The sequence below is a fragment of the Roseibium sp. QJM3NY_11 genome (assembly GCF_056173175.1).
The window spans coordinates 4938921-5054263 of record NZ_CM149660.1 but is presented as its reverse complement, the minus strand read 5'-3'; the positions used below and the strand labels follow the sequence as shown (position 1 = coordinate 5054263).

At 62.0% G+C, this 115343-nt stretch carries 103 protein-coding genes and 1 riboswitch (2 of these 104 cut by a window edge); of the genes, 54 read left to right on the top strand and 49 right to left on the bottom strand.

Translation table 11 applies throughout. The annotated features are described in order from the left end of the window. The 6 genes in view from AC0VX3_RS23125 to AC0VX3_RS23100 are tightly spaced (at most 34 nt apart) and all read right to left on the bottom strand, a layout consistent with a single transcriptional unit that may run on beyond the window. Window positions 1–773 carry the 5' portion of a Gfo/Idh/MocA family protein gene (locus tag AC0VX3_RS23125; protein WP_475522491.1) on the bottom strand. Its footprint begins 229 nt before the window's first position, so the window shows 773 of its 1002 coding nt (coding positions 1–773); the start codon lies at window positions 771–773; the stop codon falls past the left edge of the window. Between the two features lie 13 nt (window positions 774–786). Beyond that, on the bottom strand, window positions 787–1551 hold the full coding sequence (locus AC0VX3_RS23120; RefSeq protein WP_475522490.1) for a CDP-alcohol phosphatidyltransferase family protein: 765 nt from the start codon (window positions 1549–1551) through the stop codon (window positions 787–789). A 12-nt stretch (window positions 1552–1563) separates the two neighbouring features. Continuing rightward, the gene (locus tag AC0VX3_RS23115; protein ID WP_475522489.1) at window positions 1564–2400 is read right to left on the bottom strand and encodes a hypothetical protein; all 837 of its coding nucleotides are present in this window, start codon (window positions 2398–2400) and stop codon (window positions 1564–1566) included. Then, complete coding sequence (locus AC0VX3_RS23110; protein WP_475522488.1) at window positions 2369–3415, bottom strand: bifunctional UDP-4-keto-pentose/UDP-xylose synthase; 1047 nt, start codon at window positions 3413–3415, stop codon at window positions 2369–2371. The genes AC0VX3_RS23115 and AC0VX3_RS23110 overlap by 32 nt, the downstream gene beginning before the upstream one ends. A 27-nt stretch (window positions 3416–3442) precedes the next feature. Beyond that, window positions 3443–4618 (bottom strand): DegT/DnrJ/EryC1/StrS family aminotransferase, encoded by a 1176-nt coding sequence (locus tag AC0VX3_RS23105; protein ID WP_475522487.1) that lies wholly within the window; start codon window positions 4616–4618, stop codon window positions 3443–3445. 34 nt (window positions 4619–4652) lie between these two features. Further along, window positions 4653–5729: a fatty acid desaturase gene (locus tag AC0VX3_RS23100; RefSeq protein WP_475522486.1), complete on the bottom strand. Its 1077-nt coding sequence runs from the start codon at window positions 5727–5729 to the stop codon at window positions 4653–4655. A gap of 554 nt (window positions 5730–6283) precedes the next feature. Here AC0VX3_RS23100 and AC0VX3_RS23095 point away from each other — a divergent pair. Then, the gene (locus tag AC0VX3_RS23095) at window positions 6284–6505 is read left to right on the top strand and encodes a hypothetical protein (RefSeq protein WP_475522485.1); all 222 of its coding nucleotides are present in this window, start codon (window positions 6284–6286) and stop codon (window positions 6503–6505) included. 231 nt (window positions 6506–6736) lie between these two features. Here the strand turns inward: AC0VX3_RS23095 and AC0VX3_RS23090 are convergent, their stop codons facing one another. Together AC0VX3_RS23090 and AC0VX3_RS23085 are read right to left on the bottom strand one after the other, a co-directional pair. Further along, entirely contained in the window at window positions 6737–7357 is a 621-nt protein-coding gene (locus AC0VX3_RS23090) for a LysE family translocator (protein WP_475522484.1), read from the bottom strand. A 21-nt stretch (window positions 7358–7378) separates the two neighbouring features. After that, complete coding sequence (locus tag AC0VX3_RS23085) at window positions 7379–8218, bottom strand: DMT family transporter (RefSeq protein WP_475522483.1); 840 nt, start codon at window positions 8216–8218, stop codon at window positions 7379–7381. 168 nt (window positions 8219–8386) lie between these two features. On the opposite strand from AC0VX3_RS23085, the gene AC0VX3_RS23080 reads away from it, so the two are divergent. Both AC0VX3_RS23080 and AC0VX3_RS23075 read left to right on the top strand, forming a co-directional pair. Next, complete coding sequence (locus AC0VX3_RS23080) at window positions 8387–9217, top strand: LysR substrate-binding domain-containing protein (RefSeq protein WP_475522482.1); 831 nt, start codon at window positions 8387–8389, stop codon at window positions 9215–9217. A 114-nt stretch (window positions 9218–9331) separates the two neighbouring features. Further along, complete coding sequence (locus AC0VX3_RS23075; protein ID WP_475522481.1) at window positions 9332–9754, top strand: hypothetical protein; 423 nt, start codon at window positions 9332–9334, stop codon at window positions 9752–9754. A 173-nt stretch (window positions 9755–9927) separates the two neighbouring features. On the opposite strand, the gene groL is transcribed toward AC0VX3_RS23075, so the two are convergent. The 5 genes from groL to AC0VX3_RS23050 form a co-directional block, all read right to left on the bottom strand. Then, window positions 9928–11571: a chaperonin GroEL gene (gene groL, locus AC0VX3_RS23070; RefSeq protein WP_475522480.1), complete on the bottom strand. Its 1644-nt coding sequence runs from the start codon at window positions 11569–11571 to the stop codon at window positions 9928–9930. Window positions 11572–11628: 57 nt separating this feature from the next. Continuing rightward, entirely contained in the window at window positions 11629–11916 is a 288-nt protein-coding gene (gene groES, locus AC0VX3_RS23065; protein ID WP_342891065.1) for a co-chaperone GroES, read from the bottom strand. A 268-nt stretch (window positions 11917–12184) separates the two neighbouring features. Next, on the bottom strand, window positions 12185–12763 hold the full coding sequence (locus AC0VX3_RS23060) for a hypothetical protein (protein WP_475522479.1): 579 nt from the start codon (window positions 12761–12763) through the stop codon (window positions 12185–12187). A gap of 208 nt (window positions 12764–12971) precedes the next feature. Beyond that, window positions 12972–14471 carry a sigma-54 dependent transcriptional regulator gene (locus AC0VX3_RS23055; protein WP_348145244.1) on the bottom strand — a complete coding sequence of 500 codons (1500 nt, stop codon included), beginning with the start codon at window positions 14469–14471 and terminating at the stop codon, window positions 12972–12974. A 145-nt stretch (window positions 14472–14616) separates the two neighbouring features. Further along, window positions 14617–15354, bottom strand: coding sequence for a hypothetical protein (locus AC0VX3_RS23050; RefSeq protein ID WP_475522478.1), 738 nt, complete (start codon window positions 15352–15354; stop codon window positions 14617–14619). Between the two features lie 458 nt (window positions 15355–15812). Between AC0VX3_RS23050 and AC0VX3_RS23045 the strand changes: the two genes are divergently transcribed. After that, window positions 15813–17291 carry an EAL domain-containing protein gene (locus tag AC0VX3_RS23045; RefSeq protein WP_475522477.1) on the top strand — a complete coding sequence of 493 codons (1479 nt, stop codon included), beginning with the start codon at window positions 15813–15815 and terminating at the stop codon, window positions 17289–17291. Window positions 17292–17375: 84 nt separating this feature from the next. Here AC0VX3_RS23045 and AC0VX3_RS23040 read toward each other — a convergent pair whose 3' ends face one another. The 5 genes from AC0VX3_RS23040 to ileS all read right to left on the bottom strand — a co-directional run bounded on the left by AC0VX3_RS23040 (window position 17376) and on the right by ileS (window position 24685). Beyond that, on the bottom strand, window positions 17376–18701 hold the full coding sequence (locus AC0VX3_RS23040; RefSeq protein ID WP_475522476.1) for a M16 family metallopeptidase: 1326 nt from the start codon (window positions 18699–18701) through the stop codon (window positions 17376–17378). Window position 18702: 1 nt separating this feature from the next. Continuing rightward, window positions 18703–20127 carry a M16 family metallopeptidase gene (locus tag AC0VX3_RS23035; RefSeq protein WP_475525236.1) on the bottom strand — a complete coding sequence of 475 codons (1425 nt, stop codon included), beginning with the start codon at window positions 20125–20127 and terminating at the stop codon, window positions 18703–18705. A gap of 266 nt (window positions 20128–20393) precedes the next feature. Continuing rightward, entirely contained in the window at window positions 20394–21095 is a 702-nt protein-coding gene (locus tag AC0VX3_RS23030; RefSeq protein ID WP_475522475.1) for a hypothetical protein, read from the bottom strand. A 72-nt stretch (window positions 21096–21167) separates the two neighbouring features. Then, window positions 21168–21704 carry a signal peptidase II gene (gene lspA / locus AC0VX3_RS23025; RefSeq protein ID WP_475522474.1) on the bottom strand — a complete coding sequence of 179 codons (537 nt, stop codon included), beginning with the start codon at window positions 21702–21704 and terminating at the stop codon, window positions 21168–21170. Window positions 21705–21724: 20 nt separating this feature from the next. Beyond that, the gene (ileS, locus tag AC0VX3_RS23020) at window positions 21725–24685 is read right to left on the bottom strand and encodes an isoleucine--tRNA ligase (protein ID WP_475522473.1); all 2961 of its coding nucleotides are present in this window, start codon (window positions 24683–24685) and stop codon (window positions 21725–21727) included. 355 nt (window positions 24686–25040) lie between these two features. Here ileS and AC0VX3_RS23015 point away from each other — a divergent pair, with 355 nt between their 5' ends. Next, on the top strand, window positions 25041–26348 hold the full coding sequence (locus AC0VX3_RS23015; protein WP_475522472.1) for a glycosyltransferase family 87 protein: 1308 nt from the start codon (window positions 25041–25043) through the stop codon (window positions 26346–26348). Here the strand turns inward: AC0VX3_RS23015 and AC0VX3_RS23010 are convergent. The 3 genes from AC0VX3_RS23010 to AC0VX3_RS23000 form a co-directional block, all read right to left on the bottom strand. Then, a complete protein-coding gene (locus AC0VX3_RS23010) occupies window positions 26324–27265 on the bottom strand; it encodes a DMT family transporter (protein ID WP_475522471.1) in 942 nt (313 codons plus the stop codon). The two genes, AC0VX3_RS23015 and AC0VX3_RS23010, sit on opposite strands and share 25 nt — an antisense overlap. Beyond that, window positions 27262–28260: a bifunctional riboflavin kinase/FAD synthetase gene (locus AC0VX3_RS23005; protein WP_475522470.1), complete on the bottom strand. Its 999-nt coding sequence runs from the start codon at window positions 28258–28260 to the stop codon at window positions 27262–27264. Before AC0VX3_RS23005 ends, AC0VX3_RS23010 begins: the two co-directional genes overlap by 4 nt. A gap of 199 nt (window positions 28261–28459) precedes the next feature. Continuing rightward, complete coding sequence (locus AC0VX3_RS23000) at window positions 28460–28906, bottom strand: MaoC family dehydratase (RefSeq protein ID WP_475522469.1); 447 nt, start codon at window positions 28904–28906, stop codon at window positions 28460–28462. A gap of 251 nt (window positions 28907–29157) precedes the next feature. Here AC0VX3_RS23000 and AC0VX3_RS22995 point away from each other — a divergent pair, with 251 nt between their 5' ends. Both AC0VX3_RS22995 and AC0VX3_RS22990 read left to right on the top strand, forming a co-directional pair. Beyond that, window positions 29158–29541, top strand: a complete 384-nt coding sequence (locus AC0VX3_RS22995) for a response regulator (protein ID WP_342891051.1) — start codon at window positions 29158–29160, stop codon at window positions 29539–29541. 195 nt (window positions 29542–29736) lie between these two features. Further along, a complete protein-coding gene (locus tag AC0VX3_RS22990) occupies window positions 29737–30402 on the top strand; it encodes a chemotaxis protein (protein WP_342891050.1) in 666 nt (221 codons plus the stop codon). Between the two features lie 83 nt (window positions 30403–30485). Here AC0VX3_RS22990 and AC0VX3_RS22985 read toward each other — a convergent pair whose 3' ends face one another. Together AC0VX3_RS22985 and AC0VX3_RS22980 are read right to left on the bottom strand one after the other, a co-directional pair. Continuing rightward, window positions 30486–33608, bottom strand: coding sequence for an efflux RND transporter permease subunit (locus tag AC0VX3_RS22985; protein ID WP_475522468.1), 3123 nt, complete (start codon window positions 33606–33608; stop codon window positions 30486–30488). After that, the gene (locus AC0VX3_RS22980; protein ID WP_475522467.1) at window positions 33605–34978 is read right to left on the bottom strand and encodes an efflux RND transporter periplasmic adaptor subunit; all 1374 of its coding nucleotides are present in this window, start codon (window positions 34976–34978) and stop codon (window positions 33605–33607) included. The genes AC0VX3_RS22985 and AC0VX3_RS22980 overlap by 4 nt, the downstream gene beginning before the upstream one ends. Window positions 34979–35244: 266 nt before the next feature. Between AC0VX3_RS22980 and AC0VX3_RS22975 the strand changes: the two genes are divergently transcribed. Further along, the gene (locus AC0VX3_RS22975) at window positions 35245–35817 is read left to right on the top strand and encodes a TetR/AcrR family transcriptional regulator (RefSeq protein WP_475522466.1); all 573 of its coding nucleotides are present in this window, start codon (window positions 35245–35247) and stop codon (window positions 35815–35817) included. A gap of 38 nt (window positions 35818–35855) precedes the next feature. Here the strand turns inward: AC0VX3_RS22975 and AC0VX3_RS22970 are convergent, their stop codons facing one another. Continuing rightward, window positions 35856–36731, bottom strand: a complete 876-nt coding sequence (locus AC0VX3_RS22970) for a TIGR01459 family HAD-type hydrolase (RefSeq protein ID WP_475522465.1) — start codon at window positions 36729–36731, stop codon at window positions 35856–35858. A gap of 113 nt (window positions 36732–36844) precedes the next feature. Here AC0VX3_RS22970 and mutL point away from each other — a divergent pair, with 113 nt between their 5' ends. Both mutL and AC0VX3_RS22960 read left to right on the top strand, forming a co-directional pair. Continuing rightward, the gene (mutL, locus tag AC0VX3_RS22965) at window positions 36845–38752 is read left to right on the top strand and encodes a DNA mismatch repair endonuclease MutL (RefSeq protein ID WP_475522464.1); all 1908 of its coding nucleotides are present in this window, start codon (window positions 36845–36847) and stop codon (window positions 38750–38752) included. Between the two features lie 66 nt (window positions 38753–38818). Further along, entirely contained in the window at window positions 38819–39748 is a 930-nt protein-coding gene (locus AC0VX3_RS22960; RefSeq protein WP_475522463.1) for an alpha/beta hydrolase, read from the top strand. A gap of 79 nt (window positions 39749–39827) precedes the next feature. Here AC0VX3_RS22960 and AC0VX3_RS22955 read toward each other — a convergent pair whose 3' ends face one another. Further along, window positions 39828–41012, bottom strand: coding sequence for a porin (locus AC0VX3_RS22955; RefSeq protein WP_475522462.1), 1185 nt, complete (start codon window positions 41010–41012; stop codon window positions 39828–39830). A 144-nt stretch (window positions 41013–41156) separates the two neighbouring features. After that, window positions 41157–41624: a nucleoside deaminase gene (locus tag AC0VX3_RS22950; protein ID WP_475522461.1), complete on the bottom strand. Its 468-nt coding sequence runs from the start codon at window positions 41622–41624 to the stop codon at window positions 41157–41159. A 374-nt stretch (window positions 41625–41998) separates the two neighbouring features. On the opposite strand from AC0VX3_RS22950, the gene AC0VX3_RS22945 reads away from it, so the two are divergent. Further along, window positions 41999–43486: a pseudouridine synthase gene (locus AC0VX3_RS22945; protein ID WP_475522460.1), complete on the top strand. Its 1488-nt coding sequence runs from the start codon at window positions 41999–42001 to the stop codon at window positions 43484–43486. Further along, entirely contained in the window at window positions 43483–44085 is a 603-nt protein-coding gene (rsmD, locus tag AC0VX3_RS22940) for a 16S rRNA (guanine(966)-N(2))-methyltransferase RsmD (RefSeq protein WP_475522459.1), read from the top strand. Before AC0VX3_RS22945 ends, rsmD begins: the two co-directional genes overlap by 4 nt. Here rsmD and AC0VX3_RS22935 read toward each other — a convergent pair. The 7 genes from AC0VX3_RS22935 to AC0VX3_RS22905 form a co-directional block, all read right to left on the bottom strand. Next, window positions 44032–44727, bottom strand: coding sequence for an MBL fold metallo-hydrolase (locus AC0VX3_RS22935; RefSeq protein WP_475522458.1), 696 nt, complete (start codon window positions 44725–44727; stop codon window positions 44032–44034). The genes rsmD and AC0VX3_RS22935 overlap by 54 nt on opposite strands. 433 nt (window positions 44728–45160) lie before the next feature. Further along, window positions 45161–45475 (bottom strand): hypothetical protein, encoded by a 315-nt coding sequence (locus tag AC0VX3_RS22930; protein ID WP_342891038.1) that lies wholly within the window; start codon window positions 45473–45475, stop codon window positions 45161–45163. 139 nt (window positions 45476–45614) lie between these two features. Next, window positions 45615–46490 carry a patatin-like phospholipase family protein gene (locus tag AC0VX3_RS22925; RefSeq protein ID WP_475522457.1) on the bottom strand — a complete coding sequence of 292 codons (876 nt, stop codon included), beginning with the start codon at window positions 46488–46490 and terminating at the stop codon, window positions 45615–45617. 135 nt (window positions 46491–46625) lie between these two features. After that, a complete protein-coding gene (locus AC0VX3_RS22920) occupies window positions 46626–49724 on the bottom strand; it encodes a putative bifunctional diguanylate cyclase/phosphodiesterase (RefSeq protein ID WP_475522456.1) in 3099 nt (1032 codons plus the stop codon). Window positions 49725–50083: 359 nt separating this feature from the next. Continuing rightward, a complete protein-coding gene (locus AC0VX3_RS22915) occupies window positions 50084–50989 on the bottom strand; it encodes an alpha/beta fold hydrolase (RefSeq protein WP_475522455.1) in 906 nt (301 codons plus the stop codon). A gap of 31 nt (window positions 50990–51020) precedes the next feature. Beyond that, window positions 51021–52298 (bottom strand): phosphoribosylamine--glycine ligase, encoded by a 1278-nt coding sequence (purD, locus tag AC0VX3_RS22910; RefSeq protein ID WP_475522454.1) that lies wholly within the window; start codon window positions 52296–52298, stop codon window positions 51021–51023. Between the two features lie 200 nt (window positions 52299–52498). Then, window positions 52499–53290, bottom strand: a complete 792-nt coding sequence (locus tag AC0VX3_RS22905; protein WP_475522453.1) for a PEBP family protein — start codon at window positions 53288–53290, stop codon at window positions 52499–52501. Between the two features lie 158 nt (window positions 53291–53448). On the opposite strand from AC0VX3_RS22905, the gene ubiA reads away from it, so the two are divergent. The 3 genes from ubiA to AC0VX3_RS22890 all read left to right on the top strand — a co-directional run bounded on the left by ubiA (window position 53449) and on the right by AC0VX3_RS22890 (window position 58304). Beyond that, window positions 53449–54393: a 4-hydroxybenzoate octaprenyltransferase gene (gene ubiA, locus AC0VX3_RS22900; protein WP_475522452.1), complete on the top strand. Its 945-nt coding sequence runs from the start codon at window positions 53449–53451 to the stop codon at window positions 54391–54393. A 583-nt stretch (window positions 54394–54976) separates the two neighbouring features. Continuing rightward, entirely contained in the window at window positions 54977–55957 is a 981-nt protein-coding gene (locus tag AC0VX3_RS22895) for an AAA family ATPase (RefSeq protein WP_475522451.1), read from the top strand. 127 nt (window positions 55958–56084) lie between these two features. Beyond that, window positions 56085–58304 carry a S8 family peptidase gene (locus AC0VX3_RS22890; RefSeq protein WP_475522450.1) on the top strand — a complete coding sequence of 740 codons (2220 nt, stop codon included), beginning with the start codon at window positions 56085–56087 and terminating at the stop codon, window positions 58302–58304. Between the two features lie 424 nt (window positions 58305–58728). Here AC0VX3_RS22890 and AC0VX3_RS22885 read toward each other — a convergent pair whose 3' ends face one another. The 4 genes from AC0VX3_RS22885 to AC0VX3_RS22870 all read right to left on the bottom strand — a co-directional run bounded on the left by AC0VX3_RS22885 (window position 58729) and on the right by AC0VX3_RS22870 (window position 61903). Next, window positions 58729–58857 carry a hypothetical protein gene (locus AC0VX3_RS22885; protein ID WP_475522449.1) on the bottom strand — a complete coding sequence of 43 codons (129 nt, stop codon included), beginning with the start codon at window positions 58855–58857 and terminating at the stop codon, window positions 58729–58731. 6 nt (window positions 58858–58863) lie between these two features. Further along, window positions 58864–58992 (bottom strand): hypothetical protein, encoded by a 129-nt coding sequence (locus AC0VX3_RS22880; protein WP_475522448.1) that lies wholly within the window; start codon window positions 58990–58992, stop codon window positions 58864–58866. Window positions 58993–59312: 320 nt separating this feature from the next. Further along, window positions 59313–60638 (bottom strand): four-carbon acid sugar kinase family protein, encoded by a 1326-nt coding sequence (locus tag AC0VX3_RS22875; protein ID WP_475522447.1) that lies wholly within the window; start codon window positions 60636–60638, stop codon window positions 59313–59315. After that, complete coding sequence (locus AC0VX3_RS22870) at window positions 60635–61903, bottom strand: ribulose-bisphosphate carboxylase large subunit family protein (RefSeq protein ID WP_475522446.1); 1269 nt, start codon at window positions 61901–61903, stop codon at window positions 60635–60637. Before AC0VX3_RS22870 ends, AC0VX3_RS22875 begins: the two co-directional genes overlap by 4 nt. Before the next feature lie 116 nt (window positions 61904–62019). On the opposite strand from AC0VX3_RS22870, the gene AC0VX3_RS22865 reads away from it, so the two are divergent. The 8 genes from AC0VX3_RS22865 (at window position 62020) to AC0VX3_RS22830 (ending at window position 70984) form a co-directional block, all read left to right on the top strand. After that, entirely contained in the window at window positions 62020–62844 is an 825-nt protein-coding gene (locus AC0VX3_RS22865) for a phosphogluconate dehydrogenase C-terminal domain-containing protein (RefSeq protein ID WP_475522445.1), read from the top strand. A gap of 107 nt (window positions 62845–62951) precedes the next feature. Then, window positions 62952–63890 carry a substrate-binding domain-containing protein gene (locus AC0VX3_RS22860; RefSeq protein WP_475522444.1) on the top strand — a complete coding sequence of 313 codons (939 nt, stop codon included), beginning with the start codon at window positions 62952–62954 and terminating at the stop codon, window positions 63888–63890. Between the two features lie 113 nt (window positions 63891–64003). After that, window positions 64004–64672 carry a DUF2291 family protein gene (locus AC0VX3_RS22855; RefSeq protein WP_475522443.1) on the top strand — a complete coding sequence of 223 codons (669 nt, stop codon included), beginning with the start codon at window positions 64004–64006 and terminating at the stop codon, window positions 64670–64672. Further along, entirely contained in the window at window positions 64669–66231 is a 1563-nt protein-coding gene (locus AC0VX3_RS22850; protein ID WP_475522442.1) for a sugar ABC transporter ATP-binding protein, read from the top strand. Before AC0VX3_RS22855 ends, AC0VX3_RS22850 begins: the two co-directional genes overlap by 4 nt. After that, the gene (locus AC0VX3_RS22845; RefSeq protein ID WP_475522441.1) at window positions 66228–67292 is read left to right on the top strand and encodes an ABC transporter permease; all 1065 of its coding nucleotides are present in this window, start codon (window positions 66228–66230) and stop codon (window positions 67290–67292) included. The genes AC0VX3_RS22850 and AC0VX3_RS22845 overlap by 4 nt, the downstream gene beginning before the upstream one ends. Window positions 67293–67302: 10 nt before the next feature. Beyond that, window positions 67303–68328: a Gfo/Idh/MocA family protein gene (locus tag AC0VX3_RS22840; RefSeq protein ID WP_475522440.1), complete on the top strand. Its 1026-nt coding sequence runs from the start codon at window positions 67303–67305 to the stop codon at window positions 68326–68328. Between the two features lies 1 nt (window position 68329). Continuing rightward, the gene (apnL, locus tag AC0VX3_RS22835; protein ID WP_475522439.1) at window positions 68330–70159 is read left to right on the top strand and encodes a D-apionate lactonase; all 1830 of its coding nucleotides are present in this window, start codon (window positions 68330–68332) and stop codon (window positions 70157–70159) included. A gap of 72 nt (window positions 70160–70231) precedes the next feature. Beyond that, a complete protein-coding gene (locus AC0VX3_RS22830) occupies window positions 70232–70984 on the top strand; it encodes a transcriptional regulator NanR (RefSeq protein ID WP_348145139.1) in 753 nt (250 codons plus the stop codon). 141 nt (window positions 70985–71125) lie between these two features. On the opposite strand, the gene AC0VX3_RS22825 is transcribed toward AC0VX3_RS22830, so the two are convergent. Next, window positions 71126–71659, bottom strand: coding sequence for a DUF6101 family protein (locus AC0VX3_RS22825; RefSeq protein WP_475522438.1), 534 nt, complete (start codon window positions 71657–71659; stop codon window positions 71126–71128). A gap of 353 nt (window positions 71660–72012) precedes the next feature. On the opposite strand from AC0VX3_RS22825, the gene AC0VX3_RS22820 reads away from it, so the two are divergent. From AC0VX3_RS22820 to lpxK, 6 genes are all read left to right on the top strand, one after another. Beyond that, window positions 72013–73356, top strand: coding sequence for a TldD/PmbA family protein (locus AC0VX3_RS22820; RefSeq protein WP_475522437.1), 1344 nt, complete (start codon window positions 72013–72015; stop codon window positions 73354–73356). Then, a complete protein-coding gene (locus AC0VX3_RS22815) occupies window positions 73343–74161 on the top strand; it encodes a 3'(2'),5'-bisphosphate nucleotidase CysQ (protein WP_475522436.1) in 819 nt (272 codons plus the stop codon). The genes AC0VX3_RS22820 and AC0VX3_RS22815 overlap by 14 nt, the downstream gene beginning before the upstream one ends. 105 nt (window positions 74162–74266) lie before the next feature. Beyond that, entirely contained in the window at window positions 74267–74506 is a 240-nt protein-coding gene (locus tag AC0VX3_RS22810) for a DUF4170 domain-containing protein (RefSeq protein WP_342891014.1), read from the top strand. A 36-nt stretch (window positions 74507–74542) separates the two neighbouring features. Then, the gene (locus AC0VX3_RS22805) at window positions 74543–75241 is read left to right on the top strand and encodes a lysophospholipid acyltransferase family protein (protein WP_475522435.1); all 699 of its coding nucleotides are present in this window, start codon (window positions 74543–74545) and stop codon (window positions 75239–75241) included. Then, window positions 75234–76553, top strand: coding sequence for a 3-deoxy-D-manno-octulosonic acid transferase (locus tag AC0VX3_RS22800; protein WP_475522434.1), 1320 nt, complete (start codon window positions 75234–75236; stop codon window positions 76551–76553). The genes AC0VX3_RS22805 and AC0VX3_RS22800 overlap by 8 nt, the downstream gene beginning before the upstream one ends. Further along, the gene (lpxK, locus tag AC0VX3_RS22795) at window positions 76537–77571 is read left to right on the top strand and encodes a tetraacyldisaccharide 4'-kinase (RefSeq protein WP_475522433.1); all 1035 of its coding nucleotides are present in this window, start codon (window positions 76537–76539) and stop codon (window positions 77569–77571) included. The genes AC0VX3_RS22800 and lpxK overlap by 17 nt, the downstream gene beginning before the upstream one ends. Before the next feature lie 27 nt (window positions 77572–77598). On the opposite strand, the gene AC0VX3_RS22790 is transcribed toward lpxK, so the two are convergent. The 3 genes from AC0VX3_RS22790 to AC0VX3_RS22780 form a co-directional block, all read right to left on the bottom strand. Continuing rightward, window positions 77599–77814 (bottom strand): DUF2093 domain-containing protein, encoded by a 216-nt coding sequence (locus AC0VX3_RS22790; protein WP_475522432.1) that lies wholly within the window; start codon window positions 77812–77814, stop codon window positions 77599–77601. Window positions 77815–77910: 96 nt separating this feature from the next. Further along, window positions 77911–78138, bottom strand: coding sequence for a hypothetical protein (locus AC0VX3_RS22785; protein ID WP_475522431.1), 228 nt, complete (start codon window positions 78136–78138; stop codon window positions 77911–77913). After that, a complete protein-coding gene (locus AC0VX3_RS22780; protein ID WP_342891008.1) occupies window positions 78135–78338 on the bottom strand; it encodes a hypothetical protein in 204 nt (67 codons plus the stop codon). The genes AC0VX3_RS22785 and AC0VX3_RS22780 overlap by 4 nt, the downstream gene beginning before the upstream one ends. A 398-nt stretch (window positions 78339–78736) precedes the next feature. On the opposite strand from AC0VX3_RS22780, the gene tldD reads away from it, so the two are divergent. Together tldD and AC0VX3_RS22770 are read left to right on the top strand one after the other, a co-directional pair. Then, window positions 78737–80161: a metalloprotease TldD gene (gene tldD, locus AC0VX3_RS22775; RefSeq protein WP_475522430.1), complete on the top strand. Its 1425-nt coding sequence runs from the start codon at window positions 78737–78739 to the stop codon at window positions 80159–80161. 242 nt (window positions 80162–80403) lie between these two features. Continuing rightward, window positions 80404–82194, top strand: a complete 1791-nt coding sequence (locus tag AC0VX3_RS22770) for a monovalent cation:proton antiporter-2 (CPA2) family protein (RefSeq protein WP_475522429.1) — start codon at window positions 80404–80406, stop codon at window positions 82192–82194. Between the two features lie 67 nt (window positions 82195–82261). Here AC0VX3_RS22770 and AC0VX3_RS22765 read toward each other — a convergent pair whose 3' ends face one another. Then, the gene (locus AC0VX3_RS22765; protein ID WP_475522428.1) at window positions 82262–82822 is read right to left on the bottom strand and encodes an invasion associated locus B family protein; all 561 of its coding nucleotides are present in this window, start codon (window positions 82820–82822) and stop codon (window positions 82262–82264) included. A 515-nt stretch (window positions 82823–83337) separates the two neighbouring features. On the opposite strand from AC0VX3_RS22765, the gene coxB reads away from it, so the two are divergent. The 12 genes from coxB (at window position 83338) to AC0VX3_RS22705 (ending at window position 95916) form a co-directional block, all read left to right on the top strand. Then, entirely contained in the window at window positions 83338–84279 is a 942-nt protein-coding gene (gene coxB / locus AC0VX3_RS22760) for a cytochrome c oxidase subunit II (protein WP_475522427.1), read from the top strand. Window positions 84280–84356: 77 nt separating this feature from the next. Further along, window positions 84357–85952: a cytochrome c oxidase subunit I gene (gene ctaD / locus AC0VX3_RS22755; RefSeq protein WP_475522426.1), complete on the top strand. Its 1596-nt coding sequence runs from the start codon at window positions 84357–84359 to the stop codon at window positions 85950–85952. 142 nt (window positions 85953–86094) lie between these two features. Then, the gene (locus AC0VX3_RS22750; RefSeq protein WP_475522425.1) at window positions 86095–87030 is read left to right on the top strand and encodes a heme o synthase; all 936 of its coding nucleotides are present in this window, start codon (window positions 86095–86097) and stop codon (window positions 87028–87030) included. A 5-nt stretch (window positions 87031–87035) separates the two neighbouring features. After that, window positions 87036–87197, top strand: coding sequence for a hypothetical protein (locus AC0VX3_RS22745; protein ID WP_342891003.1), 162 nt, complete (start codon window positions 87036–87038; stop codon window positions 87195–87197). An 8-nt stretch (window positions 87198–87205) separates the two neighbouring features. After that, entirely contained in the window at window positions 87206–87826 is a 621-nt protein-coding gene (locus tag AC0VX3_RS22740) for a cytochrome c oxidase assembly protein (RefSeq protein WP_475522424.1), read from the top strand. A 46-nt stretch (window positions 87827–87872) separates the two neighbouring features. Then, window positions 87873–88745 (top strand): cytochrome c oxidase subunit 3, encoded by an 873-nt coding sequence (locus AC0VX3_RS22735; protein WP_475522423.1) that lies wholly within the window; start codon window positions 87873–87875, stop codon window positions 88743–88745. 133 nt (window positions 88746–88878) lie between these two features. Further along, window positions 88879–89268 (top strand): DUF983 domain-containing protein, encoded by a 390-nt coding sequence (locus tag AC0VX3_RS22730; RefSeq protein WP_475522422.1) that lies wholly within the window; start codon window positions 88879–88881, stop codon window positions 89266–89268. Between the two features lie 7 nt (window positions 89269–89275). Further along, window positions 89276–90055, top strand: a complete 780-nt coding sequence (locus AC0VX3_RS22725; protein WP_475522421.1) for an SURF1 family protein — start codon at window positions 89276–89278, stop codon at window positions 90053–90055. Between the two features lie 285 nt (window positions 90056–90340). Beyond that, window positions 90341–92647 carry a TonB-dependent hemoglobin/transferrin/lactoferrin family receptor gene (locus AC0VX3_RS22720; RefSeq protein ID WP_475522420.1) on the top strand — a complete coding sequence of 769 codons (2307 nt, stop codon included), beginning with the start codon at window positions 90341–90343 and terminating at the stop codon, window positions 92645–92647. Between the two features lie 4 nt (window positions 92648–92651). Next, on the top strand, window positions 92652–94424 hold the full coding sequence (locus AC0VX3_RS22715; protein ID WP_475522419.1) for an ABC transporter ATP-binding protein/permease: 1773 nt from the start codon (window positions 92652–92654) through the stop codon (window positions 94422–94424). Then, entirely contained in the window at window positions 94421–95104 is a 684-nt protein-coding gene (locus AC0VX3_RS22710) for a hypothetical protein (protein WP_475522418.1), read from the top strand. Before AC0VX3_RS22715 ends, AC0VX3_RS22710 begins: the two co-directional genes overlap by 4 nt. Continuing rightward, a complete protein-coding gene (locus AC0VX3_RS22705; protein WP_475522417.1) occupies window positions 95101–95916 on the top strand; it encodes a ChaN family lipoprotein in 816 nt (271 codons plus the stop codon). The genes AC0VX3_RS22710 and AC0VX3_RS22705 overlap by 4 nt, the downstream gene beginning before the upstream one ends. A 73-nt stretch (window positions 95917–95989) precedes the next feature. On the opposite strand, the gene AC0VX3_RS22700 is transcribed toward AC0VX3_RS22705, so the two are convergent. Together AC0VX3_RS22700 and AC0VX3_RS22695 are read right to left on the bottom strand one after the other, a co-directional pair. After that, window positions 95990–96478, bottom strand: coding sequence for a redoxin family protein (locus tag AC0VX3_RS22700; RefSeq protein WP_475522416.1), 489 nt, complete (start codon window positions 96476–96478; stop codon window positions 95990–95992). A gap of 105 nt (window positions 96479–96583) precedes the next feature. After that, window positions 96584–97408 carry a protein-disulfide reductase DsbD domain-containing protein gene (locus tag AC0VX3_RS22695; RefSeq protein WP_475522415.1) on the bottom strand — a complete coding sequence of 275 codons (825 nt, stop codon included), beginning with the start codon at window positions 97406–97408 and terminating at the stop codon, window positions 96584–96586. Between the two features lie 197 nt (window positions 97409–97605). Here AC0VX3_RS22695 and AC0VX3_RS22690 point away from each other — a divergent pair, with 197 nt between their 5' ends. The 5 genes from AC0VX3_RS22690 to AC0VX3_RS22670 all read left to right on the top strand — a co-directional run bounded on the left by AC0VX3_RS22690 (window position 97606) and on the right by AC0VX3_RS22670 (window position 104872). Further along, window positions 97606–98202, top strand: coding sequence for a YqgE/AlgH family protein (locus tag AC0VX3_RS22690; protein ID WP_475522414.1), 597 nt, complete (start codon window positions 97606–97608; stop codon window positions 98200–98202). A gap of 340 nt (window positions 98203–98542) precedes the next feature. Then, entirely contained in the window at window positions 98543–99949 is a 1407-nt protein-coding gene (thrC, locus tag AC0VX3_RS22685; RefSeq protein WP_475522413.1) for a threonine synthase, read from the top strand. 4 nt (window positions 99950–99953) lie between these two features. After that, a complete protein-coding gene (locus tag AC0VX3_RS22680) occupies window positions 99954–101243 on the top strand; it encodes a M16 family metallopeptidase (RefSeq protein WP_342890990.1) in 1290 nt (429 codons plus the stop codon). Window positions 101244–101292: 49 nt separating this feature from the next. Beyond that, on the top strand, window positions 101293–101931 hold the full coding sequence (locus AC0VX3_RS22675) for a GNAT family N-acetyltransferase (RefSeq protein ID WP_342890989.1): 639 nt from the start codon (window positions 101293–101295) through the stop codon (window positions 101929–101931). Between the two features lie 31 nt (window positions 101932–101962). Next, on the top strand, window positions 101963–104872 hold the full coding sequence (locus AC0VX3_RS22670; protein WP_475522412.1) for an EAL domain-containing protein: 2910 nt from the start codon (window positions 101963–101965) through the stop codon (window positions 104870–104872). Between the two features lie 123 nt (window positions 104873–104995). Here AC0VX3_RS22670 and AC0VX3_RS22665 read toward each other — a convergent pair whose 3' ends face one another. The 4 genes from AC0VX3_RS22665 to ispH form a co-directional block, all read right to left on the bottom strand. Beyond that, on the bottom strand, window positions 104996–105877 hold the full coding sequence (locus AC0VX3_RS22665) for a diacylglycerol/lipid kinase family protein (RefSeq protein WP_475522411.1): 882 nt from the start codon (window positions 105875–105877) through the stop codon (window positions 104996–104998). A 111-nt stretch (window positions 105878–105988) separates the two neighbouring features. Continuing rightward, window positions 105989–106441 carry a ribonuclease HI gene (rnhA, locus tag AC0VX3_RS22660; RefSeq protein ID WP_342890986.1) on the bottom strand — a complete coding sequence of 151 codons (453 nt, stop codon included), beginning with the start codon at window positions 106439–106441 and terminating at the stop codon, window positions 105989–105991. Beyond that, the gene (gene thrB / locus AC0VX3_RS22655; RefSeq protein WP_475522410.1) at window positions 106438–107403 is read right to left on the bottom strand and encodes a homoserine kinase; all 966 of its coding nucleotides are present in this window, start codon (window positions 107401–107403) and stop codon (window positions 106438–106440) included. The genes rnhA and thrB overlap by 4 nt, the downstream gene beginning before the upstream one ends. Before the next feature lie 4 nt (window positions 107404–107407). Next, window positions 107408–108406, bottom strand: coding sequence for a 4-hydroxy-3-methylbut-2-enyl diphosphate reductase (ispH, locus tag AC0VX3_RS22650; protein ID WP_475522409.1), 999 nt, complete (start codon window positions 108404–108406; stop codon window positions 107408–107410). A gap of 194 nt (window positions 108407–108600) precedes the next feature. On the opposite strand from ispH, the gene AC0VX3_RS22645 reads away from it, so the two are divergent. From AC0VX3_RS22645 to gcvPB, 6 genes are all read left to right on the top strand, one after another. Further along, a complete protein-coding gene (locus tag AC0VX3_RS22645; protein WP_475522408.1) occupies window positions 108601–109185 on the top strand; it encodes a hypothetical protein in 585 nt (194 codons plus the stop codon). 137 nt (window positions 109186–109322) lie between these two features. Next, a riboswitch (glycine riboswitch) is annotated at window positions 109323–109414 on the top strand. 180 nt (window positions 109415–109594) lie between these two features. After that, on the top strand, window positions 109595–110746 hold the full coding sequence (gene gcvT, locus AC0VX3_RS22640) for a glycine cleavage system aminomethyltransferase GcvT (RefSeq protein WP_475522407.1): 1152 nt from the start codon (window positions 109595–109597) through the stop codon (window positions 110744–110746). Between the two features lie 27 nt (window positions 110747–110773). Continuing rightward, the gene (gcvH, locus tag AC0VX3_RS22635) at window positions 110774–111145 is read left to right on the top strand and encodes a glycine cleavage system protein GcvH (protein ID WP_348145053.1); all 372 of its coding nucleotides are present in this window, start codon (window positions 110774–110776) and stop codon (window positions 111143–111145) included. A gap of 3 nt (window positions 111146–111148) precedes the next feature. After that, complete coding sequence (locus tag AC0VX3_RS22630) at window positions 111149–111634, top strand: OsmC family protein (protein ID WP_342890980.1); 486 nt, start codon at window positions 111149–111151, stop codon at window positions 111632–111634. Between the two features lie 263 nt (window positions 111635–111897). Continuing rightward, the gene (gene gcvPA, locus AC0VX3_RS22625) at window positions 111898–113244 is read left to right on the top strand and encodes an aminomethyl-transferring glycine dehydrogenase subunit GcvPA (protein ID WP_475522406.1); all 1347 of its coding nucleotides are present in this window, start codon (window positions 111898–111900) and stop codon (window positions 113242–113244) included. Beyond that, entirely contained in the window at window positions 113241–114839 is a 1599-nt protein-coding gene (gcvPB, locus tag AC0VX3_RS22620; RefSeq protein ID WP_348145045.1) for an aminomethyl-transferring glycine dehydrogenase subunit GcvPB, read from the top strand. The genes gcvPA and gcvPB overlap by 4 nt, the downstream gene beginning before the upstream one ends. Before the next feature lie 78 nt (window positions 114840–114917). On the opposite strand, the gene AC0VX3_RS22615 is transcribed toward gcvPB, so the two are convergent. Beyond that, window positions 114918–115343: the end of a hypothetical protein gene (locus AC0VX3_RS22615; protein ID WP_475522405.1), read on the bottom strand. Its footprint extends 474 nt past the window's final position; 426 of the gene's 900 nt are visible here — the last part of the coding sequence; the start codon falls outside the window, past its right edge; the stop codon is at window positions 114918–114920.

The window sequence follows — 115343 nt, the reverse complement described above, 5'->3', positions numbered from 1 at the left end:
GAGGGAAACACGTGCAACTCCCCCCCGGTTCCCAGAAAGATGACATGCCACGCGGCATCCTCGTCCGGGGAACCGGAGCGCACGTAACCGGCCGTGAGGGTGCACAAGACCTCGTCTGGGAACAGCAGCCCGGCAACGCAGGTCTCTTCGCGAACCAGTCCGGGCCCGGTGTGTTTCTTGCGGTTGGCGAAAGCCGACACATGGAGCGGATGGCCCAGCAGTCCGCGCAGCGGGTTGAGGAAGGCGTAGGTCATGTGCGTCAGGGGCATGCCGCCACTGTTGGTCTGATCGTAATACCAGCTGGCGGGATCGGCCGCGAACAGGGCCACGGCCCGCACCGCGATGAGTGTGCCGATCTCGCCTGAATGCAATCGGCGGCGGGCGCTTTCCCAGACGGCCTTGTAGCGGGCTTCATAGCCGGCCTCCACGATCGAGCCTTGCGCGGCGGCCCGTTCCGCGATCCTGCGCGCTTCCCCGGCCGAATTCGCGGGACTTCCGCCGATCAGCACATGCGCGCCCGTTTCCAGCGCCCAGCGGACCACATCCTCCTGAACCAGATGGGGGGTTTCCACGAGCACCACATCCGGCGCGCAGGAACTCAACCGCCGAAAATCGTCAAAACAGGTATTGCAGCCATACTGGTGCGCGAAGGCTTGCGCGCTCGACAGACGCCGGGCCGCGACACCGCACAGCATCACCCGCTGCGTCTCCAGAAAGGCCTGGGTCCGGACATGCGCCATCCGGCCGGCCCCGACTACGGCGAGCCGTTTCATGGCCGCGCGCCTTTCAAGGTTGAAGGGACGCCGTCCGTCCCTCGGTTTTCGATGCCTGGACGGTGGCGAGCACGCTGAAGACAGCCATATAGACCATCACGCCCGACGAAAGCGCCAGCACCGGGTAGACCGGTTCGGGAAACGCATACAGCAGGAACAGATTGCACCCGGCCCACAGCGCCACCAGCGCCAGGTTCAGCCGGCGAAGCCGGACAGTGCGTGTCGGATAGATGAACTTGACCGGCACGAAATGGAGAATGCAGAACCCCGCGACGACAAGGCCATTGCCCCAGTGCGGCAGGTTCAGGAAAAACAGGTAGAACACCACGATGCTCCACATGGCCGGGAAACCGCGAAAGTAGAAGTCGTCCGTCATCGCCTCGAGATTGGCATAATGGTAGCATGATACCAGCAAAACGGCACCGGCGGCCGGCATGCGCAGGGGCTCGGGCAGCAGGCTGGAGGCAAGCAGGAAATACGCCGGAATGAAGACGATGTTGAGAAAGTCGATCACGTAATCCAGCATGCGTCCGTCGATCGAGGGAAGCACCTCCTTGACGCGGGCCGCCCGTGCCAGAGACCCGTCGACGGCGTCGATCAGATAGGCCGCGAACAGCCACACCAGCGCCTCGCGGAACCGGCCCGCGTGGATCGCCTGCACGGCCAGCAGGCCTAGGACGGCTCCCGAGGCCGTGAACGCGTGAACCGACCAGGCAAGCACGCGCTGCATCGGAGCGGCGGCGGCAGGGGCGGAATGTGACGGGACGCGGGTTTCCATGGTCGGTCGGCTCTATCGTTGCGCGGAGGTCAGGGCGACGGCCTGGTCGAGCCAGGGCCGTGGATGCTGTTCGAACAGGTCCGGCGCGTAAGTGCGCGCCGTGGTGTCGAACAACCACCCATCGGTGCGGACGATGCCCTGGTCCGTTGAAAAGAGGGCTTCCGCGTCTTCCGGACAGCCTGCGTAATTCTGGACGAACAGCTTCTTGCATTCCTCGGGATCGGCTTCCTTGACCCAGTGGTGCAGGGTCGGGTGCTGGACGATGGTGTGGTCGTTCTTCCAAAGTCCGCGCGCGATCCCGGCCGGGCGGGTGCGGTCTTCATATTCCAGCGCTACCTTGTTGAGCTTCACGTCGAGCGCGGCGACCGCCGCATGGAACGCCAGTTCGTCACAGATATCGTTAGGCCAGCGGATATAGGCCGTGCCGGGAAGCGTCTCCATCTGCCACTGGTCGATGACGCGGATCCAGGCATCCAGCCAGGCAAGGCACGAAGTATCGGCCATGACGGTGCCGGTGTTGTAGGTGATCCAGAACGGTTGGGCCGGCTGGCGCACAGAGACCAGCGGCGGCTGCCAGGATGCGGGCAGGGGACGGACGATCCGGCACTCGACATCCAGAAACAGGACCGTCCCGTGGTCCAGGACGCCCTGTCTGATGATGCGTGGATGATTGCACCAGGCCTGGACAAGGTCGGGATAGGTCCGGTCGATCTCGTAGAGGTGAAACGGGTATCCCAACCGGCGGCAGTCCTGGCGCAACCCGTCAGCCAGATACTTGTAATCTCCGGTGCACCAGCTGATGACGGTGACCATCGGGTCAGGGGCCGGCGGTGTATTCGGTGCGGGCAAGGGCGCGGTCCTTCATGTAATGGCCGATGGTGCACTCCAGCGCCTCCTGGATCCCCACCCTGGGCCGCCATCCCAGTGCCGCCGTGAGGGCGGCGATGTCCGGTCTCCTGCGGGACACATCCTGATAGCCCGGGCCGTAAAAGACCCCGGCGCTGACCGGCTGCAGCGCAAGACCGGTCATGAGGTCCTCATAGCCCGGGTAGCCCGAGACGATCCGGCCCATATGATCGGCCAGTTCGGCGATCGTGCAGACATTGTCCGGGTTGCCGATGTTGAAGATCCGGTTGTCGGCGACACCGTCGGGATTTTCCGCGATCCGCATCAGGGCATCGATGCCGTCGCTGATATAGGTGAACGACCGGCTTTGCTGTCCGCCTTCCACCAGCGGGACCGGCTCGCGCCGAAGCATGTGACCCAGGAACTGGGTGACGACACGCGAGCTGCCGGGTTCATCGTTCCGGGTGTCGTCCTGGTTGGGACCGATCCAGTTGAACGGGCGGAAAATGGTGAAGCGCAGACCTTCAGTCCGGTAGGCCCAGATGATGCGGTCGAGCATCTGCTTGGCACTGGCATAGATCCAGCGCTCCTTGGAGGTCGGACCGAAGACCATCGGGCTGGTCTCCTCGTTGAAGGTCTCGTCGGCACACATGCCGTAGACCTCCGAGGTCGACGGGAAGATCACCCGCGTGTCGTGATGCAGGCACATGCGGACAATGCGCAGGTTCTCCTCGAACACCAGTTCGAACACCCGTATCGGCTCGAGAACGTAGCGGCGCGGCTGCGCGATGGCGACCAGCGGGAAGACGATGTCAGACCGGGCGATCTGCTGATCGATCCAGGGACGCTCCCGGTGAATGTCGCCCTGACGGAATTCGAAGCGCGGATGGCCCAGAAGCGGCGTCAGCCGGTCGCTCGTCAGGTCGATGCCGGACAACGTCCAGTCTGTTTCTTCCAGAATGCGGCGGGCCAGTGCATGCCCGATAAACCCGTTTACGCCCAAAATATGAATGTGCATTCTTGTGACCTGTAACGAATGAATAGCCTACGCTCGGTAACGCTGAACGACACGTTCGAGCGCGGTGATGACATCGTCCTGATCCGCATCCGTCATCGAGGGATACAGCGGCAGTGACAGGATCCGGGATCCGGCATCTGCGGCACACGGACAGTCTTCCGGGCGCAGATGATACTTGTTGCGGTAATAGGGCTGGGTATGGAGTGGCGGAAAGTGCAGGCCTGCGCCGATATTGGCGCGCGCCAGCTCGTCGAGCACTTCATTGCGGCCGATGCGCAACGCGCCCTGTTCGATGCGCACGATGTACAAATGCCAGGCATGGTGATGGACATAGGGCACCGGGGCGAGCGGGGTTATTTCCGGCAGCGCCTGCAGCAAGGCCGTGTAGCGTGCGGCAAGCTGTGCGCGCCGGCGGTTGAAACCGTCGAGCTTGGGCAATTGCCGGAGACCGAGGGCGGCCTGCATGTCGGGCATGTTGTACTTGTAGCCCGGTTCGATGATTTCATATTCGGGCGCGCCCTTGCGGTTGTACCGCGACCAGGCGTCCTTGGTGACGCCGTGAAAGCGCAGCAGGCGCAACCGCTCGGCCAGGGCGTCGTCGTTCAGGACCACCATGCCGCCTTCGCCGGTGGTGATGTTCTTGATCGGATGAAAGCTGAAAATGGCCATGTGCCCGTCGGAGCCGATTTCCCGGTCCTGATACCGGGTGCCGAGGGCGTGCGCCGCGTCTTCCACCAGTGTCACGCCGGTGCCCTCGACAAGCCGGCGCAAGGCCGTCAGGTCGCAGGGCGCACCGGCAAAATGCACCGGGATGACCGCGCGGGTGCGGGACGTGATCCGGCGGGCCACGTCTTCGGGGTCAACCTGCAGCGTCTCGGGAAGAACGTCCGCGAAGACGGCGCGGGCCCCCAGAAGTTCGACCATGTTGGCGCAGGACGCCCACGTGATGGCGGGAACGATCACCTCGTCGCCCGGACCGATGCCGAGCGCATGGGCCGCGATATGCCACCCCGCGGACGCCGAAGTCACCGCGATAGCATGCGCCACCCCCAGACGCTCCCGGAACAGCGCTTCGAATTGTGCCGTGCGGGGCCCGGTCGTGATCCAGCCGGAGCGCACACATGCGACCAGTTCCTCGATTTCCTCGTCCCCGAGGACGGGCTGGGAAAAGGGCAAGAATGTTGCGCGAACCTGCTCGATCACCGCGGTGGGGCTCCTTGATCGGGAAAAGAGGGCCTCACTGTTCCGGCGCGTTGCGGACAGCATGGTGGAACAGATCCCATTGGGGGTCGAAAATGAATGCCCGGATCAGCTTCCAGCGCGAGGTGAAGGCATGCAGCGGTTCATAAAACTCCGGCGCAATCCGGCTGACGCTGGGCAGCCGGCTCCAGGGGATCCCCGGAAAGTCGTGATGCTCGTTGTGACAGCCGAAATTGCATTCGAGGATGTTGGACGGTCCGGTGAAGTTGTTTGTCTCCTGGCCGTCCTCGACCATCAGGTGCTCCTGCAGCACGCGCGCACCAAGCGGGTGCAGGCTGAAGGCGAAGAAAAAAGACAGGAACAGGTAGAGCAGCGGACCGGGGCCGAGCAACCAGACGATCACAACGTCGACGGCAAGCTGGACGACGACGTTGATCGTCATCCATTTGGTGAAAAAGGGAGCGCTGCCGGAAAATTTCATAGTCCGGAACGCCTGGAAGACGACAAAGAATGTCAGCCAGACGGCCTTGCGCCAGGCGCTGTTGCCCACCCACCTGGCCTCCCATCGGGTTGGTATGCCGACATCCTGCCGGTAATCGCCCATATTGGCGTGGTGCCAGTAATGATAGCGCCGGAACGATTCCGCGCTGACGATCACGAGCGGCGTGTTCGCCAGGATGGCGACGATCCTGTTGGCGTTCCGCGTCCGGAAGATCAGCCCGTGGGCGGCATCGTGAATGAGCGCGTACAGTGACGCTGAAACATAGGCGCCGACACAGTAGGCGGCAGCCGCAAGCAGCCAGACCGGCGCGTCCCGCAGCAGGAAGGCCATTGAAAAATGCAGCGCCACGAGGCCGGCCACCAGCAACGCGGATCTGGGTTCGGGACCGAACAGCTGCCGGATTTCCGGATGCGCGCTCAGGATCTGCTTGCGTCTCTGCTTGTGCGGGTCCGAACAGTCGATCCTGACGAAGTCGGCCTGGATGTTCGGCACGGCGGTCATCGCGGCGCGGCTGTCTGGAGGCGCGGCAGCGCCACGGCAGGGGCGCGGGGCAATGGTTGATGACGGTGAGGCCCACCGTTTTTCAGAGTGTTTGAACGTCTGGTCAACCATGTCGCTCCTGCTGGTGATTTCACGACAGTGTGTCGGATCACATTTGCGGGGAGAGGTTGTGAAAGCAGGCGCGTCCGGTCGCTGCGATCACGTTCAGCCCCCTGAACGAGAAACCCTAAGGTTGCACACTAACAAAAATACACCGCAATTCAACTCTCAACCCATGGCAGGCATTCAATGTCCGGCTCCGTCAGGTTTGGGCCGGGATCCGGGTCGGGCTCGGCATCGCGGTTCTCATGTCTCGCGGTCAGGCCAAAAGCCCGGCCGTGGATGCGGGTTTTTCCCGGTCCGAGACACCGGGTGCGGCCGGGATGGGCCCGGACTCATGGACAGAGTGCACAACCGAAGATGGAAAAACAAAAGAGTTCATTTGACAGAATTGACAAAGAAACTGTGTCGAAAAAGCAAATGATTCACGAATGATCTGGAATTTCGACGATTTCAAGAAGTTTTATTCTCGTGAGTATCGACCTGGCGGATTTTTTTCTTACAATCGATTTTGTGTTGCGCCGCACACCTCCCATGCGGGGCCACGTTGAACAGGACCACTACATATGCTGTACACCGCCTATGTGGCCGTGTGCCTTGCATCCACGCCGGTCCAGGACTGCAACAGGGACAGCGCGCTCAACTGGATGGTTGCGCCGGGTATGCACCACCTGTCCTATTGCATGATCCACGGACAACAGTTCGCCGCCACTTCCGGCACCGTGAAGGACGGCGACATCGTGAAGGTCTACTGCAAGGCACCCGACCAGTTCAGACAAGCCGGCTGACCGGCCTCCTCCCCTCTGAACGCCACCTTGAAATCCGGACGCTCCGAAAGGACCGCCCGGATTTTTCTTTTGCGGGGGATTGGGGCGGGAGGGGTGCTATGGGCGGGAAGCGGACGTTTGTTGCGGCGTGGACGAACGTCTGCACTGCGGACTTTGCAGACTTTCGCTGCGATTTCCCCACTGACCGCTTATCGTCAAAGCCGTGTTAAGTGCAGCCCGCCCCTGTTTCCATCACCGTGTTATCGCCATAAACGCACTTCCACCGAGCAAAAAGCCACCACCCGAGTATCCGAGCCGCCGCCGTGCTTTCGCATTCTGAAATGTTTTCCGTGCCTGTGCCGCTAACAGAGCGTAGCCGCCCAGCACGACCCCGACGATTACGGTTGAAGTCACGACCACAATAGCGAATTGCGAGTAGATGTTTGCCGCCGGATCCAGAAACTGCGATAGAAAAGCCACGTAGAAGATTATGGCTTTTGGGTTCAAGATTGCTGTAAAAAATCCGGCTCTAGCGTCTGACGCGCCGGGTTGGTCTATTTCTTCTCGTAGCTCAGGCCCCCCTTCACGACGCGCTTGGAGTATTTGTGTCAAGCCGAGATAGGCCATGTAAAGGACGCCTGTCCATTTCACGATCTGAAACAATTCTGATGATGCCGCCAGAATTGCACCGACCCCTAAAAGGGAGAGGGCCACCAGGACGACACCTCCGGCGAGTTCACCGAGGATGCACAGAGAAGCGGCTCTGGTGCCACGCGACAGTGCCAGCCCCGTGACCAGTAATACACTAGGTCCAGGAATGATCGAAATAACGGTATAGGTTGCGACGAACGCGATCCAGAGTTCCAGTTCCATGTTGTTTTCCTTGGTGCAGCTTTAATCCCAGATCAAAATAAGTAGATCCGAGCCGAATATTATGGCGATACCGATAATAGACAGCATATCAGGCAGTTCGCTGAAGAACAGGCTCCCCCAGATCAGGCTAAAGATCAGATAGCTGTAGTCGAACGCCGCTACGGTGGCGGGTGGGCCGTTCTGATAGGCTATGGCCGCGCCAACGCTGCCGATTAAGATGACTGCCGCAAGGGCCGCCAAGACACCTATCTGCGTCATATCCATGGGCTGCCATGGTCCGAAGACGAACGATCCTTCCTGGCCGGCGTACAGCCCAAGGATCACCCCACTGGCGATGAACGCGATGTTCAAGGCCAGGGCCAGCGCAAAGGGATCGTCGTCGTGGCACCGGGCCGAGGTCAGCACCATCGCGCAGGCATAGAGAAACCCGGCGAGAACGGGGAGCAGGGTGGCGACCTGAAAACCGGACGTGTCGGGCCGAAGGATCAGGACAACCCCGCCGAAGCCGAGGACGATGGCAAACAGGGTACGCGGCGCGGGCCACCTGACCGCAAGACCCGCCGTGATCATCGTGATCATGATCGGAGAGGTGTAATAGGCCGCCGCCGCCAGCGACAGGGGCATCAACGGAAGGGAGACGTAGTAGCTGAGCCACATCACGACCAGCAGTGTGCTGCGAGTCCCGACCCAAAAAGCAGAACTGAACCGCAAGACACCTTTCCGGCGCGCAAGCCAGCAGAGGATCGGAAGGACTAGCGCCGAGCGAAAGATATACATCTGCCAAAGCGGCAGCGACAGGCTGGTCGCCTTGATAATGGCGTCGCCTAGCGAAAGAGCCAGAACGGCGACGACCACAGCCAAAACGGCACGTCCCGTGCAATATGTGTGCACCGACGCTTCGTCCGGGCCACTTTCGGCTTTTGAAGATACCGTCATGCGTTTAGGAAATCATGTATCATCTCCGCTCGACCCAGCGGTGTCGTTCGGGCATTCTTATGCGGGTTGTTCATCCTTGAAACCTTCCGGTGAATGTTTGGTCGCAAACACCTTCAGGCTTTCAATAAGGATGAACAACCTTCTCAGAACTCACACCTAGAACGTGATCTGGGGGTATCACTATTCGAGCGCAGGAACCGCGCCGTGTTCCTGACGAATGAAGGACGACGGCTTGGAAGGGTTGTCAGCGCGGCCCTGTCCGACATCGCCTCGGAGGTCGATCTTCTATGTGGAGAGAGCCGAACGCGTGAACTGATCCTGCGCTGTCAGCATTGCGAAGCGTTTTACTGGCTGATGCCACGCCTCGCCCGTTTTCACGCGCGGCATCCCGATACGGAAGTCCGTGTTGTAAGCGCGTTGAAGCCGCTTACGGAAGCCCCGGAACGCTTCGATGTGGCAATCCAGACCTCGGGTCGTCCTGCGGGGACCGCGCGTTTGGCATTCACGGCCTCCGACCACATTTTTCCTGTCTGCGCGCCGGCGCTGATCAAGGGTGCGGTATCACCGATCTCTCCAACCGATCTCACACGCTATCCGCTTCTGTCGCATCTGGTCGTTCCGCAGGATTGGATGGATTGGCCGGAGTGGGTCGAGGCTATCGGCGCGACGATACCTGCCGGTCATCGCTTCGTCCCCTTCAACAGCTTCCCGCTGGTCCTTCAGGCCGCCGTCGCAGGTCAGGGAATTGCCTTGGGTTGGCGGCGCACAGTCGAAGGCATGATTGCCGATGGAAAGCTGGTCCAACCTTGTGCGGAAGCCGTACAGAAGCCGACCGAGTACTCAGTCTTTCGCGGACCTGGGCGTGGATTGCACCCGGATGCGGACAAATTGTTAAATTGGCTATCCGATGAACTCTCGGACTGAATCCGGACCACAAGCGGACATACACGGCGTTGCGCAGTATCCAGCACTATGGGCTCGATCCGGACCTTCGCCGCGCGAAGCACGGATGTCAGCTTCTTAAGTTAGGACGAATCTGTGACTTCCACCGAGACTCTTACAGAGTCTGTGATTGCAGCAGTTAAAAAGCTTACCGCCTGTTGCGGGGACATAGAAGCCCCGTTTGTTCACAGCTTCCCCCAAAGTTGCTGTGAACTTATTTCAGTCCACTTGGGCTTGATCCTGAAGAAGGCAAATCCACACCAGCAGGTCCAAGTTGTAAAAGCTTACAACAGATCTTCCGGCGAATGGCACTATTGGGTGGAAGTGGATAATCTGGTGCTAGATTTGACAGCCCACCAATTCGAGCAGTGTTCGGAACCTCTTGTTTGCGCAAAACCTAGTCCGTTGGAAAATTTCTTCCCCGATATTGAACGTATTTCCCCAAGAGAAGCCAAGTGCGCTGCTCCCTTCAATATTAACCCTGAAATTGAATCTATTTTGGCGGTGTTTACGAGTTAGGCTGAAGCGCAACTCACAACGAATTGCTGCTGTTGGGAAGCTGCAGCGCAGCATCGGCAAGCTTGGTAAATGTCCGCTCCGGCCCGATTGCCTCCATCCTCCCAATATCCCCAAAACAAAAAAGGGCGGCCCGAGGACCGCCCTTTCCGGTAGACTTGTGAGCTTTGGGCTTCTTAGAAGCCCATGCCGCCCATGCCGCCCATGTCGCCGCCCGGCATTGCCGGAGCTGCGTCCTTCTTCGGAAGTTCGGCAACCATGGCTTCGGTGGTGATCAGCAGGCCGGCAACGGAAGCCGCGTCCTGCAGAGCAGTCCGGACAACCTTGGTCGGGTCGATGATACCGGCTTCGATCATGTTGACGAATTCTTCCGTCTGGGCGTTGAAGCCGAAGGTCGGATCGTTGTTTTCCTGGATCTTGCCGACAACGATGGAGCCTTCGACACCAGCGTTTTCAACGATCTGACGGATCGGGGATTCCAGAGCGCGCAGAACGATCTTGATGCCGGCTGCGATGTCGGAATTGGCCGAGGTCAGTTTCTCAACCGCGATCTTCGCACGCAGCAGAGCCACGCCGCCACCCGGGACGATGCCTTCTTCGACGGCAGCGCGGGTTGCGTTGAGAGCGTCGTCGACGCGGTCTTTCTTTTCCTTCACTTCGATTTCGGTCGCACCGCCGACGCGGATGACCGCAACGCCGCCAGCGAGCTTGGCAAGGCGTTCCTGCAGCTTCTCACGGTCGTAATCGGAAGTGGTTTCCTCGATCTGGGCCTTGATCTGACCGACGCGGCCGTTGATGTCATCCTTGGAACCGGCGCCATCGACGATGGTGGTGGTTTCCTTGGTGATGGCGACCTTCTCGGCGGTGCCGAGCATGTCGAGGGTGACATTCTCGAGCTTGATGCCGAGGTCTTCGGAAATCACCGTGCCGCCCGTCAGGATGGCGAGGTCTTCCAGCATGGCCTTGCGGCGGTCGCCGAAGCCCGGAGCCTTGACAGCAGCGATTTTCAGGCCACCGCGCAGCTTGTTGACGACGAGGGTCGCAAGAGCTTCGCCTTCAACGTCTTCTGCGATGATCAGCAGCGGACGGGAAGACTGAACGACAGCTTCCAGGATCGGCAGCATGGCCTGCAGGTTGGAGAGTTTCTTCTCGTGCAGCAGGATGTAAGGCTTTTCCAGGTCGGCCAGCATCTTGTCGGCATTGGTGACGAAGTAGGGAGACAGGTAGCCGCGGTCGAACTGCATGCCTTCCACGACTTCGAGTTCGGTCTCGAGAGACTTGGCTTCCTCGACCGTGATCACGCCTTCGTTGCCGACTTTCTGCATGGCTTCGGCAATGTCCTGACCGACCTGCTCGTCACCGTTCGCGGAAATGGTGCCGACCTGGGCAACTTCAGCGGAGGTGGTGATCGGCTTGGAAGCGGCTTCCAGGGCCTTGACGGCTTCGGCTGCGGCCAAGTCGACGCCGCGCTTCAGGTCCATCGGGTTCATGCCGGCTGCAACAGCCTTGGCGCCTTCCTTGACGATGGACTGGGCCAGAACGGTCGCGGTGGTGGTTCCGTCGCCAGCGATGTCGTTGGTCTTGGAGGCCACTTCGCGCACCATCTGGGCGCCCATGTTCTCGAACTTGTCTTCAAGTTCGATTTCCTTGGCAACGGAAACACCGTCCTTGGTGATCCGCGGTGCGCCGAAGGACTTGTCGAGAACGACGTTACGGCCTTTCGGGCCGAGGGTCACCTTGACGGCGTTGGCGAGCGTGTCCACGCCGCGGAGCATGCGCTCGCGGGCGTCGGAACCGAATTTTACTTCTTTAGCAGACATGGGATCGTCTCACTTGTTTGTGGAATTTGATTGAGATCAGGAGCGGTTCGCTGGAACTTAAGCGATCACGCCCATGATGTCGGATTCCTTCATGATCAGGAGGTCTTCACCATCGATCTTGACTTCGGTGCCGGACCATTTGCCGAACAGAACGCGGTCGCCGGCCTTGACGTCGAGCGTAACGATCTCGCCATTGTCCTTGCGAGCGCCGTTGCCGACAGCGATGATTTCGCCTTCCTGCGGCTTCTCCTTGGCGGAGTCCGGAATGATGATGCCGCCAGCGGTCTTTTCTTCAGAGTCTACGCGGCGAACGACAACACGGTCGTGCAGTGGACGGAATGCCATAACACTGTTTCCTCTCATGAGCGCGCCCCCACGCATAAGGCAGCGCGCGAGACATGATCATTGGGTTGACATGCACGGAAGGATCGAGCCTCCCGTCGCGCGTTAGCACTCCTTAACAGCGAGTGCTAACGGCGCCATGGATTTATGAAGCCGCGTCGCTCTTGTCAATGCTTTGTGAAGATAAATCGTTCGCCCGAACCGCCTGTGTCGGCGATTGAGCCAGCCGAAACCGCGGCCCCGCAGCCTTGCCGGGGCCCGCAACCGGTCTTCAGTTGGCGTCGCTTGCAGCGCCGGTCACTGTAAAGGGCAGGGTGAAGGCGGACCGGGTGCCGCCGATCTCGTCCTTGAACAGGGTTTCGATCCGGTAGGCGCCCGCCGGCAGTCCGCTGAATTCGAAGGAGAGCGCTGCGGACAGTTCCCGCTGCCTGGTGCGGCCGCTGCCGGAAAAGGTCGCGAAATTGTCCTGTTCGGCCAGAACCTGGCCGGCAGGGGTCAGCAGACGGAAACTTGCCGTCAGTTCATAGGCATATCCGGTACCGGTCTCCCGGAACCCGTATCCGACGGGTTCGGCATAGACGGACAGGGGGCCCTCGCCCGTGAACACCGCTTCGCCGCGCGGCGTGTATTGCCCGTAGCCTGTCGAAGGACCGTCGGTGAAGGTGACGCGGGTGAAGGCAAGGCCCGATGCGGTCCAGGCCTGATCGAAGGCGTCGAGCGCATTCTGGAAAGCGGCGGGCGGGCTGGCGGCTTCGGACTGGGCTTGCGCGCCGGTCAATCCCGCAAGCAAACCGACTGCGATCAGACCGGCGGATACGATCCGCCCAGGAGCACGACTTCCAGCCACCATTCTCATATTCCCCGCACGCCGTTAAATCTTGTCGTTCTTAGCGATTTTGCCGATATAGACCGACTTGCCCGATTACACAAGACAATGCGTGCGATGCGGTAAACACCCGTTCAAGCAAAGCCGAAATAATTCTCCGGGATTGAAGAGAACCGGAGTGGTCTTAAGGCCGTCCAGTCCGTGTCTGTGCATTCCGGTTACGGCTCTAAGCTCACATACACCGGGACGACCACGACTGCCGTTTGCGATAGATTGTCGAAGGACTGATTTCCAGCGCTGCCGCGGCCATCGAGATGTTGCCGTCAAAGGCATCCAGCGCATCTTCTATGATCCGCCGTTCCTGTGCCCAGAGCGGTTCGATCGTGCCGAACGGGCGGCTCGGGGGAGCGGCGCGGGAGCGTTCCCGGGACAGGTCGATCAGGGCGTTCGGCCGGGCGCTCTGGTCCCGGATCACCAGCGGCAGCATGTCGTAGGTGACTGCGGCGCCGTCGTTCATGACCACCATCTGCCGTATGGTGTTCTCAAGCTGACGAACGTTTCCGGGCCAGGCATAGGCAACGATCCGCGCTTCGGCGTCCGCGTCGAAGCCCTTGAAGGATCTGCGTTCCTCGGTGGAGTACCGGTCAAGGAACGTTTCCGCGAGCGGCAGGATGTCATCCCGGCGTTCGCGCAGGGGCGGAAGATGGATCGGCAACACGTGAAGGCGGTAATAGAGGTCTTCCCGGAACCGGCCGGCCGTGATTTCCGCCACCGGATTGCGGTTGGTGGCGCAGATGATGCGCGCATCGACCTTGCGGGTCTGCGTGTCACCGAGCCTCTGAAAGGTTCCCGTCTGCAGGAAGCGCAGCAGCTTGCTCTGCAGAAGAAGGTCCATTTCGCCGATTTCATCCAGAAACAGGGTGCCGCCATCGGCCTGTTCCGCGGCGCCGGCGCGATTGTCGGCCGCCCCGGTGAACGCGCCGCGCACATAGCCGAAAATCTCGCTCTCGATGAGGTCGCGAGGAATGGCGGCGCAGTTCAGGGTGACGAAACGGCTGGCCTGCCGTTCCGACTGGTCGTGAACGGCATTGGCGCAGAGTTCCTTGCCTGTGCCGGATTCTCCGGTGATGAACACGGGCGCCTGTGAAGGGGCCATCCGGGCGATCTGGTCGTGAATGTCGCGCATCTGCGAAGACACGCCGATCAGCGGGGCCGGCCCGGCCTGGGACTGCCGGGAGGAGGGCACCGAAAGCTGGGCCGGGGATGCTGCGCTGTTGTTGCGCAGGATCACGGGCTCGCGAGGTTCCGGCACGGTCCTGGCTGCCGCGGCCGGCATCGGCCGGCGCTGGTCGAGCTGGAAGACGATCTTCGTTGCAAGCGCGTCCAGGGAAAACGGCTTCGTGAGAAAGTCGTGGGCACCGGCGCGCATGGCACTGACGGCGCGGGACACCGAGCCTTTCGCGGACACCGCGATGATGACCGCTCTCGGACAGCGCACCGCATATGCCTCGAGCGCGTCATCGCCGCCGATGGTTTCCAGGTCGATGACAAGAATGTCCGTCGTCTTGTCCGCCAGGTCCTGCAGGCAGGAGGCCGAATCCGTATAAAGAATGGGGTCCGAGCAGGCCGTTGACAATTTGGCGCAAACCGCGGACGTGCGGGCCGCTTCCGAAGCCGATGCGTCCAGCACGCGTACAATTTCAGGCAGGTCCTTGCCCTCGATACTCCCCATTGCTGGGCAACTCCCATCGTGCGATCTGCGACATGCGAATACCGAAGCATTCTTCGCACTGATTCTTCTTCGAACAGGGTAAACAAAGCGTTGTCAGAAGACGCAATTTGCACAATTAGCTGACAACGGGGCGCTTTGCGGCCGCTCAGCCGGCGGCAAAGAGGTAGCCGGCGAAGAAACAAATCACCGCAAGGAGGACGGCAAGCGGCAGGGGAACAGGCAGGTGCGCCAGGCGGCTGAGTGACGGCGTGTCCGGACCTGCCCGGTCCTGGAGCCCGGGCGTGTCTGACCGGCCGGTCTCGAATCCGGTCCCGAATCCGGTCTTGGTATCGTCGGGCAGCGGCTCGGCCTCGGCGATCGGATGCGGGCCGGACTGGCCGCCGCGATCCGACGGCATGCCGGTCCGCACGGGGGACTTGCCGGGGTGCCCCTCCGGATTGAGGGAGACCACACTGGCAGTGCCCGGCAACGGGCTGCGACCGGCAGCCGGGGAGATGAACTCCGGCGCATAGCTGCCCTTGGGAATGACAATGCGTATGGCCGCGCCGGCACCGGAGCCCGAATAGTATTTTTCAAGCCGTCTGCGCAGGCGCGCCGCTTCAACCCGCACGATCGGATCGGTGACGGGATTGAATTCCTCCGGCCGGCCGAGCGCCTCGACGGCGATCGTGTAGCCCTTCAGCTTGTCCTGCTGATTGGCGAGGGTCGCGCGAACGATGAAGCCGAGAAACGAACGCAGTTGGGGAGCTGACTGGAACTCGGGGCTCTGCAATGTCGAGACAAGCGCCGCCTGCACCACGTCCTGATCGAGCGGCGGGTTCGCCTCCTGGGCGCTCCGGGAGGGCAGGCCGCCCTCATGCTGTGCTGATTTCAAGTGATCCATGGGGTTCGGAGAATTCCGACCTCGGCTGCGTTCATCTGACTTTTGGTTTCGCAAGGGTGTTTGGAACGCTCGTTACTGTGGCCGTCCGGCGGCTTGCAGACCAGCTCCAGCGAGAATTCGATCAAAATTACCGTTACCACGACAAAACTTCCCCTGAGTAAGTTTACCGGAAGCCCGTCAGGTTGCATAGTCCAAAAGCCGGCGCCCGGCACCGGAAACGATTATGGCGCGGTTCGAAGGCAGGGGCCACCATGTGCCCGCGAACCGGGTGACAAAACACAGATTTTACTGAACAGACAAACCAAAATCGGGGACAAGTCCCGGATTTCACGTCTTAAAGCGGCTTGCGGATTCGGTGGCGACTGGTTCTTAAGGCATGATTAACCAGTAACTTTTGATTCGGATCGGAACATTCCACCGCCATGGGCCGGACAGGGACCATTTTTGTAGCAGTATGTATGGCCGTGATCGCCTTGTCGTCCGCGACGGTCCTGGTCTTCCAGTTCGGCCGTCCGTTCGGTGAAGCCGTCTCCCTGTCGCTTGCGCTGATGTGCACGATGATCCTTTTCCATCTCCTCATCGGCCGGGCACGGGACCGGGGCGCCGTCAGCGAGGCGGTTGACCGTCTCGAGGAGCGCATGGCGGATCTCGACGACGATGTCGGCAATCTCGAGGGCCGCCTCACGGGCATGGAACATTCCGCGCCGCGCCGGACCCGCGCCGAGATCGATCCATTGTTTGCGGAAGTCGAGGTGCTGGGCACCCTGGTCAAGCAGATGGCCGAAGCCATGTCGGACCTGGAAACCAGGGTCGAGGACCAGCAGGCGATCGCGCCGCCGCCGCAAAGACCGGGCCTGCCGCACTACCAGCAGCCCCATCCGGGCGAACGCGAACCGGCTTACGCGGCGCCGCAACAGCCACCCGCACAATTTGTTTCGCCGCCGGCGCGGGCGCCGCAGGATCCCTATGCCGTCGATCCGGCGCAACAGCGGCGGGACATTGGGAACATCGACAACCGCTATCCCGCCCACGCGCCGAGGCGCGAGGACCTCTCGCAAACCGGCGACTATCTCCACGCGGACAATCGGGGGCAGGACAGCGTCCTCCCGTCCGCCGACCCGGTCATGGAACCGCAGCCACCGAAGCCCAATCTGGCGATGCGGGAACTGATCACCTCCGCCCTGAACGCCAACCGGGTGGAACTGCATCTACAGCCCATCGTCACGCTGCCGCAGCGCCAGGTGAAGTTCTACGAGGCCTTCACCCGCTTGCGCGATGCGGAAGGCACCCTTGTCGAAGCGGGATCCTTCCTGCCCGAAGCCATTTTGTCCGGACAGATCGCCCGCATCGACAATCTGCTGCTGTTCCGTTCGATCCAGGTGGTGCGCCGGCTGACGTCGCGCAATCGCAACGCGATCCTGTTCTGCAACATCTCGGCGCTGACGCTTGTCGACGAAACGTTCTTCCCGGGCTTCCTGGAATTCGTCAAGGCCAACCAGAACTTCGCGGATGTGCTGGTGTTCGAGTTCTCCCAGTCCGATGTCGCTGAAATGGGGGCGATGGAGCTGGAAAGCCTGAGCGCGCTGTTCGAACTCGGCTTCCGGTTCTCGGTCGACCGGATCTCGGACATGAAGATGGATTTCAATTCACTGGCGGGCCGCGGCTTCAAATACGGCAAGCTTCATGCCGACTATCTCATCGGCCGGCGGGAGGCCAAGCACGGTCACATTCACCCGTCGGATTTCGGCGATCTGCTGCATCGCTACGGCATGCAGCTGATCACCGATCACGTCGAGACGGAATCGCAGGTTCTGGAACTTCTCGACTACGATGTGACGCTGGCGCAGGGCACGTTGTTCTCGCCGCCCCGCCCCGTCAGGGCGGAGGTCCTGCAGGGCGCTCCGGCTCCCGGTCCCAAGAGATCCGCAATGGGCTGACCAGCCCGGTCTCGGAAGCCGTTTTCACGTTACTGCCCTGAAACCGGATTGCACGGGTCCATGGACGCGCCCTGTCGCGCACCATCAGCCCTGTTTCGGTCCGACCGTCACGATGGTCGGGGTCTTGCCTGCCAGAAGCCGTTTGGCGACGCTGCGCACATCCTCGAGGCTGACTGCGTCGATCTCGCTGTTGCGGCGATCGAAATAGTCGACGCCGAGATCGGCATTTTGCAAAGCCACCAGCTGGCTGGCGATCTTGCCGGAACTGTCGAAGCGCAGCGCGTAGGATCCGGTCAGATATTGTTTGGCAGACCGCAGCTCGTCATCCGTGGGCCCCTGTGTCGCCATGCGTTCGATCTGAGCGCGCATGACATCAACGGCTTCCCCGGCCCGATCCGCCTTGGTCGCCGCGGAACCGATCAGAAGACCTGTGTGGAGATAGGGCGACAGGGAGGTGCCGGTGCTGTAGGACAGGCCGCGTTTTTCCCGGACCTCCTGGTACATCCAGGAGGTGAATGTTCCGCCCCCCAGAATGTGGTTCATGACATAGGCGGCCTGGTAGTCGGGATCGTTCCGGGTCAGTCCGGGCAGTCCGAGCAGGATCGTCGTCTGGGGAACCGCGAGGGTTTGAGAGATCCTTTCGCCGAAGGCCGGCTCCAGATCCGGCACGGGCACGAGATCCGCCTTTTCCGGCAACTGCGCGAAAACATTGTCCAGGATCTTCGCCAGCGTTTCGGCGTCGATTGCACCGACGACCCCGATGGTGAGCCCTTCCGTGGCCAGAAGCCTGCGATGCTGGGCGGTCAGGTCTGCAGGGGTCAGTTGCTCAAGGGTTGCCGCGGTTCCCAGTGTTGGCTGCGCATAAGGGTGGTCCCCGAACATGGCATTTGCGAGGGAGCGTCCGGCAATCGCGTCCGGATCGCTTTCATTGCGCCGCGCCCGTGTTGTCAACTGGGCCTTCATGCGTTCGACCGGTTCTTCGTCGAAGCGGGGGGCGTTGACCGCAAGCGCAAGCAGCTCCGCGGCGTCCTGAAGCGTGGGGGTCAGGGTCCGCATGCTGCCGTAGAACCGGTCCTTGCCGGTGCTGAAGCTGATGCTGACCGCAAGCTCTTCCTGACGGGCCTGGAAGGCTTCGGCTTCCAGGTCTCCCGCACCCTCATCGAGCGTCGCCGCAAGCAGGCGGGTCAGGCCTTGTTTGCCCGCCGGATCTTGCGCGGAGCCGCCATTGAACGAAAAATTCAGGGCGACCAGGGGAACGGTGTGGTCCTCGACCAGCCAGGCCTCGATGCCGCCGGGGCTCGTGACCTGCTGGATCTCCACGGCCTGCGCCAGCCGGACGGCCCCGAACAGGGCGATCGGGGTCAGAAAGAGGACGGCCAGGCAGCCGCGAAACGTGATCTTTGCGGCCATGTCAGGACTTGTCCTTCAATTTGGGAGTATCGGTCCGGGCGGCATCCGGCACCTGGGGGGCCTCCATGCGCAATTCGCCGGTAACGGGAAGGGAGGTGAGATAGGCGCGTGCGGCGGCCAGCACGTCATCTGGCGTGACTGCGCTTACCTGGGCGGGCCAGGTCTGCACGTCTTCCACGGTCAGCCCGATCGAGAGCGCGCCGCCGAACAGGCGCGCGAGTTGCGACTGGCTGTCCTGGGCATAGATGGCCCCCGCGATCATGCTGTTCTTGGCCCGCTCGACCTCCGCCTCGCTGACGCCGGTTTCCAGAAGGGTTTCGAGCTCGGCGGCAATCAGCTGTTCCATCTCTTCAAGCGTATGGCCGGACCGCGGGGAGGCATACACCCCGAAGCGGCCGTCATCGAGCGCGCTGCCCTGGTAGTAGGCGCCGGCGCTCAGAGCCGCTTCCTTGTCGAGCACAAGCGACTTGTGCAACCGGCTCGAGGGGCCTTGCCCCAGAATATAGGCCAGCACGTCCAGCGCCTCCGGGGTCCGTCCGGTACCGGTCGACTGACTGGGCACGATCCATGTCCGCGACAGGGACTCCTGCCGGACGCGCGGGTCGCTGACGGCGATGCGGCGTTCACCGGAAAGGGGCGGCTCCGCAGGTCGGACGCGGGCGCCCGGTTCGGCGCGCCGCTGGACCTTGCCGTATGTGGCGGACGCCAACGCGCGGATCCGGTCCACTTCGACATCGCCCGCGATCACGACCACGGCGTTGTTGGGCGTATAGAACCTGTCGTAGAACGCGATCGCGGATTCCTTGTTCAGGGCCTCGATTTCGCTTTGCCAGCCGATGACCGGCGATCCGTACGGATGATTGACGAAGGTGATCGCGTTGACGGCTTCGCGCAGGCGGGAACCGGGTTCGCTGTCCACGCGCATGCGCCGCTCCTCCAGCACCACATCGCGTTCGGGATCAACGACGTTGTCCGTCAGGACGAGGTGTTCCATCCGGTCGGCTTCCAGCTCCATCATCAGCGGCAGGTGCTCCTTTGCAACCCGCTGAAAATAGGCCGTGTAGTCCGCGCTGGTGAACGCGTTTTCCTGACCGCCGCGCTCGGCAACCATCCTGGAAAAGGCTCCGTCGGGGTTGGTCGTCGTTCCCTTGAACATCAGATGCTCCAGGAAATGCGCGACACCGGATTGTCCTTCCGGTTCGTCCGCCGAACCGACCTTGTACCAGATCATGTGGGTGACGACAGGTGCGCGCCGGTCCGGGATCACGACAACCTGCAGCCCGTTCTCCAGGGTGAAGCTTTCCAGATTGGGGGCAACGATGATCTCGGCGGCATTGCCGCTTTGGCCAGCTGCGCCGGTTTCGCTGACGGCCGGGCCACCGAGAAGCAGGACCGGGACGAGCGCCAGCCCGAGAGCCGTGCGCATGCGGGATGACCGCAGCCAGGGACGCCGATTGGATAGTGGGTTCACGTGCAACTCCCGAATTCTGTTTTCCGAAGACCCTGTCACCGCACCTGCGGGCTCTCCCGGTGACCTGTCTGGTTTTGTCCGATCGAATGTCCGGATGTCCCGCCGAGACCGGTCAGCCTTCGCTGGCGGGCACAAAAAAACCTCCGCTCCCTTTCCATATAGGAACCCGGGAACGAAGGTCTCGTTACATTTTTGTCATCGACTGCAATGCCGCAGGGGCGTTACCGGCAAAATTCGGATTTGCCTTCCAGGCACCGCGGATCAAGCGGCTTGTCGTCGTAGGGATCGATGTTGGTCGCCTTCCTCTTGGCCTTGACGACCACCGGCATCGGCGCGTCCGGAGACGGCGTGCTGTAGGTTGTCGGCGGATCGATCAGATAGCGCCGTGAGGCCAGGCCGCTCTGGTCGATGCCGGCCTTCTGAGCCGTGATTTTCTGGAGCCGCTCCCATTCCGCCTTCTGTTCGGCGCTCGTCTGGACATCGCCTTCCAGAAGCTCTCTCTCACGCTCCTCGGCGGTGCGGTTGCGCTGCTCCGTTCCGGTGACGCCGGTGATCCTGAACCCGCGCATCTGCTCGGGTGTCAGAGGATCCTGCTGACTGCCGGATTTCGCATAAAGCTGCTTGAGTTCGGTCAGCTGCGCGTTTTCCTGCTGCTGCGGCCAGTCCGCCGACTGGGCACCGGCGACATTGGTTTCCGGCTCCGGAAGGCTGGTCGGCTCGGACGGCATGGCCAGCGGCGCGCGCGGCTTGTAGTCGATCGGCTTTTCGTTCGGGTCGACGGCGCCCAGGCCGCGCATCATGCTGGTCACCAGAGCCGTGTCCGGCGCCTGGCTCGTGCCGTCTGCTGCCTGACAGGCTGCCAGCCCGGCCAGCAGCACCAGAACCGAAGACCTTTTTACCAAATCGACCACTGTCCGCGACACGGCAGACTCCCCGAATTACATTCACTGTTGCGCACATGGTTGCGCGCAATGCCTCAGCCCGGCATTAAACCGCTATTTTGCGGCTGAATTAGGACCATTTTGAAAACTGTCATACAGGAGACCGACCACGCCCGCAACGATCCACACGTCCGCCAGGTTGAAGACATACCAGGAGAAGGTGCCGACGTGAAAATGCACGAAGTCGACAACGGCGCCATAGGCCAGCCGGTCGATGCCGTTTCCGACCGCCCCGCCGATGACCAGCGCAAGCGCCAGTGCCAGCAGCCTGGACGCACATCTTGCCGACCAGATCCAGAGCCCGACGGTCACCACGACCGTGAGCCCCGCCAGCAGCCAGCGGCCCAGATCGCTGTGCTGCTGGAACAGGCCGTAGGAAATGCCACGGTTCCAGACCAGGACGATGTCCACGACCGGCAGCAGGCCGACCGGACCGTTCGTTGCCAGATCGAACCCGTGCACGAGCCAGAGTTTGGTTGCCTGGTCCAGAACCAGTCCGACCAGGGCAACGATGAGGACCAGCGGGCTGAAGCGGCCCCACAGCAGGGGCTGCTTCAAATGTGCCGAGCCGGTTTTTTCCGTATCGCTCATGAGGACGCAAGGCTTTCCGGTCAGGCCGTCGTGTGGGCGGCGTCCCATTCACGCAGGGCAGCAGCGTCGCGCGGGGTGACATCCGGATACTCCGGATCCGTGCCCACATCCGGCAGGATTTTCCACGAACGGGCACACTTGCGGCCTTCTGCCAGCCCCGGAACCACGGCAACACCTGCGGTGTCGTCAAGCGTGAACGCGCTTTCCGGTGCCGGATCGCCGGACAGGGTCACCTGGCTGGTGATGGCGATATCCGCCAGATCCCGGCCTTCCAGCGCGCCCATCAACTCCGGATCGGTGACATGCACCACCGGATGGGCCTCCAGGGAGGAACCGATCCGCTTTTCCCGGCGCTCGATTTCCAGCGCCCCCGTGATGACCCGGCGCACCGTCCGGATCTTTGCCCACTTTTCTGCCAGCGCATCGTCGCGCCAGTCGGAAGGCACTGCCGGGAACTGCTCCAGATGCACGCAGGCGTCCTCGCCATGGCGCGAAGTCCAGCACTCGTCCATGGTGAAGGGCAGCATCGGTGCCAGCCAGGTGACCAGACAGTCGAACAGCTTGTCGATCACCTGAAGCGACGCCTTGCGGCGGGTGGAAGACGCGGCATCGCAATACAGCGCGTCCTTGCGGATGTCGAAATAGAAGGCCGACAGCTCAACCGTCATGAAGGTGAACAGCTGGTGGAAGATCTTCTTGTAGTCGAATTCCCGGTAGCCTTCACGGACCAGCGCGTCCAGCTCCGTCAGCCGGTGCAGCATCAGCCGTTCCAGTTCGGGCATGTCGCCATGGGCGACTTCCTCACCGGTGGCATGGGCCAGCGACCCGAGCATCCAGCGCAGCGTGTTGCGCAGCTTGCGGTAACTGTCGACATTCGTCTTGATGATTTCCTGGCCGAGGCGTTGATCTTCCCAATAGTCGGTCGACGCGACCCACAGACGCAGGATATCGGCGCCGTACTGCTTGATGATGTCCTGCGGGAACACCTGGTTGCCCAGAGACTTGGACATCTTGCGTCCATCCTCTGCCATGGTGAAGCCGTGGGTCAGAACCGCGTCATAGGGCGCCTTGCCGCGGGTGCCGCAGCTTTCCAGCAGCGAGGAGTGGAACCAGCCGCGATGCTGGTCGGAGCCTTCCAGGTAGAGCACGTAATCGTTGCCGTCGTCCGGCTTGCGCTTCGGAGCGAGATCGGCGCGCTGTTCCATCACGAAGGCATGGGTGGAGCCTGAATCGAACCAGACATCCAGAATGTCGGTGACCATGTCCCAGTCGCCCGCCTGGTGGTCGTTGCCCAGGAAACGCTCCTTGGCACCATCCTCGAACCAGGCGTCCGCGCCTTCCGCGGCGAAGGCGTCCCGGATGCGCTGATTGACCGTTTCGTCCTTCAGGACCTCGGCGCTCTCCTTGTGGATGAACACGGTGATCGGCACGCCCCAGGCCCGCTGGCGCGACAGCACCCAGTCCGGACGGTTCTCGATCATCGAGCGCAGGCGTTTCTGGCCGCTGCCCGGCACGAAGCGTGTTTCGTCGATGGCTGTGAGCGCGCGTGCGCGCAGGGTGTCGCCTTTTCCGGACAGGTCCTTGTCCATATAGACAAACCATTGCGGCGTATTGCGGAAGATCACCGGTTTCTTGGAGCGCCAGGAATGCGGATAGGAATGGGTCAGACGGCCCAGGCCGATCAGGTTGCCCGCTTCCTTCAGCTTTTCGATCACGGCCTTGTTGGCCTTGCCCTTTTCACCCTTGTGGGTGATCACTTCAAAGCCTTCGAAGCCGGGCGCGTCCTTCGTATAGAAGCCGTCGTCGGCAACCGTGAACGGGATCGCCGAACTGATGCCGCGCGCCTCCAGGTCGGCACGATTTGCCATCCAGATTTCAAAGTCGTCCGTACCGTGGCCCGGCGCCGTGTGCACGAAACCCGTGCCGGCGTCGTCGGTGACGTGATCGCCGTCGAGCAGCGGCACGTCGAAGTCGTAGCCTCCCAGGTCGAGGCTCTCGAGCGGGTGCGCGCAGGTCACGGTTGCAAGCTCTTCGGACGTGACCGCACGCAGACGCTTGAAGTCGGTGATGCGGGCATTCTTGAAAACATCGTCGGCAAGCGCATCGGCCAGCATCAGCTTGTCGCCCTGCTGCACCCAGTTGTCGTCCGGCAGACCGTCCTGCGTGACTTCAAAGATGGAATAGGCGATCCGCGAGGAATAGCTGATCGCCCGGTTGCCCGGAATGGTCCAGGGCGTGGTTGTCCAGATGACGACGGCGGTGTCCAGAAGCTGCTCGACGGCGACGTTATCGCTGCCGCCCGCGCTGATTACCGGGAACTTCACCCAGATCATGTCGGACTTGTGGTCGTGATACTCGATCTCGGCCTCGGCCAGCGCTGTCTTTTCCACAACCGACCACATCACCGGTTTGGAGCCGCGATAGAGCTGCCCGGACATGGCGAACTTCATCAGTTCCTGCGCGATCACCGCCTCGCTTTCGAAGCGCATGGTCAGATAGGGATTGGCCCAGTCGCCCTCGATGCCGAGCCGCTGGAATTCCTTGCGCTGGACATCGATCCAGTGCTCGGCGAAGTCCCGGCATTCCTTCCGGAATTCGTTGATCGGCACTTCGTCCTTGTTCTTGCCCTTGGCGCGGTACTGTTCCTCGATCTTCCATTCGATCGGCAGGCCGTGACAGTCCCAGCCCGGAACGTAGTTGCTTTCAAAGCCCATCATCTGCATCGACCGGGTGACGATGTCTTTCAGCGTCTTGTTGAGCGCGTGGCCGATATGGATGTTGCCGTTGGCATAGGGTGGGCCGTCATGAAGGATGAACTTGTCCCGGCCCTTGCCCTGTTCGCGCAGTTTTTCGTAAACCTGAAGGTTTTCCCAGCGGGCCAGGATTTCCGGCTCCTTCTTGGGAAGGCCCGCGCGCATGGGAAATTCGGTCTGCGGCAGGTTGAGGGTTTCTGAATAGTCGCGTTTGTCTGTCTCGGTCATCGTATGGTCGATCCGCTCGTTCGGGCGCAAGGCCCGCAGCTGATAAAGAGGTTTCTGCCCGCCTGTCGCCAGGCTGCAATTTGACTGCTGGTGGAGCCCGGTCCCTGGCGCCGCGTTGCCGCGTCAGCCGAAGGCCGGGCAAGTAATTCGCGAAATCGCGATCATCGGCAGGGCGCTGATTATGAGAAGCTGCTGGTGCATGGCATGGGACATAGCAGCACTTGGTTCCTGAATAAAGATGTTCCGGAAATCCGGGCGCCGATTGTCTTGCCCGCGGCGGACACGGCTGCGCAATTCCGCTGCGGGGTAACCGAATGTGAATGTCTGTCGGGCAGGGTCGCGGCAGGCGAACGGTATGACGGACGAAAACGCACGGGTCATGGCATCTATTCCCAAAAACACTGCGGACATCGCGGCTGCGGATCCGCGCTCCGGTTTCTGGCACCGCGCGGTGCGGTCCGGCGACTGGTTCACCTGGGACCGGATCGGCTTCGCATGCCTGTGTTCCGCGACCGGTTTTGCCGCAGGCCTGATCTGGATGCTGGCCATTCCCAACACCTATGGCGCGCCCAACGGCACCTTGCTGATGGATTATCTGAGTTTCTGGCTGGCGGGTGGCCAGGCGCTCAACGGAACGCCCGAGCTGGCCTATGTTCCGGTGGAATTCGCGGCCATCCAGAAAGACTTTACCGGCGCCGACACGGTGTTCGGCTTCTTCTATCCGCCGACGTTTCAACTCCTGCAGGCCGGTTTCGCCCTGTTGCCCTACAAGGCCGCCTTCGCCACGTTCATCGTCCTGACCACCGGGATGTTGTGCCTGGCTTGCCGGATGATCACCGGGGCCTGGCTTCTGGCCGTGTGTCTCATTCTCGTTCCCGCTTGCGCCAACAACGCCTTTCACGGGCAGAACGCCGCCCTGACCGCTGCGCTTTACGGCTTTTTCCTGGTGGGCATCGAGCGTCAGAAGATGATCCTGGCCGGTGCCGCGCTCGGTCTTTTGACCATCAAGCCGCAACTCGGCATCCTGGTGCCGGTTGCCCTGATCGCAAGCGGAAACTGGCGCACGTTCCTGAGCGCGTCGGTAACGACGCTTGTGGTCGCGGGCGCCAGCGTGGCTGTCCTGGGTGCCGGTGTCTGGCTGGTGTTCTGGCAGCAGGCGCCGGTGGCCGCCGCGATGATGGAGCTCGGCGGCGTGGAATGGGGCAAGATGGTGTCCGTCTATGGCGGCCTGCGCCTGCTCGGCCTTGCCCATGGATCCGCCATGGTGGTTCAGGTCGTGGTCGGCCTCGGCGCCGCGGTTTGCGTCTGGCGCGCCTGGCGCCGGTCCGAGACGATGGCGGTGCGCTCGGCCGTTCTGGTCGGCGGCGCGCTTCTGGTGACGCCGTTCGCGCTGTCCTACGATCTGACGCTGCTGGTGGTGCCCTGCGCCTACCTGATCCGCGACGGGCTGAAATCCGGTTTCCTGCCGTATGAAAAGGCGGTGCTTGCCCTGGTCATCGTGTTGTCCGCCTCGACCAGCCCGCTGGCCGTCTGGCTGGGTCTGCCCGTGGCACCGCTGCTGCCGCTGCTGGTGATCTGGCTCGGGCTGCGCCGGATGGATCAGGCGCCTCGACCGCTGGTCGGAATAGACGACCCTGCTCAGACCTCGGCGATCGCGGGCTGACCCTTCGATTTCCGTTTGCGTTCCCTGTGGGCGATATAAAGCCCGCTGCCGATGATCAGGGCGATGCCGATCCAGGTCGGCCCATCCGGAAAATCCGAAAACACGAGATAGCCGAACAAGGTCGCGCTGACGATCTCGATATATTGCAGCGGTGCCAGCAGGCTCGCGCTGCCGCGCTGGAAAGCGGCGACGACCAGACCGTGAGCCGCGAATGAAATCAGCCCGATCAGGGCCAGAAACCCGACCTGGCTGCCGGACGGCACCAGAAACGTCATGTCTTCAATCCCGGCGAGGTTCGCGGCCAGCAGCGCGGTGCCGAGCATCAGCGAGCCGGACAGGCCGGCGCTGAACTGTATGGTCAGGAGGCCGTCGGTCACGGGATAGAGCCGGTTGAGCAGAAGATAGAAGGAAAACAGAAACGCCGTCGCCACGGGCAGCAGGCTGACGAGCCCGATCTCGGCGAGATTGGGCCGCAGGATGATGATGGCGCCAACCAGGCCGACCAGAATGGCACCGATCCGGCGGATGCCGACCTGCTCCTTCAGGATCAGCGCCGCGAGAATGGTCAGCACCATCGGCTCCACGAAGAAGATCGAGATTGCGGTGGCAACCGACATGAATTTCACGGCGGTGAAAAAACACAGCGACGCGGCGGCCAGAAAGATGCCGCGCAGATAGTTGATCACCGGCTGTTGTCCACGCAGACGCGCGAACCGGCCTGTCGCGAGGGCCAGGATCAGACAGATCAGGAACTGGAAGAAAAACCGGCCGAAGGTCACTTCCAGCGGCGGCAGGTCCGTTGACAGGTACTTGGCGATGATGTCCATCACCGGAACGATCAGCATTGCCGAACTCATCAGGGCGATGGCCGCAAGCGGGTTCTGGTCCACGAGTGAAGGTGGGGTGCTCGCTGTCACCCGGAGACATCCAGCAGCAGGGTGTCGATTTCGGACAGGGGCTGCATCGAGCCCAGGGCTGCTCTGGCTTCGGCGCTGTCCTGGTCCATCTGGGTGATCAGCGCCTCGGCACTGTCGAATTTTTCCTCGCCGCGCAGATAGGACACCAGGTGCACCCGGAGTGTCTGTCCGTAGAGATCGCCGGAGAAATCGAACAGGTGGACTTCGAACAGGGGAGCGCCATTGTCGAAGGTCGGACGGCGCCCGTGACTTGCGACCCCGTCATGCCAGCGCCCGCCTGCCTTGACCTTGACCGCGTAAATGCCGTGCCGCAGCGGGCAGTCAGCGGCAAGCGCAAGGTTTGCCGTCGGATACCCCAGGTCCCGGCCGCGCTTGTCGCCCTGGCGCACCTCGGCCTCTAAGAACCAGCGATAGCCGAGCAGGCCGTTCGCCTGGGCAATGTCACCGTGTTCGAGACTGTCGCGGATCCGGGTGGAGGAAATGACTTCCGCGCCTTCGTCCTCTTCACGCTGGACGATCGTCACGCCGAAGCCGTGGTTCGCACCGGCGCTGCGCAGGTAGTCCGGTGTGCCCTGGCGGGCCCGGCCGAAATGAAAGTCATATCCGGTGACCGCGTGCGAAATGCCGAGCGTGTCGATCAGGATATCCTGGACGAAGGCATTTGCCTCGATCCCGGCGAATGCTCTGGTGAAGGGCAGGATCAGCGCACCGTCGAGGCCGCAGACACGCAGCAGGTCGAGTTTCTGCGCCGGCGGCGTCAGCCGGAACACCGGCTTTTCCGGATTGAACACCGTGCGCGGGTGCGGTTCGAAACTCATGGCATAGACCGGATGGTGCGTGCCATGGCCGAGACCCATGGCGGCGTCGAGCACCGCGCGATGTCCCCGGTGTACTCCGTCGAAATTTCCGATGGCGACGATGCCGCCTTTCAGGTCCGCCGGAAATCCGTCAAGGCTTTCGGCAACGTGGAACCCGGAGGAAACAGTTCGGCTCATGCGGCAAACCTTCGCGCAACGTAACGGCCGGGACACGTCGGTGAGGCCGACATGTCCGGGAGGATGAGCAGTCACAGCGGTCTGCGGCAGAACGCAGATCACCGTTGCTGGCGTGGAACCTGCCGTCAACAACTGAAAAGGTCAAGTCGGCGGATCGGGAGAATGGCGTGCTTCTGAATGCCGCGCAGGCAGGGGCGTGTCAGGAGCCGGAGCGGTCGTCGTCGCGACCGGGCACCTTGACGAGAGCCTCGCCTTCCAGAACGACGGTCTCCTCGACGCTGCATATGCAGGACAGGCGCGCACGGTTGCCGCGCTCCATCAGTTCCTCGACGGTCACGGTCACCTTGACGTTGTCACCGATTCGCACCGGCGCCTTGAAATTGAGGGTCTGGGAAAGATAGATCGCACCCGGACCGGGCAGTCGGGTGCCCAGGACCGCGGAAATCAGGCTGGCGGTGTAGAGCCCGTGCGCGATGCGTGTCTTGAAGGGCGTTCTGGCGGCGAAATGCTCCGACAGATGGATGGGATTGCGGTCCCCGGACACTTCCGCGAAGCCCACGACATCCGAAGAACTGACATGTTTGACAAGTTCTTCACTCAGTCCGACGGACAGGTCTTCGAAACAGAGTGTTTGGAGCTCAAGCATTGCAAGTACCGCCATTAATTGTCTTTTTTCAAGCAACGCGAACGCTAGGCTCCGCAAGGTTTTTTCGCAATTGTGCTTTGGGCGAAGAAAAAAAGCTTCGTTATTAACGGTCTTTTCAGGGGCGCCGGTTAAATTGCGTTGAGTGTGGGGAGGCGAGGACACAAAGATTGTGTCACTCTCCTTCGAAGTCATAACGCGTTTCCACCGGCCCACGGCCAGGGGCCGCGCCAGTTGACAGTATGGAGTAGACAATGGCCCTTGATCTTCAGATGCCGGTCCTCGTGGTCGATGACTACAAGACGATGATTCGCATCATTCGGAACTTGCTCAAGCAGCTTGGATTCGAAGACATCGATGATGCCGCGGACGGCACCGAAGCGTTGGAAAAAATGAAGCAGCGCCGTTATGGCCTGGTCATTTCCGACTGGAATATGGAGCCGATGACCGGTTACGAGCTGCTGAAGCAGGTTCGTGCCGACGGCAGCCTCAGCAAGACACCATTCATCATGGTCACGGCTGAGTCCAAGACTGAGAACGTCATCGCCGCCAAAAAGGCCGGCGTGAACAACTACATCGTGAAGCCCTTCAACGCACAGACGCTGAAGGGCAAGATCGAGGCGGTCTTCTCCGAGTGAATTCTTGCTGCTGGCGGAGGTCTGCGCGAACACGCATCTCCGCCAGTGCCTGAAGGGTGATCACGACTGGCTCGGACTTGCCGATCAGGCAGGCCGGGTTCGTCTTGACGCATCCGCAACGAAATAGCGGCACCTGACCCTGGGTCCGTCCTCGGAAGAAAAAACGACATGGAGAGGCACGACCAGGTGGCTAACATGAAACAGGAAAACATCGCCCGCGTCATCGATTTTCTTGAAGAAAACAAGAATCGAGAGGGAGAGGTTTCGTTTACCGACGTGATGCATCTCGCTGAGGTCATGTCGGGATCCATGTTCGACTTTCTGTCGACCGTCCAGCCGGCTGTAACCGAAGAGCTGACGGCGATCGCCAAGGAAATCACGCGCATGAAGGAGGAAATCTCCGCCTTGCGCGCCAACGACATGACCGGCAACAAGATACCGGGTGCCGGCCTTGAACTGGATGCGATCGTGGCAGCCACGGAGGAAGCCACGAATTCCATCATGGAAGCGGCCGAAGAGATCATGGGCGCCGACGCCAGCGACCCGGCAGCCTATCAGGAGCTGGTCAGCAACAAGATGATCGGCATTTTCGAGGCCTGCACCTTCCAGGACATCACCGGCCAGCGAATTTCCAAGGTCGTTGAAACGCTCAACTATATCGACGAACGTGTGAGCGTGTTCATTTCGCATCTGCGCATCCCCGAGGATATCGAGGCGGCCATCGAGGAAACCGACGAGGAACGCCGCAAGCGCGAGCTGATCCTGCACGGACCGCAGCATTCCGGAGAAGGTGTCTCCCAGGACGACATCGACGCCATGCTGGGCGACGCGCAATCGGACATCGACAAGCTGTTCGACTGATCCGGGAACACACCAAGAATTCGAAAAAGGCTCTCCTCTGGAGGGCCTTTTTTATTGGGCGCCCTGACAGGAAAATGCCCGTTCTACCGGGTGGCAGCCCCTGCCTTCCGATGCGCCTTGCGCTCCGCGGCCAGCGATGTCAGGCCGAAATCGTCCAGGATCGTGTAGAAGGCGGGCACCACGAACACGATCATCAGCGTCGTGCCGATCAGGCCGAAGGAAATCGAGGTGACCAGCGGGACCAGGATCTGGGCCTGGGGGCTGGTTTCGAACAGCAGGGGCAGCATGCCGGCGATCGTGGTGACCGAAGTCAGCAGGATCGCGCGGAACCGCGCCTTGGCGCCCAACGGGGCGATGTCGGCGACATTCTCCATATCCGGGGTATGTTCGTTCTTGATAAAATGCACCAGCAGGATGGAATCATTGACCACGATCCCGGCCAGGGAAATGAAGCCGAGCATGCTCGGCAACGCGAAATCGATGCCCATGAGCAGGTGGCCCCACACCGCCCCGATCAGCGCGAACGGGATCAGCACCATCACCACGACAGGTTCGATGTAGCTGCGGAACTGGAAACTCAGCAGGATGAAAACGAAGATCAGGCCCGTGCCGAGGGCGGCCGCCATTGACGCCTGGGTCTTGGCACCTTCAGCGTTCTGGCCTTCCGTCGATGCCGTCAGGCCGGGATAGCTCTCCAGCAACTGCGGGACAAACACGTTTTCCGTGTCGTTGACGACTTCGTTCGCGTTGGCGGTTTCCAGATGCACATCGCCCGTCACCGTCACGGTCGGAAGGCGATCGATGCGATTGATCCGCGTGTAGGTCCTGTCGGAGAGGATTTCAGCAACGCTGCCGAGCGGAACCCTGTGGCCGGACGGGGTCTCGATGGTGAAACGTTCCAGGTCCCCGAGGCTGTTGCGGTCCATGCCGGACAGGCGCACATCGACTTCGAAACTTTCCGCGCCGACCTGAACCTCGTCCGCCGTGATCCCGTTGAAGGCGCCCTTGAGCTGGTCGGAGATCGCTTTGGCATCAAGTCCGACCGCACCGGCACCGTCCCTGAGCGACAGCGCCAGTTCCGGCTTGCCGAGACTGAGGTCGTCGGAGACGTTGTAGACGCCGTCATAGCCGTTCAGCCAGTGCTGCAGCTCCTGCGAGGCCAGGTCGAGAACATCCAGGTCCTCATGGGCAAGCCGCAGTTCGATGGCCCTTCCCGCCGGCCCGATACTGGATTCGGTGAGAATGTTGCGGCGCACATCCAGCGTTGCGGGCAGCTCCTGCTGCCATCCGGCCAGGATTTCCTGATTGCCCGCATCGCGCAGGTTGCCCTCCAGCAGGTCCACGTTGACGGTCGCCAGATGTCCGCCATTGGTGCCCGCGTCACTGTTTTCGTTGAAGCGCACCAGGACATTCTTCAGGAGCGGGGCTCCGTCCGGATTGCGCGGCGAAAGCTGCGCGTCCGTGCGTTCCAGCGCGGCGATCGTTTCCGCCACGATTGTTCTGGTGTCGTCAAGCGCCGCGCTGGCGGACAGTTCGATCCGGGCTTCGATCTGGTCGCCCTCCACATTGGGGAAAGCCTGGAACTTGACCAACCCGCCCGCAAGAAGCGCCAGCGTGCTCAGGAAGAGCATGATGCAGATGCCGACCGTGAAATAGCGGTTGCGCACGGACCAGGACGCGCAGGGCCCGACCACATGATCACGCAGCCAGGACATTCCGATTTCCGCCGATTGCGTCACCCGGTTGGGCCTGTCCGCCGCGCCATGGGACAGATGGTTCGGCAGGATGAGGAATGCCTCGATCAGAGAGATCACGAGCACCAGCAGCATGACGATCGGGATCACCCGCAGAATGTCGCCGAGATCGCCGCTGAGGAAGGCGAGCGCACCGAAGATCGCCACCGTCGTCAGAAACGAGGACACGACTCCCGGAGCAACCTGCGCCGTGCCTTCGATCGCCGCGTCGAGCGCGCCGAGGCCTTGCTGGCGTTTGGTGGCGATGTTTTCCGAAATCACGATGGCGTCGTCCATCATGATCCCGACCACGATCAGAAGCGCCACCATCGACAGCATGTTGATGGTCAGGCCGGTCAGCGCCATCACGGCAAGAGCGCCGAGGAAGGAGACCGGCAGCCCCATGCCGATCCAGAAGGCCTGCCGTCCGCCGAAGAAGATCCACATCGCGGCGACGACGAGCGCCAGACCCTGGCCGGAGTTCTTGACCAGCATCTGGAGCCGGTCCTTGAGCACGATCGAACCGTCGTTGAGGAGGGTCAGCGTCACGCCCGGCGCGGTGCGGGCCTGTTCTTCCTCGACAAAGGTCTGGACCCGATCGACCACCTTGATCAGATCGTCGCTTCGGGTCTTGGAGACATCGAGAACCGCGGCCAGCCGCCCGTTGAGCCGGGTTTCCACCTCGACGTCCTCGAACAGGTCCGTGATCGTCGCGATGTCGCCAAGCTTGATCTGGCCGCCTTGTGCGGAGGAAGCGACGATCACGGACGAATACGCATCCGCCGCCAGCCGTTCGTCCGCGAAGCGCAGCAGGATCGAGCCACCCGCCGTCGTGATCTCGCCCGACGGGGTGTTGATGTTCTGCCGGGTGAGGGTCTCGGCGATCTCGGTGAGGGTCAGGCCGATTTCGCGCGCAGCCGCGTCGCGGACCTCGATCCGGAACTGGCGGTCGGAAAACCCCGAAATCTCCACCTGGGGAATGCCGCCGAACCGGAGCATGCGTTCCTTGACCGCTTGTGCGTAGTTCTTGAGCTGCGGCTTGTCGCCGATGCCTGTGATGACCACCGACACCGCCGCGCTCAGACGACCGGACTCTTCGATGACCGGATCCTCGACAGCGTCGGGAAATTCGGAGATCGCGTTGATCTCGCGGTCGACGTCGAGCATCAACTGGTCGATGTCCTTGCCCTCAATGATGCGGACGGTCGCAAGGGCGAGATTCTCTCTGGAATCGCACCTGAGTTCGTCAATGTTTTCAATCCCGTCGAGCGCATCCTCGATCCGGCGGCAGACCGTGCGCTCCACATCCGCGGAGGTCGCGCCCGGATAGGCGACGGTAACGGTGATCTCCTTGATCGGGATCTGCGGAAAGGTTTCCAGCAGAAGCGCGGGCACATTCAAAAGGCCGAGAACGACCAGGCCTGCCATCAGGAGATTGGCGGCGGTCGGATGCCGGGCGAAATACCGGATCATCGCTTCGCCTCTCCGGCTTCCAACGGCAGTCCGGAGGCTTCCATCAGCCGGGCGCCGACCGTGTCGTCTTCAACCGGGGCAAGCAGCATGCCCTCGATGACGGGGGACGGGTCGCTCACGATGACCCGGGTGCCTGCGGGCAATGCGGCTTCAAGAACGACAATGTCGTCAATGTGATAGGCAACCTGAACACTCAGAAAGGCGAGGCGGCTGTCTGGCGAAACCGTCATGAGCTTGCCGTTCCGGACGGCATTGCGCGGCACAAGGATCTTGCCGTCCACCGTCGGCGCCGACAATTCAACTTCCGCGAACATGCCCTTGACGAGCGGCGGCTTGATACCGGGCCGAATGGTGTCATAGGGCTTTTCAACGGTGACGATCAGCCCGATCGAACGGGTGTCCGGATCGACCGTGTCGCTGACCCGTTTGACCCGTGCCTTCCAGTTGGCGTCCACTCCGACCGAGCCGACCATGACAGTCGCCGACAACCTGTCCAGCGAACGGCGGGCGCGCATCACGCCCTCTGCCGTATCCAGTTGACCGGGAAAGGCGAGATTGGCGAAGCCGGCCATGTTGGCCGGACTGATCTGGACGTTGATGTCGGCGGCCTCGATACCGTCCAGGCCGCCGATGGACGTGCCGGCTGCGACGAACTGGTCGATCTCCACGCTGACCTCCGACACGCGGGCTTCGAACGGTGCGCGCAGGCTGGTGCGGGCAAGGTTCAGCTTCGCCGTTTCCAGCCGCACCTCGTTCTTGCGCCTGGCCTGTTCCAGAGCCTTCTGCTGCACGGGATTGAGCGTGATGTCGTTTTCCAGGTCCTGGACCACGGACCGCTGCTGCAGGACGGCGGCTTCCTGGTTCTCGACCTGCTGATCGGAGATGACCTTGCGCTCGGCCAATGTCCTGAGCCGGGCCAGTTCCCGTTGCTCCAGGTCCAGAACGGCTTTCGCGATCTCCAGGGATTTTTTCTGCGTTTCAAGTGTGATCGAGAGCTCTTCCAGATCGACGTTGGCACTGGCGATGTCGGTTTCGGCCTCGGCGATTTCCAGCCGGTAGTCTTCAGGCGACAACCGGATCAGAACGTCGCCCTCGGCAACGAAGTCGCCGCGTTTGAAGCCGGGATTGATGTAAGTGACCCTGCCGGACACCTGCGCAATCGCATCGAGCGTGCGGGCCGGTTCGACCGTTCCGTACCCGATGACCCGCGGCACGAAAGGCCGCGGCTCCACCGTGACCACACGCACGACGGAGGCCGTTTCCTCGATTTCGGTCCGCGGAGGGGTGTCACGACCGCTGGCGGCGTAGAACAGCACAGCCGCGCCAACGAGGACCGGCGGAAGGATCAGGGCTTTGCGCAGCAGTGACACGGCATGTCTCCTGAATGTGAATGCGTTTGTCTCGACCGCAAGACCGGCGGCTGGCCAACAGACGGATATGATCGCACCAAGTCTTCCGACTGTAACCCGGCATTTTTCGCCGGCGGGCGTATGCAAGCGTATACTTGCAATAAGCTGTTTCCGTCTCGATTGCAAGCGCACGCTTGCCTAAGCCGTCCGGCAAGCTTAGCGTGCAAACGCACAGATGAAGATGACAGGGCATCGGATTGGTCCGGATTGGCCGGATGCGAGGGATTTTGGCGAAGAGTATCGATGTTTGCGAAGTCTATTCGGCAACGCTGGCGCTGTTCCGCGAACGCGGTTTCACAGGCACGACCACCAGGGAGATCGCGGCGCGGGCGGGTGTCAACGAGGTCACCCTGTTCCGGCGGTTCGGTTCGAAGGCGGCTCTCATGCAGGCGGCGATCGGCGATGCGATTGCCGATGCGCCTTTCGGACAGGTTCTGCCGGGCGACGACCCGCAAGCGGACCTGTGCGAGGTCGTGCGGGCGTATCTGGCCACTTACGAGAAATACGGGGGGCTAGTTCTGACCCTGTTTGCCCAGTTGCCGCATCACCCGGAGCTGTCCGGGATCGCGCCGACCCTGTTCAGGAACATGCAGAACGTTGCCGCGATCATGGCCGCGCATCAGCAGGGCGGCCGGATCCGGGCGGGGGACCCGGGCAGGTTCGCCGTGGAGCTGATCGCACCGCTCGCGGTGATCGGGATGATGAAGGAGATGGGCGCCGGGCCGGGACACAAGGATTTTGATGTCCCGGATTACGTCCGCACCTTCCTGTCCGGGCACGGAGCCTCGGCATCCGCTTGAACCGGCAGGGTTTCAGGTGCCGGGGCGCTGGCTTTGGGTCACCACCACAGGCGAGGCAACGCGGCCCGGGCGCGCAGGCCTTCTTCCGCCAGGCGGCGCCGGATGAGGTTTTCGTCCGGCGTGTCGCTGGGGCCGAAATCGGACGCATGAATGCCGGCGGTGATGAACAGCACGTCGATATCCTGAGAAACCGCACCGCGGATGTCCGTGGGCAGGCCGTCGCCGATTGCAAGAACGTCTTCCCTGGCCACGTCCTCGCCCGATAGTTTCGCCAGCCGCTGCATGGCCGCGGTATAGATGGGCGCGTGCGGCTTGCCGAGGATGGACACCTTGCCGCCCAGGTCTTCGTAGAGACGTGCCAGCGCGCCAGCGCACCAGATCAGCCGGTCGCCGCGTTCAACAACGATGTCCGGATTGGCACAGATCATCTGCAGGCCGCGATCGGCCAGTTTCTGCAGGCGTTCGCGATAGTCGTCCGGTGTTTCGCTCTCGTCGTCTACGAGGCCGGTGCAACTGATCGCTTCCGCCTCGTCGTCATTGCTCGTGAAGGTGGCCTCAAGGTCCCAGTAAAGCGGCTGGTCGCGATTCGGACCGATATGCAGCAGCGTCTTGCTGCCCTGGGCAACAAGCACTTCCCGGGTGACGTTGCCGGAGGTGACGATGTCGTCATAGGCTTCCCCCGGTATGCCGAGGCTGGCCAGCATCTCGCCGACCTGTTTGGCCGGGCGCGGGGCATTGGTGATCAGCACCACCTTGCCGCCGGTTTCCTCGCGATAGGTCCTGAGGGCTTTGTGCGCGCCTTCGAAAGCGGCTACACCGTTGTGAAGAACACCCCAGACATCACACAAAATACCCTTGTAGGATGGCGCGAGGGCATTGAGCCCGTCAACAAGAAGCGGTGCAGAAACGGTCATGGCGGGTCACTCGATTGCGGTGGGTCTGGTAAGGCTTACCAAGGAAGCGGGACAAACACGGCGCGGACCATATAGGAACATGCCGCGGTGCGAAACTGCGTAGAGAGAGTTTCATGAAAGTCAGGCAGCTTGGCGAACAGGTGATCAACCAGATCGCGGCCGGAGAAGTGATCGAACGGCCCGCCAGCGTCATCAAGGAACTGGTGGAAAATGCCGTCGATGCCGGAGCCACACAGATCGAGATTGTGACGGCCGCCGGTGGCAAGACGCTGATGCGGGTGTCCGATGACGGTGACGGCATGCGCCGGGACGACCTGCAACTGGCCATCCGCCGTCATTGCACGTCCAAGATTTCAGACGACGACCTGTTCGATATCCGCACGCTCGGGTTCCGGGGCGAAGCCCTGCCGTCCATCGGTTCGGTCGCCCGGCTGGCGATCCAGTCCCGCCACGCGGACGAGGACCACGCCTGGGCCATTGCGATCGAGGGCGGCAAAGAGCAGGCCGCTGTTCCGGCGGCGCGCACCAGAGGCACGCAGGTCGAGGTCCGCGATCTCTTCTTTGCGACGCCCGCACGGCTGAAATTTCTCAAGTCGGACCGCGCCGAGGCCGCTGCGATCACCGAAATCGTCAAGCGGATCGCGCTGGCCTATCCCGGCATCGGGTTTTCGCTGGCCGGTGCGGACAGGCAGGCGCAGAGCTGGCCCGGTGCGCGCGGCACCGACCCGCACCTCACCCGGATCGCCCAGATCCTCGGCAAGGCCTTCGTCGACAACGCCATGGAGATCGACGCCGTGCGCGAGGGCGTGCGGCTGAGCGGGTTCGCCGGTTTGCCGACCCATCACCGTGGCAACGCCCAGCACCAGTTCTTTTTTGTCAACGGCCGGCCCGTCAAGGACAAGCTGCTGCTGTCCGGTCTGCGTGGGGCCTATGCGGACGTGCTCGCCCGCGACCGCCATCCGGTGGTGGTGTTGTTCCTCGATCTTGACCCGGTGCAGGTCGATGTGAACGTGCATCCGGCCAAGGCCGATGTGCGCTTCCGGGACGGCCAGCTTGTGCGCGGGCTTCTGGTCGGTGCGATCCGGCATGCGCTGGTTCAGGCCGGTCATCGCTCGTCGACGTCCAATGCCGCCGTGGCACTCGATGCGCTGCGCCCGCAGGCGCCGGGCTACGCATCCGCGCCTGCGGGCAATGGTGCCGCCTATGGCGCCGAAACAGGAGCAGGAACAGGAGCAGGTGCAGGAGCAGACTTTGTCCGGTCCCATGCAGCGCCCCACTGGGATCCAGGGGCCTTTCGGCCGCTGGACACCGGGGGAGCCGCGGCAGGGTTCGCCGAACCGGTACAAGCGCCTTTCACCGGCCCGGGCGGTTTTGAGGATTTCGCGGTGCCGTCCGCCGATGCCCGGGCCCATGATGCGCCGGTCGAGATCGAGAAGACCCGCTTGCCGCTGGGCGCCGCCCGGGCCCAGGTGCACGAGACCTACATCATCGCACAGACCGGCGACGGGGTCGTCATTGTCGATCAGCATGCGGCGCACGAGCGTCTTGTCTATGAGCGCCTGAAAGAGGCGCTGGCCAGGAAAGACGTCGCCCGGCAGATGCTGCTGATACCGGAAATCGTGGAATTGCCGGAAGAAGATGCCGCCCGGCTGACGGAACGGGCGGAGGACCTTGAAAAGGTCGGTCTGTGTCTGGAAGCCTTCGGCCCCGGTGCGATCGCGGTCCGGGAGACGCCGGCGATGCTGGGCGACATGGATATCCAGGGCATGGTCCGGAACCTTGCCGACGAACTCGCCGAATGGGACACTGCGGATGGCTTGAAGGAGAAGCTGGACCATGTTGCGGCCACCATGGCGTGCCACGGGTCCGTGCGTGCCGGCAGGCGCATGCGCCCGGAGGAAATGGACGCGCTGCTGCGCGACATGGAGGCGACGCCGTTGTCCGGCCAATGCAATCACGGACGGCCCACCTGGGTGGAACTGAAGCTGACCGACATCGAGAAGCTGTTCGGGCGGAAGTAGACCAGGCTGATCGGCAGGCGCCGGCTGGGCGTATCTCTCGGAGCCACGCGGGATGGAGAAGGCTGCATGAGCGATACCGGAGCAAACGGGACTGGCGGGCGCGCGCCGCAGGCAGGTGGCGTGCTGCGGCGGGCAGCCGGGCTTCTGTCCGGTCCGGCGATCGTCGTCGTCATCGCCTATTGCATGGCGGCAGGCTACATGTATCTGAACCAGCGCGGCTTTGTTTTCGTACCGACAGGAACGCTCGCCGCCCCGGCGGAGAAGGGCCTTCCCGGTGTCGATGTTGAAACCGTCGCGATGGCGGACGGGACGCAGGTCGCCGTCTGGCGGGCCGGCCCCACGCGGCCCGGAGCGCCGACCGTCGTCTATTTCCACGGCAATTCCGGCAATGTCTCCAGCAGATCGAACCGCTTCAGGCGAATCCTGGACAGTGGTTTCGGCCTTTACGCACCAAGTTATCGTGGTTATGCCGGCAGCGAAGGCAGCCCGTCCGAGGCCGCGCTGATCTCCGATGCACTGGAACACTTCGACAGGGCCGCCCAGTCCGGTGCGCCCGTTGTCCTTCACGGCGAAAGCCTCGGGACCGGCGTCGCAACGGCGGTGGCCGCCGCGCGTCCCCAGGCCGGTCTGCTTGTTCTGGAAGCGCCCTACACCGCACTTGTCGATCTTGCGTCCGCGCAATATCCGTGGCTGCCGGTCACACTGCTGATGAAGGATCCGATGCCGACCCGCGACCGCATCGGCGATGTCGCGGCCCCGGTGCTGATCGTTCACGGGTCGAAGGACCGGCTCATCCCCGTCGCCCATGGCAGGGACCTGTTTGAACGGGCCGGGGACCCCAAACGCAGCGTCATCGTCGACGGTGCCGGACACGGGGATCTCTGGGACAAGGGTCTCTGGAGCGCCGTTTTGGAGACGTGGCGCGACACGCGGCGGTGTGCGTCTGACACAAAGCCGGGCGCACGCGATGAAGCTTTCGCTGTGGCGGATTGCTGACAGGAACCTGGCAGATTGCCGGACATGTGACCCGGGCCAATCGGCCCGGGCTGCGCAGAGGGGAACGCGAACAGCGTCCTCAGAAGGTCCGCTGAACGCGGAACGTGCCATACAGTTCGTAGGTGTCGTCGAGACCGGACGCGGTGTTGAAATCCAGATCGCGGTATTGCAGTTCCGGGCCCATGATGAAGCCGGAAACCGGTTCCCAGACCGCGTTGACGGTCGCGTCCCACTGGGTGAAATCATAGGCGTTGGTGCCGCCGTCCACGTTGTGGTAGCCGCCTTGCAGGTTGACTTCGATCGTATTGGTCAGGCCCAGGCTGACGCCGCCGAAAACGTTGATCGTCTTGGTGGTGTCGATGCCGTTGCCGACCACGACCGCATCGGTGATCCGGCTGTTCCAGCCCGTGGAACCGTAGGCGCTGGCGCCGTCGGTGTAGACGACCTGAAGGGCGGCACGGCCACCTTGCCCGATACCGCCGAACTTGACTTCGCCAGCCGCGCCGAGGGCCCAGCCGAGTTCGTCCTCGGAGCCGCCGCCGGTGCTGTTGACCAGTGCGTTGGAGTAGATCTGGTGCAATGCGCCCATGATCTGGACTTCACCCCAGCCCTGCTTGAGGGCAAGTGCGCCGGTGAAGTCCGGCATGCGCGTGCCGCCGTAGCCCTGTACGCCGTTGTTGAAGCCGACGCCGGCCTGCCTGTTGGCCCCGTCCTCGACGGCCACGGACGCGTTGAACCCGTTGCCAAGGGCGTAGGTGTAGCCGATCAGGTTGGTGTCCTGATCGGAGTAGGATTCAATCTGGGCGCCAAAGGAATAGCCGGTGAAGAAATCGAAATAGGACGATGTGAAACCGGCAGTCAGGCCGCCCCACTGGATATAGACGTTGTCGACCGAGAAACTCTCGGTGCCGTTCTGAACCTGCCCGTAGTAGCTGATATAGGAGCGCAGGGTTCCGAACTCGGTCGCCGTTCTGGCATCGAGATACAGATAGCCGCGTGTTCGCAGTTGCAGACCGTCGGCGCTGCGCGTGCTCCATGCGTTTTCTTTCTCGCCGAAATTGCGGAACCTGGTATCGACACGGACGCGGCCGCCGACGCGCAGGCAGGTTTCGGTGCCCGGAATGTAGTAGAAGCGCGAGCCGTAGGCATCGCAGACGCGAACGTAGTCAACCGGCTCCGGCGCGATCGGCAGGTCGGCGGATTGTGCAGGACTGGCCATGGCCAGGATGCCGGCGATCGATCCAAGAAGTGCGTGACGTGTCATTTCAAACTCCGAACTCATAGCGGAATGCCCCCGCACGCGATTGTGGCAGCGGTGGATGACAGCACAATCATCAGGTGGATCACATTTACACTTGTGAGTGTATTTCTGAGCAGTTGTTGCCTCCGGGCAACGCTGGGTGTGCGCTCAGCGCCTGGAGCTAAAAAAGGTCCTCAGCAGATTTGCAGAGGGCACCTCGCCAATTCCCGAATAGACATCCGGTGCGTGGTGGCAGGTCGGCTGACTGAAGAACCGGGTGCCGTGATCGACCGCCCCGCCTTTTTCGTCGCCCGCACCGTAATAAAGCCTGCGGATACGGGCAAAGGAGATCGCGCCCGCGCACATCGGGCAAGGCTCCAGCGTGACATAGAGGTCGCAGTCGGGCAGGCGCTGCGAATTCATTTCTTCGCAGGCCGCGCGGATCACCAGGATTTCCGCATGGGCGGTGGGGTCGTTCCGTTCCAGTGTGCGGTTGCCGTCGCGGGCAACAACCCGGTCCCCCAGCACGACGACCGCGCCGACGGGCACTTCTCCCCTGGAGGCGGCCTTTTTCGCCTCTTCCAGGGCCAGGTCCATGAAGGAGCCCTGGTGCACGCCGGTTGCCGGGCCGCTCATTGGATCTCGGTGCTGGTGGGGTCAATCGGGTTCATATGGATTTGTTTAGTCGGAATTGCGGATGCCGTCAGCCCCGGCAACCAATTTCCGCCGGGAAAAACAGGGTGGAATTTGTATCCGGAAAAGGCCGGCCATTTGACGATTGCTGAAAACAACCGATTCCCGAAAGGCCCAAGCTCTGCTATGACGCGCGCATGACGACAAGAAAATCACCTCCCCGGCGCCCGGCCGCATCAAAAGACCAGGGGCGCGACAAACGCACGGCGGAAAAACGCCGCCCGGCGCCGAAGGATGCGGCGAAGGCGGCACCGAAAGCCGTTGCGCATGGCTCCGACACTGCCCGAGACGGCGGAGAGCGGAGCGCCAAAAGAAAAATGTCGCCGAAACGCCCGGCCTCCACGAAGGATCAGGGGCGCGACAAACGCCGCCCTGCGTCGAAAGAGGCGCCGATGTCGATGCCGGTTGTCGCGGCCCGTGGTGCCGACGATACCGCGGAGCGCGGCGAGCGGATTGCCAAGGTGATGGCGCGCGCCGGTCTGTGTTCGCGCCGGGACGCGGAAAGCTGGATCGAAAGCGGCCGGGTCGAACTCAACGGCCAGGTGCTGACGACACCCGCGATCACGGTCACCGGCAAGGACAAGGTTGTCGTCGACGGCAACCCGTTGCCGACCCGCGAGCGCACGCGCCTCTGGCTTTATCACAAGCCCCGTGGCCTGGTGACCACCAACAAGGACCCCGAAGGCCGCCCGACCGTGTTCGCCCGGCTGCCGAAGGACCTGCCGCGGGTCCTGACCGTCGGCCGCCTGGACATCAATACCGAGGGCCTGCTGCTGCTGACAAATGACGGCGGACTTGCCCGGGTCCTGGAACTGCCGTCCACCGGCTGGCTGCGCCGCTACCGTGTGCGCGCCTTCGGCAGGATCACCCAGGCCGATCTGGACAGCCTGAAGGACGGGATCGCGATCGAAGGCGTGCTCTACGGCGCGATCGAGGCGACGCTCGACAAGGAGCAGGGCGGCAACAGCTGGATGACCGTCGGTCTGCGCGAAGGCAAGAACCGGGAAGTCAAACGCGTTCTGGAACATCTCGGACTGACCGTGAATCGCCTGATCCGTCTGTCCTACGGCCCGTTCCAGTTGATGGACATGCCCGAAGGCGAGGTCCGCGAGATCCGCGGACGTGTCCTGCGCGATCAGCTCGGTGAAACATTGGCCGAAGAAGCCGGCGCGGACTTCGAGGCGCCCCTGTTCAACATGTTCACGCCGGAGCCGGAGAAGAAGTCCTCCGGAGTGCGCCAGAAAAGCGGCCGCAGCGGTGACAGACCCTCCGGCGATAGAGCGCCCGGAGGCAGGGCAACTGGTGGCAGGAGATCCGAAGCCGGAGAAGCCGGAGCCCGATCCGCCGGCACAAGATCCGCTGGCACAAGATCCGCCGGTGCCAGAACGTCGGGAGACAGATCCACCGGCCAGAAACCTTCCGGCGAACGCCGTGAGGGGGGGCAGGGCAAATGGATGACCGCCCGCGAAGGCAAGTCGGAGACGGACCGGCACAAGGCGTCGAAGTCCAAACGTGCGGACAGCGCCCGCGCCGAGCGGGACAAAGGCGGCAAACCGGGCAAACGCAAGCCGTCCGGCCCGAAACTCGAAAAGGTTTCGCCGCGCTCGCAGTTCCGCATGACGTCGGCGCCGAGGCCGCGCAAGGACACTGCCCAGGACCGGCCCAGTCCTCCGTCGCGCCGGATCTGGGGTGACGAAGGGCTGGTGGAAGACAAGCGCCAGCAAACCAGAAGCGACATTGAAAAGCGCGACCGGAACGGTCCGCCGAAAGGCGGTAAAGGACCTCGGGGTGGAGGCCGTTCGTGAGAATTGTCGCAGGCCGCTTCAAGGGCGCAGCGCTTGCCGCGCCGAAATCCCAGGCGACACGGCCGACAAGCGACCGGCTGCGCGAGACGATCTTCAACATTCTCGCCCATGGCCTTGATGTCGACCTGACCGGTTTCCGGGTTCTGGATCTGTTTGCCGGCACCGGCGCTCTCGGTTTCGAGGCGATCAGCCGGGGCGCGCGTCACGGCACGTTCATCGAGGAAGGTGCGGAGGCCCGGGGCCTCATCCGCAGCAACATGGAAACGCTCGGGCTCAACGGCGCGGCCAAGATATTCCGCCGTGACGCCACGAAGCTCGGCGCGGCCGGCACCGTCGAGCCATTCGATCTGGTGTTCGCCGACCCCCCCTATGACCGTCAACTGGGTGAAAAGGCGCTGGCATCGGCCGCCCTGGGCGGATGGCTGAAACAGGACGCCATTTGCGTTCTTGAAGAGCGCGCCTCCGTGGAGATCGACGTCCCTGACGGATTTGAAGTTCTGGACAGCCGCAAGGCGGGCGACAGCCAGATCGTCTTCCTCAGGTTTTCAGGCGCCTCCGGGCATCATGACATAGACGGTCTGCCTGATCGGCAGGCTTGAGCGGCTGACAATCAGCGAAGGGCTCTGCGCCGGGACAATCTCGTAGCCGGCCTCCCGGGCGCGGCCCGTGAAGGCTTGCAGCGCTCCCGCGAAATGAAAATGCATCGGAATGACCATCGCTGGGCCGATGTCTTCCAGAACGTCCATCAGGCTGTCGAGCCGCAGGGTCGAGGAATTGTCGATCGCGGCAAATACGACGTTGATCTGGCCGAGCCGGGTCAGGTCCTCCCGGGTCAGCCTGTGGTGCAGGTGGCCGAGATGGGCAATGCACAGGTCCGCGACCTCGAAGATGAAGATGGAATTGCCGAGGCGCCGGTCTTCTCCGTCCCAGCCGCGGATGTTGGTCTGGATGTTACGGACCCGCACATCCCCGACCGTCAGGTCGTGGTCGATGGGGCCGCCCTTCGGGTTCCAGCCGAAAAGCAGTTGTTCGATGTTCGGGTCGGGATTGATGGAATGATGGGTGCTGTGGGCGCCGTTCATGGTCGCAATCGTGGGCGGCAGGAACGGACGGACGCTGTCATTGTAGTCGGTCGCGATCCGGATGCCCGCAGGGGTCTCGAGTTCGAAGGTGGAATGGCCGATATAGCGGATCTGGACCTCACCGGCCTGCAGGTCTGCCCGCCAGATCCGGAACGTCATCTGCGATCGGTGCGTTGAGGGGCGCCTTTGCAACAAGCTGGCAAACCGCATGGGCAGGCGAAGCGGCAATGAGGAGCGGGGCAAGGCTCAGCAGCGCGCATGATCGGCGCAGGAGGCCTCGTCGGGTGGGCAGAAACCTGAAAAGGGCGGAAAGAAGCAAAGCCATGGGAAGCCATCCGGGTTCGGGTCTACCTCATTAAGAGTAGCGGCCGGCACGGCGGTGGCAAGCCGTAATCAACACTCTTTGGTGTTCCTTGGAATTCGGCAGTATTCCTGGGATATTCAGGCCATTCCGGTGCCGGATTGCCTGAAATCCGGGGGCGGCGGTGTCCGGATGCCAAAAGAAAAGGCAACCAACTTGCAGGTGGGCTGCCAAGAAGGTTGCCTGAGGTGGGGGCGGGCGGGAGGAAGGACCAGCCCCGGAATGGTACGTTCAAACCACGTGAAGACTGACCGGGGCTTTGGCCCCCCTTGGACGGATGTCCATGTCGGCGTCCGTCGGTGTGGCGGATTTTGCCTGACGGAAGATCAGTTCGCCGGCGTGGCCTGCCTCGGTCACAAGCGCATGCTGACTGCACAGCGCGGCCAGGGTCAGGCCCAGACGGCGGAAATGGGCGCGGCGATAGCAATAGACGGCGAGAGCGGCCCGCTGGTCTTCCGACAACTGGCCTGCGACGTCGGTCACTGCATTGAAAGTTGTGTCCAGCAGCCGTTTCAGAAGATCGTCCGAAACCGGACAGCTTTCCAAATCTGAGGATCCTGATGGCGTCATTGGTTTGCTCCCGATACCTAAAGCAAACTATTCAGCAATAATGTTAACGAATTATTAAAGGGCAAGTTATTTTTAATAAATAGGAATTATCTGGTCAATTATACGAATGTTGCTGTCAAGTAACGTTCATAGGTTCTTTTATCAGATTTGTCAGTTGTTCCCGTGTAACTGCTCGCAGGGTTTCGGCCTTGTCGAGAATTCGTTCTGCCTTCATGAAGTCCAGCACGCGGATCGTATCATTCGGTGGCCTGACCAGGATATCCGGTTGTTCGAGCTTGAGTTTTTGCCTGGTGATGGTCTGCATCAGGATTTGCGACGAGCCGAACAGGGAATCCAGCATGCTGATATCGTCCCTTTCGTCCCGGGGCACCGGCGCGCCGACGACATCGACGGCAATCACGATGTCGCAGTTTGAGCGCAACCCGTCGAAAGGGAGCGGATTGACGACGCCGCCGTCGATCAGATGGCGGCCGGCATAGCGCACGGGACGGAAGATCGCGGGAATCGCGATGGAGGCGGCAAGCGCCGGCAGCAGCGGTCCGCTTTCGAAGTCCACTTCCTCGCAGCCGTAGAAATCGGTGGCGAGAATGCGCAGCGGAATCTCGAGGTCCTCGAAGTTGTCCGGCAGAAATTTGCCGATGAACACCTCAAGCACCCGTTCCGGATCGAACTGAATAGGGGCGGACCGGAACATGTCCACGAACCGCTTCGGCCTGAGCTGCCACAGGCGCGACAGGACGGAATTGCGGTCCGCGAATATTTCCAGTGCGAGTTCCCGGATTTCCTGGCCGCTGCGCCCGCCCGCGTAAGCTGCCCCCATGATCGCTCCGATCGACGTCCCGGATATCTGAACGGGTTTCAGCCCGAGATCGTCGAGCGCTTCAAGGACGGGAATATGGGCAAGACCGCGCGCCCCGCCGCCGCCAAGGGCAAGGCCGATGCGGGGAGATGCCGGGGGTGTTGCCTTTGGAGATGCCGGGGGAGGAGGCATGGTCAGGGTCCGGGCTCTGCTGTTCATGCAGGAGCAGGTGGGGCCTCGGGGGGCACTTTCCAAGGACAGCGCATTGGGAAAAACAAAGGGTCAAAGAGAGTGGTCGCCGGAAGGGTGGTGAAATTCCCTCGGTGATCAGACCATGAAGTAGAGATCGTTGGACGACTCGGACATCCAGCCGCTGACCTGGTCGAACGGCATCGGCCTGGCGATCAGGAAACCCTGGATGGAGAAATCGCCCATCATCCGCAATCGGTCGTATTGCGCTTCCGTCTCGACACCTTCGCAAATCACGTCGATGTCCAGCGAGCGCGCCAGATGGATGAGCTGGTTGACCACGATCTCCTTCTTGGGATCCTGCAGCATCTGTTGCGTGAACGACTTGTCGACCTTCAGGCCGTTGATGGGCAGGTCCGTTACGTGAGACAGCGACGCGTAGCCGGTGCCGAAGTCGTCCAGTTCGATATGAACGCCCAGATCGAACAATTGCCTGAGGGGTGTCAGGTGTCCTGACTTGGTGTCGTTCAGAAAGACCGATTCAAGCACTTCGGCGGTGACCCGCTCCGGGCCGACGCCATGTCTTGCCATGGCCGCGGTGAAATGATCCAGCAGCTTGCCGGAGGCTAAGTGCGAAGGGGAAATGTTCACCGAGACACGTCCGAAATCCAGACCGTCATCCAGCCACTGCCTTGCGGCCGACAAGGCCTTGTCGATGACGATCTCTCCCAGGATCGGGGCCAGCCCCGATTTTTCGACAACCGGCAGGAATTCCCCCGGGGATACCACGCCGCGTTCCGGATGCTGCCAGCGGACGAGGGCTTCGACGCCTGTCACGGTCTGGGAACGGAGATTGACCTGCGGCTGAAACTCCAGGAAAAACAGGTCGTTCTTGACCGCATCCTTCAGTTCCAGTTCGATCTTCGCTTCCGCTTCGCTGTCCTTCCTCATGTCGGGCCTGAAGTAGGTGTAGCGGTCCTTGCCGTTCTCCTTGGACTGGTAGAGGGCAAGATCGGCGTTGACCAGCAACGTGTCGAAGACGTTGCCGTCCTCCGGGCAAAGGGCCAGACCCATGCTGACCGTCGGCCAGAAGCGGTTGCCGTGGTAATCCATCGGCTGCCGCATGATGCGGCGTGCCCGTTCGCACAATTCGTTCGGGTCGGAGGTGCTGTTCTCCGCGAGTATGACGAATTCGTCGCCCCCCCAGCGGTAAGCCGTGCCGAGGCCGCGGCAGACTTCCCGGAGCCTGCGCCCGGTTTCCTCAAGGCACTGGTCACCGGCGAGGTGGCCGAGCGTATCGTTGACCCGCTTGAAACCGTCCATGTCGACATGCACCAGAAAGGCCGGTTTCTTGTCGGTGGCGAAACGCTGCTTGGCGTCGCGCTGGCATCCGGCGCGGTTCGAAAGCTTGGTCAGGGGGTCGAAATAGGCGAGGCGTTCGGCACGGACCTTGGCTTCGCGGGTTTCGTTCTCGCGATGCACACGTTCCGAGATGTCGTTTGCGATGGCGACGAACAGGCTGCGGTCCTGATCGCGCACGAGCTGAACCTGAAGGTCGACGGGATACTCGCTGCTGTCCTTGCGCCTGTGAACGCTTTCCACCGAGAGGCTTTCCTTGTCACCCGACAGAAGCGGCGTCACATAGCGGCGAACCGTGCGCGGATCGTAGACCGGATTGATGTCCCAGATGCATTGGGATTTCAGTTCATCATGGTCGTAACCGAGGTTCCTGAGGGCGCATTCGTTGGCGTATTCGATACGAAAGGTGCTGGAATTCAGGATGTAGATTTCGTTGAGGGACGATTCCAGAATACTGGCGAGCAGGTGATTTCTGCGTTCCGCCAGACGGCGCTCGGTGATGTCATGGGCGATGCCGACCAGCTTGACCGCTTTCCCGTCCGGTCCGGCGAGCACATATCCGCGCATGTGCAGATAGTTCTGGCTGCCGTCTTCCTGATAGAGCGTGTGCTCGAAATCGAATTCGCCGCGGGCGGTGACCGCCGTGCGCACGGCGGCCAGGACCTTGCTGCGTTCGTCTTCCGGAATGCGGGCGACAATGTGCTGCTGAATTTCGGAAGCGTTCAGGCCCTGGGGGAGACGCATGATCCGGTAGAACTCGTCCGATGCCCAGATGTCCTTGGTCGCGAAGTCCAGTTCCCAGCTGCCGACATTGGCAATGTGTTGGGCCTGGGTCAATTGAAGCGTTCGATACTCGAGCTTGCGGGTGTTCTGAAGGACTGCGTCCTCCAGACGGGCCTGTGTCTTCTGGACGGAAGACTGCAGCCTTGTGAGCAGACGGAAAACGACGGTCCAGGCCAGAAGGACCAGGCCGATGCCCGCAAACACGGACAGCAGCGTCCCCTTGACGAATGACCAGACATTGCCGGTGATGTCTTTCACCAGCACCAGGCGGACCGCACGATCCTTGCTGATCACCGGGATCGGCAGATCGCGCAAGGTGAAGATCTTGTTGTCTTGCAGGAAAAACCGGTTGAGGCCGTTCACATCGGTGATGCCGGCAATCACGGCGTCGAAATCCAGCAAGTCCGGCGTGAGGGTCCCGAGCGCCCTGTAGCGGATTGTATTGGCCTCTGCGCTGCCTGCCTCGCTGACCTTGCAAAGCTTGATGATCTGCCCGTTGACCGCGGAACTGGCCAGCGCAAGCGACTTTTCGATGTTGATCGCCAGCTTCAGGTAGCCGACCAGGTTTCCATCGGAGATCCATGGGCGCAACACGGAGACCACGAATTCATCGTTCGGTCCGAAGCCGATGCCGTTGGTCTGCCGGATGAGACTGGAATTCAGTTCAGATTGAAAACTGGTGTCTTCACGCGGCGCTCTGTCGTCGTCACGTGCCCGGTAGATGAATTGCCGATCCGCTGAAAAAAGTGTCAGTTCAGCGATGTTGAGATCGGCTGCCTTGCGCGCGAACACGCCGTCGGCGACCCGTTTGATCTCGTCCCGATCGTTGTTTCGAACCGCGCTCAAAAGGGCATTGTCCGCACTCACCGCCTCGACCGCCAGGTCGAGAGCCTCGCCTCCCAGCGCGCGCTGGTGGGCCAGCAGCCTTTCGGTGGTCCGGACGGTCAGGTCCTGCGGCTCACGCAGGCTGCGGTACTCCGAGACAATATTCTGAAAGGTCAGGACGGCCACGGTGAGGCCGAGAAAGGACAGAAAGACAGCGCGAAGCGGTTTGCTGAACCGGGTTTCGTCCCTGCAGCATTTGTCGAGCATCATGTCGAGGCATGCATTGAGCCCGCGAAGCCGTGGCTTTGGCTTTCCCGCGAGATCGCATTCCTGGAAACCTGAGCCTTGTTTTCCCACGCGTCGCACCCGTCCCCCGGTCAGCCCCGGGCTGTACCTTTTCCGGCAGGAACGGGCCGCGGTTTTTATAGCCGCCAGACGGGGCTTACCTTGCGCGAACGATCACTGCCATTTTTAGCAATAATCGTGAATGGTTAAATTGTTTTGAACATATTTTTAAGTTATCGTTAAGAAAAGAATGCTGCATGTTGCTCAAGATTACGCAAGAAGAAGGCGGATTTGGAATGCGGGGAAGGCGTTTATTTGACTATTCGTGATAATTTCTTCCGAATTTATCTGCGAAAAAACATCAGGAGTGCTTCCAAAGTCTCGTCGGGCGCTTCCTCCGGCAGAAAATGCCCTCCGGGCAGCCCGGTTCCCTCCACAGTGTCGGACCAGGCACGCCACACAGCCAGAGGCGCGTCGACGCTGCTTGCAATGCCCTGGTCGCCCCACAGTGCCAATAGCGGCATCGCGATCTTCAGTCCGGCGTCGAGGGTCTGTCTGTCATGGTCGTAATCAAGCGCCGCGCCGGCGCGGTAATCCTCGCAGGTCGCGGCGATCCGGGCGGGATCGCGAAACCAGGCACGGGTGTGGGCCAAGGCCTCCGGCGAAAAACACCGCAGGCTCTTTGCCGCGGTCCAGCTCGCAAGGGTGTGTTCCAGAAAGGGCACGGCCGCGGCGGCAATCATGTTCTCGGGAAACGGAGCCGGCTGCGCCAGGAACGTCCAGTGATAGACTTTCAGCCCGAAGAGCCTGTCCATCCTGTCCCAGTAATCGCAGGTCGGCAGAATATCGAGCACCGCGAGGCGTTCGATCCGTGCGGGATGGTCGAGTGCCATCCGGTAGGCGACGCGGCCGCCACGGTCATGGCCGGCCAGAGAAAAGCGATCATGTCCGAGCGCCTGCATCATCCCGGCGAGAGTTGTCGCCATCGCCCGTTTGGAATAGGCCGCGTGATCGTTTGACAGGGGCGGCACCGAGGACTGGCCGTATCCGGGCAGATCCACCGCAACCACGGTGAAATGTTCGGCAAGTGCGGGCGCGATCTTGTGCCAGCAGACGTGGGACTGCGGATAGCCGTGCAGCAGCAGGAGCGGCGGGCCGGACCCGCCGATCCGGCAAAACAGGCGCGTGCCGTCGACGTTGACCGTTCGTGTGTCGAATCCCGGAAACAAGTCGGGCAAACTGCTGTTCAAGTCCGTCTCTCCCGCCCGGTTCGGTGCCGGATCAGCCTTCGGTTTCGCGTTCGATCGCGCGCCAGCCGATATCGCTCCGGCAGAACCCGTCCGGCCAGTCGATGGTTTTCACGGCGGCATAGGCACGTTCCCGGGCCTCGCGCACGGTCGCGCCGAGGGCGGTCACGCCGAGAACACGGCCGCCATTGGCAAGGATCCGGTCCCCGTCGCGCTTCGTGCCGGCGTGAAAGACCGCCACGTCATCCTTGCCGGCTGCCGTCAGTCCGCGGATTTCCGTGCCTTTTTCATAGCTGCCCGGGTATCCTCCGGCGGCCATGACCACGGTCAGGGCGGCTTCGTCGCGCCAGTCGGCGGTGGCCTGGTCCAGCCGTCCCTCGACGCTGGCCAGAAGGAGATCCAGCAGGTCGCTCTCCAGGCGCATCATCAGCACCTGGCACTCCGGGTCGCCGAATCGTGTGTTGTATTCAATCAGTTTCGGACCATCGCCGGTGATCATGAGCCCGGCGAAAAGCACCCCCTTGAACGGTGTGCCCCGCGCCGCCAGTGTCCTGATCGTCGGTTCGATGATCCTGTGCATGACGTCGGAAATCACCGCGTCCGTCATGACCGGCGCCGGTGAATAGGCGCCCATTCCGCCGGTGTTGGGCCCCTGGTCGCCATCATGTGCGCGTTTGTGGTCCTGGGCGGTGGCAAGCGCCAGCGCGTTGGTCCCGTCGGAAAGCACGAAGAAGCTCGCTTCCTCGCCTTCCAGGAATTCCTCGATCACGACTTCGGCACCGGCCGCGCCGAAGGAGCCTTCGAAGCAGGCGGTGACGGCCTGTTCGGCTTCCTCGAGTGTCATCGCCACAACGACCCCCTTGCCCGCGGCGAGCCCGTCCGCCTTGACGACGATCGGTGCGCCTGTCTCGCGGACATGGGCGAGGGCGGCTTCCACATCGCTGAAGCGGCCGTACCCGGCAGTCGGAATGCCGGCTTCGTCGCACACCCCCTTGGTGAAGGCTTTCGACCCTTCAAGCTGCGCGGCCGCCCTCGACGGGCCGAACGCCCTGATGCCGGCCTCCTCCAGATCATCGACAAGCCCGGCCACCAGAGGCGCTTCGGGGCCGATCACCACCAGGTCGATGTCCATGGCATGGCAGAAGTCGATGATCGCACCATGGTCCGCGACGTTCAGGCTTGTCAGTTCCGCGATCTCGGCAATGCCGGCATTGCCCGGTGCTGCATACAGCTTCGTCAGTCCGGGGGACTTTGCCAATGCCCAGGCCAGCGCATGTTCGCGGCCACCGGAACCGATCAGGAGGAGTTTCATCAGCGGACAGTCTCTTTGAACCAGGTTGATGCGGGTCGGGCCGGGCCTGCCTGAAGCGGCACCCGGCGCTGGGCGGGGTCTAGCACGGGCGCTTGCACGCCGCAAACGCAGCCGTGGCGCATCGGCTGCCGCACGAATGCGTCATGCCGGTCGCGCGTCCAGATGTCGGACTGGCGGCCACCGGATTGGCATCCGCCTGATCAGCCACCCACCGTGACGCGGCAGTAAAGGATGTTGTCCTTTTTCAGGTCAGGTCCCCAGATGAGTTTCGCGGACTGGTCCCAGTCCACCCGGTCATAACCGTGTTTCGGGCCGACATCGCGGGCACTGTGCACCGTGGCATGGGGCCAGCCGCTGTCGTCGAACCCGGGCGCCGTCCAGGTGTCCGGAACGGACGTGCGTGTGGGCGCGCAGGCGGGCAGGGACACACCCGGGTTTTGTGCGCGCGCGCAGGATGCATCGGCAGGGGCCGCCTGAACCGTCAGGCAGCGCCAGTTAGCGCCGGTCACCGCCAGCAGCTTGCCGCTGGCACGGTCCCGGAATTGTGCGATGGCGCCGCCGTCGCCCATCTGCTGGCGCCGTGTGCCGATATATTCAAGCCCGGTTTCATTCTCCATGAAGTCGCGGAACTCGAACGCAAGGGTCATCGGCAGGTCGGCGCTGAAGGTGACCCGTTCCGCGTTGAAGGACCGTTCCGTCCTGTAGGCGACGCTGTCTTCCAGAAGGGGCGCTCCATTGACAAAAAGCCTGAACCAGTTGTCGACCCAGATCTCGGCGATGATCTCCTGCGCACCGGTCGAATCGGCATGGCTCTCGTTGAGATCGCCACCGAGGTTGCCACCGCCACTGCCACCATCACCGGGCTTCGGCGGCGGCCCGTCCGCGCCGGGACGCGGCGGAGGCGGCGTCTGCGCGAAGGAAATCGCGGGCGAGGCGGCCAGCGTGACGGCGAGGGAGAGCAGGATCGCGAGTGTGTCTCTTGAGGATAACATCACAACATACTCCGTATTTCGGGAAGGGTCGCACGCGACAGCGGCACTATGGCCTGTTGCGGGATGAAGTTCATCTCAAATATAGGTAGGAATGCCGGGCCCCGGACCCGGAACGGATCGCGCGGGCGATTCAGCGCCAACGCGGATAGGCACCAGACATGATCTTCTCCACCAAGGACACCGGCCCTGTCGCCGACGCGGTCAATCGGCACTGGGTCGACACGCGGCTGCCCCCGGCGCTGCGTCCCTATGCAAGGCTTGCACGCTGGGAACGCCCGATCGGCTGGTGGCTGCTGTTGTGGCCCTGCTGGTGGTCCGCCGCGCTGGCCGCGATTGCCGCCGGAAACGGCTGGCCGAACCCGTGGCACCTGGCGCTGTTCCTGATTGGAGCCGTGGCCATGCGCGGCGCCGGCTGCACCTACAACGACCTGGTCGATGTCGACATCGACGCAAAGGTGGAGCGGACCCGGTCGCGGCCGATCCCGGCGGGTCAGGTCACGAAGTTGCAGGTGAAGATCTTTCTGCTGCTGCAGGCCCTGATCGGCCTTGTGGTGCTGCTGCAGTTCAACACCTTCTCGATCGGGCTTGGTGTCGTGTCGCTCATTCCCGTCGCCATCTATCCGTTCATGAAGCGGATCACCAACTGGCCGCAGCTCTTCCTGGGCTTTGCGTTTTCCTGGGGCGCGCTGATGGGCTGGGCGGCGGTGTTCGGATCGCTGGGCTGGGCGCCGGTGCTGCTGTATCTCGGCGGCATCTGCTGGACCATCGGCTACGACACGATCTACGCCCATCAGGACAAGGAGGACGACGCGCTGGTCGGTGTCAGATCGACGGCGCGGCTGTTCGGCGCGCGCACCAAACCGGCCCTGATCCTGCTCTACGCTGCCGCCACCGGACTGTTCATGCTGGCCGCCACTCTCGCCGACGCGGGCCCGGCCGCCTTTGTCGGCATCGTGGCCGGGGTCGCGCATCTCGGCTGGCAGGTCATCGTCCTGGACATCGACGACGGCGATCAATGCCTGAAACTGTTCCGCTCCAACGGGACCTACGGCTGGATCCTGTTCGCCGGCTTCTGCGCCGACGCGCTGATCGGGTGGCTGTGAGGAGACGCGGTGAAGGAAAAGGGAAAAAGGCCCCGCCGGGTGCCGGCTCCTGATCTGAAGTGGGCGTATCGCAGAAAATTGAATTCAGGATACGGCCCGAACGCATCTGCCGTGCAAACGCTGCCTCCGGCCGTTTCCCAACTCCAGGTGTCCGGACAAACGCAAAACCCCATGAATGCGGGCGCATCGTAGAAACCCGAACCGAATGTTCCGGGCCCGGACATGTTTTGAAAATCGGAACCGGGTAAAAACTGCGGTGTCCAATGTCCCGTGGTCGCCTGGACGCAATCCGCCCGTCTCGCGCCAGGACACTCGTCCGTTTTTGTCACACTCCCGAGAGCCGACATTCGCCGCCGGCGCGGTGAATTCATGGGTTGGACGGGAAGCGGAGGTTCGTTGCTGCGGCGAGGAAAGCGTTTTGAAATTTTGAAACCGGACAACTAGAGATGCTGGTTGAAAGATCAAGTCTCAGCGCTTTAAAAAACAGTTGGCTCACCGGCAGAAGCGTGGAATGAGACAAGTTTCTATGGATTTCTCCAGCCAGCGACCCTAAAATTCGGTCCAATATTTGGGAGCATATTCGGTGGCACGCGGCGAACTTATGAAGAAGCTTCTGGCCAGTTATGGTCAAGAGGATCAGTTTCGAGCTATTGCCGAGGAAATCATCGGCGAAGAGGAACGGAAGAAAAACAATGTTCTAGCCCGCAGTTTGCGAAAGACGCTAGACAATCTCGGTCAGACTCCACAAGCAAAGGGTCTAGCTCCGCTTCTTCCATTTCCAGATGAAGCCAGTGAGTTCATTCAGCGAGTAGAACCCAACCGCACCGCACAAGACATTCTGATTTCGACGGAAAACGTTCGACTATTTATGGGACTGCTGCGCGAGTATCGGAAATCTGACCAAATTAAACAGCACGGGCTGTCTGTGCGCTCCAAACTCTTATTCTGCGGCCCGCCTGGGTGCGGTAAAACACTCTGCGCGGAAGTGTTCGCGCATGAACTCGGCTTGCCGCTTTTCGTTGTTCAACTGGATCGGCTGATGTCCTCATATTTGGGTGAAACAGCCACAAACATCCGCAAAATTTTTGAGTTCGCCCGTCGCCAGCCCTGCGTATTGTTCCTTGATGAATTTGACGCTATTGCGCGATCGCGAGATGATGGCGGAGAGCACAGCGAGCTGCGCCGCGTCGTCAACAGCCTGCTGCTTTTTATTGATCAGATCGAGCCCAGTGGCTTTTTGCTTGCTGCTACAAACCTCGATCAGTCGCTTGATCCGGCTGTTTGGAGGCGGTTCGACGAAGTTGTCTGGTTCGATGCGCCTGACGAACGCATGACCCGCAAGTTTTTGAAGAATGCGTTCAAAAACGTCAAAACCGACTTCGACCCAGTATTAGTGACTGCTGAGTTGGTAGGATATTCCTATGCCGAGCTCGACAAGATTTGTACCCAGGCTATCAAGCTATCGATTCTGGGACGCTCAAAGTCTGTTACTGTTCGTCATTTCAACATCGCCATCGAAGATGCACGGCGACGTACTAAGCGCACGGAACGTCTTTCCAACTAAGCACATGTAGGCGCCATTGCCCCACTATGATCATTTGCCGCTTGTTAGACTGCCTGAGAACTTAGACCGGCGGAAAACAGGGAGACCGCCTCCCAAACCGAGCAGGGGTGGAGGTCACGGCGCAGAAGTGCGTCACGAGATTGACCAGGCCGTGGCGATGCAGCGCCGCCGCAGACCACCGGAATTTGTCGATCCTTCACTCATCCTAAAGGTGGAGATGGAGGGCATGTCGATGGAGGATGATTGGGAAGGTGTCGGGCTACGCCTCCTGTCAACCGACAACGAAAACACGCTCGTTTTATTTTCCTCTACCGAAGAATTGACTGATTTCCGACGTAAATTGGAGGCCTATGAGGGCCCGAAACCTGCCGGCCAAAAAGCCCGGAGTTTTGCCGGCTTTATTGACCGGATTCGAAGCGTTTCAACTTTAGAAGCAGTAGATCGGCTGGGCATCCGGCTGATGGAGCGCGGCTTTACCGAAATAGAGGATTTCCAAGATGGCGAGCAATATCTGGTCGACATCGAGCTATGGGATTTTGCGGGTCAGGCGGCCCGTCGTCGAAAAGCGGAGGAAATCGGCGAGTTCATTGAAGCAAAAGAAGGCGAAGTTTACGACCTCTATGTCGGCCCATCTCTGACCATTCTTCGTGTTTACGCGCCGGGCGAAGCTCTGCGACCGATCTTGTCCGTGCCGGAAGTCGCAATAGTTGATCATCCACCAGAGCCTGATCTAGAAGCTCAGCCCGTAGTTCAAATGGCGTTGGATGATCTGCCAGCCGTTGAACCCATATCGCCCGACGCGCCGGTCGTTGCGGTTCTGGATAGTGGCATCAACGCGCATCCGCTGTTGGACGATGTACTTGTTGCGTCAGAAACGTTTATTCCTGAAGTTGGCCCCGCTGATGTGTGGGGTCACGGCACGAAAGTTGGTGGCACAGCCGTTTTCGGGGACCTGCGCGATCAGATTGCCCGTGGCATATTGCAAAAATCGGCCAGACTGGTGTCAGCCAAAATCATTACGGATGATGGCCAGTTTTACGAACGCCGAACACTTCCGAACCAGATGCGCACCGTTATTCAGAGCCTCAATGAACGATATAGGTGCAGGATCTTTGTGTTGTCGCTTGGTGACAGGAAGGCCTGGTTTGAACGCGGACGGGTGGGGCCTTGGGCCATGACTTTGGATGAACTGGCCCGTGAACTGAACGTTCTGATCTTCGTTTCGGCTGGAAATCGGAATCCGCGTGGAGGCAACAGTGTCGAGCAGGGTGTAACACAGTATCCTCAGTATTTGCTCGAAGATGGGAACCGTATTTTTGAGCCGGCCGGCGCCGCAAATGTTGTTACGGTAGGGGCCGTATCGCACGGAAGCGGGCTTGGAGCGCGGCATGATAATGATGCACATTTGCGTGCGATCACACAGAGAGCACTTGAACCGTCACCGTTTACGCGCGCTGGTCCTGGTGCGGGTGGGGTTACTAAGCCGGACTTCGTAGATTTGGGCGGAACACTGGTTTTCAGCGCAGTGACACGATCCTTGCAGACAGCTCCACAATTGCCCGAAGCGGGCATTGTCACGTTGAATCATGATTTTCTCCGGCAGCTGTTTACGTCAAGCAAAGGTACATCGATCTCGACACCGATGCTGGCGCGAAAGGCCGCCTTCTTGTTGCAGCGTTTCCCAGACGCGTCGGCCAATCTGATCAGGGCCTTGCTCGCCGGTGCCTCGAGAACACCGGAAGTAACATCGGACTGTTTGCGCGCGATGGACGCGAAAGAAATGGCCTCGATTGTTGGTAATGGCTTAGTGGATCAGTCAAAAGCAGCCTACTCGGATGACCACCGAGTAATCTATTTCGCTGATGACGTTCTCAATATCGACAGGTTTGCGATCTATAGCATTCCGATACCAGCGGAATTCCAAACTGGTGGTAAACGCACGATTCGCGTGTCGCTGGCCTACGACCCCCCTGTACGGCGAACCAGAGCAGAATATCTCGGGACTAAAATGGATTTCCGATTGATCCGAGGTTGTCCCGCTGACCACATCTCAGAGCATTATCGAAGTCATGCTGGACAAGACACTACACATCCGGAACTTCAGCCGAAGTATGATTGTGATCTAAAGCCAAACAAAACGGAGAGGGCAGGAAACACCCTACAGACGGGGTCTATTTGTTTCACGAGAGACACTCTCGATTATGGCCACGAGTATCATTTGGTTGTCAGGTGCATTGGAGGTTGGGCGACCGATGAGGTGCAACAGAGATTTGCCGTAGTCGTTGAGCTTGAGCACCAAGCAGGTGCCCAACTTTACGCACGTCTGCGAGCAAGAGCCCGCGTTTAGTGCTCGCATCAAAAAAAGTTGGTCGAATATTTTTCTTTGTCAGTATGGCTGAGCTTTCAAGCGCAGCAGTCTTGTCTTGCGTACTAATGTCCGCTTTCAGGAAGCTGCGATGCGGCAATTCATGCCGAAAAGAACGCCTGCTCCGGCCCGAAACCAACCGCGGACCTGGCCCAAACGACTGTCCGCTTCGCCAATCACCGGGGCCGTGCCTGCCAACCCGCTCCCGGCTCCTTCCCGGGCATTTGTTCAGACCCCGGTGACCGGCAGGTTTCCCTCACCGAGCAGCAAAAGGACCGCTCGCGAACACAGCTCTCGCGGCCTCGAGGGTGCGCGAAAGCCTTTGTTGCTTGCAGCCAGATTTGGGGATGAGGCCGCGCCGGGACGTGCGGCCTTTTTTCTGCCCTGGAACGCGGAGATCCGGACGTCACGACCGCGCGATGATTTCGCGCTCGTCGCTGTGAACGGCGGCCGGAAGGGCGCTGTAGGCCTCGATCGGCTTGATCTTGCCGCCAAGATCGCACACCAGCATCGGCAGGTTGAAAACCTGCGCCAAGCGGCTTCACAGCACGGCCAGGTCGTCGGAATGCTCCGTTTCGGCCAGTGTGATCGACAGGGCGCTGTCGGGGTGTTTCAGGATCAGTGTCGCGAGGATGTCGCCCGGGGCCGCACCGGGAACGATCCGGACCATGACCTCGTCGAACCCCTGGACCAGTACGAGACCCCTTACGGGAACGCCGGCAACCCGGCGATTGATGACCGCCCTGTCACGGTCAAGAAGGATCTCCGCCGGAAGTGAGCGCGTTCCAGGCAGGGCTTCGCAACGCCTCGTCGGTCGTTCGATGCCAGTCGCGCCTTGCCTGAAAGCGGACCTGGCAATGCGGTCGCAACGAGGACACGCCACGTCCCTTAAAACACTGACAGCACTGACAGCACTGGCACCACTGGCAACACTGATAGCACTGGCACCACTGGCAGCCACCCGCCGGCGGATCATGTGCCTGTTGCCGATCAGGTCCCGAACGTGCCGTCGCGAAGATCCGCAAAATAGGTGTCAGTTCCGATCTGCCCTCCTTTCAGCGCTATTTCGAATTCTGGCCCGCCCCGGGTATGAGCGGTGCAAACCGGTGAGCCGGGTGTGGATGGGATAGCCTGCCGGAGGGTCAGGGCAAAAACATCCAGCTCCGCGAGCGCATGGCTTGATGTATCACCGCCCGCGACGGCCACACGCTCCAGGTGATGCCTGTCCTTGAGGGTGGCCAGCAGGCGTCCAAGCGTCTTTCCAACGCCGTCAAGATTCAAGGGGCCTGACACAGGGGCGGCCGCCTTGCCCTTTGCCGTGTAGAGGACCGGGCTTTGTCCGGCCTCCAGCGCCGTGGACGCAATCTGCAAGACGCGATCGGCTTCCTGCTGCAGCCCGTCCCCGGTTGCCAGTGCATTGAAATTGACCGGAACGCCTTTGAACCCTCTCTTTTCAGCGGTTTCGATCTGGCGCGCGGTTGTCGGCGAACAGCTTCCCGAGACGACCGCAATGCGAGACCGGGCGGCCAGGGGCCGCGACACCGCTGGAGGCGGCAGCAGGTCGAGTTCCCGCCATCTTCTCAGAAGGGCATATTCGACGCCGGACGACCCGGCAATGAAAGGTCCGAGATCCTGCCTGTTGTCCTCGATATGGCCTCCCGCCGCCGCCTGGGACAAGCTGTCGTAGACATCGATCAGGCGATTGGCGGTGCGCGCCTGACCGGTTTCACGGGCCTGGGTGCGAGGGGCGGCGATGGAACCGTCCAGAGGGGTCAGGCATTCAAAGGGCAGATCCGTCTGCAGGGACAGGTGTTCGATCAGGTCTGCCTCGTGCATCGGCGTTGCCGGGTGCCTGCTCATCACCGGGTGCCTGTCGATCCTGTAGACCTGTTCGCCGTAGGCCGCGAAAAGAGTGCCGAAAAAGGTGTAGCGACGAAGCTGAGGCGCGCCAACGACAACCGCGGTTTGTCGCTGGCTGAATGTTTCCAGTCCGATTTCAAGGGCGCGGCCGATAGATCCCTTTTCCGGAGAACTGTCGAAAGTCGAGCAGGTCTTGTAGTGGCAAAACCGTGCATCGAGTGTCTTCAGCCAGGAGAAGATTGCCGGAAGGTGCTCGGACATCCAGCCGGGGGCCTGACTTCGGCTGATGCCTGCCAGGCCGACCGCACGGCAGTGTTTGAACCTTGCGAGCTGTTTCTTGTCCGGAATGGAGGTGAAGAGGACGGTTTCGATGCCTCCCGTCGTCAGGGCTTCCATCACGTCTGTTGATCCGGTGAAGTCGTCACCATAGTAGGAAATGAAGAGCGCGCCGGTCATGTCCTCTCTCCGGCGCCGTCCTTGTCCCCAAAGAGGTCCAGGGCCTGGGAAAGCTCCTTGTGGTCTTTTGCAAAAACATGAGCCGGAACCCCGCCAATGGCAGCCTCCGCCGCCTGCTGCAGGCTGGCGACGCCTCCGGCGACACCACCGGGATGACCCATGATCCCGCCCCCTGCGCAATAGATAAAGTCCGTGTGCCCGATCGCCTTGCAGGTCGCTTCCATCTGAACGGCGGTCTGACCCGACGAGAAGACCGGCATCGCCTGATATCCGTGTTCGCTCGACAACGGATCGTCGAGTGAGCGGGCATTCTTGATGACGGTAGCGTCGGGTTCGGTAAACTTGTTTGCGATCCCGTTGACATGCAGATGGTCCGCCCCGGCGAGCCTCCAGAACTTCTGCCAGACCCGGAACGAGATGCCGATGTCCGGTGATCTCGAATAAATGCCCCAGCCGTTCCGGTGGCAATGAAGTGGCAGATCGATGTGCCGTCTGATGGCACTCAGTCCCGTGAGACCGAGTGGAAACAGACTTACCATCGCGCAGGTGCCGCCGGCCTGCTGCACGAGATCGGCATTGTGGCGCATCACGTCCAGCTCGTCGGTGATGTTGAAGGCGTACATGACCTTCTTGCCGGTGCGGTTCGCATGCGTATCGATCACCTTCATCACCTCGCGCAAGCGATCCTCGAACGGACAATGAGGGCCGTTTGCCTGGAGCTCGTCATCCTTGATGAAGTCAATCCCGCCTTCGACGAGCCTTTCGACAAGTGACGCGGTCCCTTGAGGAGAGAGGCCGACACTCGGCTTGACGATCGTTCCGATCATCGGCCGGTCCCTGACGCCGGCGAGTGTCAGAGTGCCCTGCCGGCCGAACGCCGGGCCCGGATAAGCACCGGCGAATTCTTCAGGCAGGGAAATGTCCGTCAGACGAAGTGCGGACACTTCCGCAAGTTCGAACAGGTTGCCCGCGACCGTTGCCAGGACGTTGGGAAGGGACGTGCCCATGTTGTCGAGCGGCCAGGAGAGAACGACCTCGCCGCGCGTATGGATGTCCGCGCCGATCCGGCACGGAAGCGAGGGGGCGCTGCTCGTCGATGACACGGTGATCTGCTCGACCCTTGCCCCGGAACGCTCCCTCAACCGGTCTGTTTCTCCCGGCAGTCTCAGAAATGTTCCCGAGGATTGCTCACCCGCGATTACCTCGGCTGCCCGCTCCAGGCTTGTCGGCGTTTCAAGATCATACGTTGCAAAGAGCCTCCCCATTCCTGTCCTCATCCCCGTTTCTGGCTGAACTTCAGATACATGATTAGCAACTTATCATACCAGTTGACAACGTGATTTGTATGTGAATTTATTCGTTCAACAAATTTGGAGGAAACATGAAAATCGCGCTCATCGGTGCGGGAGGAAAAATGGGAGTGCGTCTCTCCCAGAACCTGAAAGGCTCCCGATTTAACGTTGCCCATGTCGAAGTCAGCGATGCCGGCAAAGAGCGGCTCAAAGCTGAAGTCGGTGTCGATTGTCTTGACACGGACACCGCTCTTGAAGGCGCGCGCGCCGTTATTCTCGCCGTGCCGGACACGGCGATCAGAGCGGTTGCGGAAAGTATCATCGACAAATTGGCGCCAGGGACGATGCTGATCGCATTGGATGCGGCAGCTCCCTTTGCCGGGCACTTCCCGGATCGCAAGGATGTGACCTATTTCGTCACCCATCCCTGCCATCCGCCGATCTTCAACGACGAAACGCAGATGCCTGCCAAGCACGACTATTTCGGCGGTATCGCTGCCAAGCAGGCAATCGTGAGCGCCCTCATGCAAGGGCCGGAAGAGGATTATGCGTTGGGCGAAGAGATCGCCCGGACGATCTTCCAGCCAATCCTGCGTTCCCATCGGGTCACGGTTGAACAGATGGCGCTTCTTGAGCCCGGATTGTCGGAGACCGTCTGCGCAACTCTGCTTGTGGTCATGAAAGAGGCCATGGATGAGGTCGTCCGGCAAGGTGTCGACCGGGAAACCGCCCGGGACTTCCTGCTTGGTCACATGAATATTCTTGGCGCGGTTGTCATGGGAGAAGTCGACGGCGTCTTCTCCGACGCCTGCAACAAGGCCATCACCAACGGCAAAAAACGTCTCATGCGGGACGACTGGATCGGCGTGTTCAAGCCGGACGAAATCAAGGAAAGCATCCGGCAGATCACCTGATTGAACTGCCTGCATTGTGGACCGCAGGCCGTTCGAAGTGGCGACAGGGAACCTGGGAGAGGTCCCGTGTTGTCAGACTGGGAATGAAACATTTTCGGGAGGAAAACATGAATCTTACAAAAAGAACCCTTTTGGCCGGAGCCGCCGTCATGGCGACGCTGCTTGCGCCTGCCTATGCCTCGGCGGCTGATCTGATCGCGATCATCACGCCGTCCCACGACAACCCGTTCTTCAAGGCGGAAGCCGAGGGCGCCCAGAAAAGAGCCGAAGATCTTGGCTACGAAACCCTGGTGCTTGTTCACGACGATGACCCGAACAAGCAGAACCAGCTGTTCGATACGGCAATTGCCCGTGGTGCGAATGCCATTATCCTCGACAATGCGGGGGCCGATGCGACCGTTGCTCCCGTGCGCCGGGCCAAGGAAGCAGGCATCCCTTCTTTCCTCATCGATCGCGAGATCAAGGAAACAGGCATCGCGGTGTCGCAGATCGTCTCCAACAACTACCAGGGAGCGCAGCTTGGCGCGGAAGAGTTTGTCAGGCTGATGGGCGAGGAAGGCAAATATGCCGAGCTGCTCGGCCGCGAGGCAGACACCAACGCCGGCATTCGCTCCGCGGGCTATCATGATGTGATCGACCAGTATCCGGATCTGGAGATGGTCGCCCAGCAGTCGGCGAACTGGAGCCAGACCGAAGCCTACGAAAAGATGGAAACCATCCTTCAGGCCACCCCCGAGATCAAAGGCGTCATTTCGGGCAATGACACCATGGCCATGGGGGCCTGGGCGGCACTCAAGGCTGCCGGACGGACGGACGTGATCGTTGTCGGTTTTGATGGCAGCAACGATGTCCGCGACTCCATCCTGGAAGGCGGCATCAAGGCCACCGTGCTGCAGCCCGCCTACCGCCAGGCCCAGATCGCGGTTGAGCAGGCCGATCAGTACCTGCGGACGGGTTCAACCGGTCAGGACGAAAAGCAATTGATGGATTGCGTCCTGATCAACGGCTCGAATGCCGGTGACCTCGAGACCTTCGCGCTGAACTAGGCCCGACATCACACCGTGGTGGACGTTCCGCCGCGGTGTGATCTTTCCCACGAAAAACCTGGAAATCCTGCCGGAGAGAATGCCGGGAGGATTCTGTTCAAGGAGGTTGCACAGTGGATCGCGGCGCAGTTCCTTCCCTGTTTTTGGTCCTTGTGGCTGTCGCCGGCCTGGGCGGATGCAAACTCGAAAAGCATCTGGCCACGAATGACGGTGGCGGTCAGGGGCAACAAGTCGTTTCAAGCAGCCCCGGCGGCGACATGGATGTGCTTGTAGCTGACATCTGGGCCAAACAGGTTCTACCTCACCTTCAGCAAACGGCGACCGACATGGCCGTTCTTGGCGGCGCGATTGCAGCGGATCTCGACACGGCCGGCGAAGCACATGGCTATCGTCCGTCCAGCGAGGGAAGTCCCTGGAACTTCGCCGTGCGGGTACAGGGCACAATCCTGGCAGCCAAAACCGATACACGTGCCGCGACAGCGGATGTGGACGTTACCGCCGATGGCAAGGCAGATGTCATCCTGCAGCTCGGTCCGGTGATCCGCGGAACGGCGCTCCGGGATATCCTTCCGTTCGTCGATTTCTCTTCATTCACGGATCAGATCGAGTTTGCCCAGCTCTCCCGTTCCCTGAACACGCGCGCCTACGAAAGTGCCCTGAAGGATCTGCCCCGCGACGTTCTTGTGGGCAAGACCATTGACGTGATCGGTGCCTTTACCGTGCGCGGCGGCGGTCCGCCGTACCTGATCACACCCGTGTCGATAAAGATGGGTGGATCATGACAGACGAAATGCACCAGATCGGCTTGTCGGTGCGTGCGGCAAACAAGGTCTATCCGGGCACGCACGCGCTGAAGGATGTGGACTTCGATGTCCGGCTTGGCGCGGTGAATGTGCTCGTCGGTGAAAACGGCGCCGGCAAATCCACCCTGATGAAAGTGATCGCCGGCGTCGAGCAGCTGACCTCGGGTGAAATCCTGCTGCAGGAGGATAAGGTCACCTTCCCCGACACGCGCACGGCAGCGGCACACGGGATCGGCATCGTCTTCCAGGAGCTCAACCTCTTCCCCAACATGACGGTTGCCGACAACATCTTCATCGCACGGGAAAAGACCCGCGCCGGGGTCGATATCGCTGCCGGAGACCAGAGAGCGGAAGCCGCGGCGCTCATGCGGCGCCTCGAGCACGACATTTCGCCGGACGCGATGGTGAGCGACCTGCGCATCGGCGAGCAGCAGATCGTCGAGATCGCCAAGGCGCTTGCCCAGGATGCGCGGATCCTGATCATGGACGAGCCGACCTCCGCCCTGAGCGCGGCGGAAGTCGAAATCCTCTTCCGGGTCATCGCGGACCTGAAGAAGCGCGGTGTCGGCATCGTCTACATTTCCCACCGCCTGGAGGAGCTGATCCGGATCGGCGACTACATCACGGTGCTGAGGGACGGTGCGCGAACCGGCGCCAGAAGCATGGACGGCGTCGACGTTTCCTGGATCGTGCGGAACATGATCGGCGCAGCTTCAAAGGATTTCGCCAAGACGGTCAAGCACGACTTCGGCGACGAGGTGTTCCGCTGCGAGAACATCAGCCTGATGGGCCGGACAGGAAACCGCGTTGTCGATGACGTCTCGCTGTCCTTGCGCGCTGGCGAGATTGTCGGGATCTACGGCCTCATGGGAGCAGGGCGCTCCGAACTGTTCGAATGCATCATGGCCCAGCATCCGCATTGCACCGGGCATTTCTACGTCGAGGGCCGCCACCTGAATGAACCCGATGTCGCGGGGCGCATCGGGCGCGGCCTGGCGCTCATCCCCGAAGACCGGAAGTCGGAGGGTCTGATCCAGATCCTGCCGATCCGGGAGAACATGTCGCTGTCGAGCCTGGCCAGTTTCGTGAAGGGCATTCACCTCAGCCTCGCCGCGGAGCGGGAGACGGTGACGCGCTTCGTCAAGGATCTCGCCATCAAGATCGCCAGCATGGAGAACCCGGTCAGCTCGCTGTCCGGCGGCAACCAGCAGAAGGTCGTGATCGGCAAGGCGCTGATGACCTCGCCCAAGGTTCTGCTCATGGACGAGCCGAGCCGCGGCATCGACATCGGTGCCAAGGCCGAGGTCTTCCGCACCATGCGGCGGCTGGCGGCGGAGGGACTGGGGATCCTGTTCGTCACCTCGGATCTTGAAGAAGTCATGTCCCTGTCCGACCGGATCATCGTGATGTCGAACGGCAGCATCACGGGTGAATTCGAGGGCGCCGGCGTCAAGGAAGAACAGATAATCGCGGCCTCCGCGATCGGCCACGCGCCTGCCTCCGAGGCAGGTCATGTCATTGGGAGTAGGAACGGATGACATCAGTCACCACAATGCAGCCTTCGGGCCCCTCCGGCGGACAGCCGATGATCCTGCTGCTGCTGAAGCTCAGGACCTTCATCGCCCTGATCGCGGTGTTTGCCTTCTTCTCGTTTGCAGCTCCGAATTTCCTCAGCACCGCGAATTTCGTCATCATGTCCAAGCATGTGGCCCTGAACGCGTTTCTGGCGATCGGCATGACCTTCGTCATCATCACGGGAGGGATCGATCTCTCGGTTGGCTCGATTGTCGGCCTGTGCGGAATGGTGGCCGGCTATCTCATCCTCAACGGTGTCGATCTGGGGATCGGGTATTCGCTCTATTTCAACATATTCGAGATCATTCTCATCACGCTTGCGGTCGGGGTGTTTGTCGGAGCGATCAACGGCGTGCTGATAACGCGTCTCAACGTGGCCCCCTTCATCGCGACGCTCGGAACGCTTTACGTGGCACGCGGCCTGGCGCTGCTCTCCTCCGATGGGGCGACCTTTCCCAACCTGGTCGGAAACGAGGCCTACGGATCGACGGGTCTTCACGTGCTCGGAACGGGAAGCTTTCTCGGCATTCCGGTTTCCATATGGCTGCTGATTGCCGTCGGTTTGACCGCTGCCTATATCGCCGGACGAACGCCGCTGGGACGGCACATCTATGCGGTCGGCGGCAACGAGAAGGCGGCCGCCCTCTCCGGCGTGAAGGTCAATCGTGTCAAGATGTTCGTCTACATGTTCTCGGGCTTCTGCGCGGCCATTGTCGGCCTTGTCATCTCGTCACAGCTCATGGCCTCGCATCCCGCGACGGGCGAGACCTTCGAACTCAACGCGATTGCCGCGGCTGTCCTCGGCGGCACCTCCATGTCGGGCGGACGCGGCCGGATCGGCGGAACCATCGTCGGCGCATTCGTGATTGGCGTGTTGTCCGACGGCCTGGTGATGATGGGTGTCAGTTCCTTCTGGCAGACCGTCATCAAGGGCCTGGTGATCATCGCCGCCGTTGTTGTCGACCAGGCGCAGCAAAGGCTGCAGGCCCGGGTGGCACTGCAGCAGCAGGCCGCCGCAGCATGAGGAGAACATCATGAAGAAAGGCGCACTGATCGGCTGCGGTTTTTTCGCTCAGAACCACATGCACGCCTGGGCCGAAGTCGAGGGAGCAGCCATCACCGCGCTGTGCGACCGCGACGAGAACCGCCTGAAGGAGACGGCGGGCCGCTTTGGTGTCGAGCGGACCTATACCGATGCCGACGAGCTTCTGAAATCGGAAGAGCTCGATTTCGTCGACATTGCCACGACGGTTCAGACCCACAGGCCCCTGGTCGAACGCGCGGCCGGATCGAATGTGCACATCATCTGCCAGAAGCCCTTTGCGGACACGATGGCAGATGCCAGGGCAATGACAGACGCGGCCGCCGACGCCGGCGTGACCCTGATGGTGCACGAGAACTTTCGCTGGCAGTCGGCAATCCGCGCTGCCAAGGCCGAACTCGACAAGGGCGCCATCGGAACGCCCTTCTGGGGACGGGTCAGTTTCCGTTCGGCCTATGACGTCTATTCGGGCCAGCCGTATCTGGCGACGGACGAGCGCTTCATCATCCAGGACCTGGGGATCCATATTCTGGACATCGCCCGCTTCCTGTTCGGCGACGCGCGCACGATCTCGGCAAGCACGAAACGGGTCAATCCGGCCATTCGGGCGGAAAACGTCGCGACCATGATGCTGGTTCACGAAAGCGGCGTCACCGGTGTCGTCGACTGCAGCTATGCATCACGGCTCCCCCGGGAGAGCTTTCCCGAAAGCCTTCTCGAGGTGGATGGCAGCGAGGGAACGCTGAGGCTGATGCCCGGTTACAGGCTGGTTGTGCACAATGCGTCCGGCACCCGGGAACTGGACGTATCGCCCCCGCTGCTGTCCTGGGCGGAGCGTCCCTGGCACAACATTCAGGAAAGCGTCTACAACATCCAGCGGCATTTCATCGATTGCCTGAATGCGTCCGGGGCACCGGAGACATCGGGACTGGACAACCTGAAAACGCTGGAACTGGTCGAGGCTGCGTATCTTTCCGCTGCCGGGAACAGCCGGACAATCAAGCTGGACACCGCCTGACATGAGCGACGTGAGCCGCATTCGCCTGTATGGAACGGAATCGGCCCCGGAGCCATTCCGGATTTTGCGCGCAGGGCCGCTGGAAGTGCGGCTGGAAAACGGAAATCTGCGGTACATTCGGTTCGATGGCCATGAAGTTCTGCGCGCCATTTCCTACGTTGTACGCGACAGTGACTGGGGCACGCTTCCTGCGGCCATTTCCGATCTCGCAGTGGTGGAAGACCCCGGCAAATTCGAAGTTTCCTACGTCGCGCATTACCAGAACCAGGGGGCGGGTCTCAGCGTCAGGGCGCAGATAACCGGCACTGAGGCCGGATCATTGAGGTTTGCTTCCTCGGCGGTCGCCGACAAGGCCTTCGAGACGAACCGGTGCGGTTTCACCGTGTTGCATCCGATCAACGGGGTGGCCGGCGAACCCGTCGAGGTCGAGCATTGCGACGGGACCATCGCCCACACCAGATTTCCCGATCTCATAGACCCCTGGCAACCCTTCAAGTCCATCCGGTCCCTGACCCACGCAGCAGCGCCGCACCTGAAGGCCCGTTGCCGGATGGAGGGCGACGCCTTCGAAATGGAGGACCAGCGCAACTGGTCCGACGCCTCCTACAAGACCTATGTGAGGCCGTTGGCGCGTCCCTGGCCGTATCTCATGGATGCGGGACAAGAGGTCGATCAGTCGGTGACACTCGAAATGATGAGGAGTGAAACCGAAGGAGCATCGATCTTCCCGGCGCGTGATGACACAGCAGCCAGAGTTGCCGAGTTTGTTCGAGGCGAAGCCACAAACAGCCGTCTGCCGCGAATAGGACTGCTGATCAGCCCTGAAGACACCGGATCCGCCATCGAGCACGCCGGTCTGCTGAAAGAGGTCAACCCTGCCGCGCTCCTGTGTCATTTCGATCCGACACAAGCGCACGGACTGAAGGCACTTGAGAATTTCCGGTCCTTGCAGGACCTTTTTCCGGCGTCTTACGATCTGGAATATGTGGTCGCCTGTGACGGCGACCTCGAGGCGGAATTTGACAACCTGGCCAGCATGGTAAAACGAAGCGGGCTTGCGTTGAACTCAATTGCGGTTTGTCCTTCGGTCGACCGTCAGTCGACACCGCCGGGCAGTGAATGGCCCGCGTGTCCTCCATTGTCGATAATCTATGCCGCTGCGAGACAAGCTTTTCCCACGACCAGGCTCGGCGGCGGCATGTTCAGCTATTTCACCGAGTTGAACCGCAAACGGCCGCCAATGTCATGGCTGGATTTCGTGACCCATTCAACCAATCCGATTGTTCACGCGGCCGATGACGACAGTGTCATCGAAACACTTGAAGCGGTGCCGCATATCACGCGCTCTGCCCGGGCGCTCATCGGCAAGGACAAGGAATACAGGCTCGGACCGTCAACCATCGGCATGCGTCAAAATCCCTACGGATCCCGGACATTTGCCAATCCGGGCAACAAGCGTCTTTGCATGACCCATGACGATCCGCGCCAACGCGGCCTTTTCGCCGCTGCCTGGACCATGGGCTATGCGTCCGTGATTGCCCGGGCTGACATTCGTCAATGGGTTCCGGCAAGTTTCACCGGCCCCAGAGGGATTGTTGACGAAGCCAGCGGATCTCTCTGGCCCGTTGGAGAGGTCGTCGCGACCCTCGCGGCACTGGGCGAAGCGAACGTTATCAACTGTGACTGTGTCGGAGCGGATAAGATAGCTTCGCTGTGTGTGGAGAAGGACGGTGAGGTCTTTAAGATTGCCGCTAATCTGACAGACCGGAACCTGGAAATTGTTTGTGGCGATCGGCGGACGCTTGGTCCATTCGAAGTTCTCCGGCTATAAGTCCACCGAAGGCTGATGAATCTGCGGTCGGCTGTAAAATCGTGCGTGCCGCGATCCGCAGACAGCCCTGCGATGAAAGGATCAGATTGGCGGGTCATGGAAAACTGGAACGGCTCGGGAGCCGGTGATGACAAGATTGTCCGGCGAAAACTCTCCGATCAGGTTTTCGATCGATTGCGTGAAATGATTGTGCGGGGCGAGCTTGCCCCCGGCGATCCCATGCCGTCCGAGCGTGAATTGATGCTGCGCTTCGGCGTCGGCAGGCCCGCCGTTCGCGAAGCCATGCAGACGATGCACACTCAGGGGCTCATTTCGATTTCCCAGGGCGAGCGTTCCCGGGTGAGCGAGCTGTCGGCGGATCTGGCGTTTCGGCAGATGGACATGGTGGCGCGCATGCTGCTGTCTGCCTCTTCTGACAATCTAGAACACCTCAAGGAGGCGCGCAGACTGTTCGAAGGCGGCATGGTCAGGATCGCGACCGAGAAGGCCTCGCCGCAAGACATTTCAGAACTCAAGCAGCTTGTCGTCGATCAAAAGGACCTGCTCGGCAATCCGTCCGATTTCATCAAGGCCGATATCGCCTTTCACAGCAAGATCGCGTCGATATCGGGCAACCCGATTTTTGCGGCGGTCAGTGACGCCATGCTCACCTGGTTGTTCAATTATCACACGGACCTGCTGATCTGGTCGGGACGTGAGAACGTCACGCTTGCCGAGCATTCCAAGATCGTCGAGTGTATCGAAAGCGGTGTTGCTGAAAATGCCGAAAGCGCCATGCGTTCACACCTGAACAGATCGCAGGATCTTTACCGGCATCATCTTTGAATGTTCCACCGGAAGCTGAGGCGATTGACAAGCCGGCAGACAGCAGGTGACGCCGGCAAGCGCTGGTAAACGCCGGTCTTCCCTGCAGCGCGCCGCGGAGCGGCGCCATTTTTGCAGTCCTGGAATGGGGTCAGCGCACCGTCACGACCGCGCGATGATCTCGCGTTCGTTGCTGTGGACAGCCGCAGCCTCCGCCGGGCGGCCGGGGACGCGCCGGTTCAGGAACCGCGGACGGCGTCCTGTGAGCAGGCGCAATTGCCGGCGCGGGGCCGGGCGGGCAGCCGGAAGGGCGCTGTAGGCCTCGATCGGCTTGATTTTGCCGCCAAGATCGCACACCAGCATCGGCAGGTTGAAAACCTGCGCCCAGCGGCTCCACAGAACGGCCAGATCGTCGGAATGCTCCGTTTCGGCCAGTGTGATCGACAGGGCGCTGTCGGGGTGTTTCAGGATCAGTGTCGCAAGAATGTCGCCCGGGGCCGCGCCGGGAACGATCCGGACCATGACCCCGTCGAAACCCTGAACCGGGACGACGACCTTGACGGGCACGCCGGCAACCCTGCGATTGATGACTGCCCTGTCGCGGTCAAGGAAGATCTCTGCTGGAAGTGAGGGCGTTCCGGGCCGGGATTCGAGCCGCTGCTCGAAGCGGACCGGCAGGCCGCCGGGATCGGGCAATGTCGTAATGCCCGTCCCGGTTGCCGCCGTTTCCTGTATTTCTGTTTAACGTCTCAAATGACTCTCCACAGGGCCTTATGGCCTCTTGATGTGATTGAAGCTACGGGAGAAAAGTCGTGATCAGCTTAAGAGACAGGGTTAAAAAACTGTGATTTCAAAGACGGTTACCGGAGTATGAGCAGAGCGGTAACCGCTTGTTCAGTCCTGTGACGACCGGACGGGAATACAACCGGAAGCTTAGAAACGGTCGATGCGAGACACATTCCGCTTCGGCCTTTCCGACAGCAGATGTTGCAGCCGCGAGGTGAGCGGCGTAAACAACAGCCGGACCATTGGACGGATGAGCGTTGAACATGTCGGAACTGATAGATCAGAGCGAATTGCAATCCCGCGCGGCGCGCCTTGTGGCGGCGGCCCGCACGGCCGGGGCCGATGCCTGCGACGCGATCGCCGTCACCGGCGTCTCGCTCTCGGTCGATGTCCGCGAAGGCAAGGTCGAGGAGACCGAGCGCGCCGAGGGCGATGACGTGACGCTGCGGGTTTTTGTCGGCAAGCGCACGGCGGCCGTGTCGGCCAACCGTCTCGACGATCCCGCGAGCCTCGCCGAACGCGCCGTTGCCATGGCGAAGGTCGCGCCCGAGGATCCCTATGCGGGACTTGCCGATCCGGACTTGCTGGTCAGGGACCAGCCTGTGCTGGAGCTTCTGGACAGCACGGAAATGACCGCGGACAAGCTGGCGGAGATCGCGCTGGAGGCGGAAGCCGCCGGGCTGGCCGTCGAGGGCGTCAGCAAGTCGGGCGGGGCGGGAGCGTCCTGGCGTCTGGCCGGCGTGGTGCTGGCAACAAGCCACGGTTTCGAGGGATCCTACCTGTCCTCCCGCCACGGCATGTCGATGACCGCCGTTTCCGGCGAGGGCACGGCGATGGAGCGGGACTACGATTTCGACAGCCGAACCTTCTTTGAGGATCTGGAAGCGCCTGCGGAAATCGGCCGCCGGGCCGGAGAACGGGCGGTTCGCCGCCTCAATCCGCAGAAATTGACGACCCGCACCGCCAACGTGATTTACGAATCCCGGGCGGCCCGCAGCATTCTCGGACACCTCGCCGGGGCCATCAACGGTGCCTCGATCGCCCGCAAGACCAGCTTTCTGCGGGACCGCATGAACGAGGCCGTGTTCGCACCCGGGATCAGGGTTGTCGACGACCCCTTCAAGAACCGTGGCGCGGCGACCCGCCCGTTCGACGGCGAGGGCACACGGGCGGAGGTGCTCGACGTGATCGAGGACGGCGTTCTGCGGCACTGGTTTCTGGACGGGGCCTGCGCGCGCGAACTGGGCCTGACACCCAATGGCCGCGCTCATCGCGCCGGCAGCGGCACCTCGCCGGGTGCAACCAACATCACGCTGATGCCGGGCGACAAGTCGCTCGAGGAACTCATGGCCGAAGCGGGCGACGGTTTGCTGGTGACGGATCTTATCGGCCACGGCGTCAACGGCCTTACCGGCGATTATTCCAGGGGCGCATCCGGTTTCTGGTTCGAGAACGGACAGATCGTCGAGCCTGTCAGCGAGATCACGATTGCCGGCAATCTGACGGACATGTTCGCGCGGCTGGTGCCGGGCAGCGATCTGGACAACCGCTATTCGGCGGCGACCCCTTCCGTGATGATCGAGGGAATGGCGCTTGCCGGCAGCTGACACGGGCATGGATGAAACCGGCTTCGAAGCGGATCTTCAGCTTGTTGAAACGGCGGCACGGCAGGCCGGCGCGCTTGCACTGACTTTCTTCGGCAAGGACCCGGAAGCCTGGTTCAAGGGCAAGGGCAATGTTGCTCCCGTGTCCGAAGCCGATCTTGCGGTCGACAAGCTTCTGACGGAGCAATTGCGTGCCGCGCGGCCCGGCTATGGCTGGCTCTCGGAGGAAACCGCCGACGACCGGTCGCGGCTTGATCATGAGCGCGTTTTCATTGTCGACCCGATCGACGGGACCCGGGCGTTTCTGGCAGGCGGCGACGAATGGACGGTTTCCATCGCGGTCGTCGAACACGGACGCCCGGTCGCCGGGGCCGTGTTCTGTCCGGTCCGGGAGGAAATGTTTCTGGCGCGAAAGGGCGGCGGTGCCTGGCTGAACGGCAGCCGGATCAGCGTGTCGGAACAGCGCGGCATCGAGGGCGCCACCTTGACCGGACCGCATTCGATCGTCGCCAATGAAGACGTTTTATCCGCCGGTCTGGTGGCCACGCAGATCCTGAGGTCGCTGGCTTACCGGCTGGCCATCGTGGCGGCGGGCCGTGTGGACGTGGGCGCCGCGCGCGGCGGGCCGAGTGACTGGGATCTTGCGGCGGCCGATCTTTTGGTGCAGGAAGCAGGCGGAAAACTGATCGATCTGACGGGCCGGAACCTGATCTACAATCGTGCCAGGACCGGACATCCGGCCCTGATCGCGGTTCCGGAGGTTCTGGCCGGGCCGATGTGCGATGCGCTTCGGCCCCTGATCGGCTGATGCCGCCGGTACTCCGCACCCCGGAAAATAGCGGCACGTTGCTTCAACGGTGCGGGTTCGATCGTCTGCCGAGCCTGACCGGCACAGATGTAAAGCGAGGATATCATGAGTGAAACCGACAGCCAGAAACAGCTTCTGCACCTGGTGTTCGGAGGCGAGCTGGAATCGCCCGAAGGACTGACCTTCCGCGATCTGGACGAACTCGACATCGTCGGCATCTATCCGAACTACGCCGAAGCTGAAAAGGCCTGGAGAGCCAAGGCCCAGTCAACCGTCGACAACGCGCATATGCGTTATTTCATCGTGCACATGCATCGTCTGCTGGATCCGGAAACGGCGTCCTGAGCAGGCCACTGCCATAGATTTCGGGCGAAAACAAAAATGATCAAACGCCTCGGCCGCCAGCCCTGGGTCCTCTCGGGAGTGGGGTCCCTGCTCGCGGGGTACCTGAAGCTTGTCTATCGCACCAACCGCTTCGTGGTGGCACCGGAAGGCGTGCACGCCCGCATGGAAGCGGACCTTCCGGTGATCGTGGCCATGTGGCACGGCCAGCATTTCATGGTGCCTTTCGCCAAGCCCTCCCACTGGCCGGCCAAGGTCATGATCTCGCGTTCCGCCGATGGTGAGATCAATGCGATCGCGGCGAGCAAGTTCGGCCTCGGACTGATCCGCGCGTCCGGAGGCAAGAATGCGCGGCAGATCAAGAAACGCGGCGGCATGCGGGGTTTCATCGAGGCGCTCCGCGCCCTCAAGGACGGTTACAGCATCGCGATGACCGCGGACGTGCCCAAAGGTCCCTCGCGGAAATCCGGCGTCGGTATTGTCCAGCTTGCCAAGCATTCCGGGCGGCCCATCCTTCCTGTCGCGGTGGCGACCAGCCGGTCGATCGAGTTGAACAGCTGGGACAGGGCAAGCGTCAATCTGCCGTTCGGACGCGGCGGGATCGCCGTGGGGGAGTTGATTTGGGTGCCGGCCGAAACGGAAGAGGACGCGCTTGAGGCCTACCGTCTCCAGGTGGAGGAGGGGCTGAACGCTGCCACCAGGCACGCCTATGAACTGGTCGGAAGGGCGGATGGCTGACCGCCGGCCCATTCTCATAAGCGCCTACAGGGGCCTCGCCAGGGTCCTGACGCCTCTGTTCAACCTGCTGTTCCTGCTGCGCAGCCGCTCCGGCAAGGAGATCCCGGCCAGAAAGGGCGAACGGTTCGGTTATTCGGCCACGCCGCGCCCCGAGGGCCGGCTCGTCTGGATTCATGCCGCCAGCGTCGGTGAAACCACGTCCGTCCTGCCTCTGATCGAGCGCCTGGCGGCTGCGGACCTGAATGTGCTCCTGACCACCGTCACCGTGACGGCGGCCGACCTGGCCGGGCAGCGCCTGCCGGACGGGGTGCGGCATCAGTTCGTTCCCTATGACGCACCAGGGCCCGTCAACCGGTTTCTGTCCCACTGGTCCCCCGATCTGGCGATGGTCGTGGAATCGGAAATCTGGCCTTGCATGTTCGACGAGCTGCGCCGCTTCAAAACGCCGTTCGTGCTGCTGAACGGGCGTCTCTCGGACAGGTCGCAACGCGCCTGGGCGAGACTGCCGGATGTTGCACGTCATGTGTTCCGGTCTCTCGATCTGGTGCTGGCGCAAAGCGACGCCGACGCCGGGCGCTTCCGCCGCCTCGGCTGCGACCGGGTTGAAACGCCCGGAAATCTCAAATTCGATGCGGACGACCCCTCGGCGGACCCGGCGGAGATCGCCCGGTTGAGCACATCGGCCGGCGGGCGGCCGGTCTGGCTCGCGGCGCTGACCCACCCGGGCGAAGACGAAATCGCTGTGGCTGCGCATGTGTTGTTGCGACGTGAGTTCCCCGATCTTCTTATGATCCTTGTGCCGCGCCATCCGTCGCGGGCGGACGCCATTGCCGATCTGCTGCGCGGGCACGGGCTCGAAGTGTCGCGGCGCAGCCTGTCGGGAACCATTGTCCGCTCGACCGATGTCTTCCTTGGGGATACGCTCGGCGAGATGGGACTTTATTACAGACTGGCCCCGGTCACCTTTCTGGGCGGATCCTTCACGGATGTCGGGGGACACAATCCGGTGGAAGCGGCTCTTGCCGGCTCCGCGCTCGTGACGGGGCCGCGTGTTGCCAACGCGCGCGCGGTCTACAAGGAGTTCTGGAACGCCGATGCCGGCGCGCGGGCGGAAACGGCGGCGGAACTGGCGGACACGGTTGCCGCCCTGCTGGGCGATCCGGATCTTGCCGCCCGTCAGGCGGAGCGCGCCAGGGCGCTGGTTGCAGCCGGGCGCGGAGCGCTGGACAAGACCCTGATGCTGCTCAAGCCCTTTCTTGCCGAACCGGCCGGAAACGCGGCCCGGGAGGCGGCGCATGAAGACGGCACCTGATTTCTGGTGGAAGCCCGGCTTTTCGCTCGCCGCGACGCTGCTGGCGCCTGTGGCACGGCTCTACGGGCTGGTCGCGGCCCGGCGCATGTTGAAACGGCCGAAGTACCAAAGCCGTCTTCCCGTGATCTGCATCGGTAATTTTGTCGTGGGCGGCACGGGAAAGACCCCCTTTGCGATCGAACTCGCCTGCCGGCTTCAGGAAGAGGGCTACCGGCCTGGATTTCTGCTGCGCGGCTATGGCGGTTCGGCGAAGGGCCCCTTGCTGGTGGACGCCGGCCTTCACGATGCGGCCGAGGTCGGCGACGAAGCCCTGTTGCTTGCCCGCTACGGGCCGACGGTCGTTGCCGCGGACCGGCCTTCCGGGGCCCGGCTCGCCGAACGGCAGCCGGTCGACCTGCTCCTGATGGACGACGGGTTTCAGAACCCGGCGCTGGCCAAGGATCTTAGTCTTGTCCTGGTGGACTGCAACACGGGTTTCGGCAACGGCAGATGTTTTCCGGCGGGGCCGTTGCGCGCCCCGGCAGACAGGCAGATCGTCAGGGCGGACTGCCTTGTGCTGGTCGGAGACGGCTCGGCGGCGGAAGAAGCTGTGCATCTTGCCGGACGCAAGGGTCTGCCGATCGTGCATGCCCATCTGCGGCCGCAGCCCAATGACGACCTGGCGGGCTGCCGCCTGTTCGCCTTCGCGGGGATTGGCCGGCCGCAGAAGTTTTTCGCGTCACTGAAGGCGCTCGGATACGAGGTCCGCAAGACCCGTGCCTTCCCGGACCATCACGTCTATTCGCAGGCCGATATCAAGGCCCTTCTGACGGAAGCGGAAGAGGCGGGGCTGGGGCTCGTGACCACGGCCAAGGACATGGTGCGCCTGGAAACCTCACACGGTGAACTGTTTCACTGGATCGCCTCCAGCACGGCGGTTCTGGACGTGCGCATGGACATTGACGACGAGGACCGTCTTGTCGCCCTGATCAGGGAGAAATTGCGCCAGCACATTCTGTCGGGAGCGCACGTCGACTGAGGCACACCGGCGGCACAGCGGCTGACGCTATTTGCTTTCCAGATAGCGTTTCATGGACGCATTGGCGTCAACATAGGCCTCCTGGCTGTCGACCGACCAGTATTTCAGTTCGTCGAGCGGGATCGCCACGCCGGTCACCGCGCAGCGCACGAAGGTACCCGGCGTTTCCACCTGGTAGTCGCCATCCAGATAGCGGACGCGCGCTTCGCTTGGCACCTGCGGGTTTTCGTATCGGTTCATCATCGCCGTACCTGGCGCCCTTGTCTGTTTTTCTATGCCGCCCTTTTACGGCAGTTCACCACGGTCGGGCAAGCCCCTGCAAGGCCACAGCCTGGACAATCAGAACATCGGCAAGGATCTGCCATCACGCCTGATCTGGTAGCGGCACCGCGACATGACGACTGTCTGCGGTGCAAGCAGTTTACGGGCGCGGGTCGTTTCGCCATCGCGGTCCTGTCGGCAGGCTTCCATAGTGTCCCATGTTTGCGACGCGCTGGAAATATCCTCGCAGATGAGCAGGTCCGGCTGGCACGCGACCAGATGCATTGCGACCAGGACCGCGTTCACCGGGGCTGCGCCTTGGGAGCTGCACGCCTGGGCTGCCGGGCGGCAAAGTCCGGCCGGATCACGTTTTCGCCGGTCTGTTCGGACGGTTTCGGCGGGCCGGACACCTGACCGGTCCTGCCCAGGGCCTGCAGCAACAACGGATGCAGGCCGTCGCCGCGAAGCGCCGCGATTTCATGAAAGGCAGAAACGTCCTGTCCCACGCGAGACTCTGGTGGCTTTGACATCAGCAAAAGGTCTTTCCCGGCCGGGGCAATGCCGCGGCGCGTTGTGTCATGGAAATGGGGGGTGGCGGCGACCTGCCCGGATCAATGGATGCCCGATGGTTTCGATCGGGCTTTCCGGAGTTGCCCGGGTTGGAAATTCGGGTGCGGTGCGATCGGGTGAACGCAAAAAGGGCACAAGCGGTCTGGCTTTCAAAGGCCAGTCAGGGTGACTGTCTTTAAATATGAGTATTAAACTCAAGTTTAAAATACGGCAAGTGGATTTCTGAGGTTTTGGGATGAAATGTCTGCCAAAACACCTATGTTGGTGATAAATCGGCGAAAAAGCTCTTCAGACCGGGGCGGACCGCGTTGCCGGGAAAACTCAGGACAGTCACATGACCCTTTCCACCACCGATCTCATCGAAACCTCCGGCCTCGGGTTGGAGACCGCCAAGCGGATCACCGAGGAGGCTCTTTCCGGATCGGACGATGGCGAACTCTTTGTCGAGTACCGTCAGACGGAGGGGCTGGTCTTCGACAACGGCCGGCTGAAGGGAGCCAATTACGATACCGCCCAGGGCTTCGGTCTGAGGGCGGTCGCCGGCGAAGCCGCCGGTTATGCGCATGCCGGTGACATCTCGGAAGGCGCATTGCAACGCGCTGCCGATGCGGTCAGCTCCGTCAAGAAAGGCTATTCCGGCAGCTATGCCGCCGCGCCGGCCCGCACCAATCAGTCGCTCTATTCCGACGCCAATCCGCTGGGTGGACCGAGTTTCGAGGACAAGGTGAAGCTGCTTCAGGAGATCGATGCCTTTGCGCGCGGCCGCGATCCGCGGGTGCGTCAGGTGTCCGCGTCTCTGGCGGGATCGTGGCAAGTCGTGGAAATACTGCGTGCGGACGGTCATCTGGTCCGCAACGTCCGCCCGATGGTGCGCCTGAGCATTTCGGTCGTTGCGGGATCCGGGGACCGGCAGGAAAGCGGCTCGTTCGGCTGTGGTGGACGGGAAGGCTTCGAGCGCTTCATCACCCCGGAGAACTGGCAGGGCGGTGTCGACGAGGCATTGCGCCAGGCTCTGGTCAATCTGGATTCGGTGCCGGCGCCCGCGGGAACCTTCGACGTGGTGCTCGGACCGGGCTGGCCGGGCATTCTTCTGCATGAAGCGGTCGGCCATGGTCTTGAAGGCGACTTCAACCGCAAGAAAACCTCTGCATTTGCCGGCCTGATGGGGCAACGCGTGGCAGCGCCGGGGGTCACGATCGTCGATGACGGCACCATCCCGGACCGGCGCGGGTCCCTGAGCGTCGACGACGAGGGCACGCCCGCCAGCCGCACGGTGCTGATCGAGGACGGTATCCTGAAGGGCTACATGCAGGACCGCCAGAACGCCCGACTGATGGGCATGGAGCCGACCGGCAACGGACGGCGCCAGTCCTATGCCCATATCCCCATGCCGCGCATGACCAACACGGTGATGATGTCCGGCGACAAGGAGCCGGAAGAAATCCTGCGCTCCGTCAAGGACGGCATCTACGCGGTTTCCTTCGGGGGCGGGCAGGTCGACATCACCTCCGGGAAATTCGTGTTCTCCTGTACCGAGGCCTATAGGGTCGAGAACGGCAAGGTCGGCGCGCCGCTCAAGGGCGCCATGCTGATCGGCAACGGGCCGGACGCGCTCACCCGGGTCTCCATGATCGGCAACGACATGAAGCTGGATCCGGGCATGGGCACCTGCGGCAAGCAGGGCCAGGGTGTTCCGGTCGGGGTCGGCCAGCCGTCGATGCGCATCAATGAACTCACGGTCGGCGGCACGGCAGTCTGAGACGCGCAGTCTCGCGGGCGGCTTAGTCCCTGCCGGCCTTGACCGGCGCTTTTTTGGGCAAAACCGTCCCTGTTCGGGAACAGGCGAGCCCATTGATTGAAAACGGCGTCTTTCGCTCGTGGCGTGCTGGCATTCGGGCGGGGTTCGGGCGTAGTCTCATAAGGACCGGAATCAGTGTTCCGACGGCCCTTTGAGGGAATTCCGGTCGATACGCCAATGAGGGAGCCGGACAGGGAGAGAGAATGGCCGTAGAAGGGGCGCCCCCGTTCTTTGCCGAGTCTATCGTGTTTCTGGCCGCGACAGTGGTGGCCGTGCCGATCGCCAAACGTCTTGGTCTTGGCTCCGTGGTCGGCTATCTCGCGGCGGGAGCTGCCATCGGCCCCTACGGCATGCAGTTGCTCGGGTCCGGCGAGGATGTGCTTCACGTGGCCGAACTCGGCGTGGTCCTGCTTCTGTTCGTGATCGGACTGGAGCTGGATCCGCAAAAGCTTTGGCGCATGAAACGCGACATTTTTGGGCTCGGGACCGCCCAGGTGGTTCTGACCGGCCTGACTTTTTTCGGTATCGGCCGGCTCGCCGGGTATTCCTTTTCGACATCGCTCGTTGCCGGCTTCGGGCTTGCCCTGTCCTCCACGGCCTTTGCCTTGCAGATCCTCCAGGAACGCGGGCAACTGTCCTCCGCTTACGGCCAGCGGGCGTTCGGCATCCTGCTGTTGCAGGACATCGCCATTGTGCCGCTGCTGGCGATGGTGGCGATCCTCGCCCCGGGGGAGGGGCCGTCAACCTTCGCCCAGATCGCAAGCGAGATCCTGATCGTCCTGGGCGCGGTCGCGGCGGTTATCCTGACGGGCCGGTATCTGATTTCCCCGGTGTTCCTGCTGCTGGCGGCAAGCCGGGCGCGCGAGGTCATGCTGACGGCGGCGCTTCTGGTCGCCCTGGGCAGCGCCGGCATCATGCATGCGGTCGGCCTGTCGATGGCGCTGGGCGCTTTCCTTGCCGGGGTCCTGCTTGCCGAGTCCAGTTTCCGGCACACGCTCGAAGCCGATATCGAACCCTTCAGGTCCCTGCTGATGGGGCTCTTCTTCGTCGCCGTGGGCATGTCGCTCAATATCGCCCTCGTGATGGAGCACTGGATGAGCGTAGCGGCCGGCGTCTCCATCGTGATGGTGGTCAAGGGGTCTTATCTCTGGGCGTTGTCACGCAGCACCGGGTCGCCGAACTCCGACGCCCTGCGTATCGCCGTGACCCTGCCCCAGGGCGGCGAATTCGCCTTCGTGCTGTTCACCGCGGCCATCGGCAACAGCCTCCTGGACTATCAGACAGCGAACCTGCTCAACGCCATCGTCATCCTGTCGATGCTGCTCACGCCCGTGGCCTGCCTGGGGCTCGACAAGCTCGCGGCCAGGGTGAAAGCCAGGGGCGTCGAAAATCCGTCGATCGAGACATTCGAGGAAGCGACACCGACCGTACTGGTCGTCGGTTTCGGGCGCTTCGGCATGGTGGTCGCCCAGATTCTGACCTCCGAGGGGCTGGAGATCACGGCCATCGACAACCGTCCGGACCGCATCCAGTACGCACGCAAACAGGGCTACAAGGTCTTTTATGGCGACGCCACGCGCGCGGATGTGCTTGCAGCGGCCGGCGCGGACAAGGCGGCACTGGTGGCCATGTGCATCGAAAACGACAAGGTCATGGCCAAGGCCATCGATCTGGTCCGGGAGGGGTTTCCCGACACGCTCATCTTCTGCCGTGCCACCGACCGCGCCCATGCGCTCGACCTGACCAAGCGCGGCGTCGATTTTCAGATCAGGGAAACCTTCGAGTCGAGCGTCGTCTTCGGACGGGCGGCCCTGGAGGCGCTCGGAACGCCGCTCGATCGGATCGACCAGATCGAGGAAGACGTTCGCTATCGTGACGAGGAACGCCTTGCCGTGCAACTGACCGAGGGCATGTATGCCGGGGCGGACAGGCTGCACAAGGTGACGCCGCGCAGACCGCAGCCCAAGGAAGAGCACGACGCACCGGCGGAATGACGGGGTCGTCGCGACAAAAAAAGGCGCCGCAACGGGCGCCTTTTGCTTGTGAGGGGTATTTCCCGCGTCAGGGCAGGGAATCGAATCCCGCCGAAAATCCGTTCAGGGAAATCGGAATGCCGATGCCCTCTTCCGGTGTCTGGAAAATGATGAAGGTCGCCTGGCCGCCGGATCTCAGCTTGGACAGGAGTTCGTCTTCCAGAATGACCTCGGCGATACAGCCGTTCGGCAGGCAGCGCACGAATCCCGCGCGGCCGATATCGGCATTGTCGACCCTCAGGCCCAGTCCGGACGGCAGCAGCACGCCGAGGGGCGCCAGGACGCGCAGGATCCGCGCCTGCCTGTCGGCGGTCTTGAGGACGATCACCGACAGGCCGACATTCTCGCGATCGGCGGCGGTGACGTTCTGAATGAGCGCGCATTGTTCGCTGGTCGCTCCGGGAGGTGTGTCGCAGCGCATCTGCCAGTCGCCATGGGCCGAACGCACCTCGCCCTGCGACGACGCGGGCAGGGTCCCCTGGGCAAGCGCTCCGAGAACGATACCGGCAAGTGCGGCGACTTTACCCAGGGACGCACCGGGCCGTTCGCTCAGGCGGGCACAAATGGACTGCAGCAATTGGGTTGACAAGAAATCCTCCAGTCGAGCGTTGTCCGGTCCGCCGGCGGCCGGTGCGGGTCGTAAGCGGGCCGGCTCAGCGAATCAAGATGGTATTCCGGGCAGACAGTGCCGCATCACGGCGCGTGATTCCAGTCCGGCCCGGGCAAGATCGCGACGATTAGCTGCAATTCTTGTCGAAAATCCGTATGTCTTGACCAATGTCATATGGCGATGATCTCAGGGGCACCGGGAAAAGTTGCAAATTCCGTTGCAGCCTGACGTTTCTTGTGGTTTTTGTGCGGCACGAAGGTGTCGGTGGATTGATGCGGCACATCGCCGCTCTGCCCAATGGTAGCCATCGCCCTTTATATGAGTTTGTGGTTATAGTTCGGCAATCTCATGATCCAGTCCACGGCCAGGATGCGGCAGATAAGGCTTGCACGGCAACGCCAAGCCCGGTACTGCCGCTCCGGATTGGACAGGATCTGAGTCCGGAATTGACATATGTGCCGCGAATGACGCGGCTGAGGGAAGGGAGCGCGGACGTGAAGGCATTCTTCAAGCGTCTCATGACAATGGCTGGTATGGCTGCTGCTGGTGTGGCCGCGACCGTCGCGGGAGCGTCCACGGCCGCTCAGGCCGCCGAATCCGGAATGTCGGAATGGCAGCTCGGTTATCAGGTCTCCGTGACGGACGTGATGGACGACATCACGTGGTTCAACGGTTTTACCTTGGTGATCATCACTGTCATCACACTGTTCGTGCTGGCGCTGCTCATCTATTGCATCTTCCGCTTCAACGCCAAGGCGAACCCGGTTCCTTCCAGAACCTCTCACAACACCATGATCGAGGTCGTCTGGACCGTGGCGCCGATCCTGATCCTCCTCGTGATCTGCATTCCTTCGTTCCGGCTTCTGTTCAAGCAGCTCGATATTCCGGAATACGACATGACCATCAAGGCCACCGGATACCAGTGGTACTGGGGGTATGAGTACATGGACGAGGGCATGGGCGAACTGTATTTCGACAGCCTGATGGTTGCCGAGGACGAGCGGCAGGAAGTCGCCGAAGCGCGTGGCGTGACCCTGAACGAAGTTCCGCGCCTGCTCGCCGTCGACTACGATCTCGTCATTCCCGTCGATACCACGGTGCGCATGCAGGTGACCTCCGAGGACGTGATCCACGCCTTCGCGATGCCGTCTTTCGGCGTCAAGATCGACGCGATCCCCGGCCGCCTGAACCAGACCTGGTTCCATGCCCGTGCGGAAGGCGTCTATTACGGTCAGTGTTCCGAGCTTTGCGGCAAGGACCATGCCTTCATGCCGATCGCCGTCCGGGTTGTCTCGAAAGAGCAGTTCCAGAGCTGGGTGACCGCCGCGCAGGACGATCTGGATACCGCGAACGAGCAGCTCTATGCATCGCTCGCGACCGACAAGAAAGTCGCCGCGACCGGCAGGCTCGAACAAATCTCCGTCGCCGCGAAGTAACGCGGCGGGGAGCCTAATTGGCGATGCGCGCGACAACACGCAGCGCCGCTGGGATTGTATGAAAGAGGGAGCCCAAAATGGCTGCGACCGAAGCACATGCGGCACATGCCCACCCCTACGGGTGGCGCAGGTGGGTCTATTCGACCAACCATAAAGACATCGGAATCATGTATCTGATCTTCGCGATTATCGCCGGGATCATCGGCGGCGCACTCAGCGTCGGCATGCGGATGGAACTTCAGGAGCCGGGGATGCAGATCTTCGGTGATCCGCACCTGTTCAACGTGTTCACGACCGCACACGGTCTGATCATGATCTTCTTCATGGTCATGCCGGCGATGATCGGTGGTTACGCCAACTTCTTCGTGCCGATCATGATCGGCGCGCCGGACATGGCGTTCCCGCGCATGAACAACATCTCCTTCTGGCTGCTGCCGCCGGCCTTCCTGCTGCTGCTGCTGTCGCTCTTCGTTGAAGGTCCTCCGGGCGGAAATGGTGTCGGTGGCGGCTGGACGATCTACCCGCCGCTGTCCACGTCCGGTCAGCCGGGCCCGGCGATGGATCTGGCGATCCTGTCCCTGCACATTGCAGGTGCCTCCTCGATCCTCGGTGCCATCAACTTCATCACGACCATCTTCAACATGCGCGCGCCGGGCATGACCCTGCACAAGATGCCGCTGTTTGCATGGTCCGTGCTGATCACCGCGTTCCTGCTGCTGCTGTCCCTGCCGGTTCTTGCAGGCGCCATCACCATGCTGCTGACGGACCGCAACTTCGGCACGACGTTCTTCAATCCGGCCGGTGGCGGCGATCCGATCCTGTTCCAGCATCTGTTCTGGTTCTTCGGTCACCCGGAAGTGTACATCCTGATCCTCCCGGGCTTCGGCATCGTCAGCCACATCATCTCGACCTTCTCGCGCAAGCCGATCTTCGGTTACCTCGGCATGGCCTACGCGATGGTGGCCATCGGCGTCGTCGGTTTCATCGTGTGGGCCCACCACATGTATACCGTCGGCATGTCCTCCGAGACCCAGGCCTACTTCGTGGCGGCCACAATGGTGATCGCGGTTCCAACGGGCGTGAAGATCTTCTCCTGGATCGCCACCATGTGGGGCGGGTCCATCGAGTTCAAGACACCCATGGTCTGGGCCGTCGGCTTCATCTTCCTGTTCACCGTCGGCGGTGTCACGGGCGTTCAGCTGGCCAACGCGGGTCTCGACCGGTCCTACCACGACACCTACTACGTGGTGGCGCACTTCCACTACGTGCTGTCTCTGGGCGCCGTGTTCGCGATCTTCGCGGCCTGGTACTACTGGTTCCCGAAGATGTTCGGCTACATGTACAACGATATGATCGGCAAGGCCCATTTCTGGATCACCTTCGTCGGCGTGAACCTCGTGTTCTTCCCGCAGCACTTCCTGGGTCTGAACGGCATGCCGCGCCGCTATGCCGACTACCCGGATGCGCTGGCCGGCTGGAACTTCGTGTCGTCGATCGGGTCCTACATTTCCGCCTTCGCGGTTCTGGTGTTCCTGTTCGGTATCGTCGAGGCCTTCTCCAAGAAGCGCGCCGTCGGCAACAACCCCTGGGGCGAAGGAGCGACGACCCTGGAGTGGACCCTGTCCTCTCCGCCGCCGTTCCACCAGTTCGAGACGCTGCCGCGCATCAAGTGATGGCGGCGGGAGGCCCTGCCTCCGCATGACACTCAGCACCGCGCCGGTTCCGGCGCGGTGCCGTCTTTAAAAGATCCGCCGGATTACGCGCCATGCGCGTGACCATCCGGACCGGCGGAAACGGAATTCGAAGGACGCGCCCATGTCGCTCGCAGAGCGCCAGGATACGATAAGTCAGGACAGCGCCGTCTGGGACGGTGGTATGGGGTCCGTGGGCGACTATGTTGCTCTCCTCAAGCCCCGTGTCATGTCGCTGGTGATCTTCACCGCCTTTGTCGGTCTGATGCTGGCGCCCGGCTCGGTACATCCGGTGCTCGGCGCGGTCGCGATCCTGTGCATTGCCATCGGGGCCGGCGCGTCCGGCGCGCTCAACATGTGGTACGACGCCGACATCGACGAAATCATGTCGCGCACCCGCAAGCGGCCGATCCCCGCCGGCAAGATCACCCCTGAAGAGGCACTGGCGTTCGGCGTCACGCTGTCCATCGGGTCCGTGGTCACCCTGGGTCTGCTGGTCAACTGGTTCGCCGGGGCTTTCCTGGCCTTCACGATCTTTTTCTACGTGTTCGTCTACACAATGTGGCTGAAGCGCTCGACGCCGCAGAACATCGTCATCGGCGGCGCGGCCGGCGCGTTCCCGCCCATGATCGGCTGGGCCTCGGTGACCGGCAGTGTCAGCCTGGAAAGCTTCGTGCTGTTCCTGATCATCTTCATGTGGACACCGCCGCATTTCTGGGCCCTGGCGCTGGTCAAGAACAGCGACTACACCGCCGCGAAAGTGCCGATGCTGCCGGTGGTGGCCGGCGAAACCAGCACGCGGCATCATATTCTGGCCTATTCCGTGCTGCTCGCGCCGGTCGGCGCAGCGCCCTATTTTCTCGGCTTCGCCAGCCCCGTCTACGGTGCCGCCTCCGCTCTGCTGGGGCTGGCCTTCGTCGCCCTCGCAGCCGACATCTGGCGCAAGCGCGAAGGCGACCCGGCCAAGGCTGCCTGCTGGCGCCTGTTCAAGTTTTCCATCTTCTATCTGTTCACGCTGTTCGCCCTGCTGCTCGGCGAAAGCCTGGTATTGGGAGCGTGACGGGAATGGCTGAAGAGGACAAGGGCATCGCTCTGACCGACGAGCAGAAGAAGAAGCGCCGGTCCCGGTCCATCGCGATCGGCATTGCGCTGGCAGCCCTGGTCGTCCTGTTCTATGTGGTCACCATCATCAAGCTGGGACCGGGAATCATGGATCGGGCCCTGTGAGGAATGACATGGTGACAGAACCGGACACCGGCCCGGATGCGGGCAAGGCTCTTGCCCGCCGCAACCGCAAGTTCGCGGGCGCGTGCGTCGGCCTGTTCGTCACGATGGTGGGCGCATCCTATGCGGCTGTTCCGTTGTACAACCTGTTTTGCAGTGTGACCGGCTTCGGTGGCACCACGCAGGTCGCGGAAGAGGCCAGCGATGTGGTCATCGACCGGAAGATCACAGTACGGTTCGACGGCAACGTCAATCATGCACTGCCCTGGAAATTCAGGCCGGAACACCGGTCGGTGACCCTGAAAATGGGGGAAACCGCTCAACTGGCCTATCTGGCGACCAACACCGGCGGCAACGCGACGGTCGGGACGTCGACCTTCAACGTGTCGCCGCCGACCGCGGGTATCTATTTCAACAAGCTGGATTGCTTCTGCTTTACCGAGCAGGTGCTTGAAAGCGGTGAAACGGTCGAAATGCCGGTCGTCTTCTTCGTCGACCCGGAAATGGACAAGGATCCTGAGCTGAAATCGGTCAAGGAAATCACTTTGTCCTACACTTTCTTCCCGGTAGAACAACCGGAACGTCCTGTTGCAGCAACGGCCGGAACGGCCGGAACTGAAACGAACTTGTAAGCGCTTGGCGCGGCAACGCGCCGGAATCACTTTGGGGAGCTTGCCGATGGCTGAGGCACATACCAACAACCACGATTACCACCTTGTGGACCCGAGCCCGTGGCCGTTCATCGCATCGGTCGGCGCGTTCATCATGGCACTCGGCGCGATCGGTTTCATGAAATCCGCCCAGGGCAAGGAATTCCTGATCGGCGGCATCGATCTCACCGGATGGGGCCTGTTCGCGGTCGGCCTGCTGATCATTCTGTACGTCATGTTCGGCTGGTGGCGCGATACCGTCCGTGAAGCTCATGCCGGCCATCATACCCGGGTCGTGTCCCTGCACCTGCGCTACGGCATGCTGTTGTTCATCGCCTCGGAAGTGATGTTCTTCGTTGCCTGGTTCTGGGCCTATTTCGACGCGTCCCTGTTCGCGGGCGAAGCGATCCAGTATGCCCGCGTCGAGGCAACCGGGGGCCACTGGCCGCCGGCTGGCATCGAGACCTTCGATCCCTGGCACCTGCCTCTGCTCAACACGCTGATCCTGCTGTGCTCCGGCACCACCGTCACCTGGGCGCACCATGCGATGCTGCATGACGATCGGGAAGGTCTCAAGTGGGGTCTGACCCTGACGGTTCTGCTGGGTGTGCTGTTCACCATCTGCCAGATCTACGAATACACCCATGCAGCGTTTTCGTTTGGTGGCAACATCTACGGCGCGACCTTCTTCATGGCGACCGGGTTCCACGGCTTCCATGTCTTCGTCGGTACCGTGTTCCTGCTTGTCTGCCTGATCCGGGCCCTGATGGGACAGTTCTCGTCTGAGCGTCACTTCGGGTTCGAAGCGGCCGCCTGGTACTGGCACTTCGTTGACGTTGTCTGGCTGTTCCTGTTCGTCGCCATCTATATCTGGGGCGCTGGTACACCGGCCGCTCACTAGGTCGATACGCCTCCGCCGGATACGTCCGGCGGGCTGGAACGTGATCGGTTCCAGAAACTGAGCACCGCCAATCAGAACGCCCGATCCGGCTTCCGGGTCGGGCGTTTCCAGTTCCGGGAGCAAAAGGAAAGACATGGAAGACAAGGCTCATTTTCCTCCGGTCAATCCCGTTTCTGCGGGATTGAAGGGCAGGTGCCCGCGCTGTGGCCAGGGAAACCTGTTCGACGGATTCCTGAGCGTCAGGAAATCCTGTCAGGCCTGCGGACAGGATTTTTCCTTCGCCGACAGCGGCGACGGTCCGGCGGTCTTCGTGATCATGCTGGTCGGCTTCGTCATCGTCGGACTGGTCCTGTTCGTTGAATTGTCGTTCCAGCCGCCGGTCTGGGTCCACCTCATTATCTGGCTGCCGCTGACCGTCCTTCTCGCCGGTCTGGTACTGCGCCCCCTCAAGGGCCTGATGATCGCCATGCAGTTCCGGCACAAGGCCGAGGAAGGCCGGCTGGACACAGACCGGGACGGATAACAGCAAAGTGTCGACGAAAGCAGAACCCGCCATGGGGCCGATCCGGAAACTTCTCCTGCCATTCGCGGTTGCGGTCGTGGCGCTGATTGTCCTGCTCAATCTGGGTTTCTGGCAACTGGACCGTCTCGCCTGGAAGGAAACCCTGATCGTTCAGGTGGAGGAAGGCATCGCCAAAACACCGGTCGCGGCGCCGGCTCCGGCCGGATGGCAGCGGCTCGACGAGGCCGACGACTATCGCCATGTTGCCGTTTCAGGGATATTTCTACCCGGAACGGCGTTTTATTACACGGCACTCAGCGACCCTGCCGGTCCTTTCGAGGGCCCGGGCGTGATGGCCTATGCGCCTTTCAAGACCACTGAAGGCTGGATCGTTCTGGTCAACCGGGGCTTTCTGCCCCAGGATCTGCCAGACGATCTCCGCGCGCAGGCGCTGCTGGTCCCGGAAGGACAGATGCGCCTGACTGGCCTGTTGCGTCTCAGCGAAGTCCCGAACTGGACAACGCCGGCCCCCGGCCTAGACGACAATATCTGGTTTGCTCGCGATACACGGGCCATGGGCGCTGTTCTGGGCCTCGATCCGGACGCACTCCCGCCCTACAGTATTGACCTCGACGCCGCGTTCACGCCGCCGGGCGGCCTGCCGCAGGCGGGCGAAACGATCGTCAGCTTCAAGAACGATCACCTCGGCTATGCCCTGACCTGGTTCGGTCTCGCCGCGACGCTCGTGGGTGTCTTTCTGACATACGCCGCGGGTGTTGTGTGGCCGCGCACGCGGCAGACGGACTGACAAACGTACAGCGATAGAGGAGGTTTTCCGACGGGCGCCGAGAAAGACCCGGTTGGGTCAGATCGATAGGCAGCCCCGTCTTCTTGGCGCTGATAACATTGATGAAAAATGAATTTTAATACTTGACTCTATAACTCATATATTAAATATTGTGGCTACAAAGGGTCGAAAATGGGCCCTAACGGCGCGCGCAATGCGGCGCTTTCTTCACTGCCAGCCTCCAGCAAGCTTCCCCACGACGATCCGAGTTCGAAAGCCCTTTCGAGCTAACGACGGAGCTCATCCATGCCTTACAAATCGGGGCTGAAAAGCCTCAAGCTGGCGACCATCGCCGGCTCCGCCCTGTTATGCCTTGCACCTGATACGCAAGCTCAGCAAGTCAATGCTACTCCGGCAACCGAACCGGAAGTGACGACCAGTCAGGTTGACCCCGAAAACGACCCGCTTGCCGTTGATGGCGCGAAGGGGACATTGCTGGACACGATTACACTTGTTGCAGGCCGCAAGTCCGTTTCGACCCTCGACATACCTGCGAACGTCACCGTCGTCGACGGTGCGGAGATCGAGAAATTCGGTATTTCCGACATGCAGGAACTCACCCGGTACATCCCCGGTGTGACCGTCGGCCGCCAGACCACGGCCACTGATCCGTTCAACACCTTCGGCGGGTTCAACATTCGTGGTGTCGGCGGCAACAGGGTCATGATTCTCTCGGACGGGTCTCGGATACCGGAGCGGATCACCGACGGGACGCGCGACTATCTGGACTTCAATTTTGTCAAGCAGGTCGAGGTGATACGCGGACCGTCTTCCGTTCTGTGGGGCGCGGACGCCCTGGGGGGCGTGGTCGCTCTGGAGACACTGGATCCGGAAGATATCCTGCTGGGACGGACCTATGGCGGGCAGGGGAGTGTCGGCTACGACAGTTTCACCAACTCGGCGGCGGCCTCCGGTGCCGTTGCCTACCGGTTTTCCGACCAACTGTCGGCGATGATCGCGCTGTCGCGCCGGTACGACGAGGAGCCTGAACTGAGCAATGCGCGCGCCGATGGCGGGATCTACGGCTGTCCCCGGGATTTTACCGCGGGTCAGTTGGCGTGTGACAAACTGGACGACACGACGACACAGGCCTATCGCGGTCTGGCAAAGGTCGTCTGGGAACCGACCACAGAACACCGGCTGGAAGCCTCCGCCGATATCCTCAAGCGCATCACGGGCGTCAACTACACCCAGAACCTGAGTGCCGACATTCACAGATATGACCGGGACCTCGATCTCAACCGCGGTCGGTTCGCGATCGAACATATCTGGAGCCCGGAAGCGGGTCTCCTGGACGAACTGAAAACCGTGGTCGCCTATGCCCCGAACAATTACGACCGCACCGGCAGCGAATGGGGCGTGACGTCTTCTGGAACCGCTTATCTTACGGAAGACGAGCTGACCTACGAGGAGGATTTTTTCGAACTGGACATCCAGGCGTCCAAATCCTTCGTCACCGGCCCCGTCAACCATGACGTGATCTTCGGCTTTGACGCCGACTACACGACGATCGACTATACGCGCATCGACCGCACGACAGACCTGTCGACCGGCACGACCACCGAGACCCGGGCCGGAGGGTTCAACTTCGCGAACTCCGACACCACCCGCGCCGATGTCTATCTTCAGGACACGATCGGCCTGTTCGGCGACAGCCTTGAAATCACGCCCGGCGTTCGCCTGGCAAGCTACCGCATCGAGCCGCGTCCGAACGAGGACTACAAGCTCGTCGACGGCTCCGAGCCGCAGACCCGGGAGGACATCGCGCTCGTCAAGAGCCTGTCCGCGCTCTACCGCGTGAACGACACCTGGTCGGTCTGGGGCAAATATGGCGAAGGCTTCAAGATGCCGACCGCGCAGCAGCTCTACACCTCGCTCCCCAGCACGTTCTTCAATCTGATCCCCGCACCGGACCTGGAACCGGAACAGGTCAAGAACTACGAGGCCGGGATCCGTGCGCGGATTGACAAGGGGCATGTCGCGGTGACCGGTTTCTACGCCGACTACACCGACTTCATTCAAAGTTTCTACAATGTGCCCGGCACCAGCGATTACACCTATCGCAACCTGTCCTCCGTCCAGGTCTGGGGAATTGAACTCGAAGGGTCCTACGAGTTCAACGACAACCTGAGACTGAACGGCAGCCTGGCCTGGCAGCGTGGCGTTCAGAAAGCGAACCAGGAGGCCGACACCGTACCTCACACATTGCCGCCTTTGACGGCCGTACTCGGGCTGGACTACCTGATTCCGGACTACAATCTCAGCCTGTCCGCCGTCACCACGCTTGCGGCACCGGTCACGGAAGTCTCCAGCAGGGACGACGGATTCAAGCCGGGAGGCTATGCCCTGCTCGATTTGTTCGGAAGCTGGCAGTTCACCAGGCTCGCCAGTCTGGATGTCGGTGTCAGGAACGTCTTCGACAGCCGCTACTTCGAGGCAGGGGCGGCGGGCAAGACGCTCTCTCCCTCGTCGGCAGTCGCCAAGCAGAACCCGCTGGAACTTCAGACGGGCCCGGGTCGCACCTTCACCGCTTCGCTGAACGTCAAGTTCTGAGCGGATGCGCGCAATCCTGATACGGATCTTCGCCCTGACACGGATTTCCGTGTCGGGGCCCGGGTCCTGGTACGCATTTTGTCTATACGCCGTCGTTCTCGGGTTTCAGTTCGCCGGGGTCTGGGTTTCGGTGAAGTTCATTGCCTGGAACAAGAGCTTCTTCGATGCCCTGGAAAACCGGGATGCGTCGCTGGCCTTGATCGAAATAGGCAGCTTTGCTGTTCTCACAGCCGCATCCGCAGGCTTTCATCTCGCGGGAAGCTGGCTGCGCAAGCGCTTGTTCCTGTTCCTGCGTCAAAGGCTGACCGGGCATGTGCAAAATGCCTGGCTTGCGAACAAGAGCTACTGGCACTTGCGGCCGGGCTTCGCACTTCAGCCGATAGACAACCCGGATCAGAGAATTGCCGAAGATTGCCGTCAGTTCATCGACCGTCTGCTGATCGAAACGCTCGATCTCATCTCGAACATCGTCGCGCTGGTCTCCTATGTGGCCGTGTTGTGGTCCCTGTCCTCCTTCCCGCTGGAATTCAGTCTTCTGGGCCAGGACATTGTCATCCCCCGCTACATGGTCTGGGCAGCGTTTTTGTATGTCGCCCTGTCGAGCATAATAACCGACAGGCTGGGCAGGCCGATCAAGGGGCTGGTGTTCGCAAAGGAACGCTGTGAAGCGGATTTCAGGCATGCGTTGATCCAGGTGCGCGAAGGCGCCGACGAGATCGCGCAGGCGGGCGGTGAGAATGCCGAGCGACGCCGGCTTGCGAAACGCTTCGATGCGATCCGCGGCAACTGGTACCGCCTGATCAACGCCGAATTGATGCTCGGCCTGTTCGTTCGCCCCTACATGCAGACAGTCTTGCGAATACCGACGTTCCTGGCGCTGCCGGCCTTCTTCATTGGCAATTTGACACTGGGGGGGCTGATGCAGCTCGCCGGGGCCTTCTCCCGGGTCGCCACGACCCTGAGCTGGTTCATATTCTCCTACCGCGATCTGGCGGAATTCGCCGCGGTTGCCGAGCGGCTGGACTTGCTGCTGCAGGCAACCCGTGATCCGTCTCCGGTTCCGCAGGCACCCCGGGCGATCAAGCGGAGCAGGTCGGACGATGGCCGCTTGCGCATCTCGAACCTGACGCTCGCCACGCCGCAAGGCGCGGGCCTGGCCCCTGTCCCGGATCTGGAAGCAAGGCCGGGCGAGACCGTTTGGGTGAAGGGGCGATCGGGTATCGGCAAGAGCACGTTGCTCACCGCCCTGTCGGGGGTCTGGCCTTACGGCCAGGGTGAAATCCGGGTCCGGGGAGGCAGGCTTCTCGCTCTGCCGCAGGTCCCGCGCGTGTTCCCGGATGGCCTCGCCCAGTCGCTGACCTATCCGGAGGACCCGAATGCCTTCGACCGGTCCCTGATCGAGGGAGCCCTTGTGAAGGTCGGTCTCTCGCACCGGCTGGATGCGCTCGATAAGCCGGGGGAAGAAAGTTTTGCGGGTCTGTCCATCGGCGAGCGGCAGCGGTTGGCCGTTGCCAGGGTCCTGTTCGCGCGTCCGGATGTTCTCATTCTGGATGAAGCGACCAGCGCCCTCGACGCCAACGCCGAAGCCGAGGTCCTGACCCTGCTGCGCAGGGAATGTCCCGAAGCGATCATCATATGCGCCGCCCATCGTCCTCCCGATGCCCTCGGCACCTTCAAGGTGCTGTCCCTCGGCCACGGCTCCCCGGCGCCCGATCCACGGGAAGAAAGGCGGACCATCCGCACCAACCCATTGCCAGATACAGGAACGCCTGCATGAACGACACCGACAAACGCCATCTCCTGAAAGCTGCCTCCGCCGACATCCTGAAGAGCCTGCCCGAGATGGATCGGGTGATGGTAATCGTCCGTGCGGACGGACTGCTGCACGAACGGCTTGGAAAGGTCGACAAGGTGGATGTGCAGGCCGATACCATTCGTCTCTCCGGATCGTGTCACGATATGGATATTGACCGGTCCATGCTGGCGTCGGTGGAATACGACACCTCCTCGCAGATGCGGGGCAAGCACTATCCGCGCCTGGATTTTCTCGGAAACGACGGCGGCATTCTTTTCTCCGTCGTGGGCCTGGAGGGACTGGCGCCATTCGAAAAGCCATTGACCGGCCTTGATCGTGTTCCGGTCGACATGCGGCCGCGCCCCAATCCCGGCGACGCCGATCCTGATCTGGACACGGATCCGGCCCGTCCGTTTCTGGAAGGCCTCGTCGGTGGTCCGGAGGTCACCGTGCAGGTCCGAACCGGGGCGGTCACGCAGAAATGGACCGGCAAGGTCGAGGACATGAAGCCGATGGGCGGCTGCTTCAATATTCTGCTGAAGGACTTTCACCTGCATCTGCCGGCGGGCTGCCTGTCCGGCTGGTCGGAGGAAGACGGCCGGCACCACGGCATCCTGAAGGACGGAGGCCGGAGCGCCCTGTCGATCGGACTTGACCGATGACGCAGGGGCAACGGACGGGACAGTGGATCGATCCGGCAACGGGTGCAACCCTTGCCCATCAGGCCGTTTTGAGGAAGGCGGCCGCAGCCTCTGTTGTCCTTTTGGGAGAGCAGCATGACAAGGCCGCCCAACACCGCTGGCAACTTCATGTTCTGGCCGGCCTGTTGGCCCTGCGCCCCGATCTTGTCGTGGGCTACGAGATGTTTCCCGCACGGCTCGACCCGGTGCTCGCGCGCTGGGTGGCCGGGGACTTCGGGCAGGAGGACAGTTTCCTGAGCGAGGCGGAATGGGGCACGGTCTGGGGATTCGCGCCCGAACTCTATTTGCCGCTGTTCCGCTTCTGCCGGCAGTTCCGTATCCCGATGCATGGCCTCAATTGCCGGCGTGCTCTTGTCACTGAAGTGGGAAAATTCGGATGGGAGGCGATTGACGAGGAAGACCGCGACGGTGTCACGCCCGCTCTGGCCGCAACATCGGCCTATCGCAGATATCTGTTCGAGCTGACCGGCGGCGGACCGCCCAACCGCAAGGCGCAAGGGCCGGAGGACCCGGGTATGGACCGTTTCGTGCGGGCCCAGCAGGTCTGGGACAGGGCGTTTGCCTGCCGGATAGCCGCCTTGAGAAACGCCTTGGAACCACCGCTTGTCGCGGGGATCATCGGCCGGGGACATCTGGAGTTCGGGCACGGAACGCCTGCTCAGCTTGCCGATCTGAATGTCGAGCCCGTCGTCGTCCTGCTGCCGCACGCCGATCATCAGCCGCCCCGCGAAGGCCTCGCGGACGCGGTGTTCTGTATGGATGAGGAAGACTGAGCCGGGCGTTCCAGCCAACCAAAAGGGCCCGTCGGGGCCCTTTCAATCATCTTGCCGATGTCGGTCCAGAAGATCAGCCGAGCACTTCCAGGATTGCGGCGGCGCCGGTCTTGGTGGCTTCGCTCGGGGTTTCTTCCACGGCCAGGAAGGTCACTTCGCCGTCCTTGGCAATCAGGGCGAAGCGCTGGGAGCGGAGATGGCCGAAAATGGGTGCCGGTCCGAGGCCGAGACCGGCCGCGTCAACGAAACCGGCCGCCGTGTCGGAGAGAAAGGTGATGCCGTTGCCGGCATTGGTGGCCTTCTTCCAGGCATCCATCACGAACACGTCGTTCACGGAGACCACGGCGATCGTGTCGATACCCTTGTTCTTCAGCGTTTCTGCATGTTCCACGAAACCCGGCAGGTGGTTCATGTGACAGGTCGGCGTGAAGGCCCCCGGAACGCCGAAGAACACGACGGTCTTGCCGGCTGTCAGGTCGCTGGTGGTCATCTCGCCCGGACCGTCCGCGGTCATGATGTTGAACGTGGCCTCCGGAAGGCGGTCCCCAACCTTGAGTGTCATTGCAACTCTCCCTTGTCTCTCTTGCTGCGGAAAACATGCAGCCCGCAGCACAGATAGAGCGTCATGGCAGGTACGTCGAGAGGGATCAGGTCAGAACCCGTTCGGTCAGTCCACCCAACCTGACTGAATCGGCTCCAGATGCTCGATTGCCTTGCCACCGGCGGTCAGCACCAGCCGGAGCGTGTTGTCGTCCCCACCGTTCGTGGCGAGCCCCTTGGTGGAGAGTGTCCAGACGGTCTTGTCGGCGGACCGGCTCACGGGTTGCGGCAGCGCGATGAAGGATCCTGCCGGAGCCTCGGCGAAGAGATCCGGATCGGATGCGTCCCCGGTCCGCGCTTCGATCACGAGCATGCCGCCGGTTTCGTCCAGCGAGACAGAGCTGATCCTGAGGTCGTCCGGCGCCGCACCCGATGGAACCCGCTCCAGGTCTCTCTGAATGAGCCTGCCCGCAAGCGCGTCCGTCGCGGCTTGCGGTGACAGGTCGAGAGACAACGCGGCGTCGCCCGGCACACAGATGTCCTTGCAGATGCCGAAGAAGACCTCGACATGCAAGGAGACCGGGCGTTCCGGATCCTCCGGCACGACCCGGACCGGCAGCACGATCCCGTCGTGATAGACGATCGATTGCGAGAAGCCGTCGCTGTAGCGCTCGGGAACCGGATAGAGCACTTCAAGGTCTTTCACGTTTGAGCTGGCCTCTGTCGTGATCTGCGGCGGAATGCCCGCTTCGCCCGGATAGCGCCAGTAGGTGTGCCAGCCGGGTTCGAGCAGGAACTCGAGGCCCGTCAGGTACTGGCCGTCCTGCATCGGCCCGGAGGCAATCAGACGGACGGCGCCGCCATGGACTTCCGTCCACCCGGTCATGGCCGCATGAACGCGGCCGGGCACCAGGGAAAGCAGCAGGGCGAAGGCGACGGACAGGTGTTTCATGGCAACTGTGCTACACGAGTTTCACCCGGGCGTCATCGCCGCGAGGCGCGCGCCGGGTCATAACCTTGTGACGGCCGCGTGAGGCGGCCGGCCCGGAGACGCCCGGACGGCCATTCACAAACACCGGCATTAACAAAGACCGGCAAAGGGTCTATGCTTTCCCGTGGTGAGGGGTATCAACAGGCAACGAGGTACGCATGGTCGAGACCGAAGCGGCAGAATCCCTCGAAGGACAGTTTCTGATTGCGATGCCGAGCATGGCGGACAGCCGGTTCGAGCATTCCGTGATCTACCTGTGCTCTCACACCGACCAGGGGGCCATGGGGCTGGTCGTGAACCGGGTGGCCCGGCACCTCTCGCTCGAGGAATTGCTGATCCAGCTGGACATCGTCAACGACGAGAACCCCATCCGGCTGCCGCCTCAGGTCCAGGACATGAACGTGCACAAGGGCGGTCCGGTCGAGATGGAACGCGGCTTCGTGCTGCACAGCGATGATTTCATGCTGAACCAGTCGACACTGACGATCGACAACGGCATCTGCCTGACGGCAACGCTCGAAATTCTCCGGGCTCTTGCGCAGGGCGGCGGACCGGCGCAGGCGATGCTGGCGCTTGGCTATGCGGGCTGGGGACCGGGACAGCTGGAAACGGAAATCCAGGCCAACGGATGGCTGACCGCGCCGGCCGATCCCGACATTCTGTTCGACCGCAATTCGGACGGCAAGTGGCAGCGGGCCCTTGGCACGCTCGGGATCGATCCGGCCATGCTTTTATCGGAAGCCGGTCACGCCTGAACTGCCGGGCGACGTTACCAATGACTTCGGAAAGCGAAACCGGTTTCAATCCCTGTATTGCAAAGCAATCAATCGGGATTGCGGCCCGCCTTGTGCGTTTTTTCCGGCAGAACCGCGCTGTTTGCTCTACCGGGCCGGGGTGTGTTGTGCCGGGTGACTGGTGTCTCCGCGGTCACCATTTTAACCAAAAGCGACTTGCGCTTGATTGTTATGGCGCGTAAGTCGCATGAGTGGCATGGTTTGTTTCAAATCTGCCGGGATTCAAGTACTCTGAGAGACTGGCTTAACGGGCAGGGGCGTCGAGCGTCCTTCGGCGAACAGCAGCAAGGGAAGTTGCGCGGTGAAATACATCAGTACGCGTGGGGAAGCTCCGGTCCTGGATTTTTCGGACGTTCTGCTTCAGGGACTGGCACGCGACGGCGGTCTTTATCTTCCCGAAACCTGGCCGCAATTCGACGCCGAGACCATCGCCTCTTTCGCCGGCAAGCCCTATGAAGATGTTGCCTTTCAGGTCATCCGCCCGTTTGTCGGGGACGCGTTTGACGAGGATGTGCTGAAATCGATGATTTCGGACTCCTACGCCGGGTTCCGGCATCCTGCGGTGACGCCGCTCGTCCAGACCGGCTCGAACACCTTCATTCTGGAACTCTTTCACGGCCCCACGCTGGCGTTCAAGGATGTCGCCATGCAACTGCTTGGCCGCATGATGGACCATATTCTGGGCGAACGGGGACTGCGGGCGACCATCGTCGGCGCAACGTCGGGCGATACCGGCGGCGCCGCGATCGAGGCTTTCCGCGGCCGTGAGCGGACCGACATATTCATTCTGTTTCCGGACGGCCGCGTGTCCAACGTGCAGCGCCGGCAGATGACGACGCCGACGGAGAACAATGTTCACGCACTGGCGCTGACCGGAGATTTTGACGATTGCCAGGCGATCGTCAAAGGCATGTTCAACCACTTCGCCTTCCGGGACCGGGTGGCGCTGTCCGGGGTCAACTCGATCAACTGGGCACGTATCCTTGCGCAGATCGTCTATTATTTCGTAGCCGGGGCCGCGCTCGGCGCGCCGCAGCGCAAGATCTCCTTCACGGTGCCGACCGGTAATTTCGGCGACATCTTCGCCGGCTATGCCGCGAAGATGATGGGCCTGCCCATCGAAAAGCTGGTTGTCGCGACCAACGTCAACGACATCCTTGCACGCACGCTGGAAAGCGGTCGCTATGAAAAACGCGGTGTCACGCCGACGATTTCGCCGTCGATGGACATCCAGATCTCCTCCAATTTCGAGCGGCTTCTGTCTGAAGTCTGCGGCAAGGACGGCACCGCCGTGCGCCGGATGATGGACCAGCTCGCCCAGTCCGGCAGCTTCGCCATCGAGGCCGGCCCGCTGGAGGCCATGCGTGCGGTGTTCGGGGCGGGCCGCTGCAACGAGGAGGAAACGGCTGCGACCATCGCGCAAACGTGGAAAGAGGCAGGTTATCTGCTGGATCCGCACACCGCGATCGGCGTGCATGTCGCAAAGTCCCACGAGGACGGCTCGGTGCCCATGGTGGTACTGGGAACAGCACATCCGGCAAAGTTCCCGGATGCGGTTGAAAAGGCGTCCGGCGTTCGGCCGGAACTGCCGGAGAACTTAAAAAACATGATGGCAGCGGAGGAGCGTCAGCAGGTGCTGGCGGCCGATCAGGGTGTGGTGGAGCGATTTATCGAAGAGCACGCCCGGGCCGTCACTGCTGGGGTGTGAGGTTATGAAAGTACAAACAACGGTCCTGGACAACGGGATGACGGTCGTCACCGACCAGATGCCCTACCTGAAGACGGCTGCGCTCGGAGTGTGGGTGCGCACCGGATCGCGGGCGGAGACCGTGCATCAGAACGGCATCACCCATCTTCTGGAACACATGGCCTTCAAGGGCACCAAAACTCGTTCGGCGCGTTGCATCGCAGAGCAGATCGAGGCGGTCGGCGGTGAACTCAATGCCTCCACCAGTATCGAACACACCAACTATTATGCCCGCATCCTGGCCGAGGACATGCCGCTGGCGGTCGATCTGCTCGCCGACATCCTGCAGAATTCGACCTTCGATGCCCAGGAACTGACGCGCGAACAGCATGTCATCCTGCAGGAAATCGGCGCTTCCAACGATTCACCCGATGACCAGGCTTTCGATCTCTTCCAGGAAGCGGCATGGCCGGATCAGTCCATCGGACGGCCGATCCTCGGCACGCCCGAGACCGTGCAGGGCTTCAACCGGGATGCGCTGAATGCCTATCTGGGGGAACGCTACCGCGGCCCCGACATGGTGCTGGCAGCGGCGGGCGCCGTCGATCACGATGCGCTGGTCGCCCTGGCACGCGAAAAATTCGGCGGCTTCAGCAGCGAACCCGCGGCCCCGGAACCCGCAGCCCGCTACGGCGGCGGTGAAACCCTGCGCCCCAAGGAATTGATGGAAGCACAGATCCTGATCGGCTTCGAGGGACGTCCCTACAAGTCCAAGGACTATTACGCGATCCAGATCCTGGCCTCGGTTCTCGGCGGAGGCATGTCCTCGCGCCTGTTCCAGGAAATCCGGGAAAAACACGGGCTTTGCTACGCGATCTACAGTTTCCACTGGGCCTTTTCCGACACGGGCCTGTTCGGCCTGCACGCGGCCACCAGTCAGGAAGATCTCGGCGCATTGATGCCGATGATCGCGGACGAGCTTGTCTCCGCGTCGCACACGATCACCGATGACGAAGTGGCACGCTCGCGCGCCCAGATCCGGGCCGGCCTGATGATGGCCCTGGAAAGCCCGGCGGCGCGTGCCGGCCAGATCGCCCGCCAGATTCTCGTTCACGGCCGTGTGCTCGTTCCCGACGAGATATCCGCAAAGATCGACGCGGTCACGGCAGCGGACATCCGGCGGGTGGCACATGAAACCTTTGTCGGCACGACACCGACCCTGACGGCGATCGGGCCGCTCGAGGGCATCATGAACGCGAGCGAGCTTGCAGAAAGGCTGCAGCAGGGGCCGGTCTTGCAGGCCGCGTCGATGTAGGGTCTGATGAACGTGCGACGGAACGCAATATAAGGCTGGAGTGCGGGGCATGGCGCTTCTACGTCCGGGAGCTTCACCTGACGCCGAGCTCCTGATCGAGGCTGGCGGATACTATCTTCGTCCGCCGATCATGTATGACTTCAAGTCCTGGGCGGGTCTGCGGGACGAAAGCCGCGCATTCCTGAAACCCTGGGAACCGCTCTGGCCGTCCGACGATCTGACCAAGACCGGCTTTCGCCGCCGCCTGCGCCGTTACGCCAGGGACCGCAAGGAAGGCCGCAGCCTCTCCTTTCTGCTGTTCAACGCCAGGACCGACGAAATTCTGGGTGGCATGACGCTGAGCAACATCCGCAGAGGTGTCAGCCAGACTGCGACACTTGGCTACTGGATGGGCCATCGGCACGCGGGAAAAGGGCATATGTCTGCCGCCGTGGCCATGATCTTGCCGTTTTGTTTCGACGTGCTGAACCTTCACCGAATTGAAGCGGCCTGTTTGCCAACGAACATGCCGTCCATCCGCCTACTCGAAAAAGCCGGATTCCAGAGGGAAGGCTACGCACGCAACTATCTGTTGATCAACGGCTCCTGGCAGGACCACCTGCTGTTTGCCTGTTTGGCGGAGGATCATGCGTCGCGGCCTTCCAGAGTGGCTCCGAACGTCGAGGGAATCTTGAAAGAATTCTTGTGACATGTGCCACAACCCGGTAGGTCTTCGCTCCATGTCGAATTTGATACCGGATCCAATCAGCAACGTGTTTAAAAGCCTCGCCATTGCGGTATCGCTTCTGGTCTCGTTGGTTGCGGCGCTGCCAGCACAGGCGCTGGAGCCGATCCCTGTTCCGATCGATATCGAGGCGCTCGATATCACCAGTTCCATCGACCTCCACCGCGAGGCGGGCAATCGGCTGCAGGTCTCCACCGCACCGGGCGCCGACGGTATCGTGCGCCGGATCGAGGTGCCGTCGCGCGACGGCACCAACACAAACTGGGCGGTCTTTTCGCTGGCCAACACCAGTGACGAGCAGATCGACCGGCTGATTGTCGCGCCGAACTACAAGCTTGTCGGCTCCGCGCTGTTCTGGCCGGACCTGGGCTCGTCGCGTATCGCCGCGATCACGCCGAGCCAGGGGATTGCCCCCGAGCGCCAGAAAAGCCTGGAGGCGGATGTCTTCCTCGTCACGCTCGACCCGGGGTCCATCGTCACCTTTGTCGCCGAACTGACCACGCCCAACCTGCCGGAGATCCGGATCTGGGAACCGGATGTCTATGAGGAAACAATCAACGCCTACACGCTGTACAGGGGCATCATTCTCGGCATTTCCGGGCTTCTAGCCCTGTTCCTGACCATTTTGTTCGTGGTCAAGGGCACCGTGATGTTTCCCGCGACCGCGGCGCTGGCCTGGTCGGTGCTCGCGTATCTGTGCATCGACTTCGGGTTCTGGGGCATGGTCTTCAAGCTGGAGGGCGGCGGCAGTCAGCTGGCCCGGGCCTGCGCCGAAGTCATGCTCGCCGCCAGCCTGATCATCTTCCTCTACGCCTATCTCAACCTGAACCGCTGGAACATCCATTATTCCCATCTGGCGCTGACCACCCTGATCCTCATCCTGGGCCTTCTGGGTGTCGCCGTCTGGGATCCGTCCATTGCCGCCGGCATCGCGCGTCTGGCGCTGGCCGTGATCGGTATTCTCGGTTTCGTGACCATCGCCGTACTGGCGTTCCAGCATTACGACCGCGCCATCCTGCTGATCCCGACCTGGTGTCTCCTGATCGCCTGGCTGATCGGCGCGGGCATGACCGTCACCGGCTATATTGCCAATGACATCGTTCAGCCGGCCCTCGGTGGCGGACTGGTCCTGATCGTCCTTCTGATCGGCTTCACGGTGATGCAGCATGCCTTTGCCGGCGGCGCGATCGCGCAGGGGCTGATTTCCGACATCGAGCGCAAGGCGCTTGCCCTGACCGGTGCCGGCGACATCATCTGGGACTGGGATATCGACCGCGACCGCATCTACACCGGCAACGAGGTCGAGGATCTGCTCAATCTCAAGCGCGGATCGCTGGAAGGTCCGGCACGTGACTGGCTCGATGTGCTGCATCCCCAGGACCGGGACAGGTTCCGCGCGACGCTCGACGCGGTGATCGACCAGCGCCGCGGCAAGGTGATGCAGACGTTCCGCCTGCGCTCCGAAGACGGTCATTTCCGCTGGTTCCGCCTGAGGGCGCGCCCGATCATCGGCTCGGATGGTGAAGTGATCCGCTGCGTCGGCACTTTGCTGGATGTCACCGAGGAACGGACCGCCGAGGAGCGGCTGCTGCATGATGCGGTGCATGACAACCTGACCGGCCTGCCGAACCGGGAGCTGTTCGTCGACCGCCTGCGCACCAGCGTGGTCAGGTCCAAGGCCGAAGAGACCGCCAAGCCGACCATTCTCGTTCTCAATCTTGACCGGTTCAAGCAGGTCAATGACAGCATCGGCCTCAGCGCCGGCGACAGCATCCTGCTCACCGTGGCCCGCCGTCTCGGCCGGCTGATCGGACAGCAGGACACGCTCGGGCGTCTGTCGGGCGACCAGTACGGTCTTGTGCTGTTGTCCGAGCAGGAGCCGGACCGCATCGTCGCGCTGGCCGATTCCCTGCGCAAGGCCGTGCGTGCGCCGATCACCTTCGGCGACCGGGAGATCTTTCTGACCTGCTCCGTCGGCATCGCCTTTTTCGAGGGCGGCAAGCAGGGTGTCGAGGACATGCTCACCAACGCCGAGATCGCCCTCAACCACGCCAAGCGGCTGGGCGGCGACCGCCAGGAAGTGTTCCGGCCGATCCTCAGGCCGCTCGACAAGAATATCGTCGATCTGGAAGCGGATCTGCGCGAAGCCATCAAGAAGGAAACGCTCGGGGTCTTCTTCCAGCCGATCATTCGCCTCGAGGATCAGTCCGTCGCTGGCTTCGAAGTGCTCGCCCGCTGGAACCATGCCAAGCGGGGCAAGATCTCGCCGTCGGAATTCATTCCGGTGGCCGAGCAATCCGGCCTCATCAACGAGCTGGGCATGTACATGCTGGACAAGGGCGCGCAGCAGCTTGCCTTCTGGCAGCGCGAGTTCCCGACGCCGCAGCCTCTGTTCACGTCGGTCAACCTGTCGTCCCGCCAATTGCTCAAGCAGGACCTGATCAACGACGTCAAGGCCGTGCTGTCGCGGACCTCGCTGGAACCTGGAACGCTCAAGCTGGAATTGACGGAATCCCTGGTGATGTCCAATCCGGAATATTCTGCCAAGGTTCTGGAGCGGCTGCGCGGACTTGGCGCGGGCCTGTCGCTGGACGATTTCGGCACCGGCCATTCATCGCTGTCCTACCTGCAGCGCTTTCCCTTCGACACGATCAAGATCGACCAGTCCTTCGTCAAGCCGAACGGCTCCTCCGCCCGCCCGGTGCTGCTGAGAACCATCGTGGCCATGGGGCACGACCTGGGCATGTCGGTGGTCGCCGAGGGCGCGGAAAGCGAAAACGATGCCCTGGAGCTCTACCAGCTCGGCTGCGAATATGCGCAAGGGTTCTTCTTCGGCGAAGCCGTCTCGGCGAACGAAGCCACCAGGATCCTGCGCAAGATGCCGGCACAGGCGGAAACCGCGTAGAAGCCAGCACCGGCTTGCGGTCCTGGCCCTGTTCTGGAAACTCTCACGGGAAAGGGAGGTCAGGATCAGGGCCGGAACGGCAGGCCCGGCCTGATCCTGACGTCCTCAGTCAGACCTGAAGACTCACGGCACCAGGACCGGCACCGTTCTTTCGGTCTGCCGGATTTCCAGGGGCGTCGCGCCGAAAGGATCGCCATCGACCTGGGCGGCGACATGTTCGCGCGCGGCGATCGTGGCGGTGGTGAAGGGGCGCACCAGCGCGCCGTGCGCCTTGTGGATCCGGCCGCAGACCAGCGCAATTCCGTAGCGCAGGGTCGACCAGGGGTCGTCGCGTTCCAGAACCAGCATGTGCAGGCCGGAATCGGTCGCCCCACCCGGGCAGATCACGAAGGGGCCGCCATAGTGCCGGGCATTGCTGGCAACGGCGAATTTTCCCGAGCATTTTTTACCGTCCAGCACGATGTCCAGGGAAGTGGCCTTCCGGCTCAGGCCGATCCGGAGCGCGGTGAGAACATAGGCGAGTTTGCCCAGCCGCCGCTTCAGCGACAACGGCACGGCATGAACGACCTCTGCATCGAATCCGGCGGAAGCCATGAGCACGAAGGGCCGGCCGTTCGCGAGGCCGTAGTGCAGCGGTGCGGTCTTGCCTGCGCAGATCATCTGAGCGATCGCCCTGGCGTTGCGCGGCAGGGACAGCTCGAGCGCGAGCACATTGGCCGTTCCGAACGGAATCACGGCAAGCGGCGGCGGCGCGGGATGGTCCATGAAGCCGTTGAGTGCCTCGTTGATCGATCCGTCGCCGCCGGCGATAACGAGTGTCTTAACGCGCAGGTTCGGGTCGGCGCAGATCTCCCCGATCTCGCCCGCGTGCCGGGTCAGCCGGATCACGGTCTTGTGGCCAAGATCCTCCAGATGCTTGCGGACATTGTCCAGGAGATCGGCCTTGTAGCCGCCCGAGGTCGGATTGGCCATGATCAGCACCGTGCCTGCGGTGTCGCGCACCATGGTGCGCGCTGACGCCGGGCCGGACCACCAGAATATTCCCACACACAATCCTTTACTAACCGAAGCCGGCCTCAGGTCCCGTCCTCATCTTGTGAGGACACAGCCGATGGCTTACCCGCCGCCCTTATAGGGCGCCATGCCGCCGCGCGCCAGTTCGTCCGCACGTTCGTTGTCCGGATGGCCCGCATGCCCCTTGACCCAGTGCCAGGTCACGTCATGGCGCTCCCTGGCCGCATCGAGAGCCTGCCACAGTTCCGCGTTCTTGACCGGCTTGTTCTGGGCGGTGCGCCAGTTCTTCCGCTTCCAGCCCGCAAGCCATTCCCTGATGCCGCTGCGCACATAGGTGCTGTCCGTGTAGAGATCGATCACGCAGGGCCGCTTGAGGGCGTTGAGCGCCTCGATGGCGGCCTGCAGTTCCATGCGGTTGTTGGTGGTTTCCGGCGCGCCGCCCTTGAGTTCCTTCTCATGCGCGCCGAACCGCAGGATAGCCCCCCAGCCACCGGGACCCGGATTTCCCGAGCAGGCGCCATCGGTATAGATCGTCACACGGTTGTCGTCGCTCATCGTTTCAATCCGTAGGCCTGCGCCGTCTCGACACTCTGGTGAAAACGCAGTTTCTTCAGATATTCCATCGGGTCCTTCGGCGTGACCAGCGCGCCTTCGGGAACGCTCAGCCAGTCGTACAGCCGCGTCAGCAGGAACCGCAGCGACGCTCCCCGGCACAGCGTCGGCAGGGCATCGTATTCCGCGTGGCTCAGCGGGCGCACTTCGGCATAGCCTTTCAGCAGCGCCCTGGCCTTGGTCACATTGAAGGACAGGTCCTGTTCGAAGCACCAGGCATTCAGGCAGATCGCGATGTCATAGGCGAAAGCGTCGTTGCAGGCGAAGTAGAAATCGATCAGGCCGGACAGCTCGTCGCCCAGGAAGAACACGTTGTCCGGGAAGAGGTCCGCATGGATCACGCCGCCGGGCAGATCCGCGGGCCATCCGTTTTCCAGATGGTCGAGCTCGCGGGAAATCTCCGCGCCAAGGCCCGGATGGACCGTGTCGCACCGCGCCCCGCACTGGTCGAACAGCGGCCGCCAGCCGGAAACGTCGAGGGCATTGCGGCGGAAACCGTCATAGTCCTGGCCGTCGATATGAAGCTCGGCCATGGCCTTGCCGAGTTCCGCGCAATGGTCGACCCGGGGGCGCTTGACCCACATGCCGTCCAGAAAGGTCACCAGCGCGGCCGGACGCCCCGACAAGGTCCCGAGCAACGCGCCGGAGCGGGAGGCGACGGGTGTCGGGCACGACAGGCCTTTTGCCGCCAGATGCTGCATCAGGTTGAGAAAATAGGGCAGATCGTCCGGATTGACCCGTTTTTCGTAGAGCGTGAGGATGAACGACGCCTTGTCCGTGTGGACGAGAAAGTTGCTGTTCTCGACCCCTTCCGCGATGCCCTTGAAGGACAACAGGCGCCCCACGTCGTATTTGCCGATGAAGTTGTTGAGCTCCTCGTCGGTCACTTCGGTATAAACTGCCATGATTTTATCCGGTGGCCGCCCTGGAGGGGCCGGTCGGCTCCCTGAGTTCGCGCGGCAGGTTGAAGGCAATCGTTTCCTCGGCGGTGCGCACCGTTTCGACCGAGACGTTGAATCGGTCCGCAAAAGCGCTGATGATTTCCTCCACCAGGGTTTCGGGCGCCGACGCGCCTGCCGTCAGGCCAAGCGAGGTGATGCCGTCAAAACCGGGCCATTGAATGTCGCTCGCACGCTGGATCAGAACCGAGGTCTTGCAGCCGGCACGTTCAGCCACTTCACGCAGCCGTTGTGAATTGGATGAATTCGGTGCGCCGACAACGATCATCGCATCGACAGCCGGGGCGACTTGCTTGACCGCTTCCTGCCGGTTCGTGGTGGCGTAGCAGATGTCTTCCTTGTGCGGGGCCACGATCTTCGGAAACCGCTCCTGGAGCACGGCGACGATCCCGGCAGTGTCGTCGACGGAGAGCGTCGTCTGGGTGATATAGGCCAGTGGACGGTCGGTCTTGGGTGTGAAGGCGCGGGCGTCCGCTTCTGTCTCGATCAAGGTCACGGTGCCCTCGGGCAACTGGCCCATGGTGCCGATGACTTCCGGGTGGCCCGCATGACCGATCAGGACGATTTCCCGATCGCGCCGGAAGTGGATTTCCGCTTCCTTGTGAACCTTGGACACCAGCGGGCAGGTCGCGTCCAGATAGAACATGTTGCGCGAGCGGGCGTCTTCCGGGACGGCCTTGGGCACGCCATGGGCCGAGAAGATCACCGGCCGGCCGGCGTCTTCGGCCGGAATTTCCTCGAGTTCCTCGACAAACACAGCCCCCTTGGCCTTCAGCCCGTCGACCACGTATTTGTTGTGCACAATCTCGTGACGCACATAAACGGGAGGGCCGTATTTCGCGAGGGCGAGTTCCACGATCTGGATCGCCCGGTCGACGCCGGCACAAAAGCCGCGCGGTGCGCAAAGGCGAATGACAAGGGAAGGTTTGTCTCGTGCGATTTCGGTCATCAGTTGCTTTCGGCGCTCCTGTCTGACCGCAATAAGGGCAGCAGGCCCTGTTCTGTCAAGGGAGGGGTACTGAACCGCGCGTCAATTCAGCCACATTTTGCTGGTTGAAGGTTTGCTTTCAACAAGCCTCGCCAAGTAAATCGTCAGCTGCTATGAAGCTCCGCCGATGAGTGTTGCAGGAATATGGATAGAAGATGAGCAGTGCGAAACCCGCCGTGACCGGTAGAAACCTGAAGGCAATTGTGACCGCGGGCCTTTTGGCCGCGGCCCTGGGCGGCTGCGGGGGTGTTGCGGACGGTGTCGCCGGAAAAGTCATCTCGGGCGGCCAGGAGCCGATCGAGATTTCGCCGGACACCTTTGCACCGCCCGTCGCCTGCCCGCCGATGCAATTGCAGACGGACACCTTCCTGATCATGAAGTATGCGCGCGGCAAGGACAACGACCCGGCCGGGCTGCTTTATCAGGCGTCCCTGGAGGATTGGGCCAACACCTGCACGCTGGAGCCGGACGGCTCCCGCCGCATGAAGCTTGGTTTTTCCGGCAATGTGACCTCCGGACCGCTCTGGAAGGGGGGGGAAGTTGTTCTGCCCCTGCGCATCGCGATCGTGCCCGCCGGAAGCGACGCGAAACCGCTGAGCTCCGAGGTTATACGCATTCCCGTTACGCTGGGAGCCAACGCGCCGAGCGAAACCTGGACGTTGATCGAAAACAAGTTCACGGTGCCGGGAAACCAGGGCGCGAAGGTGGTGTTCGGATTTGACGACAACCGCCGCCGCTGACGCGTCGGATCCGCCCGGGCAAATCCGCCCACCACGCAAGTCGTATATTGACAAGCCCCTGTCGGCCTTTCACAATCGCGCGCAATCGGGATCGTCCCCCGGTTGGCGTGTCGCACAGTTCAACACAGCGGCACGGCAAAGTCTGTGCGGGAGAGGCCGGGTAGAGTAACCCGGCGCCGAAGGAGCAACCGCCCCGGAAACTCTCAGGCAAAAGGACCGCACGGGTTCAAACGCTCTGGAAAGCAGTGCTCCGCGCCATTGTCGTGCGGACTGCTCACCGAAGGAGTAACCGTCCTGACACCTTGTCGGGCGGGAAATCTCTCAGGTACTCGGACAGAGGGGGTGCAGACAGACCAGAGCCCGGCAGGGCCTGTTTGGGACTGCGCAACCCTGAACACGAGGACCGTACATGGCGGAACACGTTGCAGAAACTGATCTGAAACAAACGCCTCTTCATGATCTTCACGTGGAACTTGGTGCCCGCATGGTGCCCTTCGCCGGCTACGCCATGCCGGTGCAGTACAAGGCCGGTATCATGGCCGAGCATCTGCATGCGCGCAGCAAGGCCGGCCTGTTCGACGTGTCCCACATGGGGCAGGCGTTTCTCCTCGGTCCGGATCATGAAACGACCGCGCGTGCCCTGGAAGCTCTGACCCCCTCCAATTTCGTCGAACTCGGTCTTGGCCGGCAGCGCTACACGGTGCTGCTCAACGACGACGGCGGCATCATCGACGATCTGATGGTGACACGTTCCGTCTCCGAAGACGATGACGGCAAACTGATGCTGGTGGTCAATGCGGCCCGCAAGGATGTCGACTACGCCCATTTTCGCGCAAGACTGCCGGAAAACGTCAGCCTGCATGTGGTCGAGGACCGCGCCCTGATCGCGGTGCAGGGGCCGGAGGCCGTTGCCGCTGTCGCCGCGCATGCGCCCGCGGCGGCCGACCTTGCCTTCATGTCGGCATCTTCCATGGAATTCGACGGCATCGACTGCCACGTCGCCCGCGCCGGTTATACCGGCGAGGACGGTGTTGAAATGTCGGTTCCCGCGGGTGCCGCCGAGGCGATTGCCCGCGCCCTTCTGGCCGACGACCGGGTGGCCCCCGTCGGGCTGGGCGCGCGCGACAGCCTGCGCCTGGAAGCGGGCCTGTGCCTGTACGGTCACGATATCGACGAAACCACGTCTCCGGTTGAAGGCGCCATCACGTTCTGCATGCAGAAACGCCGCCGCGAAGAAGGCGGCTTCCCCGGAGCGGACCGGATCCAGCAGGAACTGTCCGGCGGTCCCGGCCGTGTCCGGGTCGGCCTGAAGCTTGACGGCAAGGCGCCGGCGCGCGAAGGCGCGGAAATCGCGCTTGCCGACGGACCGGTGATCGGCACGCTGACCTCGGGGGGCTTCGCGCCCACCGTCGGCGCTCCCATCGCCATGGGCTATGTGCCCACGGAGCACGCCGCAGTCGGAACCGCCCTGGAACTGATCGTCCGGGGCCGGCGCCTGGCCGCGACTGTCGCGGACATGCCCTTCGTGCCGAACCGCTATTACAGAAAACCCAAGCCTTAAGTCTTTCCAGAGAATGGACGTACGAACATGACGACCTATTATTCCAAAGATCACGAATGGATTTCCGTCGAGGGCGACACCGCCACGATTGGCATCACCTCCTATGCCCAGGAACAGCTTGGGGATGTTGTCTATGTGGAACTGCCGGAAACCGGCAAGGCCCTGTCGCAGGGGGATGAAGCCGCCGTGGTCGAATCGGTGAAGGCCGCCAGCGAGGTCTACGCGCCGATCGACGGCGAAGTGGTGGGCACAAACGACGTGCTTGCGGATGAACCGGCCAAGGTCAACGACGACCCTGAAGGTGCGGCCTGGTTCCTGAAACTGAAGATCGGCAACGCCGGTCAACTATCGGATCTGATGGATCAGGCAGCCTACAAGGCCTATGTGGAGACGCTCTAGCTCATGGCAGGTCATCATTACACAGCACTGGTGGAATGGGCCTGTGACGGCGACTATGCCGCCAATGCCTATTCCCGCGGACATATCTGGCAGTTTGACGGTGGACTGAAAATCCCGGCGAGCGCATCGCCAACGGTCGTGCCCCTGCCGCATTCCGTCGAATCCGCCGTCGACCCCGAGGAGGCCTTCGTCGCCGCCATCTCGTCGTGCCACATGCTGTCGTTTCTTGACCTGGCGCGGATGGCGAACTTCAACGTCGCAAGCTACAGGGACAACGCGCAGGGAGAGATGAACCGCGTGGGCCGGGGCAAGATGGCGATCACCAAGGTGATCCTGCGTCCGGAAGTCACCCTTGTGGCCGACCAGGCTCCGGACCCGACATGGCTGACGGACCTGCATGAAAAGGCGCATGAAGTCTGCTTCATCGCCAATTCGGTCAAGTGCGACATCCTGATCGAAGCCGGACCGCTGAAGCTCGCGGCGAAGTAATTTGGGAATCGGGCTGCGCAAGCCTCGCGGCCAGGTCCTTGCCTTTGGACGGTGTCCGTCTCTCCCCACCGTCATTCCGGGCGGCGCGCTGGCGCCGGGCCGGGACCGGGGAGTTCGAACCCGAGAGCCCGAACCCGTGAGCCCGGACCCGTGAACATTTCGGCTTCCCGGTCCCGGATCTCGCTGTGTTCGCCCGGAAATACGATTAGAGAGTATGGCGGCATGCCGCTCCACTCACAGACCAACCCCTTGGGAGCTGCCTGATGCGCTACCTGCCTTTGAACGACACCGATCGCACCGACATGCTTGCGCGGATCGGGGTCAACTCGATTGACGATCTGTTCGCCGACATTCCGCAGGAGGTCCGTTTCAGCGGCCTGCTGGATCTGCCGAAACGCGCCAGCGAGCTGGAAGTGGAACGAAAGCTCTCGGCGATGGCCGCGAAAAACACGGCGGCCGGATCGGTGCCGTTTTTCGTCGGCGCGGGCGCCTACAAGCACCACGTCCCGGCCACGGTCGATCATCTGATCCAGCGGTCCGAATTCCTGACCTCCTATACGCCTTATCAGCCGGAGATCACGCAGGGCACTTTGCAGTACCTGTTCGAGTTCCAGACCCAGGTGGCGCAGCTGACAGCGATGGATGTCGCCAACGCGTCCATGTACGATGGTTCCACCGGCACCGGCGAGGCGGTGCTGATGGCGCACCGGATCACCCGGCGCAACAAGGCGGTTCTGTCCGGCGGACTGCATCCGCAATACCGCGCCGTTGTCGAAGGCCTGTCGGCGATGGCCGGCGACCAGGTGGTCAGCCTGCCGGCGGACCCGAGCGGTACCGAGGACATTCTCGCGCAGATCGACGACGAGACCTCCTGTGTCGTGGTTCAGTCGCCGTCCTTCTACGGTCAGTTGATCGACCTGAAGCCGATTGCCGAAAAGGCCCATGCCCACAAGGCGCTGCTGATCGCCGTCTTCACCGAAGTGGTGTCGCTCGGCCTGATCGAGCCCCCGGGGACCCAGGGCGCCGACATCGTTGTCGGCGAGGGCCAATCCATCGGCAACGGCCTCAATTTCGGCGGTCCCTATGTGGGCCTCTTTGCAACCCGTCAGAAATATGTCCGGCAGATGCCGGGACGCCTGTGCGGAGAGACGGTCGATGCGGAAGGCAAACGCGGTTTTGTGCTGACGCTGTCAACCCGTGAGCAGCATATCCGCCGCGACAAGGCGACTTCCAACATCTGCACCAATTCGGGCCTCTGCTGCCTGGCCTTTACCATTCACATGTCGCTGCTGGGGCAGGCCGGTCTGACGAAACTGGCCCGCATCAACCACACCAACGCGGTCAAGATGAAGACGCTTCTTGCCGGCATTTCCGGTGTCGAGGTTCTGAACGCGGCCTATTTCAACGAATTCACCATCGCCCTGCCGAAACCGGCCGGGGACGTTGTCGAACGGCTTGCCGAACGCGGCATCCTCGCCGGCCTGCCGGTCTCACGGCTGGAACCGGGCAAGGAAAATCTCGCCAATCTGCTTGTTGTGGCTTCGACGGAAATCAACACGGATGAAGACCGGGCCGCTTTTGCAAGCGCGCTGAAGGAGGTGCTGGCATGAGCATGAACACGCAAGGACGCCCGACAAATCCGGGCGAAGCGGACAACGGTTTCCGCCCGAAGACCTTCACCGGCAACCGCGGGCTCGACATGGAAGAGCCGCTGATCTTCGAATTCGGATCGCTGGAAACCACCGGTGTCGATCTGGACGAGGACACGGACGGGAGCGTCGACTTCGAACTCGGCGGCCACCGCCGTCAGGCCGAGATCGGCCTGCCGGGTCTCGCCGAACCGGAGGCGATGCGCCACTATGTGCGCCTGTCGCGCAACAACTACGCCATCGACAGCGGTCTCTATCCGCTCGGCTCGTGCACCATGAAGCACAATCCGCGCCTCAACGAGAAGATGGCCCGCCTGCCGGGCTTCGGCGATATTCATCCCCTGCAGCCGGTCTCGTCCGTGCCGGGTGCGCTGGAACTCATCGACGACCTGGCCCACTGGTTGATGGTCTCCACCCACATGTCCGCAGTCGCCATGAGCCCCAAAGCCGGTGCCCATGGAGAATTGTGCGGCATGATGGCGATCAAGGCTGCCCATACGGCCGCCGGCCGCGACCCGAAAATCGTGCTTGTGCCGGAAAGCGCCCATGGCACCAATCCGGCCACCGCCGCGCTGCTCGGTTACAAGGTCGTTTCCATCGGCGCCAAGGACGACGGCACGGTGGATCTCGTCGCCCTGAAGGCGACCGCCGAAGAGCACAGCGGCAACATTGCCGGCATCATGCTGACCAACCCGAACACATGCGGACTGTTCGAGCGCGACATCAAGCAGATCGCAGACCTGATCCACGCAGCAGACGCGTATTTCTACTGCGACGGAGCCAATTTCAACGCCATCGTCGGCAAGGCCCGGCCCGGGGATCTGGGCGTCGATGCGATGCATATCAACCTGCACAAGACATTTTCGACGCCCCACGGTGGCGGCGGTCCCGGCTCCGGTCCGGTGGTTCTGTCGGAACGGCTGGCACCCTTCGCGCCGTTGCCCTTCATCCGTAAGACGGATGCGGGTCTGGAGCTGGTCGAAACGGACGAGGCGACCGGGGAGGGCGAGCAGCCTTTCGGCCGCATGACCGCCTTTCACGGCCAGATGGGCATGTATGTGCGCGCGCTCTCTTACATGATGAGCCACGGGTCGGATGGCATGAAACAGGCATCCGAGGACGCCGTCCTGAATGCCAACTACATTCGCGTCGGCCTGCAGGACCTGATGAGCCTGCCGTTCGGCGAACGCCCGTGCATGCACGAGGTGCTGTTCGACGACAGCTTCCTGAAGGACACCGGTGTCACCACACTCGATTTCGCCAAGGCGATGATCGATGAGGGCTATCACCCGATGACCATGTATTTCCCGCTGGTCGTCCATGGTGCCATGTTGATCGAGCCGACGGAATCGGAGAGCCGGGCGTCGCTGGATCTGTTTGTCGCAACGATGCGCGATCTGGTCATGAGTGCGCAGCGCGGAGAAACCGGCCGCTTTTCCGGTGCTCCCTATCTTGCCCCACGCCGGCGTCTCGACGAAACCGGAGCAGCCCGCAAGCCGGTGCTGAAGTGGAGCGCGCCGGCACCGGCGGAGGTCACGCCGGCGGCGGCGGAATAGGCGCGGCTTCGGGCCTGCGGTCTTGTCAGTTCAGGCCCCGGTGACCGACCGGGGCCAACTGCCGGAATCTTGGCGTGCTTACCGTATCAGAACGGTGCCCTCATCGGCTTTCGCGCCGAAGATATGCGACGGATTGAGCCACAGAGACGGGTCATCCAGGGGCGTTTGCGGCCCGAGGAGCGGATTGGCAATGCTGATGACCGTGCGCTTGTCGAGCCGCGCGCGCATAATGTCGTCGCTGTAGTATTTCAGAAACAGCCTGTCGAACGAGCCGTCTGAAATCATCCCTCGCAGCCCGCGCTCGATGCGCTCTGCGAGATCGGGGCGTTTTGGCGTCACGAAGTAGTAGATCGGGTGCGGAAAAAACAGCGCGATTTCCTTCTCGACGGCCAGAAAAGGGTATTCCGTCACCCATTGGGCATGTTCGAAATATATCTCGTCAATCCCGCGGCTGAAGGTGATGAAACGCCTCAGGCCCAGCATCTTGAACAGTTCGTCGTTGCC

Bases quoted from the DNA above. Each gene is read 5' to 3' on its own strand.
- AC0VX3_RS23120 (WP_475522490.1), bottom strand. From the start codon at position 1,551: ATGGAAACCCGCGTCCCGTCACATTCCGCCCCTGCCGCCGCCGCTCCG.
- AC0VX3_RS23110 (WP_475522488.1), bottom strand. From the start codon at position 3,415: ATGCACATTCATATTTTGGGCGTAAACGGGTTTATCGGGCATGCACTG.
- AC0VX3_RS23100 (WP_475522486.1), bottom strand. From the start codon at position 5,729: ATGGTTGACCAGACGTTCAAACACTCTGAAAAACGGTGGGCCTCACCG.
- AC0VX3_RS23095 (WP_475522485.1), top strand. From the start codon at position 6,284: ATGCTGTACACCGCCTATGTGGCCGTGTGCCTTGCATCCACGCCGGTC.
- AC0VX3_RS23090 (WP_475522484.1), bottom strand. From the start codon at position 7,357: ATGGAACTGGAACTCTGGATCGCGTTCGTCGCAACCTATACCGTTATT.
- AC0VX3_RS23080 (WP_475522482.1), top strand. From the start codon at position 8,387: ATGTTTGGTCGCAAACACCTTCAGGCTTTCAATAAGGATGAACAACCT.
- groL (WP_475522480.1), bottom strand. From the start codon at position 11,571: ATGTCTGCTAAAGAAGTAAAATTCGGTTCCGACGCCCGCGAGCGCATG.
- groES (WP_342891065.1), bottom strand. From the start codon at position 11,916: ATGGCATTCCGTCCACTGCACGACCGTGTTGTCGTTCGCCGCGTAGAC.
- AC0VX3_RS23060 (WP_475522479.1), bottom strand. From the start codon at position 12,763: ATGGTGGCTGGAAGTCGTGCTCCTGGGCGGATCGTATCCGCCGGTCTG.
- AC0VX3_RS23055 (WP_348145244.1), bottom strand. From the start codon at position 14,471: ATGGGGAGTATCGAGGGCAAGGACCTGCCTGAAATTGTACGCGTGCTG.
- AC0VX3_RS23050 (WP_475522478.1), bottom strand. From the start codon at position 15,354: ATGGATCACTTGAAATCAGCACAGCATGAGGGCGGCCTGCCCTCCCGG.
- AC0VX3_RS23045 (WP_475522477.1), top strand. From the start codon at position 15,813: ATGGCCGTGATCGCCTTGTCGTCCGCGACGGTCCTGGTCTTCCAGTTC.
- AC0VX3_RS23040 (WP_475522476.1), bottom strand. From the start codon at position 18,701: ATGGCCGCAAAGATCACGTTTCGCGGCTGCCTGGCCGTCCTCTTTCTG.
- AC0VX3_RS23035 (WP_475525236.1), bottom strand. From the start codon at position 20,127: ATGCGCACGGCTCTCGGGCTGGCGCTCGTCCCGGTCCTGCTTCTCGGT.
- lspA (WP_475522474.1), bottom strand. From the start codon at position 21,704: ATGAGCGATACGGAAAAAACCGGCTCGGCACATTTGAAGCAGCCCCTG.
- ileS (WP_475522473.1), bottom strand. From the start codon at position 24,685: ATGACCGAGACAGACAAACGCGACTATTCAGAAACCCTCAACCTGCCG.
- AC0VX3_RS23015 (WP_475522472.1), top strand. From the start codon at position 25,041: ATGACGGACGAAAACGCACGGGTCATGGCATCTATTCCCAAAAACACT.
- AC0VX3_RS23005 (WP_475522470.1), bottom strand. From the start codon at position 28,260: ATGAGCCGAACTGTTTCCTCCGGGTTCCACGTTGCCGAAAGCCTTGAC.
- AC0VX3_RS23000 (WP_475522469.1), bottom strand. From the start codon at position 28,906: ATGCTTGAGCTCCAAACACTCTGTTTCGAAGACCTGTCCGTCGGACTG.
- AC0VX3_RS22995 (WP_342891051.1), top strand. From the start codon at position 29,158: ATGGCCCTTGATCTTCAGATGCCGGTCCTCGTGGTCGATGACTACAAG.
- AC0VX3_RS22990 (WP_342891050.1), top strand. From the start codon at position 29,737: ATGAAACAGGAAAACATCGCCCGCGTCATCGATTTTCTTGAAGAAAAC.
- AC0VX3_RS22985 (WP_475522468.1), bottom strand. From the start codon at position 33,608: ATGATCCGGTATTTCGCCCGGCATCCGACCGCCGCCAATCTCCTGATG.
- AC0VX3_RS22970 (WP_475522465.1), bottom strand. From the start codon at position 36,731: ATGACCGTTTCTGCACCGCTTCTTGTTGACGGGCTCAATGCCCTCGCG.
- mutL (WP_475522464.1), top strand. From the start codon at position 36,845: ATGAAAGTCAGGCAGCTTGGCGAACAGGTGATCAACCAGATCGCGGCC.
- AC0VX3_RS22960 (WP_475522463.1), top strand. From the start codon at position 38,819: ATGAGCGATACCGGAGCAAACGGGACTGGCGGGCGCGCGCCGCAGGCA.
- AC0VX3_RS22955 (WP_475522462.1), bottom strand. From the start codon at position 41,012: ATGACACGTCACGCACTTCTTGGATCGATCGCCGGCATCCTGGCCATG.
- AC0VX3_RS22950 (WP_475522461.1), bottom strand. From the start codon at position 41,624: ATGAGCGGCCCGGCAACCGGCGTGCACCAGGGCTCCTTCATGGACCTG.
- AC0VX3_RS22945 (WP_475522460.1), top strand. From the start codon at position 41,999: ATGTCGCCGAAACGCCCGGCCTCCACGAAGGATCAGGGGCGCGACAAA.
- AC0VX3_RS22935 (WP_475522458.1), bottom strand. From the start codon at position 44,727: ATGACGTTCCGGATCTGGCGGGCAGACCTGCAGGCCGGTGAGGTCCAG.
- AC0VX3_RS22925 (WP_475522457.1), bottom strand. From the start codon at position 46,490: ATGCCTCCTCCCCCGGCATCTCCAAAGGCAACACCCCCGGCATCTCCC.
- AC0VX3_RS22920 (WP_475522456.1), bottom strand. From the start codon at position 49,724: ATGATGCTCGACAAATGCTGCAGGGACGAAACCCGGTTCAGCAAACCG.
- purD (WP_475522454.1), bottom strand. From the start codon at position 52,298: ATGAAACTCCTCCTGATCGGTTCCGGTGGCCGCGAACATGCGCTGGCC.
- AC0VX3_RS22905 (WP_475522453.1), bottom strand. From the start codon at position 53,290: ATGTTATCCTCAAGAGACACACTCGCGATCCTGCTCTCCCTCGCCGTC.
- ubiA (WP_475522452.1), top strand. From the start codon at position 53,449: ATGATCTTCTCCACCAAGGACACCGGCCCTGTCGCCGACGCGGTCAAT.
- AC0VX3_RS22880 (WP_475522448.1), bottom strand. From the start codon at position 58,992: ATGGTCCGGATCGTTCCCGGTGCGGCCCCGGGCGACATCCTCGCGACA.
- AC0VX3_RS22875 (WP_475522447.1), bottom strand. From the start codon at position 60,638: ATGACCGGCGCGCTCTTCATTTCCTACTATGGTGACGACTTCACCGGA.
- AC0VX3_RS22870 (WP_475522446.1), bottom strand. From the start codon at position 61,903: ATGGGGAGGCTCTTTGCAACGTATGATCTTGAAACGCCGACAAGCCTG.
- AC0VX3_RS22865 (WP_475522445.1), top strand. From the start codon at position 62,020: ATGAAAATCGCGCTCATCGGTGCGGGAGGAAAAATGGGAGTGCGTCTC.
- AC0VX3_RS22860 (WP_475522444.1), top strand. From the start codon at position 62,952: ATGAATCTTACAAAAAGAACCCTTTTGGCCGGAGCCGCCGTCATGGCG.
- AC0VX3_RS22850 (WP_475522442.1), top strand. From the start codon at position 64,669: ATGACAGACGAAATGCACCAGATCGGCTTGTCGGTGCGTGCGGCAAAC.
- AC0VX3_RS22845 (WP_475522441.1), top strand. From the start codon at position 66,228: ATGACATCAGTCACCACAATGCAGCCTTCGGGCCCCTCCGGCGGACAG.
- AC0VX3_RS22840 (WP_475522440.1), top strand. From the start codon at position 67,303: ATGAAGAAAGGCGCACTGATCGGCTGCGGTTTTTTCGCTCAGAACCAC.
- apnL (WP_475522439.1), top strand. From the start codon at position 68,330: ATGAGCGACGTGAGCCGCATTCGCCTGTATGGAACGGAATCGGCCCCG.
- AC0VX3_RS22830 (WP_348145139.1), top strand. From the start codon at position 70,232: ATGAAAGGATCAGATTGGCGGGTCATGGAAAACTGGAACGGCTCGGGA.
- AC0VX3_RS22820 (WP_475522437.1), top strand. From the start codon at position 72,013: ATGTCGGAACTGATAGATCAGAGCGAATTGCAATCCCGCGCGGCGCGC.
- AC0VX3_RS22810 (WP_342891014.1), top strand. From the start codon at position 74,267: ATGAGTGAAACCGACAGCCAGAAACAGCTTCTGCACCTGGTGTTCGGA.
- AC0VX3_RS22805 (WP_475522435.1), top strand. From the start codon at position 74,543: ATGATCAAACGCCTCGGCCGCCAGCCCTGGGTCCTCTCGGGAGTGGGG.
- AC0VX3_RS22800 (WP_475522434.1), top strand. From the start codon at position 75,234: ATGGCTGACCGCCGGCCCATTCTCATAAGCGCCTACAGGGGCCTCGCC.
- lpxK (WP_475522433.1), top strand. From the start codon at position 76,537: ATGAAGACGGCACCTGATTTCTGGTGGAAGCCCGGCTTTTCGCTCGCC.
- AC0VX3_RS22790 (WP_475522432.1), bottom strand. From the start codon at position 77,814: ATGATGAACCGATACGAAAACCCGCAGGTGCCAAGCGAAGCGCGCGTC.
- tldD (WP_475522430.1), top strand. From the start codon at position 78,737: ATGACCCTTTCCACCACCGATCTCATCGAAACCTCCGGCCTCGGGTTG.
- AC0VX3_RS22770 (WP_475522429.1), top strand. From the start codon at position 80,404: ATGGCCGTAGAAGGGGCGCCCCCGTTCTTTGCCGAGTCTATCGTGTTT.
- ctaD (WP_475522426.1), top strand. From the start codon at position 84,357: ATGGCTGCGACCGAAGCACATGCGGCACATGCCCACCCCTACGGGTGG.
- AC0VX3_RS22750 (WP_475522425.1), top strand. From the start codon at position 86,095: ATGTCGCTCGCAGAGCGCCAGGATACGATAAGTCAGGACAGCGCCGTC.
- AC0VX3_RS22745 (WP_342891003.1), top strand. From the start codon at position 87,036: ATGGCTGAAGAGGACAAGGGCATCGCTCTGACCGACGAGCAGAAGAAG.
- AC0VX3_RS22740 (WP_475522424.1), top strand. From the start codon at position 87,206: ATGGTGACAGAACCGGACACCGGCCCGGATGCGGGCAAGGCTCTTGCC.
- AC0VX3_RS22735 (WP_475522423.1), top strand. From the start codon at position 87,873: ATGGCTGAGGCACATACCAACAACCACGATTACCACCTTGTGGACCCG.
- AC0VX3_RS22730 (WP_475522422.1), top strand. From the start codon at position 88,879: ATGGAAGACAAGGCTCATTTTCCTCCGGTCAATCCCGTTTCTGCGGGA.
- AC0VX3_RS22720 (WP_475522420.1), top strand. From the start codon at position 90,341: ATGCCTTACAAATCGGGGCTGAAAAGCCTCAAGCTGGCGACCATCGCC.
- AC0VX3_RS22715 (WP_475522419.1), top strand. From the start codon at position 92,652: ATGCGCGCAATCCTGATACGGATCTTCGCCCTGACACGGATTTCCGTG.
- AC0VX3_RS22710 (WP_475522418.1), top strand. From the start codon at position 94,421: ATGAACGACACCGACAAACGCCATCTCCTGAAAGCTGCCTCCGCCGAC.
- AC0VX3_RS22705 (WP_475522417.1), top strand. From the start codon at position 95,101: ATGACGCAGGGGCAACGGACGGGACAGTGGATCGATCCGGCAACGGGT.
- AC0VX3_RS22700 (WP_475522416.1), bottom strand. From the start codon at position 96,478: ATGACACTCAAGGTTGGGGACCGCCTTCCGGAGGCCACGTTCAACATC.
- AC0VX3_RS22695 (WP_475522415.1), bottom strand. From the start codon at position 97,408: ATGAAACACCTGTCCGTCGCCTTCGCCCTGCTGCTTTCCCTGGTGCCC.
- AC0VX3_RS22690 (WP_475522414.1), top strand. From the start codon at position 97,606: ATGGTCGAGACCGAAGCGGCAGAATCCCTCGAAGGACAGTTTCTGATT.
- AC0VX3_RS22680 (WP_342890990.1), top strand. From the start codon at position 99,954: ATGAAAGTACAAACAACGGTCCTGGACAACGGGATGACGGTCGTCACC.
- AC0VX3_RS22675 (WP_342890989.1), top strand. From the start codon at position 101,293: ATGGCGCTTCTACGTCCGGGAGCTTCACCTGACGCCGAGCTCCTGATC.
- AC0VX3_RS22670 (WP_475522412.1), top strand. From the start codon at position 101,963: ATGTCGAATTTGATACCGGATCCAATCAGCAACGTGTTTAAAAGCCTC.
- AC0VX3_RS22665 (WP_475522411.1), bottom strand. From the start codon at position 105,877: ATGGTGCGCGACACCGCAGGCACGGTGCTGATCATGGCCAATCCGACC.
- rnhA (WP_342890986.1), bottom strand. From the start codon at position 106,441: ATGAGCGACGACAACCGTGTGACGATCTATACCGATGGCGCCTGCTCG.
- thrB (WP_475522410.1), bottom strand. From the start codon at position 107,403: ATGGCAGTTTATACCGAAGTGACCGACGAGGAGCTCAACAACTTCATC.
- ispH (WP_475522409.1), bottom strand. From the start codon at position 108,406: ATGACCGAAATCGCACGAGACAAACCTTCCCTTGTCATTCGCCTTTGC.
- AC0VX3_RS22645 (WP_475522408.1), top strand. From the start codon at position 108,601: ATGAGCAGTGCGAAACCCGCCGTGACCGGTAGAAACCTGAAGGCAATT.
- gcvT (WP_475522407.1), top strand. From the start codon at position 109,595: ATGGCGGAACACGTTGCAGAAACTGATCTGAAACAAACGCCTCTTCAT.
- gcvH (WP_348145053.1), top strand. From the start codon at position 110,774: ATGACGACCTATTATTCCAAAGATCACGAATGGATTTCCGTCGAGGGC.
- AC0VX3_RS22630 (WP_342890980.1), top strand. From the start codon at position 111,149: ATGGCAGGTCATCATTACACAGCACTGGTGGAATGGGCCTGTGACGGC.
- gcvPA (WP_475522406.1), top strand. From the start codon at position 111,898: ATGCGCTACCTGCCTTTGAACGACACCGATCGCACCGACATGCTTGCG.
- gcvPB (WP_348145045.1), top strand. From the start codon at position 113,241: ATGAGCATGAACACGCAAGGACGCCCGACAAATCCGGGCGAAGCGGAC.